The 115,343-nt window shown below is 37.0% G+C and carries 108 protein-coding genes (2 of these 108 running past the window's edge); 24 read left to right on the top strand and 84 right to left on the bottom strand.

Translation table 11 applies throughout. The features are described from left to right. From AB1K81_RS13200 to AB1K81_RS13185, 4 genes are all read right to left on the bottom strand, one after another. Positions 1-392 carry the 5' portion of an ABC transporter permease gene (locus tag AB1K81_RS13200; RefSeq protein WP_412977120.1) on the bottom strand. 460 nt of this gene lie to the left of the window's left edge, so 392 of the gene's 852 nt are visible here — the first part of the coding sequence; it begins with the start codon at positions 390-392; its stop codon lies off the left edge, out of view. After that, complete coding sequence (locus AB1K81_RS13195) at positions 389-1,177, bottom strand: ABC transporter permease (RefSeq protein ID WP_412977119.1); 789 nt, start codon at positions 1,175-1,177, stop codon at positions 389-391. The genes AB1K81_RS13200 and AB1K81_RS13195 overlap by 4 nt, the downstream gene beginning before the upstream one ends. Positions 1,178-1,318: 141 nt before the next feature. Then, positions 1,319-2,386 (bottom strand): ABC transporter substrate-binding protein, encoded by a 1,068-nt coding sequence (locus AB1K81_RS13190; protein WP_412977118.1) that lies wholly within the window; start codon positions 2,384-2,386, stop codon positions 1,319-1,321. Between the two features lie 35 nt (positions 2,387-2,421). Further along, positions 2,422-3,498: an ABC transporter ATP-binding protein gene (locus AB1K81_RS13185; RefSeq protein ID WP_412977117.1), complete on the bottom strand. Its 1,077-nt coding sequence runs from the start codon at positions 3,496-3,498 to the stop codon at positions 2,422-2,424. Positions 3,499-4,272: 774 nt separating this feature from the next. Between AB1K81_RS13185 and AB1K81_RS13180 the strand changes: the two genes are divergently transcribed. Beyond that, positions 4,273-5,022 carry a SurA N-terminal domain-containing protein gene (locus AB1K81_RS13180; RefSeq protein ID WP_412977116.1) on the top strand — a complete coding sequence of 250 codons (750 nt, stop codon included), beginning with the start codon at positions 4,273-4,275 and terminating at the stop codon, positions 5,020-5,022. Between the two features lie 73 nt (positions 5,023-5,095). Here the strand turns inward: AB1K81_RS13180 and AB1K81_RS13175 are convergent, their stop codons facing one another. The 4 genes from AB1K81_RS13175 to AB1K81_RS13160 are packed head-to-tail and all read right to left on the bottom strand — an operon-like array spanning position 5,096 to position 8,488. After that, positions 5,096-5,938, bottom strand: coding sequence for a carbohydrate ABC transporter permease (locus tag AB1K81_RS13175; protein ID WP_412977115.1), 843 nt, complete (start codon positions 5,936-5,938; stop codon positions 5,096-5,098). A 16-nt stretch (positions 5,939-5,954) separates the two neighbouring features. Then, entirely contained in the window at positions 5,955-6,848 is an 894-nt protein-coding gene (locus AB1K81_RS13170; protein WP_412977376.1) for a carbohydrate ABC transporter permease, read from the bottom strand. A 56-nt stretch (positions 6,849-6,904) separates the two neighbouring features. Beyond that, positions 6,905-8,233 (bottom strand): ABC transporter substrate-binding protein, encoded by a 1,329-nt coding sequence (locus tag AB1K81_RS13165; RefSeq protein WP_412977114.1) that lies wholly within the window; start codon positions 8,231-8,233, stop codon positions 6,905-6,907. Between the two features lie 30 nt (positions 8,234-8,263). Then, positions 8,264-8,488, bottom strand: a complete 225-nt coding sequence (locus AB1K81_RS13160) for a hypothetical protein (protein ID WP_412977113.1) — start codon at positions 8,486-8,488, stop codon at positions 8,264-8,266. Between the two features lie 200 nt (positions 8,489-8,688). On the opposite strand from AB1K81_RS13160, the gene AB1K81_RS13155 reads away from it, so the two are divergent. Continuing rightward, positions 8,689-9,519, top strand: a complete 831-nt coding sequence (locus AB1K81_RS13155) for an alpha/beta fold hydrolase (protein WP_412977112.1) — start codon at positions 8,689-8,691, stop codon at positions 9,517-9,519. Between the two features lie 19 nt (positions 9,520-9,538). Here the strand turns inward: AB1K81_RS13155 and AB1K81_RS13150 are convergent, their stop codons facing one another. From AB1K81_RS13150 to AB1K81_RS13085, 14 genes are all read right to left on the bottom strand, one after another. Beyond that, the gene (locus tag AB1K81_RS13150) at positions 9,539-9,712 is read right to left on the bottom strand and encodes a hypothetical protein (RefSeq protein ID WP_412977111.1); all 174 of its coding nucleotides are present in this window, start codon (positions 9,710-9,712) and stop codon (positions 9,539-9,541) included. 32 nt (positions 9,713-9,744) lie between these two features. Beyond that, positions 9,745-10,182 carry a hypothetical protein gene (locus AB1K81_RS13145; protein WP_412977110.1) on the bottom strand — a complete coding sequence of 146 codons (438 nt, stop codon included), beginning with the start codon at positions 10,180-10,182 and terminating at the stop codon, positions 9,745-9,747. Between the two features lie 61 nt (positions 10,183-10,243). Further along, positions 10,244-10,786 carry a ribonuclease FAU-1 family protein gene (locus AB1K81_RS13140; RefSeq protein WP_412977109.1) on the bottom strand — a complete coding sequence of 181 codons (543 nt, stop codon included), beginning with the start codon at positions 10,784-10,786 and terminating at the stop codon, positions 10,244-10,246. Positions 10,787-10,804: 18 nt separating this feature from the next. Continuing rightward, complete coding sequence (locus AB1K81_RS13135) at positions 10,805-11,851, bottom strand: serine hydrolase domain-containing protein (protein ID WP_412977108.1); 1,047 nt, start codon at positions 11,849-11,851, stop codon at positions 10,805-10,807. After that, a complete protein-coding gene (locus tag AB1K81_RS13130; RefSeq protein WP_412977107.1) occupies positions 11,851-12,813 on the bottom strand; it encodes a GNAT family N-acetyltransferase in 963 nt (320 codons plus the stop codon). The genes AB1K81_RS13135 and AB1K81_RS13130 overlap by 1 nt, the downstream gene beginning before the upstream one ends. 44 nt (positions 12,814-12,857) lie before the next feature. Further along, positions 12,858-13,742, bottom strand: a complete 885-nt coding sequence (locus tag AB1K81_RS13125) for a MurR/RpiR family transcriptional regulator (protein WP_489685623.1) — start codon at positions 13,740-13,742, stop codon at positions 12,858-12,860. Positions 13,743-13,761: 19 nt separating this feature from the next. Continuing rightward, a complete protein-coding gene (locus tag AB1K81_RS13120; protein WP_412977105.1) occupies positions 13,762-14,709 on the bottom strand; it encodes a GNAT family N-acetyltransferase in 948 nt (315 codons plus the stop codon). Continuing rightward, positions 14,710-15,633 (bottom strand): N-acetylmuramic acid 6-phosphate etherase, encoded by a 924-nt coding sequence (murQ, locus tag AB1K81_RS13115; RefSeq protein WP_412977104.1) that lies wholly within the window; start codon positions 15,631-15,633, stop codon positions 14,710-14,712. It lies immediately after the preceding gene. A 242-nt stretch (positions 15,634-15,875) separates the two neighbouring features. Further along, positions 15,876-16,841, bottom strand: coding sequence for a carbohydrate ABC transporter permease (locus tag AB1K81_RS13110; RefSeq protein WP_412977103.1), 966 nt, complete (start codon positions 16,839-16,841; stop codon positions 15,876-15,878). A gap of 12 nt (positions 16,842-16,853) precedes the next feature. Then, positions 16,854-17,771, bottom strand: a complete 918-nt coding sequence (locus AB1K81_RS13105) for a carbohydrate ABC transporter permease (protein WP_412977102.1) — start codon at positions 17,769-17,771, stop codon at positions 16,854-16,856. Positions 17,772-18,063: 292 nt separating this feature from the next. Beyond that, positions 18,064-19,419 carry an extracellular solute-binding protein gene (locus AB1K81_RS13100; RefSeq protein WP_412977101.1) on the bottom strand — a complete coding sequence of 452 codons (1,356 nt, stop codon included), beginning with the start codon at positions 19,417-19,419 and terminating at the stop codon, positions 18,064-18,066. Between the two features lie 68 nt (positions 19,420-19,487). Continuing rightward, positions 19,488-20,678 carry an anhydro-N-acetylmuramic acid kinase gene (locus AB1K81_RS13095; RefSeq protein ID WP_412977100.1) on the bottom strand — a complete coding sequence of 397 codons (1,191 nt, stop codon included), beginning with the start codon at positions 20,676-20,678 and terminating at the stop codon, positions 19,488-19,490. Between the two features lie 5 nt (positions 20,679-20,683). Beyond that, the gene (gene nagZ / locus AB1K81_RS13090) at positions 20,684-22,282 is read right to left on the bottom strand and encodes a beta-N-acetylhexosaminidase (RefSeq protein WP_412977099.1); all 1,599 of its coding nucleotides are present in this window, start codon (positions 22,280-22,282) and stop codon (positions 20,684-20,686) included. A 21-nt stretch (positions 22,283-22,303) separates the two neighbouring features. Further along, positions 22,304-23,020, bottom strand: coding sequence for a PIG-L deacetylase family protein (locus AB1K81_RS13085; RefSeq protein ID WP_412977098.1), 717 nt, complete (start codon positions 23,018-23,020; stop codon positions 22,304-22,306). Positions 23,021-23,341: 321 nt separating this feature from the next. Between AB1K81_RS13085 and AB1K81_RS13080 the strand changes: the two genes are divergently transcribed. Beyond that, the gene (locus tag AB1K81_RS13080) at positions 23,342-24,910 is read left to right on the top strand and encodes a SpoIID/LytB domain-containing protein (protein WP_412977097.1); all 1,569 of its coding nucleotides are present in this window, start codon (positions 23,342-23,344) and stop codon (positions 24,908-24,910) included. Between the two features lie 281 nt (positions 24,911-25,191). Here the strand turns inward: AB1K81_RS13080 and AB1K81_RS13075 are convergent, their stop codons facing one another. The 9 genes from AB1K81_RS13075 to AB1K81_RS13035 form a co-directional block, all read right to left on the bottom strand. Continuing rightward, positions 25,192-26,163: an N-acetylglucosamine kinase gene (locus AB1K81_RS13075; protein WP_412977096.1), complete on the bottom strand. Its 972-nt coding sequence runs from the start codon at positions 26,161-26,163 to the stop codon at positions 25,192-25,194. Positions 26,164-26,172: 9 nt separating this feature from the next. After that, complete coding sequence (locus AB1K81_RS13070) at positions 26,173-27,321, bottom strand: exo-beta-N-acetylmuramidase NamZ family protein (RefSeq protein ID WP_412977095.1); 1,149 nt, start codon at positions 27,319-27,321, stop codon at positions 26,173-26,175. A gap of 131 nt (positions 27,322-27,452) precedes the next feature. Further along, positions 27,453-28,472, bottom strand: coding sequence for a LacI family DNA-binding transcriptional regulator (locus AB1K81_RS13065; RefSeq protein WP_412977094.1), 1,020 nt, complete (start codon positions 28,470-28,472; stop codon positions 27,453-27,455). Between the two features lie 30 nt (positions 28,473-28,502). Further along, the gene (locus AB1K81_RS13060) at positions 28,503-30,836 is read right to left on the bottom strand and encodes a glycoside hydrolase family 31 protein (protein WP_412977093.1); all 2,334 of its coding nucleotides are present in this window, start codon (positions 30,834-30,836) and stop codon (positions 28,503-28,505) included. Between the two features lie 79 nt (positions 30,837-30,915). After that, positions 30,916-32,571, bottom strand: a complete 1,656-nt coding sequence (locus tag AB1K81_RS13055; RefSeq protein ID WP_412977092.1) for a glycoside hydrolase family 13 protein — start codon at positions 32,569-32,571, stop codon at positions 30,916-30,918. Positions 32,572-32,678: 107 nt separating this feature from the next. Further along, on the bottom strand, positions 32,679-33,524 hold the full coding sequence (locus AB1K81_RS13050) for a hypothetical protein (protein ID WP_412977091.1): 846 nt from the start codon (positions 33,522-33,524) through the stop codon (positions 32,679-32,681). Positions 33,525-33,572: 48 nt separating this feature from the next. Beyond that, positions 33,573-34,424: a sugar ABC transporter permease gene (locus AB1K81_RS13045; protein ID WP_412977090.1), complete on the bottom strand. Its 852-nt coding sequence runs from the start codon at positions 34,422-34,424 to the stop codon at positions 33,573-33,575. Positions 34,425-34,426: 2 nt separating this feature from the next. Continuing rightward, positions 34,427-35,734 carry a sugar ABC transporter permease gene (locus tag AB1K81_RS13040; RefSeq protein ID WP_412977089.1) on the bottom strand — a complete coding sequence of 436 codons (1,308 nt, stop codon included), beginning with the start codon at positions 35,732-35,734 and terminating at the stop codon, positions 34,427-34,429. A gap of 70 nt (positions 35,735-35,804) precedes the next feature. After that, positions 35,805-37,070, bottom strand: coding sequence for an extracellular solute-binding protein (locus tag AB1K81_RS13035; RefSeq protein WP_412977088.1), 1,266 nt, complete (start codon positions 37,068-37,070; stop codon positions 35,805-35,807). A gap of 411 nt (positions 37,071-37,481) precedes the next feature. Here AB1K81_RS13035 and AB1K81_RS13030 point away from each other — a divergent pair, with 411 nt between their 5' ends. After that, positions 37,482-39,239: a glycoside hydrolase family 13 protein gene (locus AB1K81_RS13030; RefSeq protein ID WP_412977087.1), complete on the top strand. Its 1,758-nt coding sequence runs from the start codon at positions 37,482-37,484 to the stop codon at positions 39,237-39,239. A gap of 243 nt (positions 39,240-39,482) precedes the next feature. Here AB1K81_RS13030 and AB1K81_RS13025 read toward each other — a convergent pair whose 3' ends face one another. From AB1K81_RS13025 to AB1K81_RS13015, 3 genes are all read right to left on the bottom strand, one after another. Next, entirely contained in the window at positions 39,483-41,009 is a 1,527-nt protein-coding gene (locus tag AB1K81_RS13025) for an alpha-amylase family glycosyl hydrolase (protein ID WP_412977086.1), read from the bottom strand. A 126-nt stretch (positions 41,010-41,135) separates the two neighbouring features. Further along, the gene (locus tag AB1K81_RS13020) at positions 41,136-41,891 is read right to left on the bottom strand and encodes an acyl-[acyl-carrier-protein] thioesterase (RefSeq protein WP_412977085.1); all 756 of its coding nucleotides are present in this window, start codon (positions 41,889-41,891) and stop codon (positions 41,136-41,138) included. 159 nt (positions 41,892-42,050) lie between these two features. Beyond that, positions 42,051-43,544 (bottom strand): peptide MFS transporter, encoded by a 1,494-nt coding sequence (locus tag AB1K81_RS13015; protein WP_412977084.1) that lies wholly within the window; start codon positions 43,542-43,544, stop codon positions 42,051-42,053. A 312-nt stretch (positions 43,545-43,856) separates the two neighbouring features. On the opposite strand from AB1K81_RS13015, the gene AB1K81_RS13010 reads away from it, so the two are divergent. Next, positions 43,857-44,864, top strand: a complete 1,008-nt coding sequence (locus AB1K81_RS13010; protein WP_412977083.1) for a tetratricopeptide repeat protein — start codon at positions 43,857-43,859, stop codon at positions 44,862-44,864. A 214-nt stretch (positions 44,865-45,078) separates the two neighbouring features. Here AB1K81_RS13010 and AB1K81_RS13005 read toward each other — a convergent pair whose 3' ends face one another. After that, entirely contained in the window at positions 45,079-46,194 is a 1,116-nt protein-coding gene (locus tag AB1K81_RS13005; protein WP_412977082.1) for a DUF4179 domain-containing protein, read from the bottom strand. Continuing rightward, the gene (locus AB1K81_RS13000) at positions 46,178-46,744 is read right to left on the bottom strand and encodes a sigma-70 family RNA polymerase sigma factor (protein WP_412977081.1); all 567 of its coding nucleotides are present in this window, start codon (positions 46,742-46,744) and stop codon (positions 46,178-46,180) included. The genes AB1K81_RS13005 and AB1K81_RS13000 overlap by 17 nt, the downstream gene beginning before the upstream one ends. Positions 46,745-46,959: 215 nt before the next feature. Between AB1K81_RS13000 and AB1K81_RS12995 the strand changes: the two genes are divergently transcribed. From AB1K81_RS12995 to AB1K81_RS12985, 3 genes are all read left to right on the top strand, one after another. Continuing rightward, positions 46,960-47,532, top strand: coding sequence for a TetR/AcrR family transcriptional regulator (locus tag AB1K81_RS12995; protein WP_412977080.1), 573 nt, complete (start codon positions 46,960-46,962; stop codon positions 47,530-47,532). Between the two features lie 127 nt (positions 47,533-47,659). Further along, positions 47,660-50,125: a YhgE/Pip family protein gene (locus AB1K81_RS12990; protein ID WP_412977079.1), complete on the top strand. Its 2,466-nt coding sequence runs from the start codon at positions 47,660-47,662 to the stop codon at positions 50,123-50,125. A 148-nt stretch (positions 50,126-50,273) separates the two neighbouring features. Further along, a complete protein-coding gene (locus AB1K81_RS12985) occupies positions 50,274-52,337 on the top strand; it encodes a thioredoxin domain-containing protein (protein WP_412977078.1) in 2,064 nt (687 codons plus the stop codon). A 417-nt stretch (positions 52,338-52,754) separates the two neighbouring features. On the opposite strand, the gene AB1K81_RS12980 is transcribed toward AB1K81_RS12985, so the two are convergent. From AB1K81_RS12980 to AB1K81_RS12970, 3 genes are read right to left on the bottom strand one after another with little or no spacing between them, the layout of a single operon-like run. Next, entirely contained in the window at positions 52,755-54,431 is a 1,677-nt protein-coding gene (locus tag AB1K81_RS12980; protein ID WP_412977077.1) for a hypothetical protein, read from the bottom strand. Positions 54,432-54,462: 31 nt separating this feature from the next. Continuing rightward, positions 54,463-54,936, bottom strand: a complete 474-nt coding sequence (locus AB1K81_RS12975) for a DUF6114 domain-containing protein (RefSeq protein WP_412977076.1) — start codon at positions 54,934-54,936, stop codon at positions 54,463-54,465. Positions 54,937-54,966: 30 nt separating this feature from the next. Then, positions 54,967-55,575: a DUF6230 family protein gene (locus AB1K81_RS12970; protein ID WP_412977075.1), complete on the bottom strand. Its 609-nt coding sequence runs from the start codon at positions 55,573-55,575 to the stop codon at positions 54,967-54,969. A gap of 364 nt (positions 55,576-55,939) precedes the next feature. Between AB1K81_RS12970 and AB1K81_RS12965 the strand changes: the two genes are divergently transcribed. Continuing rightward, entirely contained in the window at positions 55,940-57,430 is a 1,491-nt protein-coding gene (locus AB1K81_RS12965; RefSeq protein ID WP_412977074.1) for a response regulator transcription factor, read from the top strand. Between the two features lie 135 nt (positions 57,431-57,565). Here AB1K81_RS12965 and AB1K81_RS12960 read toward each other — a convergent pair whose 3' ends face one another. Genes AB1K81_RS12960 through AB1K81_RS12925 form a run of 8 tightly spaced genes read right to left on the bottom strand, consistent with a single transcriptional unit; the run spans position 57,566 to position 65,354 of the window. Further along, positions 57,566-59,401, bottom strand: coding sequence for an AMP-dependent synthetase/ligase (locus tag AB1K81_RS12960; protein WP_412977073.1), 1,836 nt, complete (start codon positions 59,399-59,401; stop codon positions 57,566-57,568). 49 nt (positions 59,402-59,450) lie between these two features. Next, positions 59,451-59,798, bottom strand: a complete 348-nt coding sequence (locus AB1K81_RS12955) for an SCP2 sterol-binding domain-containing protein (RefSeq protein ID WP_412977072.1) — start codon at positions 59,796-59,798, stop codon at positions 59,451-59,453. A gap of 13 nt (positions 59,799-59,811) precedes the next feature. After that, the gene (locus tag AB1K81_RS12950) at positions 59,812-60,948 is read right to left on the bottom strand and encodes a thiolase family protein (protein WP_412977071.1); all 1,137 of its coding nucleotides are present in this window, start codon (positions 60,946-60,948) and stop codon (positions 59,812-59,814) included. 17 nt (positions 60,949-60,965) lie between these two features. After that, complete coding sequence (locus AB1K81_RS12945) at positions 60,966-61,805, bottom strand: SDR family NAD(P)-dependent oxidoreductase (protein ID WP_412977070.1); 840 nt, start codon at positions 61,803-61,805, stop codon at positions 60,966-60,968. A gap of 14 nt (positions 61,806-61,819) precedes the next feature. After that, positions 61,820-62,617: an enoyl-CoA hydratase/isomerase family protein gene (locus AB1K81_RS12940; protein ID WP_412977069.1), complete on the bottom strand. Its 798-nt coding sequence runs from the start codon at positions 62,615-62,617 to the stop codon at positions 61,820-61,822. Positions 62,618-62,632: 15 nt separating this feature from the next. Next, entirely contained in the window at positions 62,633-63,838 is a 1,206-nt protein-coding gene (locus AB1K81_RS12935) for an acyl-CoA dehydrogenase family protein (RefSeq protein WP_412977068.1), read from the bottom strand. After that, positions 63,835-64,974, bottom strand: coding sequence for an acyl-CoA dehydrogenase family protein (locus tag AB1K81_RS12930; RefSeq protein ID WP_412977067.1), 1,140 nt, complete (start codon positions 64,972-64,974; stop codon positions 63,835-63,837). Before AB1K81_RS12930 ends, AB1K81_RS12935 begins: the two co-directional genes overlap by 4 nt. Positions 64,975-65,009: 35 nt before the next feature. Further along, positions 65,010-65,354, bottom strand: coding sequence for an SCP2 sterol-binding domain-containing protein (locus AB1K81_RS12925; RefSeq protein WP_412977066.1), 345 nt, complete (start codon positions 65,352-65,354; stop codon positions 65,010-65,012). 420 nt (positions 65,355-65,774) lie between these two features. Here AB1K81_RS12925 and AB1K81_RS12920 point away from each other — a divergent pair, with 420 nt between their 5' ends. Next, on the top strand, positions 65,775-65,912 hold the full coding sequence (locus tag AB1K81_RS12920) for a hypothetical protein (RefSeq protein WP_412977065.1): 138 nt from the start codon (positions 65,775-65,777) through the stop codon (positions 65,910-65,912). A gap of 91 nt (positions 65,913-66,003) precedes the next feature. Here the strand turns inward: AB1K81_RS12920 and AB1K81_RS12915 are convergent, their stop codons facing one another. The 4 genes from AB1K81_RS12915 to AB1K81_RS12900 all read right to left on the bottom strand — a co-directional run bounded on the left by AB1K81_RS12915 (position 66,004) and on the right by AB1K81_RS12900 (position 69,655). Further along, positions 66,004-66,243, bottom strand: coding sequence for a DUF362 domain-containing protein (locus AB1K81_RS12915; protein ID WP_186870380.1), 240 nt, complete (start codon positions 66,241-66,243; stop codon positions 66,004-66,006). A 182-nt stretch (positions 66,244-66,425) separates the two neighbouring features. After that, complete coding sequence (locus AB1K81_RS12910; RefSeq protein WP_412977064.1) at positions 66,426-66,869, bottom strand: GNAT family N-acetyltransferase; 444 nt, start codon at positions 66,867-66,869, stop codon at positions 66,426-66,428. 145 nt (positions 66,870-67,014) lie between these two features. After that, positions 67,015-69,192: a DNA topoisomerase III gene (locus tag AB1K81_RS12905; RefSeq protein WP_412977063.1), complete on the bottom strand. Its 2,178-nt coding sequence runs from the start codon at positions 69,190-69,192 to the stop codon at positions 67,015-67,017. A gap of 37 nt (positions 69,193-69,229) precedes the next feature. Then, positions 69,230-69,655 carry a hypothetical protein gene (locus tag AB1K81_RS12900; RefSeq protein ID WP_412977062.1) on the bottom strand — a complete coding sequence of 142 codons (426 nt, stop codon included), beginning with the start codon at positions 69,653-69,655 and terminating at the stop codon, positions 69,230-69,232. A gap of 182 nt (positions 69,656-69,837) precedes the next feature. Here AB1K81_RS12900 and ytaF point away from each other — a divergent pair, with 182 nt between their 5' ends. Next, positions 69,838-70,467 carry a sporulation membrane protein YtaF gene (gene ytaF, locus AB1K81_RS12895; RefSeq protein WP_412977061.1) on the top strand — a complete coding sequence of 210 codons (630 nt, stop codon included), beginning with the start codon at positions 69,838-69,840 and terminating at the stop codon, positions 70,465-70,467. A gap of 80 nt (positions 70,468-70,547) precedes the next feature. Here ytaF and AB1K81_RS12890 read toward each other — a convergent pair whose 3' ends face one another. The 12 genes from AB1K81_RS12890 to AB1K81_RS12835 all read right to left on the bottom strand — a co-directional run bounded on the left by AB1K81_RS12890 (position 70,548) and on the right by AB1K81_RS12835 (position 82,590). Beyond that, positions 70,548-70,925 carry a 5-carboxymethyl-2-hydroxymuconate Delta-isomerase gene (locus AB1K81_RS12890; protein ID WP_412977060.1) on the bottom strand — a complete coding sequence of 126 codons (378 nt, stop codon included), beginning with the start codon at positions 70,923-70,925 and terminating at the stop codon, positions 70,548-70,550. Between the two features lie 11 nt (positions 70,926-70,936). Beyond that, on the bottom strand, positions 70,937-71,692 hold the full coding sequence (locus AB1K81_RS12885) for a fumarylacetoacetate hydrolase family protein (protein WP_412977059.1): 756 nt from the start codon (positions 71,690-71,692) through the stop codon (positions 70,937-70,939). Further along, entirely contained in the window at positions 71,689-72,480 is a 792-nt protein-coding gene (locus tag AB1K81_RS12880; protein ID WP_412977058.1) for a fumarylacetoacetate hydrolase family protein, read from the bottom strand. Before AB1K81_RS12880 ends, AB1K81_RS12885 begins: the two co-directional genes overlap by 4 nt. Before the next feature lie 108 nt (positions 72,481-72,588). Then, positions 72,589-73,824: a dihydrolipoamide acetyltransferase family protein gene (locus AB1K81_RS12875; protein WP_412977057.1), complete on the bottom strand. Its 1,236-nt coding sequence runs from the start codon at positions 73,822-73,824 to the stop codon at positions 72,589-72,591. A gap of 10 nt (positions 73,825-73,834) precedes the next feature. After that, a complete protein-coding gene (locus AB1K81_RS12870) occupies positions 73,835-74,977 on the bottom strand; it encodes a Leu/Phe/Val dehydrogenase (RefSeq protein WP_412977056.1) in 1,143 nt (380 codons plus the stop codon). A 31-nt stretch (positions 74,978-75,008) separates the two neighbouring features. Beyond that, positions 75,009-75,485, bottom strand: coding sequence for a flavin reductase family protein (locus AB1K81_RS12865; RefSeq protein WP_412977055.1), 477 nt, complete (start codon positions 75,483-75,485; stop codon positions 75,009-75,011). Positions 75,486-75,836: 351 nt separating this feature from the next. Beyond that, positions 75,837-76,820 (bottom strand): 3,4-dihydroxyphenylacetate 2,3-dioxygenase, encoded by a 984-nt coding sequence (gene hpaD, locus AB1K81_RS12860; RefSeq protein WP_412977054.1) that lies wholly within the window; start codon positions 76,818-76,820, stop codon positions 75,837-75,839. A 14-nt stretch (positions 76,821-76,834) separates the two neighbouring features. After that, the gene (gene hpaB / locus AB1K81_RS12855) at positions 76,835-78,301 is read right to left on the bottom strand and encodes a 4-hydroxyphenylacetate 3-monooxygenase, oxygenase component (protein WP_412977053.1); all 1,467 of its coding nucleotides are present in this window, start codon (positions 78,299-78,301) and stop codon (positions 76,835-76,837) included. 16 nt (positions 78,302-78,317) lie between these two features. Then, positions 78,318-79,829 (bottom strand): 5-carboxymethyl-2-hydroxymuconate semialdehyde dehydrogenase, encoded by a 1,512-nt coding sequence (hpaE, locus tag AB1K81_RS12850; protein WP_412977052.1) that lies wholly within the window; start codon positions 79,827-79,829, stop codon positions 78,318-78,320. Further along, entirely contained in the window at positions 79,816-80,736 is a 921-nt protein-coding gene (gene hpaI, locus AB1K81_RS12845; protein ID WP_412977051.1) for a 2,4-dihydroxyhept-2-ene-1,7-dioic acid aldolase, read from the bottom strand. The genes hpaE and hpaI overlap by 14 nt, the downstream gene beginning before the upstream one ends. 157 nt (positions 80,737-80,893) lie before the next feature. Further along, the gene (locus AB1K81_RS12840) at positions 80,894-81,565 is read right to left on the bottom strand and encodes a GntR family transcriptional regulator (RefSeq protein ID WP_412977050.1); all 672 of its coding nucleotides are present in this window, start codon (positions 81,563-81,565) and stop codon (positions 80,894-80,896) included. 125 nt (positions 81,566-81,690) lie between these two features. Then, positions 81,691-82,590: an AEC family transporter gene (locus tag AB1K81_RS12835; RefSeq protein WP_412977049.1), complete on the bottom strand. Its 900-nt coding sequence runs from the start codon at positions 82,588-82,590 to the stop codon at positions 81,691-81,693. 160 nt (positions 82,591-82,750) lie between these two features. Here AB1K81_RS12835 and AB1K81_RS12830 point away from each other — a divergent pair, with 160 nt between their 5' ends. The 4 genes from AB1K81_RS12830 to AB1K81_RS12815 are packed head-to-tail and all read left to right on the top strand — an operon-like array spanning position 82,751 to position 85,298. Continuing rightward, positions 82,751-83,128: a GntR family transcriptional regulator gene (locus AB1K81_RS12830; protein ID WP_412977048.1), complete on the top strand. Its 378-nt coding sequence runs from the start codon at positions 82,751-82,753 to the stop codon at positions 83,126-83,128. After that, complete coding sequence (locus tag AB1K81_RS12825; protein WP_412977047.1) at positions 83,125-83,979, top strand: ABC transporter ATP-binding protein; 855 nt, start codon at positions 83,125-83,127, stop codon at positions 83,977-83,979. The genes AB1K81_RS12830 and AB1K81_RS12825 overlap by 4 nt, the downstream gene beginning before the upstream one ends. Position 83,980: 1 nt before the next feature. Continuing rightward, entirely contained in the window at positions 83,981-84,622 is a 642-nt protein-coding gene (locus tag AB1K81_RS12820; protein ID WP_412977046.1) for an ABC-2 transporter permease, read from the top strand. Between the two features lie 13 nt (positions 84,623-84,635). Beyond that, a complete protein-coding gene (locus AB1K81_RS12815) occupies positions 84,636-85,298 on the top strand; it encodes an ABC-2 transporter permease (protein ID WP_412977045.1) in 663 nt (220 codons plus the stop codon). 171 nt (positions 85,299-85,469) lie between these two features. Here AB1K81_RS12815 and AB1K81_RS12810 read toward each other — a convergent pair whose 3' ends face one another. The 10 genes from AB1K81_RS12810 to AB1K81_RS12765 form a co-directional block, all read right to left on the bottom strand. After that, positions 85,470-86,453, bottom strand: coding sequence for a Gfo/Idh/MocA family protein (locus AB1K81_RS12810; RefSeq protein WP_412977044.1), 984 nt, complete (start codon positions 86,451-86,453; stop codon positions 85,470-85,472). Positions 86,454-86,521: 68 nt separating this feature from the next. Continuing rightward, on the bottom strand, positions 86,522-87,154 hold the full coding sequence (hxlA, locus tag AB1K81_RS12805) for a 3-hexulose-6-phosphate synthase (RefSeq protein ID WP_412977043.1): 633 nt from the start codon (positions 87,152-87,154) through the stop codon (positions 86,522-86,524). Between the two features lie 16 nt (positions 87,155-87,170). Further along, on the bottom strand, positions 87,171-88,121 hold the full coding sequence (locus AB1K81_RS12800; RefSeq protein WP_412977042.1) for a sugar kinase: 951 nt from the start codon (positions 88,119-88,121) through the stop codon (positions 87,171-87,173). Between the two features lie 31 nt (positions 88,122-88,152). Beyond that, complete coding sequence (gene rpiA, locus AB1K81_RS12795) at positions 88,153-88,836, bottom strand: ribose-5-phosphate isomerase RpiA (protein ID WP_412977041.1); 684 nt, start codon at positions 88,834-88,836, stop codon at positions 88,153-88,155. A 75-nt stretch (positions 88,837-88,911) separates the two neighbouring features. Beyond that, positions 88,912-90,198, bottom strand: a complete 1,287-nt coding sequence (locus AB1K81_RS12790) for a TRAP transporter large permease (RefSeq protein ID WP_412977040.1) — start codon at positions 90,196-90,198, stop codon at positions 88,912-88,914. Continuing rightward, entirely contained in the window at positions 90,198-90,677 is a 480-nt protein-coding gene (locus AB1K81_RS12785; RefSeq protein WP_412977039.1) for a TRAP transporter small permease, read from the bottom strand. Before AB1K81_RS12785 ends, AB1K81_RS12790 begins: the two co-directional genes overlap by 1 nt. Positions 90,678-90,749: 72 nt before the next feature. Beyond that, positions 90,750-91,781, bottom strand: a complete 1,032-nt coding sequence (locus AB1K81_RS12780) for a TRAP transporter substrate-binding protein (RefSeq protein ID WP_412977038.1) — start codon at positions 91,779-91,781, stop codon at positions 90,750-90,752. Positions 91,782-91,816: 35 nt separating this feature from the next. After that, positions 91,817-92,452, bottom strand: a complete 636-nt coding sequence (locus tag AB1K81_RS12775) for a bifunctional 4-hydroxy-2-oxoglutarate aldolase/2-dehydro-3-deoxy-phosphogluconate aldolase (RefSeq protein ID WP_412977037.1) — start codon at positions 92,450-92,452, stop codon at positions 91,817-91,819. Between the two features lie 18 nt (positions 92,453-92,470). After that, the gene (gene hxlB / locus AB1K81_RS12770) at positions 92,471-93,025 is read right to left on the bottom strand and encodes a 6-phospho-3-hexuloisomerase (protein ID WP_412977036.1); all 555 of its coding nucleotides are present in this window, start codon (positions 93,023-93,025) and stop codon (positions 92,471-92,473) included. A gap of 38 nt (positions 93,026-93,063) precedes the next feature. After that, entirely contained in the window at positions 93,064-94,062 is a 999-nt protein-coding gene (locus AB1K81_RS12765) for a LacI family DNA-binding transcriptional regulator (RefSeq protein WP_412977035.1), read from the bottom strand. 615 nt (positions 94,063-94,677) lie between these two features. On the opposite strand from AB1K81_RS12765, the gene AB1K81_RS12760 reads away from it, so the two are divergent. Then, a complete protein-coding gene (locus AB1K81_RS12760; protein WP_412977034.1) occupies positions 94,678-95,523 on the top strand; it encodes a CvfB family protein in 846 nt (281 codons plus the stop codon). A 56-nt stretch (positions 95,524-95,579) separates the two neighbouring features. On the opposite strand, the gene AB1K81_RS12755 is transcribed toward AB1K81_RS12760, so the two are convergent. Further along, positions 95,580-95,867 carry a hypothetical protein gene (locus AB1K81_RS12755; protein WP_412977033.1) on the bottom strand — a complete coding sequence of 96 codons (288 nt, stop codon included), beginning with the start codon at positions 95,865-95,867 and terminating at the stop codon, positions 95,580-95,582. A 174-nt stretch (positions 95,868-96,041) separates the two neighbouring features. Between AB1K81_RS12755 and AB1K81_RS12750 the strand changes: the two genes are divergently transcribed. Then, entirely contained in the window at positions 96,042-97,244 is a 1,203-nt protein-coding gene (locus tag AB1K81_RS12750) for a dicarboxylate/amino acid:cation symporter (protein ID WP_412977032.1), read from the top strand. A 340-nt stretch (positions 97,245-97,584) separates the two neighbouring features. Beyond that, on the top strand, positions 97,585-99,282 hold the full coding sequence (locus AB1K81_RS12745) for a M3 family oligoendopeptidase (protein ID WP_412977031.1): 1,698 nt from the start codon (positions 97,585-97,587) through the stop codon (positions 99,280-99,282). Positions 99,283-99,331: 49 nt separating this feature from the next. On the opposite strand, the gene AB1K81_RS12740 is transcribed toward AB1K81_RS12745, so the two are convergent. Beyond that, positions 99,332-99,784, bottom strand: coding sequence for a GNAT family N-acetyltransferase (locus tag AB1K81_RS12740; RefSeq protein WP_412977030.1), 453 nt, complete (start codon positions 99,782-99,784; stop codon positions 99,332-99,334). Positions 99,785-99,945: 161 nt separating this feature from the next. Here AB1K81_RS12740 and AB1K81_RS12735 point away from each other — a divergent pair, with 161 nt between their 5' ends. Continuing rightward, positions 99,946-100,731 (top strand): HAD family hydrolase, encoded by a 786-nt coding sequence (locus tag AB1K81_RS12735; protein ID WP_412977029.1) that lies wholly within the window; start codon positions 99,946-99,948, stop codon positions 100,729-100,731. 249 nt (positions 100,732-100,980) lie between these two features. On the opposite strand, the gene AB1K81_RS12730 is transcribed toward AB1K81_RS12735, so the two are convergent. From AB1K81_RS12730 to ggt, 3 genes are read right to left on the bottom strand one after another with little or no spacing between them, the layout of a single operon-like run. After that, the gene (locus AB1K81_RS12730; RefSeq protein ID WP_412977028.1) at positions 100,981-101,514 is read right to left on the bottom strand and encodes a chromate transporter; all 534 of its coding nucleotides are present in this window, start codon (positions 101,512-101,514) and stop codon (positions 100,981-100,983) included. Continuing rightward, positions 101,514-102,074, bottom strand: coding sequence for a chromate transporter (locus AB1K81_RS12725; RefSeq protein WP_412977027.1), 561 nt, complete (start codon positions 102,072-102,074; stop codon positions 101,514-101,516). The genes AB1K81_RS12730 and AB1K81_RS12725 overlap by 1 nt, the downstream gene beginning before the upstream one ends. A gap of 29 nt (positions 102,075-102,103) precedes the next feature. Then, positions 102,104-103,717 carry a gamma-glutamyltransferase gene (gene ggt / locus AB1K81_RS12720; protein ID WP_412977026.1) on the bottom strand — a complete coding sequence of 538 codons (1,614 nt, stop codon included), beginning with the start codon at positions 103,715-103,717 and terminating at the stop codon, positions 102,104-102,106. Positions 103,718-103,917: 200 nt separating this feature from the next. Between ggt and AB1K81_RS12715 the strand changes: the two genes are divergently transcribed. The 5 genes from AB1K81_RS12715 (at position 103,918) to AB1K81_RS12695 (ending at position 109,889) form a co-directional block, all read left to right on the top strand. Beyond that, complete coding sequence (locus tag AB1K81_RS12715; RefSeq protein ID WP_412977025.1) at positions 103,918-104,367, top strand: Lrp/AsnC family transcriptional regulator; 450 nt, start codon at positions 103,918-103,920, stop codon at positions 104,365-104,367. Positions 104,368-104,927: 560 nt separating this feature from the next. Further along, positions 104,928-106,277 (top strand): trypsin-like peptidase domain-containing protein, encoded by a 1,350-nt coding sequence (locus AB1K81_RS12710; protein ID WP_412977024.1) that lies wholly within the window; start codon positions 104,928-104,930, stop codon positions 106,275-106,277. A gap of 163 nt (positions 106,278-106,440) precedes the next feature. Then, positions 106,441-107,769 carry a spore germination protein gene (locus AB1K81_RS12705; RefSeq protein WP_412977023.1) on the top strand — a complete coding sequence of 443 codons (1,329 nt, stop codon included), beginning with the start codon at positions 106,441-106,443 and terminating at the stop codon, positions 107,767-107,769. Continuing rightward, positions 107,762-108,823: a GerAB/ArcD/ProY family transporter gene (locus AB1K81_RS12700; RefSeq protein WP_412977022.1), complete on the top strand. Its 1,062-nt coding sequence runs from the start codon at positions 107,762-107,764 to the stop codon at positions 108,821-108,823. The genes AB1K81_RS12705 and AB1K81_RS12700 overlap by 8 nt, the downstream gene beginning before the upstream one ends. After that, positions 108,816-109,889 (top strand): Ger(x)C family spore germination protein, encoded by a 1,074-nt coding sequence (locus AB1K81_RS12695; RefSeq protein ID WP_412977021.1) that lies wholly within the window; start codon positions 108,816-108,818, stop codon positions 109,887-109,889. Before AB1K81_RS12700 ends, AB1K81_RS12695 begins: the two co-directional genes overlap by 8 nt. 76 nt (positions 109,890-109,965) lie before the next feature. Here the strand turns inward: AB1K81_RS12695 and dhaM are convergent, their stop codons facing one another. The 6 genes from dhaM to fdhA all read right to left on the bottom strand — a co-directional run. Continuing rightward, a complete protein-coding gene (dhaM, locus tag AB1K81_RS12690; protein WP_412977020.1) occupies positions 109,966-110,334 on the bottom strand; it encodes a dihydroxyacetone kinase phosphoryl donor subunit DhaM in 369 nt (122 codons plus the stop codon). Beyond that, the gene (gene dhaL / locus AB1K81_RS12685; protein ID WP_412977019.1) at positions 110,335-110,952 is read right to left on the bottom strand and encodes a dihydroxyacetone kinase subunit DhaL; all 618 of its coding nucleotides are present in this window, start codon (positions 110,950-110,952) and stop codon (positions 110,335-110,337) included. 15 nt (positions 110,953-110,967) lie between these two features. Beyond that, complete coding sequence (gene dhaK, locus AB1K81_RS12680) at positions 110,968-111,957, bottom strand: dihydroxyacetone kinase subunit DhaK (protein ID WP_412977018.1); 990 nt, start codon at positions 111,955-111,957, stop codon at positions 110,968-110,970. 84 nt (positions 111,958-112,041) lie between these two features. Beyond that, the gene (gene glpK, locus AB1K81_RS12675) at positions 112,042-113,538 is read right to left on the bottom strand and encodes a glycerol kinase GlpK (protein WP_412977017.1); all 1,497 of its coding nucleotides are present in this window, start codon (positions 113,536-113,538) and stop codon (positions 112,042-112,044) included. Positions 113,539-113,565: 27 nt separating this feature from the next. Then, the gene (locus AB1K81_RS12670) at positions 113,566-114,402 is read right to left on the bottom strand and encodes an MIP/aquaporin family protein (protein ID WP_412977016.1); all 837 of its coding nucleotides are present in this window, start codon (positions 114,400-114,402) and stop codon (positions 113,566-113,568) included. Between the two features lie 193 nt (positions 114,403-114,595). Next, positions 114,596-115,343 carry the 3' portion of a formaldehyde dehydrogenase, glutathione-independent gene (fdhA, locus tag AB1K81_RS12665; protein ID WP_412977015.1) on the bottom strand. It continues 500 nt past the right edge of the window, so 748 of the gene's 1,248 nt are visible here — the last part of the coding sequence; its start codon lies beyond the right edge, outside the window; it ends in the stop codon at positions 114,596-114,598.

The raw sequence follows: 115,343 nt of genomic DNA, 5'->3' as shown, positions 1-115,343 counted from the left end.
TTATTAATCACACCTTGATTATTCATTAGGATAATCCACGCATACAAACGAATTAATAAGTTTGTCCAGAACGGCACCATGACAAGTAGTAATAATAAATTTTTCCACTTACCAGCGTGAGCGATGAAATAAGCAAACGGATATGCAATAAATAAACAAACGACCGTCGCAATCAATGCCCACCAAACCGATTGCCAAATTACTTTAGCGTATAAGGAGCTAAAAGCAGATGAATAGGCTTTTAAGCTAAACTCATAAATGATTCCACCAAAGTCTCCGTTCGTTGTGAAACTTATTATTGCAATAAAGATTACTGGAATCACTAGGAACAGTGTTAGCCAAAACAAACTCGGGGATAATAATACATATGCTTTCTTAAAACTTTTAATCATTTCGCGTCCCCTCGCTTTCTCATTCTTAGACCAACAATTAACACGACAACAAACATAATGGCTATTATAATAGTAGAAAGTACGTTTACTTCAGGTGAAACCCCTAAGCGAACCATCGAATAAACGAGTACTGGTAACGTGTTATCTCCAGGTCCTAATGTAAAGAAAGAAATAACAAATTCATCAAGGGAAATGGTAAATGCTAGTAGTGCACCAGCTAAGATTCCTGGAAAGATTAATGGAAACGTTACTTTCCAGAACGTTTGCCATTCATTCGCTCCAAGATCTTTTGCCGCTTCCTCCAATGAATTATCAAAAGAAGAAAGCCGTGCCAACACAACTAACATAACGTAAGAAATCGTAATTGCCACATGTCCTGGGATTGCTGTATTTAAACCGAGTGACATATTTAGAATCCCATAAATCGCAAGTAGCGCTACCGCGACTACGATATCCGGAATAACTACGGGAATATAAAATAGAAACTCCACAGATTTTTTGCCGATAAAGGTATAGCGGTGTAATGCTAGTGCTGCAAGGGTACCTAATATTGTTGCGATGATGGTTGTAATCACAGCTAAATACAAACTATTCATCGTCGCTTCAATCAGTTGTGTATTCTGTAAAATGGAACCATACCAATCTAGCGTAAACCCAGTCCAAACTGTTCCTAATTTAGAATCATTAAATGAGAATATGATGACGAACATAATTGGTATATAAAAGAATAAAAAAACGAGTAGGGAAAACGAAAATAGTATTTTCTTCGTTCTAGGTCTCAACATTTTCCACCTACCTTCCTATTAAATGGGAATCGCACGTTTTGGCGCCTAATAAGCTAGACATAGGATAAGAGGTTGTCTATAAAGCCAATCCTTCATTAAATGATAAGGGATTGACTTTTGACAGCCTCTTTATTAACTTAACTATTCAACCTTTGCTTCCTGGAACAGACGGTTCATAAATTGAGTACGCTCTGAATCTAGTGGTAAGTTCCACTCTGTACGCTCAATTACTTCTTCAGGGAAGTTTAATCCAGGACTATTCTTAATATTTTCTGGTAACATCTCGACAGCCGCTTCATTCGGATTCCCATATGGAATGAATTCTGAAAGTTTAACACTTACCTCTGGACGAAGTAGGTAGTTAATAAATGTTTCTGCAGTATATTTGTTTTTAGCTGTTTTTGGAATAACCATTGCATCCAACCAAACAATACCGCCTTCTTCAGGTAGAACAAAGTCAATATTTTCATTTTCTAACCATGCAGTCGCAGCCGAGCCGGAATAACCATGACCAATCCAAGCTTCTTCTCGAACAAAACGACTAGATGGTGCGGCATCAAATGCTAATACATTTGGAATAAGTTCTTTTACTTTTTTAAAGCCCTCTTCTAATTGAGCTTCTGTTGGGTCATTCATTTCGTTACCTAATAATTGTTGTGCCATATTAGAAATTTCCTTAGACTCTTCTAACAGTACTACTTTCCCTGCATACTCTGGGTTCCATAAGTCTTCCCAGCTAGTAGGGGCTTCTTTAATGTATTTCTTGTTATATATAATTCCGTCATACCCATACATAAATGGAACGGAATATTTATTCTCAGAGTCAAATGGCATGTTTCTCCATGCATTTGCGATATTTTCAAAATTTGGTATGTTATCGAAATCAATTTCAAGCAACATATCATTTTCAACCATTTGCTTCACATAATAATCTGATGGAAACACTAAGTCATAAGCAACTGTACCACTTTGAACTTTTGTAAGCATTTCGTGGTTTGAGTTATATGTAGAATACACAACATCTACACCATATTCATTTTCAAAACCATCAATTACTTCTTGTGGAATATACTCACTCCAGTTAAATACGATTAACTCATCACTTAATTCCTGATCCCCACCAGTATTATCAGAATCATCTGATCCACAAGCTGCTAGAAATAATACAATGAACAAACTAAATAGTGCAAATACAAAAGACTTTTTCAATCCTTCCCATCTCCAATCTTTAAAATTAATATTTGTTATTTTTTTAGAACAACCGAATTTTGGGGGCTCCAGTTAACATAGACATCGTTAGTATTCGTTAATTCCTCGATTTTATCATGGGATTCATTAACGGTAAGTTCCTCGCCGTTTGGCATGGAAACTACTATTTTTGTCACTGAGCCAATATAAATCTTTTCTTTGAACGTTCCTTTTAGATTATTAGAACCTTCGATAGGTGTACTGCTAAGTTTTAAATTTTCAGGTCGGACAGAGATGGATATTTCCTCGTCCTTATGCACATTGGCCGTATTCGGGATCTCAATTGATTGATCCGCATATGCCATTGTAGCCATTTCACCATTTAAATCACTTACAGTACCTTCCATAATATTAGTTTGACCAATAAAATCGGCTACAAAACGCGTTTGTGGTCTTTCATATATTTCATAAGGCAGACCAATCTGCTCGATTTTTCCTTTATTCATAACCACGATTCGATCTGACATTGTTAGTGCTTCTTCTTGGTCGTGGGTAACATAGATGAACGTAATGTTCAATGTTTGTTGGAGGTGCTTTAGTTCTAGCTGCATTTGCTTGCGTAGCTTTAAATCTAATGCGCCAAGTGGTTCATCTAGTAAGAGTACCTTAGGATTATTCACAATGGCACGCGCAATAGCAATACGTTGTTGCTGTCCACCAGATAATTGCTTTGGTTTACGGTTACCATATTCCTCGAGCTGTACAAGCTTTAACGCTTTTGTGACACGTTCTTTAATTTCTTCTTTACCTACTTTTTTCATTTTTAAGCCAAATGCCACATTATCAAACACACTCATATGTGGAAAAAGTGAATAACTTTGAAACACTGTATTTACTTCTCGCTTGTATGGCTCCATTTCATCCACTTGCTTGCCGTTTAACAATATTTTTCCTGATGTTGGCTTTTCGAATCCTGCAATCATTCGAAGTGTAGTTGTCTTTCCACATCCAGACGGGCCAAGTAATGTTAGAAATTCCCCTGCTTTTATATCTAAGTTCAAGTCATCTACTACATTTGTATTATCAAATTCTTTCGTTACGTTTTCCAGTTGCACCATTTGAACACCCAACATGCATCCCTCCTTCTACTAGTTAAGGGGCACTGTTCCCCAAGACTCTGCCATACTATTTACTTTTTCCTTCTAACTTATAACTATACTTCTGCTAGGATTTTAAGGTTATTTTTCTACTCTTCTTGGCAAAGACTGACATTCAGTCATAATTTTTGGCATTAAAAATACACCCTTCTCTACCAGGTAAAGGAGTCTATTATTTGACTTTGTCCTTCCCCGTTGGGTGCGTACTGTTTCGGCAAATCTATATCATATTACTTAAAATTAACGACTATAATTCTTTAAACTTTAGCGTTCTGTCCTTTCCCCACTAATGTATGTAACATATGTATTCTGTATCACTATTTTTACAAAGTTATGCAAAAGTCGATTTCTGCTAAAAAAAATATAGCAGTTTTTATTATGTAATTCAATAGTTTTGGTGGAATTATTTTAAGTTTTTTCATTTGGAACTATTTATCCGGGATATTTGGTATTTCATATTGTTGCTAGTAGATTATGTAAAGAATTTCTATCATGTTAGAAAATACATTTATACTCATCATTAGTCATTCCCTTTATAGGACAACGAACAAGTCCGCTTGTTCTGATTTTTCCTTAGTTTTTACATATTTGGTTGATTTGGTTTGATCTTGGTTGATGAATGTTTACATACCAGTAGTTAGACTGCTTAATATTTCTGTAAAGAAGGTGGATTGGTGTTTTAGGTGGGGTTTTCTTTTCTGTTTTATTTGTTAGAATAGCCATTACGAAGTGGAAAGGAGTTTTATAATGATGAAAAAATGGTTATTAAGTTTATTTCTTCTCTTACTGACTTTTGGTATGGTGGCATGTAATGATGATACTTCTACTGAGGATAAAGGGAAAGAACAAGCAGAAGGCGAAAGTACTGAACAAGAGATGCCCCAACCTGACTTAGAAAACCTTCCAGATGTGGTTGCAGAAGTTAATGGTGAAAAAATTTCAAAAGAAGAGTTTGAATCCACTTACCAAACTCAATTCCAACAACTAGCGATGCAATCCCAGATGACTGGGCAAGAAATTGACCAAGATCAATTAAAAGGTCAAATAGTAGACGCTTTGATTGGTCAGAAACTTGTCATTCAAGAAGCTGAAAAGGGTGGCTATGAAGCCTCTGAAGATGCCATTAATAAAACATTAGATAATTTAGTTGCACAAAACGGACTTGAATCACAAGATGCCTTTTTTACTGCGTTAGAGGAACAAGGCATGACGAAAGAAGAAGTAATGACTGCAGTCAAAACGCAAGTAAAAGTAGACAAGCTAATTGCTAGTGAGTCTGGTGAAGTTGAACCAACTAAAGAAGAATTACAAGAAGCCTATGATACGTATAAAGCTCAGTTAGAACAAATGAGTAGCGAAGCTAAGGAAGTAGATATTCCAACTTATGAGGAAATGGAAGCTGACCTTATCGCACAAGTAAAAGCCCAAAAGGAATCAAAAACATATCAAACATTAGTTGAGAAACTTAAAGCAGATGCTGATATAACTAAAAATATATAAAATGAAAACCAGGTCTTGTATTTGACCTGGTTTTTGCTTTTGTGGGACAGCGTGGGCTGGTTCATTTCCACACCTATCCTTTTATTGCTCCTTCTGTCATCCCCTTAGCAATCCTTCTTTGAAATAAAGAATAGAGAATAATTACTGGGACTATGGCGATGACGAGACTAGCAAATAACGTGCCCCATGCATTTGTGTATTGTGCTTCATTGCTTATATAATCAATTGCCAATGCTAGCGTGTAATTTGTTTCTGTTTGTAAGAAAATAAGTGCCATGAAATATTCATTCCAAAATTGAATACAGTTCATGATGGTTACGGTTATTATTCCGGACATCGTAAGCGGCGTTACGATTTTAAACAATATACCATATGGAGAAAGTCCGTCAATCGCAGCGGATTCCTCTAGCGATTTCGGGATAGTACTCATAAAGCTTGTGAGGACAAAGATACTAAAGGGCAATTGACTTACAGCATAGACAATCGCCAGTCCGAAAATGTTATCCAACAGGTTCATTTCCGCTAGTAAAAAGAATAACGGAATCCAACCTAACACCATTGGAATCATCATTGCTGATATATAAAGGGTAAACAATACGTTACTACCACGAAATTTGATCCTTTCAATTGCATAGGCAGTTGGAATAGCTAAAACTAGGGTAAGCGCTGCCCCAATGACCGTAACGATTAAACTATTAAATACACTTACATCGATATTATAGTTGGTCCATGCTTGGGTAAAATTAGCAAAGTTAAAGCTTTCCGGCCAGCCCCATGGGTTTCTGTAAATTTCAGCATTTGATTTAAACGAACCAAGAAACATCCAAAATATTGGGTATAATACTGCAATAGTCCATAGAATTAACGGTATTCGAATGCCTGTCCTTCCTAATATTTGCCCTACACTTCGCTTCATGTTCATCCCTCCTTACCTAGTATTCTATTTTTTCTCGACGCATTAAAAATTGTAAAACTAATACTGTAATTAAAGATAAAACGAGTATCATTACCCCAATAGTCGCACCATATCCGAAGTTGAATTGTTTGAACGCTTGTTGATATAAATAGGAGCCCATTACATGTGTAGCGTTATTTGGCCCTCCACCAGTCATTACTTGAACGAGGATAAAGGAACCATTTAATGTTGTAATCACAATATATAAAATCGAAACTTTAATTTGTGGCCAAACTAGTGGCAAGGTGATTTTCCAAAACTGTTGCCACTCGTTAGCACCATCGATTTTTGCTGCTTCATAATAGCTTTTAGAGATATTCGCAATACCACCCATTAACATTAACATAAATAACCCAATACCAGCCCAAACGGCTGGTATCACTAAACTGGGTAATGCCCACTTTTCATCTCCAAGCCAAGGTTTTGTCCACTCTTCAAGCCCTAGAAACTCAAGTCCTGAGTTCACAAGTCCTAAACTTGGATTATAAATAAACATCCATAAAATTCCGATGACAACTACAGACATTATATTTGGAAAGAAGAACACGATTCGGTAAAACGGTGCTTCTTTTATTTTCAATTGAGTTAGTGCTACTGCGAAAAACATCGCCAGAACCATAATCCCGATAATCTTTGTCACTACTAAAAAATAGTCATGTACTATCGAATCAGGGATAATCGCATCATTAAAAAGCTTTACATAATTATCAATGCCAATAAATTCTTTATTACTAGACGAACCAGACCAATCAAAAAATGAATAGTATAAGCCACTAAACAACGGGTACAACGTAAAAATTGCAAACAGTATAAATGTAGGGAGTAAGCAAAATGCTAAAAACCAATATTTTTGCTTTTTAGACTGTACCATATTATCACTCATTTCTTATTGGGACTGCCCCCATGCCTAAAGACAGTCCCCTTAACTTATTCTAATCCTGCACGATATTCTGCTGCTGCTTTTTCCGCTTCTTCTACAAATTGTTCAGCAGTTAAGTTTCCAAGCATTAAGGAAATTAGTGCATTGCCAACTGGTGTTTCTAAGTCAGCACTCATCGGATGTGGTTTCTCATAAATTTGCACGACATCAGGGTTGTTAATCATTTCATTTGCTTCCATTAAATATTCTGGAACGTTCTCATTCTGTGTCAAATCAACACCATTTAGGTTCATAATTGCTCCAGTGTGTTCGGAGAAGGAACTTGCATATTCTCGAGTGAAAACAAATTCAACAAATGCTTTTGCTGCATCCGGATTTTCCGCTTGTTCAGCAATTGCTAGCGGGCGCAAATCTGGAACAATCGCATACTTCTCGTCCGCAGCATTCATCGGTGATGGAATAAATCCAAAATCAAAGCCGTCTGGAATGTCATTTTTCATCTCATTTGGCAACCAAAATCCTACCGGAATAAACGCATTTTCATGAAGTAAGAAATTCATTTGTGACTGTGTGTGATTGAGTGCACCAAGACCAGAGTCAAACATACCTTCTGAAGCCATTGTTTCTACCCGCTTCATAATCTCTAATACTTGGTCACTGGACCATGCCCCTTCCTTACCAGTAATAACATCCGCTAGTAACGCTTCCCCACCTGCTGCTGCAAAGGCAGGATAAAGCATTCCGCGTAGAAAGTAATATGGATGCTGACCAGAAGTAACGAAAGGGTCAATTCCCTCTCCCGACTTTATTTCACTCATAGACTCCATAAACTCATCAAAATTTGTTGGAACGGCATAGCCTTTTTCTTCAAATAATGCTTTGTCATACCAAGTTCCCCAAGTATCGAAAACTAATGGTAAGGAATAGATTTCACCGTTATACGTAGCAGGTTGTACGATAAAACTTTCAGCTAGCTTGTCGCCACCCTCCAGCTCGATTCCTTCAAGCCACTCGGTCAAATTCATTAGCTGTCCATCTTCTACCATTTGTGTTTCACTAGACCCAGCTCCATCAATGTACACGACATCTGGTGGATCATTGGATACCCATCTCGAACGCATCTCATCATTAATGTTCGGACCAGCATGTTCAATTACATTTACGTCGGGATATGCATCTTTAAAATCAGCAATGACTTCCTTCCACCAAGAGTCACCATAGCCACCTACAAAATATTGAATCTCCAAATCTCCAGCAATTTTACCATTTGTTCCGACATTGGAACCAGAATCCCCATCATCATCAGAACAAGCAGCGATAAACAGCAATAGTAAAGCACCGAATAACAGCAACCAAGAACGATTTCTTAGTCTCATTAAATTGCCCCCCTTTTTACATTCTTGAAATCAAATTTCTGGAACATGTACCCTGGCCTCTACTTGATGCGACCATTTCTCCTTCACATGTGACCTGACCTCTACTTGATGTGACCTTTTCTCCTTCACATATGCCTTTGCCCTAGTTTGATGTGACCAAGTTTCCTGCACATGCTCCCTGACCTCTACTTGATGCGACCATTTCTCCTTTACATGCACCCTGGCCTCTACTTGATGCGACCATTTCTCCTTCACATGTGATCATGCCCTATTTTGATGTGACTAAGTTTCCTGCACATGCTACAGGTCTTTCAGAAAAAAAGGTACCCTTCTTTTTCTACAAATATATGTACAGCTTTTAAATACATGCTAGAAAAAATCTTGTACCATTCCCAAGTAGTTCTTTTAAACCATTCTAGGAATATATTTTTATAAAAGAATTTAGGAGGGGTTATATGGGAGGAACGTATGTGGAAGTAGATTCTGGAATTGAGTTATTCGTACAAGATATCGGGGAAGGTAAGCCAATCGTATTTATACCAGGTTTCACGTTTACAACAGAAGTATTTGAAAAACAAGTTGCCTACTTTTCCAAAACAAATCGAGTAATTGTGGTGGATCCAAGGAGTCATGGGAGGTCTACTATGACAGTTCACGGTAATGATTATGTAACACACGGAAGGGATTTACAGAAAATATTCGTGCAACTTGATCTTTCTGATGTTACGTTAGTAGGGTGGTCATTTGGCTGTTTAACGGCATGGGAGTATTTTAAGCAGTATGGGTCCAATCGGCTTAAATCTGCTGTTTTAATAGATATGCCTCCAAAATCGTTATCAATTCAAACCGTGGATTGGGTAGAGGGATCGTTAGATGACATTGCTGCAATATTCAATAATTCGTTGCGAACTCCACAAGGGCAGCGGGAGTTTATTACTGCCTATATAACTGGCGTGATGATTCAGCGGGAGTTAATTGATGCTGAACTAACATGGTTAGTAGAGCAATCTATGAAAACTCCTTATTACATAGCTGGAAACCTCTTTGCTTCTGGAATGTTTTCAGACTACCGTGAAGCAGCAAAACAATTAAGTAAGGCGTTACCTACTCTTACTGTAGTTGCGGAGCATTGGGCAGAGACTGCAATAGCCTATACAAAAAAACTATCTCCACAAACGAAAATAGAAGTATTGGGTGGTCATATGATGTTCTGGGAACATGAAGAAAAGTTTAATAATATCCTGGAAAATTTTTTATACGATAAAAATACTGCCATTTCCAACTGATTCTGGAAATGGCAGTATTCTACTTATTATTCAATTCCTCCAACAGCTTAATAATCTCATTGTTTTGTTTTACCTGATTCTCACTATTTACTTTAATTTGGTGTATCCAAATCAAGATAAAGATAATGAGAACTAATGGAATTATAAATGCGATTAAAGAAAATAAAAAACCAATAATACCAATACTAGCCATTGTCATTACCCTCCTTATTGCAAGTTCCTATCTTATTCTACTTTTAGGACTATCGTATAGGAACCGTCTCCTTTTTCCCATTCACCGAAGACTTCGTAAATATATTCTCCAGACTCATCTGGAGCGGTTATTTGATGATCAGTAATCGGAATGTCGTTTGTCCTACCCGTATAATCCCATAAGTAAGCCGAAAGAGTAGGATTTCCTGAAGTCTCAATTTCTAATACACTGTTTTTCTCCACCGTAATGGGTTCCATTTCCTTCCCAATCTGATAGGGTGATGCCGCATCAGCAATAATCGATTCTGTCTGAAATAGTCCTTGTTTACTCCAGCTATAGCTTCCCCGCTTCATACTATGACTCGTATCTCCTATCTTCATCGAAACAGGTGGTGGACTACCAACAGAATTATAATTTGAACTGCAACCAGCCACTAAAATTAGTAAACAAACTAAGAATATTTTTTTCATCAGAACCTCCTTCACCTTCATAGACTGGATGATGTTTCTTCAGCCCATAAAATTTACATTACTAGATGAAAGTCTTCTCTAGCAGTTCTTTGTGGGCATCTGCTAATTCTAATATTGCAAATTCCTTCCTGTTTATAAGCTCCAGTAATCGATTTGCTTCATTCCATGCTAAATCATACATTTCCTGTGTAATGGTTCCATTAGCCCATGCTTCTTCCAGTTCATCCTCATCTAACACTATCACTTTTCCAGAAGGTAGGACCACAATATCTAAGAACAAATCATCATTATATGGGACACCATTTTCTACTCCATTTTCCAGATTAATATCAATGTACCATTGAACAACTTTACCAACCTCATTAAAGACAGTTGTTACGGCATAATGTTTATTTTCAGGAAATTGAAAGAGCCAAGTATACCCATCTTCTACTATACAAATCTTCTCGTCTTCATATGTAACGACTAAAGGCTCTATTACTTTTACCATATCAATTAACGTTACATACCCTTTAAAATCTTTAGCGTCTATATACTGCTGAGCGTATCTTCGTTCTACAATACGAGTCCAGTTTGAACGATCACCATATTTTCTTGTCAGCAAGCTACCAGGTCCTCTCTATTAAAAATGGCTACGAATTATATTATGTAATCTAGGACGTAATCTTAGAATAGGTAGTTTTCTACCGAAATGCACTCGATTTGTTAGTAGAATAACTTGTAAATCTACTTCCGGGTCAAACCAAATACTTGTGCCGGTGAATCCGGTATGGCCATATGCTTTATTAGAGAAGTAATCCCCACAAGATGAGTATGATGGACTTTTTAAAATCCAGCCTAAACCACGGTACTCCGAATCAAATGGCGTGTAATTTTTTCTTGATAGATGTAGAGCTGATTCGGATATAAGTTGCTTTCCATTATACGAACCATTATTTTCTATCATTTTTGCAAAATTAGCCAGGTCCTTAACTGGGGCAAACAGACCTGCATGACCACTTATGCCACCCATAAATTCGGTGTTATCATCATGAACGATACCAGTTTTATAGGCTTGTAGATTTTCATTATATTCCGTAACCGCATACCGTTCACTACCAAACGTAGGATTAAAGCCTGTGTCATACATTTCTAAAGGGGTAAAAAATTCTCGTTTAACATACTGTTCAAACGGCTCTCCGGTTACTTGTTCAATTACTTTATAAAGCGTAATTAGCCCAAGGTCACTATAAACGACTTTTTCACCTGTTTTATATACTAATGGCTGATTATATATACGATCTAAAACCTGCTCGGTATTCAATTTTCCCTTAAAATATTCGATATGTGCAGGTAGTCCCGATGTATGGGTTAATAAATGTCTTAGCGTAATATGATCTTTTCCTTCATTCGCAAAGTCTGGTAAGAAAAAGGCAACCCGGTCATCAAGTCTTACTTCCCCATCATCCATCAGTTTCAAAACGACTGGAAGTGTTGCGACAACCTTTGTTAAAGAAGCAAGGTCAAATACTGTATCGAGCTTCATTGGTGCTTTCTCGGGATAAACAACTCGATTACCAACCGCTTCTTGTAAAATGACATTACCCTTATGTGAAACATGGATCACCGCCCCCGGAATGTGTTCTACCACTATTTCTTTTTGTAAAAACTCTAGCACCTTTTCACGCATTATAACATCTCCTTTTTATAAGATTTATAAGTTTTCCAGACGTCAAAGCCTAACTTTTGGTAAAACTCTATAAGTCCAGTCCAATCAATGACTATATGATCAATTCCACGCTCTCGAAGAAAGGCTATTCCTGCTTGCACTACCGCAAGGCCATAGCCGTGCTTCCTTCTCTCCGCATCAACCCCAAGTGGACCAACACCACCAACATTTCCTTCAAAAAGTGGAGCCCAGTTCATATTTCCCATTATAATAGGAGAATTAGCATCATTTATCCGACAAAAACCAATGATATTTCCATCTTCCTTTTCCACGACAAACTCCCTTCCAGTTCCACCTTTATTAAAGTAATGAATGGCTTCAAGCTCCCATCTACCAGGGAAGCATCGATGTAGAAAGGCTAGGAAATCTTCTTTTTCCTCTTCTTGTAGGATGCTAAATTCTACGTTCGGGATATTTGGCAAGTGGACATCCTCTAATTCATCAAATGTTTTACTTAAATCAACCTCTGTTCCAACATACTTATAACCCCGTTTTTCGAACCAGTGAGCTGTTTCATCCTGTTCACTAGGAATTCCAGGAAAATATTGATACATATCTCGGCCAAGTAATATTTCGGTCAATCCTTTTTGTTTAAGTATTGCTTCTGCATGATTTAAAAGCTGTGTCCCAATACCTTTGTTTCGATAAGCAGAGTCTACTAAAATAGCCTGAATCCAACCAACATCATCACGCATGTTCACTTCTGTCTTTTCTTTTAAATACTTTACAATAACAAATCCCACTAAATTATCATTATCTTCGGTATCGACAACAATTCGCGAACCTTCAATTGAAATATTTTCATCATAAAAGCTATTTTGTTTAAATAATTCGGTCTGCATAGGGAATTTTTTTCCGATTTCTTTGTTCCATAATGCTACTAATTGCTCTAATCTTTCTTCTTGCCATGGCACAAATCTCATTCGGTTTCCTCCTCGTATAACAAAATAAGCCAACTCATGTGGAGTCAGCTTTTATCCTGCTTTTTCTTGCCATTCTTTGTTATGAAATCAATTGCATCTCGTGTCACATCAATATAGTTTACTGTTTCATCATATTTCAATGTAGCAACTCGCATGAATAAAATATCAATAACTTGTAATTGGCCGATACGTGATGAGGTCGCTCCACTACGGAAAGTTGGTTCTCGAGTTGCTGATGTGTATAGTCTAATATCTGCCTGCTCAGTTACTTTTGAGCTACCATATCTAGTTATGCTTATCGTTTTCATATTTTTTTGTTTTGCTAGTTCTAAAACCTTTGCCACTTCTTGTGTTTCACCTGAGAAGGAAATACCAACTACGACGTCATCTTCATCTCCATTAGCGACTAAAGTTGCGGCCATATGAATATCGGAAAATGCATAGACCGTCTTATTAATGCGAAGGAATTTTTGTTGTGCGTCTTTAGCAATAATTCCCGATGCACCAACACCTATAAAATGAATCTTTTTCGCGTTTAGAAGCAGTTGTACAGCTTTCTCCACTTCATCAATCCGAAGCAGTTCTGCAGTTTCTTTAATCGTTTGGATGCTGTTGTTCGTCATTTTATCAATAATGGATTGTAAATCTTCATTCGGCTTAATATCGCGAAAGCCTTCATCTACTGCGGTCTTCTGTAAATCGCCAGCAATTCGGAACTTTAGGTCTTGGAAGCCTTTTAAGTCTAACGATTTACAAAGCCGAATAACCGCTGCTCCACTCGTATCACTCCGTTTACCTAGTTCTTGCGCAGTTAACTTGATCGCCTCTTCCGGGTGTCCAATAATATAGGTTGCAATCTTTTTTTCCGAGGGGGGTAATATTGGTAACATCTCGGTTAACATAGTTAAACCCCCAGTCATATATGACATGCGATCAACTCACTTTCTTTTATATATCTTTTTTCATCACGTGGAACCTACGCGTAATTTCAAATCCAGTTTTTAAATATAAATATCCCGCGGGACTCTTCTCGCCAGTCCATAGGAACCAAGCATTATGAAGTCCTTCTGCTTTCATTTGAAATAAACATTCGTGAAGCAAAAGCTTCCCTAACCCTTTTCCTTGTTGATTAGGGTCAACACCAAAAGGACCGAATCGTTCCGGTATTCCTTCATATCCACCATACAAGCAAAAACCTACTAATTGTTCATGATGTCTGGCAATTAGTACTCTCTCCATCGGTAGAACTTCTTTCAAGCCTTCGCGAATTGCTCTACCCCAATCTGGATTAAATACGTTATTTGCAAATTGAATTACATCATATAAATCTTTATTTTCAGCGATGGAAAACGTATATCCTTCCGCTTCTCGTTCTTCTTTTAATTGCTTTATTTCATCTGTAACTTGATAATCTAGTAAATTACGATCCATTGCTACAGGTGAATACAGCTTTTGAAATCCTTGTTTTTGCAAAAATTGATAGCCACCTTGGTAAGTATCTTCATCGATACCTGGAAGGATATAATTCGGTGCGTACGATGCAAAAAACACGGCTTTTCGGTTATTTTCTTGGAAAAATCGTTCTACTTCCTGCATTAATGTTAACCCAATTCCTTGATTTTGATAATCCGGATCAACAAAGAAATACGTAATCCAGCCATTTTCTTCTTCAAGCTCTGTTCCTATCATAGGGAGTAATCTTCTTATTCCATACACACAGCCAACGAGATTTTCACCGTCAAAAGCTAGACATAATCCTTTTGGGTCAAAGTTTGCATCAAGTAAAACAAGGTTCCGAAATCTATTGGAAGTGATTGGGTCTTTCGGTAAGCTTCTGTTCCATAGTTTAACAATTTGCACTTCATCCCCATATTGATAGCTACGATACGTTATCATTTAAACTCCTCCTCTTGCTTCGGCGATTTCAATTGCCTTTCGAACAAAGCCATTTGCTACCTCAATAGCATCTTTCGCTTCTTTCAAGGTTACTTTTGCCTTTAGCATGACGATGGCAGGTTTCACTTCATTATTTGATTTCGTTAGTGCTTCCTTTGCCACTTCATAGGATACACCTGTAATGGTAGAAACAATACTTATAGCACGTTCTTGCAATTTAAGATTACTTACTTTCACATCTACCATAAGATTTTCGTAGACTTTACCAATTTTAATCATCGTTGTTGTTGTAAGCATATTTAAAATCAACTTGTGAGCAGTTGCTGCCTTCATTCTCGTTGAGCCAGTAATAACCTCTGGTCCTGTTTCCACTTCAATTTTCACATCTGCAATTTGACTAATTACCGCATTTTTATTACTGGTTAGACTAACTGTCGCTGCCCCTATTTTCTTAGCATATTTTAAAGCCCCTGCAACATATGGTGTCCGCCCACTAGCGGCAATCCCAACAACAACATCTATCTCTGTAAGACCACGTTCCGCTAAGTCATTCGCACCGAGCTCTTCACTATCCTCGGCACCTTCAACTGCTTTTTCAATTGCCTTCTTGCCACCAGCCATCACCGCCTGAACTAATTCTGGAGGTGTGCTATACGTTGGTGGGCATTCCACTGCATCTAATATTCCTAACCTACCACTTGTACCTGCCCCGACATAAAACAATCTGCCTCCATTTTTTAGGGAGTAATAGATTTTCTCCACAGCCTGCTCGACTTCTGGCAGCACTTGTTGAACCGCCAGGGCTACTTTTAAATCTTCGTTATTAATTACTGATAGTATTTCCGACGTGGACATATTATCAATCGTCATCGAATGTTCATTTCTCATTTCAGTAACCAAAGCTGATAATTTATTCATTCTCATACCATCCTATTTTGTTTCGTTTTGTTTGGTTTAGTAGAGGCGGTTTGGTTGATGTTTTAGGATAACAGTTGATGTTTTCCAAAACTTGGTGCTGTTTTCTAATTCCGGCCGATATCCCAGGATTACGGTCAATGTTCCAGATATTCGGTTGGTACCTTAAAATAATGGTTGATGATCTGACCATAACCGTTGAATTCTCTAACAAACAACAATCCTAGTAACCAACACTACAATACCCTCTACTACTCCTTCACGCCTCCCAAGGTCAAGCCTTTCACAAAGTGACGTTGGAATATAATAAATACAATGATCATTGGTATTGCGGCAATTGCTGCACCACTCATTAATAGTTTGAAGTCTGCTAGGTTTGCATCTTGTAATGTTTTCAGTCCTACAGGTAATGTATAAAGCTTCGCACTGTTTAATACGATAATTGGCCATAGGAATGAGTTCCACACATTCATAAATGTGAAGATACCTAGTGCTGCAAGTCCTGGTTTTGCTAGTGGGAGAACAATGCTCCAATAAGTTCTCCATTCACTTGCTCCATCAATTTTTGCTGCTTCGATCAGTTCATCCGGAATTGACATCATAAACTGACGCATGAGGAATACCCCAAATACCATCGATAAGTCTGGTAAAATTAATGCCCAGTGAGTATCCATAAGACCTAAATCACGAACCATGATAAACATTGGTACTAATGTTACTTGTGATGGAATCATCATAGTAGAGATGATAAGCCAGAATATGAGATTTCGACCTGGGAACCTCTTTTTGGCTAGAACATAACCTGCCATGGAATCAAGTAGTAATATTCCGATGGTTACAACAATACCGATGTATAAACTGTTGAAGAACCACCATCCCATTTGATTTTTACTGAACAAGCTAGTAAATCCTGAAAACGTATCTTTCACAATCAAGGACATAATCTCACGATGGTAGGCTTCTTGCTCAGCATCGCCTGATTTCTCTGCGTCTCTAGCTTTCCCCCAGTGTTCAAAGTATTCCGTAATACCAATCGGATACATTTTAGGGGGATTGGCATTAACATAAGATGTCGGTCGTTCTAATTCGTCATCTTGGTAACTTTTCAGCTGTAACGATGTACTAAATACCCAATACAATGGTAAAAGGGAAATAACTGCTGCAGCAGATAACAGGATGTAGACAATTAATTTATTGACTGTAAATCGTTTCTTCATGTATTTCCCCTCCTAACTTTTTCGATTTAAGACTTTGTATTGGAGTACAGATATGACAAAAATAATAAAGAATAATACGACTGATTGCGCCGCAGCTAAACCAAATTCAAAGTCTCTAAAACCAGTTTTATAGATTAAGTGTACTAATGTCTCGGTCGCATACCCCGGTCCCCCATTAGTCATAAGGATAATTTGTGTAAATACCTGGAATGATCCGATTGTACTTAATAGCGTTAAATAAACAGTTGACGGTGTTAACATTGGAATGGTAATTTTAATCCATTTCTGAAATGCATTGGCACCATCTATTGTTGCTGCTTCATATAACGAGTCAGAAATAGAACTCATAGAAGCCATATATAGAATAATTCCAACACCAAATGGAATTAACATTTGCATAATTATGATTGCCCAGAGTGCAGAATCCGTTTGACCTAACCAGTTAATTGGTTCCATACCTAATAGACCCATTACATGATTAAATAAACCAAATTCGTAGTTATACATCCAACGCCATACCATTGCGATAATAACCATGGAAGTAACGGTAGGTAAATAAAATGCTGCACGGAAGAAGTTCTGTGCAAATTTACCTAAGGAGTGAATTAATGTTGCTGCAATTAATGCTGTAATAACATTGAAAGGCACCGTAACTACGGTATAAATGGTTGTATTAAGTAATGCTTGCTTAAATGCATCACTTTCAAATACTTTTTTGTAATTATCAAACCAAACCAAATTATTCGCATCCATTATACGATACTCTTGAAAAGATAAAGCAAAAGCCCAAACTACAGGTATAGCAATAAACAATGTAAATAGAATTAATTTCGGGAGTAAAAAGAGATAGGCTGCATAGTTTTTACGCATCAATTTACCTGTTCTTTTTAAACTCTTACCAGCATTTTTTAAACGACCTGATAATTCCAAAATTCTCCCTCCCTGCTGTCTCCTAGAATATGTAAATACGTATTAAAGTTTTATAATTTTTGGTAAAAAGATGAATATACCTTGGGTCATCATCCTTTTTTCCTACTTTACCTAACAAAGCTAGTTGAGATCGTTTATCATCATTTTTTTCTGCTATCTTTACACAAAAAACACGATGAGGCTGCATATCTACTCTTCGTTAGCCCATTTCCCAACATAAACTATAAAAAGTCCAAACAAACCATATAAAATCCGGTAGACTTCGGGATCCCGAAGTCTACCAAACTTGCAATTATTCTCCTAGTAATGCTTCAACTTCCGGTTTCGCTGTAGCCATTGCTTCTTCAGCTGTTTTCTCTCCGTTGAATACTAGTTGTAGTTCACGTTGGATGATTTCATCGATTTTCTTCCATTCTGGATGACGAGGTAACATCACAACTTGTGAAGACATTTCCTGTGCACGAGCCATTTCTGGATTGTCTGCAAATGGATCCATTTCAGCTGCGCTAATACGTGCTGGGAAGATACCATATGATTTAGACATTAAGTATTGTTCATCTGTGCTAGAGATAGACTTCATGAACTCTGCAACAACTTCTTTTTTCGCATCACTTTCTTGTTTAAACATTGTCCAACCACCTACACCACCGATTGTTACAGGATCACCCTTTGAACCAGTTGGGTAGTTAGCTACCATGAAGTTTACTTCTGATCCTTGAGCAGAAGTAATTGCCCAAGTTGCCCAAGGCTCCATCGCTACAGTACGTTGTTCTTCATTTGCCCAAGCTTGATAAGTACCACCTACATCAGCACCACCCATTGAAACAGGAGCAGCTTCGTTTACAAGCTTAAGGTCAGCTAATTGTTGAATAGCTTCTATAGCTTCAGGTGAGTCAAATGTAAATTCAGATAAGTCATCACTTAGAGGTTGACCACCATTGATATAGAAGAATGGCCATGCTTCATAATATCCAGGTAGTATATAAGTTGAGAATCCATAAACATCGATTGTTCCGTCGCCATCGCGGTCAAATGTTAATTTTTCCGCTGCATCAACGAATTCATCCCAAGTCCATTCACCGTTAGCAGGTGGTTCAACACCAGCTTCTTCAAATAGATCTAAGTTAAGTAACATAGAGTGAACAGTTAATGAGTTTGGAATACCATACATTTTCCCATCAAATGTGTATGCATCTAAAGCATTTTCATAGAAATCACTTTTTTCTTCTTCAGTAAAGAAATCATCTAAAGGTTCGATTACACCTTGTTCTATGTGATCGATACTTACAGCACTACCACTAATGTCAACTGGTGCAATGTCTGGCCAAGATTGACCTGCAATATTAACACCTAATTTATCTGGCATTTCAGCCCAAGGTACTTGTACTAGCTCAATTTTTACTCCAGGATGAGCATCTTCAAATTCTTTAATTTTTCCTTGTAGCCAGAAGTATTGGTTACCTTTACCATCCTCACCAGATGTGTCACCTTCTTCTGCCCAACGAGGACCATCCCAAATTGTAATTGTTCCAGTCCAGTTACCGTCGTCATCCGTTGAACCTTCTGAATCATCACCACATGCACTTAGCACTAGTACAAAAGCTAATGCTAATAACATAAATGAAAATAGCTTCATTTTACCTTTCATTGTTTACTTCCCCCTAACAATTTTTTAATAAGTAATTGAAAAAACGATAGATGATTGCTTTAAGTAATTCACCCCCTTAAATTTCCCCAAGCTGCTTTGCCCATCATAACTTTGCGCTTAGCACCAGTAGCTTGTGGTAAATTATTGGTTCTTTTTTTCAAATACTGAAACCCAAGTAAAGCAAAAATCATTGCTTCCTTAGCATCAGCAGGCATGCCAATTTCATCCATTTTTCGTAAGGTAACTTGAGGAGGTAAACCCTGTTTAATTTCATTTATTAAAGTAGGGTTATAGCTTCCACCACCACTAATGTATACCTCGCCGATATGGTCAGACTCGATATGACGTTTAATCTCATTCTTTAGTGTAATAGCAGTTAACTTAGTAACAGTAGCCATTCTATCTTCCATACTTAACGATAGTTCATCAGCTTGATTCCAAAGTTTTTCAGCATATGAATCACCAAAAAGCTCTCTACCAGTTGATTTCGGTGGCTCGATATGATAGTAGGGCTCTTTCAATAATGTATCTAGCCAGTCTTGGTTGATATTTCCTTTAGCTGCAAGTTGACCATCTTTATCGTAAGTTAGCTTACCACTCGTAATTCTTCTAGCGAAATAATCGATTATCATATTTCCTGGACCGGTATCATATGCTTTGACCTGAGACTCATCGCAATCCTTAGGAAGAATCGTTAGGTTTGAGATTCCACCGATATTTACTAGTACTCTACCAATCTCTTGATTACGAAAAAGTAGATAATCAGCGTATGGTACTAGTGGAGCACCTTGCCCACCAACTGCCATATCTCTTGTACGAAAATCCCCAACAGTAGTAATTCCTGTTAACTCTGCAATTGTACTTATATCACCAATTTGTAATGTTGAAGTTACCAGATGTCCTGCAACATGTATTGCTTCCGGCTGATGGAAAATCGTTTGACCGTGGGAGCTAATAAAAGAAATGTCTTCTCTCCTAACCCCCGAGTCATCAATAACCTTTAAAGCTGCATCTGCAAACATCTTTCCAAGTAACATATTCATACTTGAAATCATCTGGATGCTCGCTTTATTAGGATCACATAGATGAAGAATTTCCTGCTTTACCTTGTCATCGTATGGAATAGAGTCAAAGTGCTCTAGCTTCAATTGAATCTCACTATTTACTTCGTCAATTTTTACTAATGCAACATCAATCCCGTCTAATGACGTACCAGACATGATTCCTACTCCGTATATAACGCTTTCTTCTAAAAGCATGGTGATCATCCCTTCTTTGGAAGTGTAACTGGTAATTTTCCTTTCACCTTTACTTTTCCAAATACTGCTTCTGCAGCTGTTTGTAATGCTGGGTTGGTAAACTCATATGTTGCTATATAGGCTGGGACATTTGGTAAATAAGCGATATCGTAAGGGCTTCTTGTAGCAATGATGATGACATTAGAATTTTCCTTAAACAGCTCCTCTACCATTTTTACTTGTTGGTCATCTGCCTTTACGGATAGCGTCCCAACGATTACTGCGACATAATCTTTTGCAACTATTTTCAAATGTTTAATTTCCTTTTCGGTCGGAGGATTTGACAGCTCAAAGACTTCTGTATTCTCATGAATTTTCCCAACTGCTTCACCTAACGAAAAAGTAGAATAACGTTTATCTTCTACCTGCATTGCATAGCTATTTTTGGCATATATAACTAATATACGTTCACTAGCTTCAAGGTTTAAAGGAATGATATTATCATTTTTCACGATGGTAATTCCTTGTTTATAAATCTCATAAGCCTCTACTTCATGTAGCTTGGCTCCTACATCTGTAGAAACCACTAGTTTAGAATCTAAAGGAATATCATCCCAAGATAAATATTTATCCTTTAATTCCATTACACGTTTATAAGAAGCTTCTATAATTCCCTCTGAAATCTCTCCGCTTTTTATCGATTCTTCTATTAAATTTAATGCTTCATATTGTCTTGATTGTAGGTGGGAAATCATGATTAAATCGATACCTGCTTTTAACGCTTCAACCGATCCTTCTGCTGTTCCGATTCCTTCCGAGATTGCATTCATTTCCATGCAGTCCGTTGTAACGACACCATTAAAGCCTAATTGTTCACGAAGTAATCCGGTAATTACTTTGCGAGAAAGTGTTGCTGGCACGTTTTCTTGGTCTTCTATTGCAGGAAAAAACACATGTGCGGACATAATCGTATCAGCACCTTGCTCGATAACTTCAACAAAAGGCTTTAATTCGATTTGTTTAAGTCTTTCTATATCATGAGCAATGGTAGGCAGATCAAGATGTGAATCGATATTCGTATCACCATGTCCTGGGAAATGCTTTAAAGTTGTGATGATACCTGCATCTTGCATTCCTTTTACTGCTTGCTTCCCAAATTCGGATACTAGCTCCGCAGATTCTCCATACGAGCGAACTCCTATTACAGGGTTATCGGGGTTATTATTTACATCTAGTACTGGGGCTAAGTTCCAATTGATTCCTAGTGCCTTTAATTCACGCCCAGTTATAAGTCCAGTAATATATGCATTTTCACTATAACCGGTTGCGCCTAACAGCATCGCTCCTGGAAGAATTGTTGCTCCTTCGCCTAGTCTTCGAACAACACCATTTTCTTGATCGATACAAATTAATAAAGGTTTCTCATGTCCTGCTTCCTTTGCCTCACGTTGTAACTCCGTGGTTAAAGCTAAAACCTCTTCTGTCGTACCAATATTTCTTCCAAACAGAATAATTCCACCTACATGTCGTTCACGAATTAGTTTTTTAATTTCTGGAGTAGCCGTTTTTCCTTTAAAGCCAAACACCATGAGTTGGCCGATTTTTTCTTGTAACGATTTATTCATTATGTATCACTCCAAGTTCTTTTATAGTTCAAAACCAGGGATTGATTTTCCTTTCCTTATGTTAGCACCAACTGGATATTTCAATGTTTGTGCATAACTCGTTCTAGCTAAGCAACCTCTCATTGTGCCTAATGCTTTATAGTAATCAAAGTAACGAAAATCACTAGAGTTCATGATGAACCAATATTGTGATAAAGCTTCTAAATATGTATCAAATTCCTCGGAAACATCTACAAAAACATCTGGTACATATCCTTCCATGTCCTCCCAGTTCTCACTGTGGAACATTCTTGTTAAGGAATGAGGTGGTAGCCCATCTATGTCAAATCCAGGTAGTGCACTTTTTAACCACGCGGCCTGAACAATTCTAGGACATAACGCATGATCAGGATGCATACTGTTTTCCCAATGGGTAATCACGATATTTGGTTTTAACTCACGAAAGATTCTAGCAACACTTGTTACAATTTGATTATCTTCTTTTAATTCCGCATCTTTAAATTCTAAGGTGATACTTTTCCCACCTAAAATTGCTGCAGCATTCTCTGCTTCCTTTATTTTCTGTTTTCGGTATTCCTCAACCGAAATGTAAGGTGGATTCCCTTTTTCTCCGGCGGTTAAATGTAAAAAAGTTACCTCATGACCTGCTTTCGCATATTTATGAGCAATTGCTCCGGCTTGAATTTCTGCATCCCCACAATGTGCTCCAACTACCATTACATGATAATTTCCGTTCATATTCTCACCCCTTCTAAGAAATTTATACTACGATTCTTTGATATCGCTTACATTTCAAAATTATAAAATAATTTTTTCTATTAATTCGACCTAACTTCATGATTATTTTATTTTCATTATACATTAAAATATTGTTTTTGAAATAGTAATTCACTGTTTTTTTAATAAAATTGTATTATTATTTCAATTATATTAAGTCTAAAGACCTATTAGAACAACAAAAAGAGTTCTTTGTCCCTATGATTTAAATAAAGGAATCTTAGTTTAGATGTTGAATAACTATATTGAAAGCGCTTTTACAAAATAATGGAGGTGGACGTTTTGAAAAAACTACGGATGTTAGGATTTATTAGTTTATTAGCTTTTACAGGAATCTTTTTAAATGGGTTTACTAGTTTTGCAGAAAGTGAGACCCAAATGATTCGGATTGGGGTCGTTCCTTCAGCTGAATCTATCCGGATAGGAAGTAATGAAGATTTCTCGATTACGGATAAAGAAACTGGTGAGGTTATTTATACTGGTGAAAATGATGAAGTTAGTGTGGAGTTAGCATCAAGTGCTACGATTGAAACGAATTACCGCCTACAAACTGCATGGACAACCAGTGTTCCATACATGCAAGATTGGTTAAATAGAGCTGAAGCTGCTGGTTATGATACCTATATCGAAGACTATAATGGTGGATGGCGTTTGTTAATTGGTAAGTTCCCACAAGATGCTGGATGGGGTGATCGAGAAGCATTCCGTCAACAAATGATTACAGAAGGTTTTGCTGGAAATGACTCCTATTGGAGATTAATTACCGTTTCATCAGGTGAAACAGAAATTCGTGTTGTAGCTAATGGATTCGAGACAATTGTACCTAATGCTGTACAGATAAGCTCTGAAAATGGGGTTATCAAGATTAATGGTAATCAATATCGTGGAATTGGTGAAGTCGCTTTCAATAGCTCTGGTACATTAGCTGGAATTAACGAGTTGCCACTAGAGGAATACTTATATGGTGTTGTTCCTCGAGAATTACCACCGAATCCTTACAATGAATTAGAAGCACAGAAGTCACAAGCAGTAGCTGCAAGAACGTATGCAATTGGAGGACTTGGCAAGCGTAGTGCAGACGGATATGACTTACTACCAACTACATCTGACCAAGTGTATGGAGGTTACGATGCAGAGCATCCAATCTCAACTCAAGCAGTGCAAGAAACAGCTGGAGTTGTAGCAACTTATAATGGGGAGTTAATTGATGCAGTATACCATTCAACTAGTGGAGGATTTACTGCTAACAATGAAGATGTATGGAATTCCGATCCTATACCATATCTTCGTGGAGTCCCAGATTCCCAGCATGGTAAGTCTATGGAAAATGTACCTAATTTAAATGTATTTAAAAATAGCGCAAACCCTAAATCATTACGTGCACAGCGAAATGGAGACTTTGAATCAGATTGGTCTAGATATCATCGTTGGCATTTTGAATGGACAAATGAGGAAATTAGCCAAGTGTTAAGTGATTACTTTAGTACCGATGTTGGGCAAGTCTATGAAATCAATGTATTAGGCCGTGCAAATTCCGGAAGAGTACTAGAAATAGAATTTGTAACAGAGAATGGCACATTTTATGAATATAAAGACCGTATTCGTTGGGCTCTTAAATATATTAATGCGAATGGTGCACAAAGTGTACTACTAAGTACATTATTCTATATTGAACCTGTAAAGGATAATAGTACGAAAGAAGTTATTGGTTTTGAAGTATATGGCGGTGGCTGGGGCCACGGTGTAGGACTATCCCAAACTGGAGCTATGGGGATGGCAACAAAAGGTCATACGTATGAGGAAATCTTGAAGCATTATTATCAAGGTATTGAATTAGAAGAGCGTTACTAATAATAAAAAGCAGGGGCAAAAGTAACTAAAATTTGTGTTTAATGCATATAACCGCTCCGGAAATATACTTGCGGTTACTTCCAGCACAGGGGAATCAGCGGGGCCTCACCTATGTCTATCTCTTCCCGCAGGAGTCACCGTATATTTTCGGAGCATAATTTGCATTATTGATTAGTATTAGCCAGTTCATGATATACTTGTAAAAAGTCTTATTACCTTTGATGAACTAAATAAATTCAAAAAAATTCTCTAATCATTAGAATAAAATGTTTTCCGACTTACTACTTCCAAAATTCTCTTAACTTTTTCTTTACTATTTCATTAATACTTCTATCTAATTCTATATACGCCCCAATAACCGACCCTGCGACTGGTGGGAGCTCGGGTAGTGTGAACGATAGCTTGTTCGTGTAACCTTTTATGTTTTCTTGGATTAACCCCGGCAGTATTTCTTGATTAGAAAAAAGACCTCCACATAAGATAACCTCTACCTGCTCATCATAACGAAATAGTTTCTGATACAACGTATAAATACTGAGACTTATTTCCTTCGATACATCGTTTATAATTTCTAAAGCTACTTGATCATGTAAATCTACTGCTTTAAATACTATTCTAGATACTTTAGATATTTCTAGCCGAGGATTATGAGAATGATAGATATTATCAATTAGTGCTCTTCCTTCCTCTACTTGAAAATACTCATATAGTAAATCTAATATTACCGTATTCGGTCCACGTCCATCGACAAACCGTAACGCTGCAGCGATTCCTTTTTGGCCAACATCGTACCCGCTTCCTTCATCACCTAGCAGATAACCCCAGCCTCCAACTCGATCTTGTTTCTTTTGATCATTCATACCATATGTAATTGAACCGGTACCACAAATCTGTACAATTCCTGGTTTACCAAATGTTCCAGAATACAATGCATTGATAGTGTCCACTACTACCGTAATCTTAGTAGCTGGTAAGAAGTTTGGAGTGATGATTTCTTCTAGTAACTTAAGTGAAGCCTTACTTCCAGCACCAGAAATTCCAGCAAAAACACTTACCACTTTGTTAATATTTCCCTTTAACTTTTCCTTAATATGTTGAAAGATCTGCTGAAATGTCCTTTCTAACTCTTCTTTGGAAACAGCATTAGGGTTAGTTGATCCATATGTGCGATTCATTAAAACATTACCATCCAAATCAGCCAAAACAATGGCCGTTTTTGTTCCACCACCATCTATTCCAACAACATACTTCATCCTATCACCTTAATACAATAAATAATTTTTTCTAATTAATTCAAATTGATTTATATCATCTTGTAACTGAGCACGGAACGGAGTCGTATCCCCTTTAATAATTTGCTTACGTAATTTGTCTGTTCCGGCTAAAAGATCTAGGAAATACCGATTAAGTTTACCTGCAAGGATAAATTCTAGTTTGTCAGGATAAAGTTTATATATCGTTTCTAGTATTAATATTCCCATTTCAAACGGCTGAAGATTTATGCGATCAGCAACATGAATTTGAACCCCTTCACAAACCTCACCAGCATGCTTTTGATACATTGGTTTAAATACCGCTGGTCGAAAACGAACGCCCTCCATATTTAACCCATTCAACTTGTCCGCTAATTTTCTACTATCCATAAAAGGAGCACCTATTACTTCAAAAGGCCTTGTTGTCCCTCTTCCTTCTGATAAATTCGTTCCTTCCACTAAACATGTTCCTGGGTAAAGGACACACATATCCATATTCGTCGTATTAGGAGATGGGGAGACCCAGAATAAATCCGTTTGGTCAAAATACTTTTCCCTACTCCAGCCGTCCATTGGTATTACTTCTAATTCACAATCCACTCCAAACTCATGTTTAAATAAAAGTGCGAGTTCACCAATTGTCATGCCATGTCTTACTGAAATAGGAAATTTACCAACAAATGATTGAAAATCTTTCTCTACTATATTTCCTTCTACAGACTGCCCATTAATCGGATTTGGCCGATCAAGAACTACAACCTTTTTTCCTTCTTGCCCACAAATTTGCATCGTATTAGCCAAGGAATAAATAAATGTATAATAACGCGCACCAATATCTTGTAAGTCACAAAATACTACATCCACTTCTTTCAACATCTCCACATTAGGCTTTTTCTCTTTATTATATAAACTATAAATCGGGATACCAGTGTATGGATCAATACTAGACTCTATTAATTTTCCTTCTTGAACTTCACCACGTATCCCATGCTCAGGCCCGAATAGTGCTGTTAATTGAAGCTTTTTATGCTGATGAAATAAATCTATTGTTGTTTCTAATTTATGATTAACCCCAGTTAAATTCGTTAGTAAACCAATACGCTTTCCTGAAAATTCATCTACGTGATTCTCTAAAAAAACTTCTAAACCAAGTTTCATTTTCCTCCTCCTACCTTTAAACAAAGCAAGTTATGTTTCTCCTCCAAGTATAGTCAACTACATTACGGTATTCAATTAGAATTTTTGAAATACTATTTCATTTTCGTATAAAAAAGCTATCTCAGGCTGACCTAAGATAGCTTACTTACTGAATCACGGTATACAATTTTATATGGAATAATAATTCGCTTCGTCGGTTCATTTTTATTATTCGCTTTTTCAATAAGTGCACGGGCAGTTTGTGCACCGAGCTCGTAAATTTGAATATCGACCGTTGTGAGTGCAGGTCTAGTAATCTCAGAAAGATAAACATTATTAAAGCTCACAATAGAAATATCCTGTGGTATACGAATCCCATAGTTCTCAAGCATACTTAATATTCCTAAACTAATTAAATCATCACTTACTACTAAACCAGTCGGAGGAATCGCTAGTGACATAAGATGTTCAACAGCCTCACGACCACCTGACTTAAGAAATTCCGTATGAATTTTATATGGCTCACAATCTTCTATTCCAGCTTCTTGTAAAGCAGCAACATATCCACTTTCACGATCACGTGTCACAAATAAATCCCTTGAACCACCAATAAATCCAATTCTCTCATGCCCCATATCAATTAAATGCTGGGTAATTTCTTTTCCAGCTTTAAAATTATCATTATCCACGTGTGTAATCTCAGTATCAAAGTCATCGGGCTTTCCGACAATAACGAACGGAAAACCTTGTTCCCTCAAAAAGCTTGTCACTTTATCATTAATTCGTGAGTAAAGAAGGATAACACCATCGACATAGCTCCCATAAACCATGCGTTGTACTTCACTTAATATCTCTACTTCTGTTTCCCCTGTAGATAGATACATAGAGTATTCTGCTTCATGAATTACCGAACCAATCCCGCGTAAAATTTCTGGAAAGAATGGATTTTGTAAAGCAATATTTGTACTTGAAGGCATAATGACACCAATTGCTTTAGTCGACTTTACAACTAAATTTCGTGCATTCACATTCGGATGATATCCTAGATCCTTCATCGCTTTTCGTACTTTTTTCTTCGTGTCTTCACTTATCCGTGGATTATTAGCAATGACACGAGAAACTGTAGAGGGGGAAACCCCACTAATCTTAGCTACATCTTTGATTGTTACCACATTTCCCACCTCTACCTTTGACTCTAATTTTTATAGTTTAATTGTATGACTATTCTTACCGTTAACAGAAACTGTTCGTTCTGTACCAACCACTTCAACATTTATTTCATTATATGCTGGATTGTAATTTCCTTCTATAGTTACTATATTGATATTTATTTTACCTTTTAAAGATTGAATATCAATATCAAGTTTTATATATTCACCATTTTCATATGCAAATGTTTCCCCATCATCATCATAAAACGTGAAGGAATAATTTTCTTCCGAATCAGAAGCATAAACCTTCATTGTAAGAGTTTTCGTTTGTTTATCTTGATTTGAATTCCATTCACCTTGCAGAAGAGCAGTACCTTTACGAACAAAGATCGGTAAGTCTTCTAACTCAGCATGTACAAGATGAACGTTTTCGCCTTCATAGCTTACACCCGTTGTATACTCTATCCATTCCCCTTTAGGTAAGTATACAGCACGATCTGTAACAGAAGGATTTAATATTGGAGCCATGATCACGTTGTCCCCAAGCATGAATTGATCATTTAGGTTATATGTTTTTGCATCTTCTGGATATTCCATTAATAATGGTCGCATTACTGGAAGGCCGTTTTTGCTTGCTTGATAGAATAGAGAGTAGAGCTGCGGCATCCATTTATAACGCATTTGAATATATTTTTTCATGATAGATTCATATTTTTCACCAAACTGCCATGGTTCTTGGTAACGGAATCCAATAGCTGAATGGTTACGGAAGAATGGTGTAAAAGCCCCGACTTGAGTCCATCGTGTTAATAATTCTGCATTCGTATCATGTGCAAATCCACCAACATCTGGACCAGTAAATGGTACACCAGATAATCCTAGATTCATTACCATTGGTAGAGACATTTGTAAATGCTCCCAAAAGCTACGATTATCTCCTGTCCAAACAGAGCCATAACGCTGCACACCAGCATAACCTGCCCGAGTAAGTAAGAATGGGCGTTTGCCATGAAGATTTTCTTTCATTCCTTCATATGTTGCTTTCCCCATTAATAATCCGTACACATTGTGGAGTTCACGATGTGTTGTAGGATTTCCATCATTTCGATGCATTACTTCTAAATCCATTGTTTTCGTTTCATTAAAAACAGCGGGCTCGTTCATATCATTCCAAATACCTTCAATTCCGATAGACGTATAGAATGCATGCTTTTCTCCCCACCACTTACGAACTCTTTCTTCTGTAAAATCAGGGAATGCACTATTACCTGGCCATACTTCACCATAGTAGATGTCACCCTCGATATACTTACAGAAGTTGTCTTCTAAAACACCTTCTTGATAAATCGGATATTCTGAATCCTTTTTCACGCCAGGGTCAACAATCGGCACAACACGAATCCCCATTTCTTTTAAATCAGCAATAAGCTTTTCAGGATTCGGGAATCTTTCTTTATCGAAAGTAAATACGCGGTAGCCATTCATATAGTGAATATCTAGATGAATCACGTCGACCGGAATATCTCTTTCAATAAAGTTATTCGCAAGTTCTCTTACTTCCGCTTCTGTTTCATAGCTGTAACGCGACTGATGATAGCCCAGTGACCATTTTGGTGGTAGTGGCATTCTACCAGTTAAATAAGTATATTGCTCTAACACATGTTTAGGATGAGGGCCAGCCATCACGTAATAATCAAGCTGTCCACCTTCAGCTGAGAAGGAATAGTACTCTTCTGATGATTTCATATCAAAATATGTCTTAAACGTATTATCAAAGAATATCCCGTGAGCTTTTCCATCACGTAATGTCATAAAATAAGGAATCGATTCATAAAGTGCATTCGTTTCTGGGTTATGTGGTGCATATACATCAGTATTCCACATTTCTAATTTCTCACCACGTTTATCTAAATGACCTGACTTTTCACCAAAGCCATAGAAATGGTCTTCCTTATCCATCTTTTTAAAAGCAATAACCTCTCCGTTTTCACGATAAGCCATCCCTTGCTTATCCTCAGACACAAGAATTCTTCCATTCTGATCCTCTATCGCCACCCTAAATGGTGACTTACGAATCTTTAATACTAATTCTGCTGTCTTCAATACTAGTAATTCTTTAGTATTTGTTTCCCCTATGGTTACTGCCTGAGGTGTCACTATAACAGATTTTGATAGATTTAAATTGGGCCATTCTTTAGAATTCATCGTTATCCGAACAATGGATGGAGTATAGAACTGAATTGTTACCTTCCCATTTGAACAAGTAAACAGATAGGCAGTTCCTTCTTTATAGAAATCCATTACATTACCTATATCTTGGTAGACGACTGCACTGCCATTAGTCTCTTTACCAGGGTGTATGGCAAAGCTCGTATCTTCAAGCATAAAGTACCTCCTGCACAGATCTAAGGTTTTCAAATTTAATAAGTACTAAAGCTGTATCAGTTAAACCTGATAAGATTAACTAATCTACTAGTTTATAAATTCTAGCTTCATAAGGCTTGAGTACTTTTTCATCATTTTCCACATAGTTACTTAGAATTATCTTTTTTGTTTTGTTTACTAAATGATTCGGAAAAGAAAACATTGCTTGTTCGGCAAATAAATTGGTAACTACTAAGAACATTTTTTCTCCCCAAGTTCGTGTATAAGCATAGATTTGGTCATGCTCTTCCATAATTAAATCGTAGTTACCATAAATGAATACACTTTCGTTTTTACGCAATTGAATCAATTTTTTATAATAATGGTATACTGAATCCGGATCATGTATTTCTTTTTCTACATTTATTTCTGGATAATTTGGATTCACCTTCATCCAAGGAGTACCTGTTGTAAAGCCCGCATTTTTCTCATTCGTCCATTGCATTGGAGTTCTTGAATTATCCCTACCTGTTTTCCAAATGACTTCCATAATGTCTTCTACAGGGGTTCCGTTTTCTAATTCATTGTAATAGTAATTCCTCATACCAACATCATTGTAATCATTAATTGAAGCGAATTGTACATTTGACATACCAATTTCCTGTCCTTGATAGATAAACGGAGTTCCTTGCATTAGAAAATACATCGTAGCCAAGCATTTGGCAGATTCAACACGATATTCTTCATCATTACCCCATGTAGAAATAGAACGAGGTTGATCGTGATTTTCTAGGAATAACGCATTCCAGCCAACACCTTCGAGTCCTTTTTGCCACTTAGTAAGTGTCTTTTTTAATGCATGTATATCCAGGCCATTATCCGAATTCTTTCCCCATAAATCTAGGTGTTCAAATTGAAAAATCATATCAAACTTGCCATTTTTTTCTCCAACCCATTCTTCAGCTTGGTCAATACTTACTCCGTTCGCTTCTCCAACGGTCATAATATCATAATTGGCAAACGTTTTTTCCTTCAATTCCTTAAGAAACACTTGGATACCATCTTGGTTCATATGCCCATCAAAAGAAGGAACATATTTTTTATTCTCCGGATTTGGCATATCTGGGAAGCCAGGTAACTTTTTAATATGAGAAATTGCATCTACTCGAAATCCATCTATGCCTTTGTCCAGCCACCAGTTTACCATCTTATACAATTCATTACGGACGGTTGGATTTTCCCAGTTTAAATCTGGTTGTTTACTAGAAAACACGTGAAGAAAATACTCATCTGTATTCTCATCATATTTCCATGCTGAACCACCGAAAATAGACTCCCAGTTATTTGGTTCTTTTCCATTTTTTCCCGGATGCCATATATAAAAATCTCTATATGGATTTTCCTTTGAAGTCCGTGATTCGATAAACCATGGATGCTCATCTGATGTATGGTTTATAACTAAATCCATGATTAACTTCATATCGCGACGATGAACTTCAGACAGTAGTAAATCAAAATCTTCCATTGTACCGAATTCATCCATAATATCTTGATAATCACTAATATCATAACCATTATCATCATTAGGAGATTTATAAATTGGACTCATCCAAATAACATCAATTCCCAAATCTTTTAAGTAATCAAGCTTAGAAATGACACCTTGTATATCCCCTATACCATCCCCATTAGAATCCATAAAACTCCGTGGATATACTTGATATGCCACAGCTTCCTTCCACCATATTCTTTCCATAGAAACTCTCCTTGCTAATCTATTCTTGTTGTCCACGATATAGAGACAGGGGTTTACTACACCACATTAACCATCGGCTTGTATCCCCCGTTATTGCATATACCAATCTATTCTTTTTTACTAGTAATTAGCTGTTCCATATAATCATCACTAAATCGTGTTTTCATGAATACTATGAGCAGCATCATGATAAATCCAAAAGTTTGTACCATAATCATCGTAATGATATTAAATTGAATAAATCCTAATAGCATTGCGATTAACGTAGGCACTCCGAACGAATTGACGACTAGATTAAGGGATTCTTTATATGTCTGAATTGTTGATACTTGTCCCTTTTTAGTAAGCAGAACAAATAATGACGATCCCAGCGTTATTACGAAAGTGCTGACAAACAATAGAATAAATAACGAAAATAGTAAACTTCCAACAATAAAGCTTTTATTCTGTATAAACCATTGACGAGCAAGTTCTGTCCTTAATTCTTCCGCTGTCTTTACGTCTTCAATAGAAAAATCATTCGTATAAGCTACCGTTACAATCTGGTTATCCGTATCTTTAATGACGAATTCATTCTCTTTAAAAATTAGTGCATTCTCTGCTTCTAATGCCTTATCTTCTTCAGAGGTCGATATATTTCCCCCGACAATTCCATTTTCCGTTTGTACAGAGAAGCTATTCGGTAATGTTAGTTGTCCTTGTGAATATTCCGCATCAACAAGCTCCGTTACGACCGATTCATCTAATAGAGAAAATGCATTCGGATATGTTTCTTCTACTGGATATGAATCCATCTTCGCAATATTTATCGACAATGGAATCATCATTAACCCATTTAAAAATAACAAGACGATGATGATTTGAAACCAATTTAATTGCTTTCTTCCAGTAAATACGCGTTTTGTTGAGATGATGCTTTTAAAATAATTGATTGGAAATATATCTTTTCTCAAGTTACTCACTTCATTTCTTAGAGAGTTAAATCCGTTATTATGCTAGTATTACCCTTTTGTACCACCTGATGTTAAACCAGCAACAAAATGTTTTTGTAGCATGAAGAATAATAAGGTAATCGGAATTGCGATTAGAATCGCACCAGCTGCAAATAATGCTACCTTTTGGTTTTGTGGGTTATTAATAAATGTTTGTAATCCAATTGCTACCGTATAATTTTCTGGTGAACGAAGCAAAAATTTCGCTAACATATATTCCCCAAACGGTGTCATAAATGCCCATAAAGATTGAACCGCAATCATCGGTTTAACTAATGGTAATACGATTTGAATGAAAATACGGAAATGACCTGCACCATCCAGTTTGGCAGATTCATCTAAATCATAAGGTACGGTATCGAAATAACCTTTCATTAGCCATGTATTCATCGGAATACCACCACCGATATAAAGGAACATTAAGAACCAACTCTGATCTAGAGCTCCCATTAATAATGCCATTACATAGAATGCTGTTAAAGCAGCAGTTGTTGGCACCATTTGGATAATAAGGAAGAATAGTAAGCTTTTCTTTCTTCCTACAAAGCGATATCTACTATACACATAACCTGCCAAAGTAATAAATGTTACTTGTACAAGCATCGTAACGACTGCAATGATTAACGTATTTAAATACCAACTACCATATAACGTTTCTGTAAATAGTCTTTGAAAATTCACTAACGTCCATTCTGCATTAAAGTTTAAGTTAAAAGCTGTCACGTTTCCAGCTTTAAAAGCAGAACTTGCTGTAATTAATAACGGATAAATAATAATAACCGCTAGTAATAATAAATAAAAATAGGTAAAAAATTTATTCACAATACGGGAGGTTTTTTGGGATTTTGTTATTCTGTTCATCACTAATCCTCCATTTCAAATGCTTTCGTTTTCTTAAAGATCATTAACGAAATGATAATGACAAATAGGGAAATAAACAATGTCACAGCAGATGCAATAGAATACTGTGGTGACGTTCCTGTTGTCAATTTATAAATCCAAGAAATTAAAATATCAGTTGAACCTGCTCCAGCACCAATACTTCCTGGTCCACCTTCATTAAATAGATAGATCATAGAGAAGTTATTGAAGTTACCTGTATATTGTGTAATAAAAATAGGTGCTGCAATGGTGAAGATTGCTGGCATCGTAATATGTCTGAAACGCTGAATAATACCAGCCCCGTCAATACGCGCCGCTTCATATTGTTCCTCTGGAATTGATTGTAGAATTCCAGATACAAGTACATATATAAACGGAAATCCTAGCCAACCTTGAATCATAATGATTGCAATTTTGGTGAAGAATGGATCTGTCTTCCACGGAAGACTTCCGATGTCTACAAAAGGTATTAATGCATCAATTAGTGGGATAACTTGCGTGTTTATCGCACCAATACTATCGTTAAACATATTTGAAAAACTCATGATCGTAATAAATGCCGGTACTGCCCACGGTAATAAGAAAATAATACCGAATACACGTTTGAATTTTATAAACTTCTGGTTTAAAACAAGTGCTGTAAAAATACCGATTACGATTTGTAGAGTTGTTGCTGCCAATGTCCAAATTACTGTCCATCCAAATACTGCAAAGAATGTATCACGATAAGAACTTAAGAAAAATATATCAGTAAAGTTAGTAAATCCTACCCAGTCAATTAGTTTTGCTGGAGGAATATGATAAAAATCATAGTTTGTAAATGCAATAAATATCGTTACTAATACAGGAAATACAATTGCAAATACCATTGCTACATAAGCAGGAATAGTGAATAAGTAAGGGAATCCACGATCTACCATATTAGCTAGCACCGATTTCATAGATGTATTTACTTTTTTGCCTTCTGCCCATGTAATAGCAACTTTTCTAGCATCGTTTAAATTTATTACGTAAAAAAGAAGGAATAGTAGAAGAATTAATAGTTGCAAAGAACCTTCAATTAAAATAAATAGTGAATGGTCCGTACCAGGGGTACTACCTAATGTTATTAAGCCTACTAGCGCTTCCGCTCCAAAGTTTATCATCTCTATAATAAACAAAGCGAAAATAGCAAGGAATGCTATCCCTTTAAAAATCTGTTTATTATAGATTTGACCTATACCAGGAATTATAGAGAGCAAAGTTGCTTTTCTAATACGCTTTACATCTTCTGTTTCTTTATATTCCACAAGTTCTCACTCCCTTTATAAATAAACTGAGGCAGAGAGCGTATCTCTGCCAAAGTTTAAGTTAACATTATTAGTATTTTTGAGAGATATTTTCACTAATAACGTCTACTGCGTCATTTGCTGCTTGTTCTGCTGTTTTGTTTCCAGAAGCAGCATCGAACATTAATGTTGCTGCACCTGTCCAAACTTCAGCCATTTGCGGAATGTTTGGCATAGGAATTGCATTGTTGTACTGGTTGATAACAGCAGTTGTTAGCTCATCGCCAGCTTCCGCTACAGTTACTCGAGTTAATTGGTTTGCAGGTACTTCACCTTTATCTTCATAAAGCTTTTGTTGATTTGCTTCGTTAGTAACAAAGTCTAACCATTTTTGTGCAGCTTCTGAATCTTTTGCATAGTTACTTGCAATCCAAGCTTTACCACCAGCAAATGGTTGGTACTCTTCACCATTTGGTAGAGTTGGGATCATAGAAACGCCATAGTTTACACCTGCTTCTTTATAGTTAGAAGCAGACCATGGTCCACCGATGATTGCAGCAGTTTTACCAGTAGTAAATTGCTCATCAATGAAGTTACCAGCAGTTGTAGAATCTAACATACCTTGTGGCCATTTATTGAACCATTCTGTAGCATATTCAATACCTTCAATAGCACCTTCAGTGTTTAAACCAATATCAGACGGGTCTGTACCATTTTCACCGAATACATATCCACCATATGCTGAAAGTAATCCGTAAGTGCTATAGAAATCTAACCAGTTAGCTAAGAACGCTGTAGTTCTTCCTGATTCAGAAGAAAATGCGAAACGCTCATCTTCTGCTAATGCTTCTAAGTCTGCGAATGTTTCAGGAGCTTGATCAATTAAATCTTTGTTGTAGTAAAGAATTAGTGATTCAATAACGAATGGTGCTCCATAAGTTTTACCATCGATTGTTACTTGTTGCTTATCTAAATCATCATAACGACCATCTTCAGGGAACGTATATTCCGCTAAATGACCTTGTTGTCCTAAGTTACCAACTCTATCATAAGGAGCAATCATAACATCTGGAGCAATTCCAGCAGGTCCATCAAGTGGAAGGGCTTCCAAAGTTTCGAATAAATCTCTCTCCGTTACCGTTACTTTAATACCAGTTTCATCTTCAAATGCAGGGACAATTGATTTTACATAGTCGATATATCCAGCTTCAACGCCGATTTCAAGTGTTCCAGCACTTTCTCCACCATCAGCAGAATCAGAGTCGCCACTATCTTCGTTGTCGCCTCCACATGCTGCTAATGCTAATAAACTAGTTAACATTGCAATAAAAGCAAGCTTTTTCCAATTAAATTTCATAATTTGAAATTCCTCTCTTTCTTTTCTAGTCATCTCTAACTAAAAAAATTGTTATTTTTAAAACTACTTATCTAGTAATCTGTAAGGTAATGTTTTCGACAATTAAAAGTCCACTATGTTCCAAACTTATATTGCCCCCTGCTATAAAGTTCACAACATTTGTGAAAACGTTTGCGCAACCTTACAATGAAATTGTACCTTTATTTTAAAATTAATGCAATCGTTTTCACTAATTTTTTTTTGACAGATTTTAGTAGATTTATTTTCTTCTACTTTTCTACTATAATGATTGACATTATAACATGCTTACAGTAGATTATTAATTAATATAAGGGCAATGCTTTGTTTGATACAACAACCCCGTTTACTTAACTGTAAACGGGGTTATTTTAATACAAAAGGAGAGTTAAGATGATTAAAGAAGCGATTTTTCACAGACCAAAAAATAACTTTGCCTATGCATATGACAAGGATACACTGCACATCATGCTGCAAACAAAGAAAGATGACGTTACTTCTGTAGAACTTATATTTGGTGACCCTTATGATTGGGCCAATGACCTATGGCAAACCGATACAAAATCCATGACTAAATCTGGTTCTACTTCTCTTTACGATTACTGGACTATTGCTGTAGAACCGGAATTTCACCGTATGCGCTATGGTTTCAAATGCTCTGATAGTAATGAAACTTTATATTATATGGAGGGGGGATTTTTCACTTCTCTCCCAACTGACATCGCAAACTTTTTCTGTTTCCCGTATGTAAACAATATAGATGTATTTCGAGCACCAGAATGGGTTAAAGATACGGTTTGGTATCAAATTTTCCCAGAACGTTTTGGAAATGGTGATGCTTCCATAAACCCAGAAGGTACATTACCATGGGGAAGCTCCGATCCTACTCCATCCAACTTTTTCGGAGGAGATTTCCAAGGGGTAATCGATCATTTAGACCATCTAGTGGACTTAGGGATAAGTGGTATCTACTTTACACCTATTTTCAAAGCACATTCGAATCATAAATATGACACCATCGATTATATGGAAATTGATCCGCAGTTTGGGGATAAAGAAACATTCCGCAAACTTATTCAAGAGTGCCATAAGCGTGGAATTCGTGTGATGTTAGATGCGGTCTTTAACCATAGTGGGTTCTACTTCCCGCAGTTTCAGGATGTACTAGAGAATCAGGATAAATCGAAGTATAAAAACTGGTTCCATCTATGGGACTTCCCGGTTGTAACAGAACCAAAGCCAAATTATGATACATTTGCCTTCGTTAGTTCCATGCCTAAGCTAAATACGGAAAACGCTGAAGTCAAAGCGTATTTATTAGATGTTGCCCGTTATTGGGTAGAAGAATTTGATATTGATGGTTGGCGTTTAGATGTGGCAAATGAAGTCGATCATGCATTTTGGAGAGACTTCCGTAAAGTGGTCAAAGGAGTTAAACCAGATGCTTATATACTTGGTGAGATTTGGCACGATTCTATGCCATGGTTACAGGGGGATCAATTCGATGCTGTAATGAATTATCCATTCACAAATAGTGCAATCGATTTCCTAGCGAAGAATAGTATATCTGCTCAAGATTTTGCCGATTCCATTGTGAAGGTACTCCATATGTATCCTAAAAATGTGAATGAAGTGGCATTTAACTTATTAGATAGCCATGATACGCCACGAATTTTAACCCTTGCAAATGGAAACCGTGACCGTGTAAAACTTCTGTACCTACTCCAATTAAGTTTTATCGGTGCTCCTTGTATTTATTATGGTGACGAAATTGGAATGGCTGGTGGTCAAGACCCAGGATGCCGTGCATGTATGGAATGGGATGAGACGAAGCAGGATCGAGAACTATTTAATTATATCAAAACGTTATTAAAATGGCGAAAAACGGAACCAGTCTTCGGAAACCACGCGGATATCCGATTTATCCATGCAGATAGTGAAAAGAACTATGTCGTTTATGAAAAATTTAATAAAGATACGCGTTTACAGTTTATTGTAAATAATAGTAATGAGCCACTAGAAATTCTAAGTCAAGAACTTGGGTCAACTTCCGTACAGGAATGGGATGTTGAAAGTGGTCAAAAGAAGGAAGTTACGGTAGGTTCAACAGTACACGTAAGCCCTCTTGGGTTTAGGGTTTTTGAAATTTAATGTAAATGAGGCTGAGACAAAAGTTTTTTAGTCAAACGAATAACCGAATGTAGTGCACCTACGACGCACCGGAAATATACTGCGCTTTCCGCGGGCGGCTGGTGAGCCTCCTCGTGCTAACGCACTTGCGGGGTCTCACCGATGCCTTTCCTCCCGCTGGAGTCTCCGTATATTTCCGGTGCTAGTATGGTGAATCATTCGGCTTTACTTCTGTACAATTTTGTTATGTCCCAGCCTCATTTTTTAGTTTCTATTTTTTATAACTTTTTTACGACTAATTAAAGCAATTAAACCAATAACTAGAATAGACATAACTGCTATCCCCCAGGGCAAGGCATTCATTTGCTTTGTTCCTTCTTCTACTAAATAGATTTCTGATGACTGTTTAGGAATAGAAATTTCATATCCATCTTTTTCCGTGACAATTTTTTCTTTAAGTAATGCTTGTAACTGGATATTTTCTCCTAGTACTTCTTCTGATAATGAAACGGTTTGGTCTGAAGTAGTATTATTAATGGCAGTAATGATTATTTCATCTTCAAACGTTCTTTGAATAATTGCCATACCAGCTTGTTCAAATAATACTTCCATCTCTCCATATGTTAAAGCTCGGTGTGAATTTCTAATCTCACCTAATTTAGAGATATAATCTACTAATTCATGATCCTTAAACTCCATCATTCTACGGTTGTCTGGATCATCACCACCATCTAATGCAATCTCGGTACCGTAATATATAATGGGAATTCCTGGTGCAGAGTACATATAAGTTAATGCTTGCTTTAATTGTGTTAAAGTATCTTGGTCCTTTTCTATCGCAAGCCTTGTGAAACGTTTATTATCATGATTATCTATAAAATTCCCTAATACATATGGATTTTCATAAAGACTAACATTACGTTTCCATATACCACTCATATATTTACCAATCTCTTGATTAGGTTGACTAAATATGCGAGTTGCTTCATTGAAAAATGGGTAATCAACGAAGGAGTCAATTCCCGTTTTAGCATAATCCGCGACATACGATGGATCGCTATGCCACACTTCACCAATCAAAAAGAAATTCTCTTTCACTGACTTTACTTCACTAGCAAACTCTTCCCAAAAATCCTTTGGTACATGTTTTACTGTATCAAGTCGATATCCATCAATATCCGTTTCCTCAATCCACCATTTAGCCATGTCCAGTAAATACTTACGCGTTTCGGGATTTTCTTGAGCTAAATCTGGTAATCCAGCTAGACGTCCATCCTCGACATTTTCTTGATTATCCCAACTAATAATTGGTATATCTTCATGAAACCAATCTTGCTTTTCAGGGTCCTGTATCCAAGGGTGATGATATCCCGTATGATTAACAACTAAATCTAAAATAATTTTTATATCTCTGTCGTGCGCTTCTTGAACTAGGTTTTTAAATTCTTCTAAAGTACCAAAATGCTCCTCTACTTCATAAAAGTCCTCTGTCCAATATCCATGATACCCACCAGGCTCATTTTTTACGATTGGAGTTAACCAAATTGCAGTAAACCCTAATTCTTTAATGTAATCGAGTTTATCTATAATACCTTGGATATCTCCACCATGGTAAGCTTTAGGATCATCTAAGTTTACTTCATAATCGTTTGATGGATCTCCATTATTAAATCGGTCAATCATAATAAAGTATATAATTTCATCCTGCCAGCTTTGTTGTTGTGCTTGAATTGGTACAACTCCAAAACATATTACTAGTAACGCAATGAAAGCGCTTATTATTTTCTTCATTGTAAACCCCCTTGTTGTTTTCTAAACCATTCTAACTTATTAATCTAGTTTTGTGTATATAGTTCTAAAGATAATAAAAAAAGGAATCTGAAATGCCGCAATATACGTGGCATTCCAATTCCTGTATTAATTACTTTCTATTTTCACTTCTGAACGGAATACGATCCTTTCATCCGCCTCCCGAACCCCTTCTACAATTACTACGTTATCTTCAATTTCTGATAAATCTTTCTTTACAATTAGTGTATCTCCTGGTAATGCTTCACTGAGATAATTTACTTCAATCGATTTAATATGGTAGTTATGATGTTCTTCCAACGTAAAGCAATCCAGAATATAGTCGACATATCGTGAATTATTCAAATGACCATTAAAATCTATATCACTATAATTTATCATTTTAGAATAAGCAGTCTCTAGGTTATTAGAAACTTTTATTTTTTCTAATGCAACATCAATTGCTCTTTCTTCAATCGATTCTGGATACTCGAGATTAATTGCTTCACTTCGCTTTAAACGTCGCTTTTTCAAATCCATGATGACCCAAACTGAAACAGCTTTAACAATCACTTCACCAGCTTGATCACGAACAATATAATCACGTTCAAATTCAAGCTTCCCAGGCTTCAGTGGCCAAGTTTCAATCGTAATCTCTTCATCCAGTTTAGGGTGACGAACAATATCAACGCGAATTCGCATTAATACAAAAGCTACCCCATATGTTTCAACTAATTGATTAATTCCTATTCCTAAATTTTCCGATGCCAAATTAGCAATATCCTGAAAATAGCCAAATAGTGCACTTATTCTTAATTCCTTTTGAAAATCAACATCCCTTAAATCAATATGATAGTTCTTTTCATATCGTGTTGTTGGTTGCATTATTATCGCTCTCCTACATATAAATTACATATGAATACAGTAACATAAACCGTTTATAATAACTCATTTTAAAACCTTACTTTCTATCAGAATTTCCTTTAGTCAAAAAAACTGCCTCTCGATTTAGATAATTCTAATCGAAAAGGCAGCTTTGTAAGTTTAGTTTAAGCCTCTCATAAATGCTTTCAATTTAGGAGAGAACAAGTATAGAATTATACCTAAAGCAATAGCAATACCACCAATTACACCGAAGTACATAACTTCTGTCTCGGTAGAGTAGAATTTTACAACTTGTGCATTGATAGCTTGTGCTGAAGAGTTAGATAGATTCCATAAACTCATCATTTGCGCTGCAAAGGCAGCAGGTGCAAGTTTAGTTGATGCAGATAAACCTACTGGAGATAGTAATAATTCACCTAATACAACAAGGAAGAAGCTTAGTACTAACCATAAAGGGCTTACTAAAGATTCTGTACCATTGAAGTATGCAGGGAACATCATAACGATAAAGGATAATCCTGCAAAAATTAAACCAAAGGAGAATTTCTGAGCGACAGATGGTTGCTTGTCCCCTAATTTTGTCCACATGCCAGCAAATAACGGTGCAAGCATAATAATAAATAATGGATTTAGTGATTGGAACCAAGATGCTTTTAATTCAATACCTAAGAAATTTAAATCTGTACGTTCATTAGCATACGTTGCAAGAATGGTAGAGCCTTGTTCCTGAATTGCCCAGAACATCATCGCAGCAACAAATAATGGAATATAAGCTAGTAAACGAGATTTTTCATCAGAGGTTGTTTTTGGACTGCGATACATATAAATAAAGTAAGCAGTTGGGATGATAACCCCAAGAATACTAATAGAGAAAATTACTCGTTCAACTGTTAACCAACCACCACTAATTCCTAACCACCCAACAATTGCTAATATAGCAACTACGGTTAAGGAAATTGACGTTAGCCGTTTTTTTTCTTCGTTCTTCAATGGGTTTGGTACAATAGAACCTGCTAGTCCAAGATATTTCTTACGTGTAACCACATACACGATTAAGCCGGCTAACATCCCTACTGCAGCAACTCCAAAACCTAAGTGGAAGTTTACTCCTTCTCCTAATGTTCCGACAATATAAGGAGCAATAAATGCACCCATGTTAATACCCATGTAATAAATACTAAATCCAGAATCACGACGAGGGTCGGTTTTACTATATAGCTCCCCTACCATACCACCAACGTTTGGTTTAAGTAATCCAGTACCGATAATAATGAATCCCATCGATACAAACAAACCAGGTGCGCCAAATGGTAAGGCAAGAACGATATGACCAATCATAATAAGTACTCCACCGTGGAACACAGTTCGAGCTGTACCTAATATTCTGTCGGCAATCCAACCACCGATAATACCAGACATATAAACTAGCGATCCATAAATCGCCATAATCGAGTTCGCTGTTGTTTGATCAATACCAAGTCCACCATCAGAAACTTCGTAGTACATATAAAATAGTAAAATGGCACGCATTCCATAATAAGAAAAACGTTCCCAAAACTCAGTGAAAAATAGCGTTGATAAACCTTTTGGATGTCCAAAAAATCCTTTTTGTGGTATGGATTTTAGGATGGCATCTCTATCTTGTTTTTTCATGGACGAAAAGCCTCCTGATGTTTTTAAATTTCGTAAATAAACTGAAAACTCTAATGAAGTCGACTTAAACATTTTAGGACATATCGCAACTTGCGTAAAGGGTTTTTAAAGAAGTGAAATAGTTCTAAAAAATAATAAAATGGTGAATCATCTTTATGTAATCGGTTCATCCTTTAGTATTAGTATGTTCTTAATTTTATTGTTTGGTAAAACTTGGGCATTTGGGAAACATTTCAGCAAATGTGAAACGCGTGATTTGAACAAATAAATGTGAGATACTCTAGAAAATGAAAGTAGAAAGGTGTCTTTTAGGTGGACAAAGCGTACTTGAAGCAAGAATTAATTAACAGAGGTTTTACCTATACGGCAGAAAAATTAGATTATTTATTGGAGAGTAACCAATTCAATGAAGACATCTCAGGAATATTAGAGGAATGCATCACACCTAAAAGTGTGCTTTCTGACGATGTCCTTATTTTACATAAACAAATAAGCAATTTACCCGTTGTTCATGAGGAATATAAACCGTTTGTTATACATGATTTACTAACCATTTTGTCTGAAGTTTTTACCCTTTCTGATGAGCAATCTGCTATATATATGGAGGAGGATGAATTAGAAGAAGCCGTTGTACTGTATGCTGAAGCAGTAAAAGGAAATCATGACGCACAACTTCAGCTCGGGCATTTATATCGATTAATTGATCGAGATACCTGGGCATTTCCATGGTTTAAAGCATCTGCTAATCTTGGTAAAAATCCAGAAGCCTTCTATTGGTTAGGGAATTATTATTATATGGGTAAAGTAGTGAAACAGGATTTGGAGAAAACATATTTATGCTATAAAGAGTCTGCTGAATTAGGCTATCCAGATGCGATAAATAATTACGCAGATATGTATTTGCGTGGTGAATATGTAGAAAAGGATAACAGAAAAGCACTTGACCTTTTCATGCAAGCAGCTGAAAAAGGGGTACCTGAAGCGATGTATACATTAGGTTATATGTATGAAAATGGGGTTGGTACTGAGGTTGACATGGATAAGTCCAAAGATTGGTTTAAGAAATCAGCTATAGCGGGTGATGTTTTTGCAGCGAATCGCCTAGGCCATGAGGCAGTGGAAAATGGCAAAGGGGAAGAAGCGATATCATGGTATAAAATGGCCGCTGAACAAGGGGACTCTTACGGTGAATTTAATCTCGGACTCTGTTATGAAAATGGTATAGGTACACTAGTAAATTTGAAAAAAGCAAAGATATGGTATCAAAAAGCAGCATTAAAAGGGGACGAACAGGCTAAGGAGAGATTGAGGGGACTATAGAAATAGCCCCCTTTCTATATTAATTTCAAAATTTCTATGGTTTCTTTGTAATACGAGAAATTGGATAGGTTTCCGTTATTGCCACCTTAATCACCTTTTTAATATCCTAACTATTATAGTTAGTCATCCATTAACTTTTGCATCCCAAATTGATACAAGTCACCAAAAAAGTAATAAGAACCATGTTCCTTATTATCCTTCTTATATAAACTCGTTACTCTTTCTCCAACGGAACCACTATCGGATCTAAATGAAACGGGCCTTTCACAATCTCCATTTCCCCATTTGATGCATCTGAATCCTTCATTTTATATATTTCTGCAATTGGTGTAATAATTAAAGAACTTGCTTCTTTATTAATTGCTGTTGTAACAGATCGTGATGTCATCACGTATGGATTAGTTCCTTGTGCTCCATTCCAGACAACCGTGTATTCATTTCCTAAATCATCTGTAACTTTATAGTTAATGAATACCGATGCCCAGTCTTCATTTCGATAATTTGCTTCTACTATTTCCGTAAAATGAAAGCTGGTCGTAATTGGTGATTTAGAAATACTTTTCAGTCTAACTTCTAGTCCCTCACTACTACTGACTAGATCATCAAATTTTTGTACTTCCCTTTCAATCGCTTTTAATGTTAGTTCAAAATTCCAGCTTCCTTCTACTGGATTTACCATGGAATAAGGTGGATTATCCCTATCAAAAGAGCCAATCTTATGTTTATTCCAATTGAGTTTTATTTTATCAGGATGGTCACCTGCTTTTAATTGAATCATATAGATTCCTGCATACGTATGTTCATCGATCTGTTCTATCAGTTGGCTTGCGCCGGTTGAACCATGATAATTTAGAAGATGATTGTCTTTCGTTAAGGTTTTTAACTCCCAATCTCCCTCCATAAATGGATCCTCACCTAAATCATGTTTTGTTTCCAATGTATAACCAATCGTAATATTTTCTTTATCATAAACTACATCTGTTATCGTCATGCTTACACCATTACTTTCCTGAGTAATACCTACTTGGCTAGCATAATCCTGATAATTATCAAAAATATATTCTTCCTCATTATCCTTAAATAACTCAAATATGTTGCCGATAATTGGTAAATTAGCAGCAAAAGCCGGGTTCGTGATACCTGTTATAGTACCAGCTAAAATTACCATTACTATTGAAATCACTGCAACAGATAATCCTCTTGGTAATTGACATTTCTTTTGCTTTAATACTCTCTGCTTAATCCGTTCTATTTCCTGTTCACTTACCTGCATCGATTCAATACTTTCATCTATTGCAATTCTATTAAATTGGCTATACAGTTTTTTCATGAAACTTACCCCCTATGCCAAAATCTCTTAATTTCTTTTTCCCACGATACAACCGATTATCAACAGCAGCCTTAGATAACCCTAAATAATCGGCGATATCCTGATTACTCTTATCGAGAAAATATTTCATCGTAAAAATATCGCGGTCTATTTGTTCTAATTCGCTCATTAGCTTTAATAGTTCTACAATAGTCTCTTTTGATAGAAACTCTTCTTCAGCCGAGTGAACAGTGGAATCCTCTTCATTAATTTCTGAAGTAAGCGGAACCCGAGAGATTTTTCTCACTTTATCTATCGTTTTAAATTTAGCAATCGTACAAAGCCATTTTTGAAAATCCTCTGTCTCCCCCTTAAATTGTCTAGCATTTTCAAAAGCTCCTAGAAACGTATCACTAATACATTCTTCTATTAAATGCTGATCCTTGCTTATCTTAAAGTTTTTATATACTACTGCTTTTACGATACCAATATAGGTGTCAATCACATATTCTAAGGCAGCTTCTTTTCCTCTTTTAAACTGTTTAATAAAATTTTCATTAGTAATTTTCATCTTTTTAACTCCTTTGTTAATAAAGGCCCTTACAATATATACATCGTCATCTTTTCTAAATGTTCTCAAATTTTCGGAGGATTTTCCAAACTATTTTTTCTCTTAATTAGGAAACTTATATAAGATATTAACTTGACTTCCAAACCTAGTAGTATTACTATTAACTTGTACTTAATGACCGAAATGTTCATTTGGTCAACCCAGGTGGTGATAAGGTGGAAATCGATCGGAAGAAGAAAATCGTAATAGCTGCAGAAAAATCCTTTGCTTTATTCGGCTATAAGGCAACAACAATGGAGCAGATTGCAAAGCTAGCGAATGTTGGCAAAGGAACGATTTATACATTTTTCAAAAACAAAGAAGAGCTTCTTCAATTCATAATGGAAGACTTGATTCAGGAAATGAAGAAAGCAGCGGAAGAAACGTTTGAAGAAAATCTTACCTTTCAAGAATATGTACATCGAGCAATATATAAAATGCTCGAGTTTCGTTTAGAGCATCAACTTGCAATTAAGCTGTTTGAGGAAGGTAAATTTGGAACACCAGAAGTTGTGGATGCCTTAAAGTTCTTCGAAGATGCAATAGTGAATTACATTGGTCATATTATTGAAGAAGCTATTGAAAAAGAGTACATTCATCCGTGTGATCCAAAGATTACAGCATTTATCATTTTGAAAATGTATATTGCATTGATCTTTGACTGGGAACGAAATAACCCTTCTCTTTCTAAAGATGAAATTGCCAAGATGCTTAAGTTGTATATATTCGAAGGCTTATCCAAAAAATAGCGAAAAACTTCTCATTTTAATCGGATTTAAACATGATGGATTGTCACATTGTGATAGTCCTCTTATTTTTCCTTTTCATGACCAATTGACCAATATGGTCATTATTTTTAACAGGAGGTAAAAAGTTATGAATGGTATGAAATTATTCGGAAGAGAATTACAACGAATTAGTAAGGATAAAAAACTTCTTATTCCGATAATCGCGATTTTATTTATTCCCTTAATATACGCCGTTATGTTTCTATGGTCTTTCCTAGATCCTTACGCGAAAATGGATGAACTTCCTGTAGCAGTAGTCAATCTTGATGAAGGCGCTGTATTCGAAGGGAAAAGTTTGCATATCGGGGATGACTTAGTGGAGAATTTGAAGGAAAGTAATGCCTTTAATTTCCATTTCATTTCAGAAAAAGAAGCTCAACAAGGATTAGATGATCTTACCTATTATATGATTATTGAAATTCCTAACAATTTCTCAGAAAACGCAACAACATTACTAAAAGAACATCCAAACAAGCTTCAACTAAAATATTTTCCAAATGACAGCTATAATTTTCTAGCTAGCCAAATTGGAGAAACAGCAGTTAGTAAAATTCAAGCAACGATGGCTAGTGAAGTTTCTAAAACATATGCTGAAACAATTTTTACTACTATCTCAAATATGGGAGATGGTTTAAAACAAGCTAGTGATGGTTCTGAACAATTAGCAAATGGAACTGTGGATATACACGAAGGTTCTGTAGAGTTAAAAGAGAATCTACAATTGTTAGCTTCAAAATCAATTGATTTTCAAAACGGGCTTAGTACAGCACAATCTGGAACTAGCGAACTTGCTATTGGTTCAAAAGAACTGGCAACCGGTTTAGGTCAATTAGCTGATGCAGGTGGAAAACTGTTAAATGGGACAGAAGAAATTCATAACGGAACTGACACCCTTACTTCTGGTATATCAGAAGCAGCAAATGGCATCAATTCATTGGATGAGAAAATTCCTAGTTTACTTGCTGGAACTACGAAAGTATATGATGGTCTAAAGCAGTTTCAAACTTCCCTACCGAAAGAACTTGCTGCTAATATAAGTGAGCAGCTAGCTGGTGGTTCTGAAGAAATGAATACTGGTATTGATCAATTAAACGCTACAATTAATGAAGGGTTAAATGAACAACTTGCTCCACAATTAACAGAACAATTATCTAACGGTGCTGCTGAACAAATTGCAGAAAACATGATTGAAAGCGAACAAGCGCAAATCGAACAATTAGACCAGTTGCTGACTACTTATGGAGTGGCAGAAAAGGATGCTATATTAGCAGATTTTGCAAAGAACGCGCCATCAAAACAAGAAGTAGAAAATCAGCTTTATCAATCCTTAAAGCCAAGCTTTGCAACTGGAATTCAAGCTGGCGTTGATAAGTCCATTAATAATATTGATGATGGTTTTAATCAATACCAAAATAGCCTTAGCGAACAGCTTACTGCAAGCAACATAAAAAAACAAATTGCTGATGCCGTGAATCCAGTATTTGATGAGCTTACTGGCGGATTATCTACCGTACAACAAGGACAATCCAATGTTCAAGAAGGCATTCATCAATTAGCAACTGGTTTAAGCCAGTTACAATCTGGAGCGATTCGTTTAAGTGAAGGTGAAAAAGAATGGTCTGATAATATGGCGTTATTCACCAAAAAGCTAGCGGATGCCGAAACCGGAGCTGTCCAACTTGATGATGGTTCTAGTCAATTGCTTTACGGTATGAATCAGTTAATTGACGGTGCATCACAATTTAGCGATGGTACAGAGCAATTAACAGAAGGATCAGTTAAGCTTGCTGATGGAACGTCCGAACTACAAAGTGGTTCAACTGAACTTTATACCAAACTTCATGACGCTTCAGAACAAGTTGGAGATCTTGATGTCAATGAAGAAACGTATGATATGATGGCTAGTCCTGTTTCATTAGATATCCATCATGTCAATAAAGTAGACAACTATGGTACAGGATTTGCACCTTACTTTATTTCATTAGGGTTATTTGTTGGGGCATTACTACTTACGATTATTTTCCCATTAAAAGACACAGCCGGTATTCCAAAATCAGGATTAAGCTGGTTTATGAGTAAGTTTAGTGTTATGGCAACGGTCGGGATAATCCAAGCAGTTCTTACCGATTTACTCATTTTATATGGTTTAAATATTCATGTTCAAAATATTCCATTGTTCTTCCTATTTTCAATTATTACGAGTCTAACATTTGTTACATTAATTCAACTTTTAGTAACAGTCGGGAATAACCCTGGGCGATTTGTAGCGATCATCATTTTAATTTTACAGTTAACAAGTAGTGCAGGAACATTTCCACTAGAAGTTATTCCAAAAGCCGTACAATGGTTTAATCCTTTATTACCGATGACATATTCCGTTCAAGGATTTAAAGCGATAATTTCCAGTGGTGATTATGGATTTATGTGGCATAATGTTGGTATTCTATTTCTCTATATTATCGCTGCTATTATCATTACTGCTTGCTATTTTGTTTGGCAGCATAAGAAACAATTTAGCTCGAAATCAGAAGTAACAGAACAAGTTATTGCATAATATATACGCATGGATAATGGCTTTTGCCTTATTCATGCGTTTCTTTATATTTCATTAATACAGCGCTTTCCTTAGATTGCATTTCTTATCAAGTATAATAGGATACTTATGGTAAAGTATAAGGATAATATTAAAGAAGGTGATACGAATGACATCTAAACAAATTCCGAATAAATTAAGCGAAGAAAAATCACCATACCTGCTCCAGCACGCCTACAACCCAGTCAACTGGTATCCTTGGGGAGAAGAAGCGTTTGTAAAAGCAAAACAAGAAAACAAACCAATCTTCCTCTCTATCGGCTACAGCACTTGTCATTGGTGCCATGTTATGGCTCACGAATCATTCGAGGATGAAGAAGTTGCTAACATGTTAAACGAGCACTATATCTCCATTAAGGTCGATCGTGAGGAGCGTCCTGATGTAGATTCAATCTATATGAAAGTTTGTCAAATGATGGCTGGTCATGGTGGGTGGCCACTTACTATTTTTATGACACCAGATAAGATCCCATTTTACGCGGGTACATATTTTCCAAAAGAAAGTAAATACGGAAGACCTGGCTTGGTAGAAGCTTTGGAACAACTGCATATTAAATATAGTACTGACCCGGAGCACATTTCAGAAGTAACGGATAGTGTGAAGCAAGCTTTAGACAGTACGACACGTCAAAAAAGCACGCACCGATTAACAAAGGAAATAACCGATCAAGCTTTCCAGCAGTTGGGACGGGGCTATGATTTTACCTATGGCGGTTTTTGGGAAGCACCGAAGTTTCCACAGCCTCAGAATGTTATGTTTTTACTACGTTATTATCATTTTACTGGGAAAACAGCTGCCCTAAAAATGGTGGAAAGCACATTACAAAACATGGCTGCTGGTGGAATCTGGGATCATATAGGCTTTGGTTTTGCTAGATATTCAACCGACGAAAAATGGTTAATTCCCCATTTTGAAAAAATGCTATACGATAACGCCCTATTACTAATTGCATATACAGAATGTTATCAAGTAACAAAGAACCCTTTCTATAAAAAGATTGCTGTGCAGATTATTGAATTTGTGAAGCGTGAAATGATGAGTGAGGAAGGTGCTTTTTATTCTGCAATTGATGCCGATTCAGAGGGTGTTGAGGGGAAATATTATGTTTGGGAAGATGAAGAGATTTTTGATATTTTAGGAGAAGAACTTGGTGATATTTACACGACGGCTTACGGTATCACCCCTTATGGTAACTTTGAAGGGAAGAATATTCCTAATCTCATTCGCTCGAGTTTAGAAAGTGTTGCTGATGAATTCGATTTAACCATAGAAGAACTAGAGGTTCAATTGGACGAAGCAAGACAAAAGCTTCTCACCGAACGAGAGAAACGAGTCTATCCACATGTAGACGATAAAGTATTGACCTCATGGAATGCAATGATGATTGCTGGTTTAGCTAAAGCTAGTAAAGTTTTTCATAACAAGGACTATCTATCAATGGCTCAAAAAGCGATAGCTTTTGTTGAGGAGAAACTTGTTAAAGATGGAACACTCATGGCACGTTATCGTGATGGAGAGACCAAATATGATGCTTATCTCGACGACTATGCCTATTTAGTCTGGTCTTATTTGGAGTTGTATCAAGCAGAATTTAATTTAGAATACTTGTCCAAAGCAAAAGATCAACTGGAAGCGATGATAGAATTGTTTGGCGACGAGGAACATGGTGGATTCTTCTTCAGTGGTAAAAATAATGAACGGCTAATATCAAATGACAAAGAAATTTATGACGGGGCAACACCGTCTGGAAATAGTATTGCAGCCTATGTACTTGTTCAGATGGCTAACTTAACTGGTGAAACTCGATATTTAGATAAAGTAGAAGAAATGTACGCCACTTTTTATGAAGATATGAATAAACAAGCATCTGCAGGCGTGTTCTTTCTTCAAAGTATCCTGCTGACAGAGAACCCGACAAAAGAAGTGGTAGTCCTCGGGCAATCTGAGCCTTCCAAGGCTGAAGTATTAAATAAGTTGCAGAATAGTTTTATACCGGACATCGCATTATTAGTCGCCAACAGCCCAGAGCAGTTAAAGAATGTTGCCCCATTTGTAGTGGACTATAAAATAATCGATGGTCAAACAACTATTTATGTATGTGAAAATTTTGCTTGCCAGCAGCCTACAACGGATGTAGATACAGCACTTGCAAATATTTTAAGGATAAAATAAGAGGCTGAGACAAAAGTTTTTTAGTCAAACGAATAACCGAATGTAGTGCACCTACGACGCACCGGAAATATACTGCGCTTTCACTTCCAGCACAAGTGCGACATCTGCTCGAAAAGACCTCGCTGTGTCTTCTTTGCACCTCACAGTACAAGTGCGACATCAGCTCGAAAGAACCTCGCTGTGTCTTCTTTGCCGAGGGCGGCTGGTGAGCCAGGCTGCTACTTGAATAATCTTCTCTGTAGCCTTGCACCGAGGAAACCTGCTGCGTAGCATTACTAGCAGACGCAGGTGCATACTCGGGGTCTCACCGATGCCTTTCCTCCCGCTGGAGTCTCCGTATATTTCCGGTGCTAGTATGGTGAATCATTCGGCTTTACTTTTGTACAATTTTGTTATGTCCCAACCTCTTTCATTAACTTAAGGAAGTAGTATCCCTAGTATCTTCTTCAATAAGCCATCTGTCTTTGGATCTAATAGTTCACCGGTAACCGGATCTAATACGTGTTTCACGACCTCGCCTGTTTCTGGGTGAACTATCCTACCAGTTAACGGCATCACTATCGGTTCAATTACTTCTTCCGTAATTGGATCTAATAATTCATTCGTAACAGGGTCTAACACTAAAACAATCACCTGCCCAGTAACTGGATCAATAAGTTTTCCTGTTACTGGGTCAAGTATTGGGTCTAACACTTCCTCTTTTATCGGGGCTACTACCTTTTCTTTTACAGGATTCAATATATTTTCTTCTACGTTATCCAATATCGGATTTAAAACATCTTCCTGTACTGGGTCAAGAACATTTTCTTGCACCGGATCTAGTACTGGATCTAATATTTCGTCCTGTACTGTATCCAACATACCATCCTCAGTATCTTCATTTAGACCAAGCTGTTCTAGCAACGTTTTTAATCGATTTGCCTCTTCAATAAGATTCTGCTCCTCAACTTCTAATTCCTCAGCATCACTACTCAGCTTTTCAAAAATTTCCTTCTGATCATCCAGTCGTTCTTTCAGTACATTAAGGCTTGATTTTAATCCATTGATGCTTTCTTCATTTTCATTTGACTCTTTTAGAACTGCTAACTCATATGCAATCTCTTCTCCTTCTTTTTGCCGCTCAGCAAGCTGGATTATCTGTGAAAAAACACCAAATTGCTTCTCCAATTTTATCTGTTCTTTATTCTGATTTTCGTAATCTGTTAATTTTTCCTCAATCTTTGGTATGGAAGCTTCCATTTCTTTTATGACGATTTCGCTATCTGCTAATGAGTCTATTGAAGTTGCCAATTTGGTTTCCACATAATCTAACGCAGCAGTTAGATTGTTATAGTCTGGAAGGATTTTATCAAGACCAAGTTTACTAGTGATCGAATCTTCTATTTCTACCAAAAGCTCCTCCAACTTCCCAACATAATCTTGATTTACTAACTCATTCAAGATATCTGCGGTACCTGCTAATAGTTTTTTTAATCGTTCTAAATTTACTTCCTGTTCTTCAATTAGCTCTATTATCTCTTCAAGCTTTCCTTCATCATCTTTGCCATGTAGAAGTTCTTCTAGTTCCTCAATACTAAGTAGAGGATTATATTCTGGAAGTGAGCCACATTCACTGAGATAACACGTATGAATACTAGCATTTGCTAATGAGATATTTTCGACAAATTGCTCCTCAACATTCATCACGACATTTTCCATACAAACCCAGCCTAATTGACCTGGCTCACATAATCCTCCAATGTTTGGTAACTCATTATTAACCGTTTGAGCATTTAAGTTCTTAACTGGAATCGGTCCTGGTGCTGTAATTTTAACTACCAGTGGTTCATGACCTTCTCCACGCTCTAACACTTTCACTATGGTCAGACCGTGTATTTCTCCTTCCCAAATGGTAATATTTCCTGTTAATGCACCAACTAAATCCATTGAACCGTCTACTTTAGCAGATTCAATAATAAAGCCACCACTATTTTCTACTGCACTCCCTTTATTATTAGCAAAAACTTGGCTAATTGGTGAAAAAACAAGACTAACCAATAATAGGGGAATCAAACTGAAATAAAAAACTTTCCTATGCTTCCGTTTTATTTTCATTTGAATTCTCCTTGCTACTGAAAGCTCTCCTCTAAACAGCTTCATATACTTCAGCCGCTTTTTCTTGCTTCCTATTTCTTTCCCACGTATCCAAATCTATCTCTTCCTTATCCCAAGCAATGTTCATAGCACCGGCAACTATTCCGATGAGCGTACCGATTAAAAATCCACCTAATGCTCCCATTATCGATAATACCGATAAAAAAATCGTGGCTATCCCAAAGAAAGTAGAAAGCTGTGGGTAGAGAAATTCACAAATTCCAATAATCAATACTAGTCCGCCAAAAATAAAACCAACAAATACTAAGCTACCTGGAATAAATGCTATTGCATATAGCTGTAATGGAATGTAAAGTATCATAAGACCAGCAAGTATCGTTAATGTTGCCCCCCAAAATGGTCGTCTACTTCTCCACTGCTTAAATTTGCTTCCCTCTATTACTTTTGCGAACTTTTTCTCTTGTTTCTCCTGTTTTTTAAGCTCCTTTTTTTCTTTTCGGCTCATCGCTATCCCCTTCCTCTTAAGCCCTGAGGATTACTTTTCACTACTAGGAAATGTTGTCATATCTGGCCCTTCAATTCGTTCAGCAGATATTTTTGCCCCTTCTAGACTAACTACGGTTTGGAATAAGTAATCCGTTACGATTTTTGCATCTTTAATATTGATTGTTAATGCATTTTGTGACCAGTTTTTCGAGAATTCTGCTGTGTTCTTTTCCTCAATTTCCAAATTATCAAAGCTTAAATCTGCTTCAATTAGTCTTGCATCATGGATCAATCCTGTAATATTCGTGGGTCCTGTTGAATGAATATGGAATCTTACCCACCCGATCCCTGGCAGTTCTAAGTCTTTATATATATGCAAGTTCGTTATAACCACTTTATCCATCTTATTCCGGACCATTGGCTCTGCATTTGAATTTCCTGTCTCCCCTACATGCGGTAATAATTGAAACTCTGTTCCATTTAATTCATCGAACTCAACATAGAAATCCCCTATTCCACCCAAAGGTAAAGCAAATGCCGTTCCAGTAAATCCAAATCCCGCTATCAATCCACCGAATGCTAAAAATCCTGACACCAAAGCAATCAAAAACCTCTTTTTCTTCGTTTTTCCAACTACAATTTTTTCTTCCCTTTTCAAAAAATTCACCTCATTTTTTCATTTATAGCAATCTAGAAATTCCAAACAGAAAAGCTTCGTCCCTTATGAACACCTCCCCGGCCAACCTGATAACGCTTACAATACATCTCAAAAAAATAGCGATTGAAGTTTTTATTGCTTTTATTTTAATTCAGAATTTTTAGATTTAGTACCCTACAATCATAGGCAATTTATATATGAATAAAAGTATTTATACCCGTTCTTTCACAATATTCAACCTATTTTACTCGTAAATACCCTTAAAATGAGTAAATACACCGAATCATTATAATACAGACAACTATATATATATAGGATAAAACGCAATATTAACGAATACTTATAAGGGAAAGGAGTGAATAAAATGTCCTATACATTACAAGAACAAATGAATAATATTTTTAAAAATGGTTTAACATTAATCCAAAATCATAAAGAAGAAATTATTGAGGAGTGGAATACAGTTACTGCAAGGCTTAATCTATCTAGAGACAGATTACCGAAAAACATTGAAGAGACTATTCACTATTTTTCAAAGAGACTCTTTTCCTCTCCAGAAAAAAACAAAACAAAATCATTAACAGTTTCATTCCAAACAAATAAATTTATTATTACATTATTAGAAAATGCGGTTCATAAAGTAATTCAACAGAATGAGGAGTTTTCTCACAAACATCATCAAGCAATCCAATATGTCTTTATCAAATTGAGTGAGGAAGTACTTGCTCAACCATACCAGCAATATTTTGCCATTGATTCTTTCCTACAAAATCTAGTTTCATCAAATCAATTGCCAATTATTTGGACTGCTATTGCCGTAAAACGAAATCACCAATTTGTTGCTGAGAAGTGGTTTAATCATTTAAGCCCGGATTTACTGCATGGTAATGACCATGTAAAATCAAATACGATTTACGGTTTATCTGAACTTTTGCTTGACCAAATGTCAGCTGAGGAAAGACTTAAATATACGGTTTTCCCTGTACCATATGAGGATATTACCATTCTTATTTGTGTCCAAAAAGAGGACGGTACCCATGTCGTACCGTTTGTTTCCTATGCGTTACAAGTTTTCCAAAATGGGAAAGAATCGTTTAGTGTGACAAAACAAGATCAACAATGGAAAGACTCTGTGATTATGTTTAATGAAACTATCCTTCGCTCCCGTAATTATCCTGAAGCAGTGGAAAACATTACTGCCGGGTTTGTAAACTATTTACCATTTGAAAGATGTGCACTATTCTCTTACTCCATGGATAAACAGATGGGCATTGGTTTATTTGGGCATCACTTAGATAATAGTGCGATTCAAAACATTACCGAAGATATTAGTAATTTACCAATCATCCAAAACAATCTCCAGATTCTAGAACTATTCGGAAAAAGTCTAGACTACCTTCAACCAATTTACATAAAAAATGCCGAAGTAGGATTTCCAAGCCATTATATAAAACAATTTAATTTACGCTCTGTCATCATTGCACCTATCTTTTTAGCTTCCAACAATAAGCTATTAGGTGCTGCTATACTTGACCAAGGCCCCAGTAAATACTTTAAAGTCGGCCAAGAAACCTTTACTGCATTAATCAAGTTTGGACAAAGCGCAGGAGAGATTCTAGCTAAATTTTCATCTCAAGAAGAAAAACCACCTACTGAGGAAATTAACCTCACACCAAGAGAAATTGAAGTTTTACATTTAATGGCTGAGGGATACTCTACAACCGAAGCTGCCAGTTTCTTAAATTTAAGTGAATATACGGTTCGCGACTACGTCTCTGCGATTATGCAAAAAATGGATGCTAGAAACCGAACGGAAGCAGTCGCTCGTGCATTACGAGAAGGGCTGATAGAATGAAATAAGGAGCTTCTAGGAGCTCCTTATTTTGGTTGATATTTCGTAAAAACCGTTGATGTTTTTATAAAATAGTTGATGATTTCGCAAGAACGGTTGAAAGTCGTGCAAAATGGTTGATGCTATTAAACGAACAAATTAATTACCCACTACCTCCACCTTAGCCAATTCCGCCTCCTGGTAACTTTCCTCTATCAAATCCTTATATTTTTCCTGGATCACATTAATCCTAAGCGACATCTTTGGTGTTAGCTCCCCACCATTGACTGTCCAAGGATCACTAACAATAACAATCTTCTTCGGTTGTTCAAATTTAGCAAATCGCTTCGTTCGTTCCATAACTTCTTTCTGTAGCAAGTCTTTTACTATTTTATAACGGCAAATTTCCTCTAATGATTCAGATCGCGCACCATTTTTCTTTGCCCATGGTAGCAGATTTTCATAATCAGGGTTAATTAGACACATTATAAACTTTCGATTATCACCAACTATTAACGATTGCTCAATATATGGGCTCTCATTGATAGCGTTTTCAATTGGTTGAGGAGCAACATTTTTTCCAGTTGATAGAACGAGAATCCTTTTTTTACGATCAATGATCTTTAAATAGTTATCCTCTGACCACTCACCAATATCTCCAGTCTTAAACCACTCGCCTTCAAAGGTTTCCACTGTGGCAGCGTCGTTTTTATAGTAACCCTTCATGACACTTGGTCCTTTTACTAGTACTTCTCCATCTTCCGCAAGCTTTACTTCTAAATTTGGTAATACTTTACCGACTGTACCTACTTTAGAACGGAGCATTGGATTTAACGTAATAACTGGGGATGTTTCTGTAAGTCCATACCCTTCAAGTATTGGCATATCAAGCGCCCAAAAGAAACGTGCTATATCTGGATTTAATGTACCGCCACCGGATACTAAACCACGAAGACGACCTCCGAGCTTTTCTTTTACTTTTCGGTAAACTAGACGGTCCGCTAATTGCCATTTTCTAGCAAAGCTTCTTGGCATTGATTCACCTAAAGCTAGATCCTGAACAGAAGAATTTAAATACAAATCATACCGTTCCTTTCCCACTTCAACAGCCCAATTGAATATCTTCTTCTTCAAGGCAGATCCACCGTTTATTTCATCCAGTACTTTTGCATATACCTTCTCAAATAAACGTGGAACACTTGTCATAATCGTTGGTTTGACTTCGACTAAATTATCTTGTATTGTTTCAATACTTTCGGCATAAGCAATTGTTGTTCCAACTGAGAGTAAAGTATAATGTCCTGCCATTCGTTCAAAAACGTGGGACAAAGGCAAATACGAGAGAGCTAAATCTTCAGGAAGCAGCTCAATAAACCAAAACTTCACTGCTTCTACATTAGATAAAAAGTTTCCGTGAGTGAGCATCGTGCCTTTTGGTTTACCAGTTGTACCAGATGTATAAATAATTGTTGCAAGCTGATCCTTACTAATTTGCTTCCAAATTTCTTCCCAGTCAGGAATCAAGTTTTCTTTTCCAATTCCTTCAAAATTTTCGAACGAAAGCTCGCCACCTACTGAGAACTCTGCTTCTGGATAAATCGTAATGACATAGTCTAGTTGTACGCCACCGGCAATAACCTTTTGCCTCTGTTCCTCATTTTCGACTACAACTGCTCGTGCATCTGAATTCTCTAATATATAGGCAACCTGATCTGGCGGTAATGTTGGGTAAACCGGTACACTAATTGCCTCGATACTTGCTAGGGCAAAATCGGTAATTCCCCACATCGGGTTACTATTAGAAAGTATGGCAACTTTGTCTCCTGGTTCAATTCCTAATGCCTTAAATCCTGAAGCTGCATGATAAATTTTTTCCCAAAACACCCTATAAGTCATATGTTGATAAATGCCATTTTCTTTCCACATATAGACATCTTTATCCGAATGTTTGGTAACCGTCTGATAAAGCATTTCTACTAGATTACTAGGGTTCATTCAAAAACCTCCTTGTATCGTTCTTAACTCTCGATACTTCTTCGTAATATCAAAAAGAAAATGAATTTAGTACGGTTTGTAGTTTCAATGCTAGCCCCATATTCCCTTTAATTTTTAACTTTCCACTCATAAATGCTGCAGTCGGATTCAATGCACCTGCAACTAAATCTTTAAAATCATCCGAGTTTAATGTGAGCTCGACATGTGCCTTCTTTTCCTCACCCTTAATTGCAAGAGCAGCTTCTGGCTCAATCATGATTTGGAATGTCCCACCATCGTCTCCCGTTAAATTAAATTGATATATTCCCTCCTTCCCATTCGTTACATTCGGGTCATAATGCAATGCTGCATCAATCATAGCAAACACATCTGCTGTTTTTGGTTTAACAAAGTCCATACAAAAATCCTCCTTATGAAAGATTCTCTATAATAGTGGCAGTTGCCATTCCAAAACCGATACACATGACTTGCAACCCGAATTTTCCGTCTATATCTTCTAATGTATGCAACAACGTGGTTAAAATTCTTGCTCCACTTGCTCCAAGTGGATGACCAAGCGCAATTGCTCCACCTCTACTATTTACTTTCGACAGGTTAGGCTGTAGTTCCTTCTCCCACGCCTTAACAACTGAGGCAAAAGCTTCATTTATCTCAATGGCATCGATTTGGTCTAAAGTAAGTCCTGTCTTTTGTAACACTTTCTCAGTAGCCGGTATAACTCCCGTTAACATCATAACCGGGTCTACTCCAACAACCGTTCTAGCAACAATCCTTGCTCGAGGCTTTAACCCAAGATTTAAGGCTTTATCCTTTGTCATCATTAATACGCCTGCAGCACCGTCACTAATCTGGCTTGAATTTCCCGCAGTCACGACGCCACCATCTGGATTAAATGAAGGCGTGAGTTCAGCTAATTTCTCCATGGATGTATTCGTTCTGATTCCTTCATCTTTAAAAAATGTTTCTCCATTACCTAGCGTGATGGGAATAATTTCTCTTTCAAATAGCCCTTGTTCTGTTGCCTCTCTTGCCTTCTTATGGCTCAATAACGAAAATTCATCTAATTCCTCACGCGTTAGGTCCCACTGGGATGCAATCATTTCCGCGGAAAATCCTTGAGGAACGATATTATAACGATCCATTAACTGTTCACTAAAAACCCCTAAATCACTACCCATTTGAACACGACTCATATTTTCCACACCACAAGCTATAACAATTTCACTATCCCCAGCAAGAATTGTTTGCGCTGCATTATGGATAGCTTGCTGACTAGAGCCACACATCCTGTTCAGCGAATAGGCTGGGACCTCTACAGGAAAACCAGCAGCTAGTACTGCCATCCTCCCAATATTCCCACCCTGCTCCTCTGTCATCGTGACACAGCCACAAACTACATCCTCTACTAATGTCGGGTCTAAGTTATTCCTTTCCACTAAACCTCTTAAGACCGGCACTACTAAATCAACCGGGTGGACATCAGATAATGCACCATTTTTCTTCCCAACGGCAGTTCGGATGGCATCTACAATAACGACTTCACGCATTTCTACACCTCCTTAAGTTAGAACGTAAATAACTCAATCCCACCAGATACATTTAAGCCAACACCAGTAATATACTTCGCTTTATCGGAAACTAAAAATATGATCGCATTGGCAATATCCTCAGGCTCGCCAGGTCGTTTAAAGGCAGTTCGGTTAATCATTCTTTCGTTCATTTTTGGGTTTCCTAAATGAAATGCTTCTGTCCCAATTATCCCTGGTACAATGGCATTCACATTAATACCAAAGCGTGCTCCCTCTAATGCCATACTTTTCGTAAAGCTGAGTAATCCACCTTTAGTGGTTGAATAACTTGCTTGCCCAAAACCACCGAGGGTTCCTGCGACAGATGCCATATTAATGATTTTTCCGTACTTTTGTTCCTTCATGTACGGCCATACGGCTTTCGTACAGTTATACGCCCCGGTTAAATTTACGTTTAAATCCCGTTCCCAATAATCATCATTTTGATCTTCAATTTGGGAAATATGATCTAATGTCCCTGCATTATTAATGAGAATATCTATTCGGCCAAACTCCTCCTTTACTTTGGCAAATACCTGCTCCACTTGCGCACGGTCCGTTACATCCATCTTCATTGCGAATGATCGACGTCCCATTTTCAGTATTTCGTTGGCCGTTTTATTGGCATAGACGACATTCGTGCTTTGCATAATTTGTGCCATCGGGCCGTATTTTTCCGCTTCCTTCTCATTCGATTCATCTGATTCGATTAAAATATCCGTGATGACGACATCTGCTCCTGCTTCTGCTAGTGCCAATGCATCAGCACGACCTAATCCTCTAGAAGCACCTGTTACCACTGCAACTTTTCCCTTTAATAACTCATTCCAAGACATATTTTCCCCTCCAACTAGTAACCTTCTAGAAAGTTCGCTTTTTGTTTTTGAAAAAATGCTGCTAGCCCGATACTTGGCTCATCTGATAGAAACGTATCAGCAAAAGCCTGTGCTTCTACTTTTAGCCCTTCCTCTAACCCTTTTTCGGTTGCATTAATTGCTCTTTTGGCTAGCCCCATTGCATGGACAGCACCTGTAGCAAGTTCCTCCGCAAACGCCGTCACTACTTCTTCAAACTGCTCACTTGGCACTGCACTATGGATTAGCCCAAGTGCTTCCGCTTCTTTCGCTTCTAACTTTTTACCGAAGAAAATGAGCTCCATTGCCATTGCCCGACCCAAAATTCTTGTCATTCGTTGGGTTCCACCCGCACCAGGTATTAGACCAAGTGAAACTTCTGTTAGTCCAATTTTCCCACTGCCCATTATCCGAAAGTCACATGCAAGAGCTAATTCACAGCCTCCTCCTAGTGCATAGCCATTAATGGCCGCTATCACAGGTTTTGGCATCTCAGCAAAACGTTGAAAGCATGCTTGCATTCTAGCACTCTCTTTTTCTATAAAATTATCATCTTCGACTGCTTCACCACTTGTCATCATCATGCCTTTTAAATCCGCACCAGCTAAGAAAATTTTAGGGTGTTTAGATGCAATGACTACCACTCTAGTTGCTTTATCATCAGTCAATTCGCCCACCGCTTCTTCAAGCTCCTGCATTAGTTCATAACCGATTGCATTCGCTGGTGGATTATTGATATGAATCCAAGTTACACCTTTATCTCTTCGTTCTATTTCCAATAAGTGATAGGACAATTTTATTTCTCCTTTCTAAACCCGAATATCAAATGGAGCATATTGTCTCCTAGCAATAACGAGATGTTGGATCTCATTTGTACCCTCAAAAATATCAAACACCTTTACATCACGGTACAACTTTTCTACTAAATGCCCTTCTAACCCTGTTGACCCAAGTAGTTCTAATGATTTCGAGCATACATCTAGGGCCATTTGACCTGCATAAGCTTTACACATTGCCGCTTCCTTTGCATTTTGTATCCCAAGGTCTGCCATCCAAGCAGCCTCCCAAGTTAGGAGTCTCGCAGCCTGTATATCCTCTTCTGCTTCGGCAAGCAATTGTGATGCCAAATGAAAATACTTACCATGCTTTGGATATTCTCTTTTTACAATGTCTAGCGTGTACTCATAAGCGGCTCTTGCAATCCCAATCGCCATTGCCGCAACAATTGGTCTCGTCGAGTCAAATGTTTTCATCGCGACTTGAAATCCTGATGGCCTTGTTCCACTAGCTTCATAGAGTTCCTCTCCACCTAATAGATTTTCAACTGGAACAAAACAGTCCTCGAACAATAACTCGGCTGTTTCATTTGCTCGTAACCCCATCTTCTTCACGAGTTTGGTACAGCTAAATCCTGGAGTACCTTTTTCCACGACAAAGGCTCTTTGCCCACTTCGACCAAGCTTTGCATCGACAGTCGCAAACACTACTACCCAAGAAGCACGACCACCATTCGTAATAAAGATTTTTTGCCCGTTCAGAATGTAACCACCTTCTGCTTTTTTTGCGGTAGTTCGGACTCCTGAAGCGTCTGATCCTGCCTCTGGTTCGGTTAAGGCATACGCTCCCCAGCGCGGCTTATCATTTGTAAAAATTGATAAAAATCTTTCCTTCTGTTCCGGAGTACCACTACTTTCAATTGGCGGTCCACCTAGTCCTGCACCAGGTAAAGAGAGTGTTATAGCTGGATCACCCCAAGCCATTTCCTCAGTTGCTAGTACACCCATACGATTGCCTTCTCTTTCCTGTTTTTTCTTTCCACTGGCTGAACCTTTTACACTACCAAAGGAAGAAGTATTTAAATGAATTCCCATTTGGTTTACTTGCTCCAGCCATTCATCGGGAACTTTCCCAAGTTTATCTGCCTCTAGTGCAATCGGGCGAATTTCATTTTCTGCAAACCAGTGTGTCATCTCTTTTATTTGCTGTTGCTGTTCGGACAGTTCAAATGAAATCATTCCACTGGCACCTCCACATTCTCCTTCAAAAGCTCTTCTCCACGTATCGTTAATATATCTCGTTCTTGCCCATACAGAGCGACTTGTGCCTGAGCATCCCGCATCCATTTCTCCACTGGAAATTCTTGAATAAAACCATGCCCACCGAGAAGCTGTACTGCCGCATCGGTTACAAAGCGAACACTTCTATGGGCTCGATGTAATGCACGTAAAGCAGATCCGTAAGCGGTCGAGGTTTCTTCATCCGCTTTTAAGGCTGCGTCCCAAACAAGTGACCGGACAATTCTTGTTTCAATAGCCATCTTAGCAATTTTGAAGGAGACTCCTTGGAATTTTGCAATCTCTTGTCCGAAAGCTTTTCTAGTAGCGGTATATTCGGTAGCATAATCCAAAGCCGCCTCCATTAGCCCCTGTTCTTTTGCTGCTTGGAGAATGTAATGTCGTGTTTGGAACTTTTTAATTAGATTGTCCGCTTCTTTACCAAATGCTAATAATTTAGATACTGGTACATTTTCAAAACGGATCTTTCCTAACCCAGAAGCTAAAAGTCCTAACCTGTAATCCCCGTCTTCAACAGACCACTGGTCATTTTCCAGAAAAAAAATCAACGAATTACACGCTTCATCCTTAGCAAATATAACTAATTCTTCTGCAAAGTGAGCTAATCTCACTGGTTCTGTTATCCCATTTAAGCGATAGCCGTTACCTTCCTTTTTCATAGATACGGAATGGCGCAACATGTTCTCTATGTTAGTGAGATCGACTATTGCTGTTGTTGGATTTTCCTGACTTCGGAAACGTTCTTTCAAAGCTTGGAATTGAGAATGTTCTCGTTGTAGACGAAATAAAGGACCGACATCTCCAGAGCCAGTAAAACCTTGTAATACTCCTAAATCTCCATAGCTCAATTCCTTGATAATTTGAACCTGACTGATTAATGGTAATTCAAGACCACCCCACTCCTCAGGTAACTCTAATGACAAAAATCCTAATTCGTTTGCTTCTGCGATGAGAATTTCATCTACTTTTTGCTTTACTTCTGCTTCTCTTGCAAGTTTTCGGATTCTATCTTTAGCGAATTCTTTTACAACATTAGCAAATGCTACTTCATCTTCTGTCGCACGAAATGAAATCATTTTCTCCACCCCTAAAAAAGGGAGATGATTCTCCCTTAATTTTTCGTTTTATTGTAAGTAGCTAATATATCCTGTAATTTTAGTGCTAGACCCATATTTCCTTTAATTTTTAAGCGACCACTCATGAATGCTTTTGTACCATTTAGTTCTCCATTAGCCATGGCTAGAAAATCTTCTTTTACCATTATGAGGGTACAGTCTGGTTTTTCTTGTACTCCCTCAGCTGCATAGCTTTCCTCACCTCGTAAAACAAGCTGAAAAGCAGTCGAGTTATCATCATGGAAATTAAACTGATAAACTGCTTGAACTCCCTTGGTTTTCGTAGAATCCTCTTTTAACGCTTGATCAATTTCATTAATCAACCTTTTTACTTCTTCCATTACAATTCCTCCTATTTTTTATCAACGTTCTTAATTTAAGAGTACGGGAAGAAGAGGGAGTTTAGAATTCCGTATTATGTAGGGATTTGAAAGGGAGGAAGAATTTAGTCTACGTTAGTATGTAGGGTACATAGCTTGTGGATAGGGCAGACTATTGGACTCTTTTTTATAATTAAGAGCCAATTTGTCTAATAGATGATTCCTAATAGACGATTTAAAGGAATATCGTTCAGTTTTGTCCGATAGAGTCGTTCTAATGAACATGATTAACACCTAACGTCTTCCTTTTGTCTAATAGCAAGTTTCTAATGGAAAATTTCCGGGTATTCATAATGATTTTTGTCCAATAGAAATCACCTCAAATCATTAGCACCGCTACTGACAGTTCGTTATAATAGAATTAGGAAGGGGTTAGAGCTTATGATTAAAGTAAAGATGAATGTTCAAACTGCTTACCATGGGGAACTTTTTCGAGCTGGGAAAGTATATGAAGTGGATGAAAAAACAGCAAAGCGCTGGATAGCGAGTAAGTTAGCAATAGCTGTAGAAGAAAAGTAATTTACTAGATTCTACTCAATACCTAAATTATGTCATCATTACATAAAAAATCCCGTTAGTTTGATTACTAACGGGATTTTGCTTAGAAATACTAACGATTCGCGAAAAATTCTTCTGCTTTTTCTAGGAATACTTCTTGTTCTGGTGTCAAATCATATTCTTCCTCGATTGCATTTACTGGACATGCTGCTTTACAAGCACCACAGTCAATACAAATATCGGGATCTATGTAGAATTGATCTGGACCTTCTTCTATACAATCAACCGGGCAGACACTGACACATTCAGCTGCCTTTTCTTGTCTGCATGGATCTAAAATTACAAAAGCCATCTATGTTAACCCTCCTAATCTATTCAAGGTATATCTTCATTTTAATGATACATCTACTCATTGTTCAAGTAAACCGTTTCAAATAGAGATAATTAGGATTAAGTAAATAAAATTCATTTTTTTCTCCTTATTGATGATCAACCTTAGCAAATTCGGAAGTATTTCTAAACTTTTCGTATCCCCTATCTACTCAATTCCTTTACCATCACAATATGCGGTCCAATGGGCGGATAATCAAACACTTCACCATGAGGTTTAAACCCTAATCTCTCATAGTATTCTTGTACAGACGTTCTTCCCATACACCACAAAATTTCCGTTTCCTTCTCACTAATACGATTTTCTGCAAATTGAACAACAGCTCTACCAGCTCCTAGCTTTCGGTGGCTAGGAAGTGTTGCCATCGCCCGTAAACGATATTGCTTTTTACTAGAAAGCTCGGGATGATTCTCTTCATAAAAGGAAGCAATACTGACTAATGTTTCTTCGTAATAAGCTCCAACATGAAATGCATTTTCATCATGGTCAGTATCATATATACATGCCTCAAATGGTTGATGTGGTCGTAAAATGGTATGTCTTAGATCATAGGCCATTTCTGGTTTTATTTCTCTAACCTTTAACATGTTTCCACTCCGTTTCTTATTGGTATGTATATTTAATTCCATTTCACACGAGATATTTCCTGCATCTATGTAAATATGATCCAATTTGGCAATTTACTAAATAAAAAACTACCTAAGCCGTTTTCTACTTAGGTAGTTACATTAATTAGTTTTTTTCCTTTAACTTTGCAAGGGCATCCGCTAAGGCATTATTTGTGAAGCCATCGTCTTGCTTTTTCAAATATTTATTTACATCCTTTTTGGAAACCTTATGCTTTTTCTCTTGTTCTTTACGTTTATTAAAAGTAGATAGTTTTTCTCGATGACCACAAGAACAAGTGAACATTTGCCCTTCCCCTTCACCGCGCAATTCTAATCGCTTATGACAATTTGGACAACGGGCATTTGTCTTTTTGGCGATATTTTTCTTATGACCACAAGAACGGTCCTGACATACTAACATCCGACCATGCTTATTATTTACTTCAAGCATCAGCTTTCCACAGTCTGGACATTTCGTACCTGTCATATTGTCATGTTTGAATTTACTATCGTTACCTTTAATTTCTTGAACAATTTCCTTCGTATAATCTTTGATTTCAGATATAAACCTATTTTTATTCAGTTTTCCTTCTGCAATTAAACTGAGCTTCTGTTCCCATTCTGCTGTTAAAGCCGGAGAACGTAAATCTTCTGGAGCGAGATCTAGTAATTGTTTACCTTTTGATGTAATAAAGATATGCTTACCCTTTAGCTCCATATAGCCACCATTGAAAAGCTTATCAATAATGTCTGCTCGTGTTGCAACGGTACCAATTCCACCTGTTTTTTGCAAGGTCCCGGCCAAATGTTTTTCATCAGGATTCATATAACGAACCGGATTTTCCATCGCTTGAAGTAGCGCACCTTCTGTAAAACGTTCAGGTGGTTTTGTGTTACCTGTTGTAATACTTAGTTTGATATCAGAAAACTTATCCCCTTGCTTCACAATAGGTAATTGCTGGTCATCTGAATCCTCTTCATCAAAATTCCGGTCATAAATTGCTTTCCAACCTTGTTTCTTCACGACTTTTCCTTTTGCAGTAAACGATTCATGTCCGACTTCAGCATAAATGGTTGTTTGTTCATACTCATAGGCATCCATTAATACAGCTAAGAAACGTTTAACTACTAAATCATAGATTCTACGTTCTTTATCATCTAATTCTGCTAACACAACCGGTTCTTCAGTAGGAATAATCGCATGGTGATCACTTACTTTTGCATCATCTACAACAGACTTGGGCAATTTATTAATTCCTTTACGAAGAATATCTTGTGCAAAACGGGCATATTGATCTACTCCACATGCTTGTAATCTGTCCTTTAAAGTTGGAACAATATCTGTAGAAATAACCCTAGAGTCCGTACGTGGATATGTTAATACCTTGTGACGTTCGTAAAGCTTTTGCATAATGGATAATGTTTGTTTACCAGAAAAACCAAATATACGGTTCGCATCGCGCTGCAATTCTGTTAAATCGTATAGCTGCGGAGCGAATTTCTTTTTTGCTGTTCTCTCCACTTTAATGATAGTTAATGGCTGTCCTTTTAGCTTACCAAAAAGGCTCTCCGCTTTCTCTTTAGAAAACATACGCGTATTGTTTTTATTATCTTGCCAAGTATACGTAACACCTGCTTGTACTTTCGCTTGTATACCATAGTACGTTTGCGGTTTAAAGTTTTTGATTTCTTCTTCTCTTGTTGCCACCATTCCTAATGTTGGTGTTTGTACACGTCCACTGGAAAGCTGAGCATTAAATTTAGTCGTCAGTGCTCTTGTCGCATTAAGTCCAACATACCAATCCGCTTCTGACCTTGCAACCGCTGATGCATATAAATGTTCATATTCTTTCCCTGGCTTTAGTTTCTTGAATCCATCACGTATTGCTTTATCTGTTACTGAAGAAATCCATAGTCGTTTAACCGGTTTTTGAATGCGGGCTTTTTCGATTATCCACCGAGCAACAAGTTCTCCTTCACGACCAGCATCTGTTGCAATGACGATTTCTTTTACATCCTGACGATTCATTTGTGTTTTTACCGCACTAAATTGCTTCCCTGTTTTCTTCATGACGACTAATTTCAAATTAGAAGGAAGCATTGGTAAGTCTTCTAAACGCCATTGTTTATATTTGTCATCATAGGTTTCAGGATCAGCTAATGTCACTAAATGCCCAAGTGCCCAAGTTACAATATATTTGGATCCTTCCATAAATCCGTTGCCTTTTTTCGTACAATTTAATACTCGTGCGATATCCCGACCTACGGAAGGTTTTTCTGCTAATACTAATGTTTTACTCATGTGTGTAAATTCCTCTCTTCAAACTTCTACCTTAACACTATACCATATCTGGCTTATTGTTCTTTCGGTCCATTACTAGTGATACGTAGTAGTAAACTAATGCTGCAATAATCCCACCAATTACGTATGTCCATGATGCTTGTGACAAGAACACAAAACGTTCATCTACTATCGTCAAAATTACTGTATAAATTAACGCCACTACAATCCCAGCTAATATAAATAGCCCATATCTACTATAATGACGAGCTAAAGGTGATGAAAAATTTATTCTCTTAATGACAGAATCAATAAGATAAGAAAGTGGAATCCCACTAATTACATACACCGGTGCAGAATATAATAGAAAGAACCCCATTGAAATCCATATACTATTAGACGTGTAAGTTAAGTAGGTCATTAATCCTAAAATAAAACTAAAGATAACAGCGGAGAGAATAGCTGTTAAAAATTTCCTAAACATAATTTTTCCTCCATTTAAATGACGACGATTTTTAATAAACATCTTTCCCTTATTCCAACGATACCAAAATCTATCTTACAAGAACAGAATTAAGTCATTAAATTTCTACCACCCGTTAGGAAAGCACACAACATCCTTTATTACCATACAATACCCTAGAACATGAAAAGGATATGGTGATGATGCTATTTTATACGGGATTATTATTCCTAGTAATTGCAGTAAGCTTAGATGGATTCGGAGTCGGGGTAACATATGGAATGCGGAAAATCTTAGTTCCCAAAAGCGCGTTAACCATCATTATGATTTGCTCTGGAATTGTAGTATTACTCTCTATGATAATAGGAACGATGCTGCATTCTTTTCTATCTGTTACTTTCGCAAAAACCGTTGGAGGATCTATATTAATCTTTATTGGGCTATTTTCTTTAATTAATACCATTCGAGGACAAATTAAAAAAGATGAGCAAAGTGAACATCCAGTTACAACACCTAACCATTTTCAAAGTTTTAAGACCGTAATTTCCACACCAGACAAAGCTGACCTTGACCAATCCGGAACTATTTCTATAGGTGAGGCGATCTTGCTAGGTACTGCCCTTGCACTAGATGCATTTGGCGCTGGGATAGGAGCTGCGATATTAGGTTACTCTCCAATAGTTACACCAATTTTGATTGCTGTAATGAGTGGGGTATTTGTTCATTACGGAATAAAGGTTGGGATTGTATTATCAAGAAATAAACGTTTGGAGCGGATGAACTTTTTGCCACCAGTATTGTTGATTGCACTTGGTGTATTGAATTTGATATAAAATTTATGAATCCCGAAATGTATAAGTATTTCGGGATTCATAAATTATACTAATCGAATATCGAATCAGCTGTGAAACACTTACCTGTATCGTTGATGAATATTATTCTTCTTAAAAGTCGGAAACATAAACTCAAATAGTTCTAGTGATAAAGCAATGTAGCGATTGGTAAATTGGGTTTCAAAGTGACTTTCGATTATAGAGAATAAACGGTCACAGGCTGATTTCTTTACCTCGTTTGTTCTACCTGCACCAATTTTTAAGGTAACATGGACAAAGCTGTCATCTTCCCCGGTTCCATCGGCTATTATATAATCCTTTAGTTCAATCGATCTGGAACGGATACCACCTATAGGAAAGCCTTCATCAATTAAAGCCTCATTCAATTTCTTAAGTAACCCTTTTATATCTCCGTCTACCTTCAAATTATCGGTGTACTCTACTGTAATATGTGGCATAGCTACACTCCTTACCGTTGAAAAACCTTATCACTTACAATTTTGTTCCGAAGTTTTCCGATTCCTTCGATCTCCACAACAACTTCATCACCTTCAACTACGTTAACCGTGCCTTTAGGTGTTCCAGTCAAAATAATATCGTTTTCGTTTAAAGTCATAAAACTACTTAAATATTCGATTAAAAATGGAATATCAAATACCATATCTTTTGTAGAGCCTTCCTGTTTTAAATCTCCATTTACATAGGTGTAAAGCTTAAGATTCATCGGATCTGGAATATCCTCTTTATCGACAAACCATGGCCCAATAGGTGTTAGCGTATCTCGATTCTTCACAGCTAAATTTGGGCGATAGTAATTTTCTAGGTAATCACGAATGGCATAATCATTTGCAATCGTATATCCAGAAACATAATTGTATGCATCCTCTCGCTTCACATTTCTCGCTTTTTTACCAATGATAACGGCTAATTCACATTCATAATGCATCATGTCCACGTCCACAGGTCTTCTCGTTTCTCCATTATGGCCAATTAACGTATTCGGTCCTTTTAAGAAAACAAGTGGTTCTTCAGGTGCCTTAAAACTTATTTCATTGGCATGGTCTGCATAATTCAAACCAAGAGCAAAAATAGTCCCCACCTCTAAAGGCGGTAACCAGACCACTTCTTCTTCGCCTACTAATCTGCCATCTGTAAGTTGGAGTTTACCCTCTATTCGAACCGCTTCGTGAATGCTACCGAAACAAGCAACTCTGGCATGTTTCATATCTTTTCCCCTCCTGCCACCTGAACATTCTCCAAAACAAATCGATTCTCTAAACTCCCTATAAAATCAATCTCAATCCGAATCGTATCACCTGCTTTGGCAGTAGATGGGTTAAGTGGCACACCAACTAATAACACATCACCTTTTGCTAAAGTCATATATTCCGTTACATCCTGAATAAGTCGTGGTATAGATCGGACTAAATCTTTCGTACCGCTTACTTGAATCAATTCATCATTTTTAAATGTCCATATCATTAGATTATCAGGATTGGGGACATTTTCTTTCGGAACAATCCATGGTCCAATTGGGCAAAATCCATCACGAGCTTTTTCCTTAATGGCTGGGCGAAAATAGTTTAGATGTGGAATAGTGACATCATTAACAATCGTATAACCTTCCACAAACCCTAAAGCATCTTCTTCCTTTACATTAGTGGCCGTTTTTCCGATAACTACACCTAATGTTCCATTTACTTCCACTTCCTCGATTTCTTGAGGAATTACTACTTCGTTCAAGTGAGCATTTATCGTATTTCTAGGCTTGATATATAATACTGGGCGCACTGGTGCCTTATTATATGGTGGCTTTTCAAATTCTCCTTCTAATGCCTCAACCTGTTCCTTAAAATTTAATAATGTGCCATATACTGTCCCAGTCACTGGAGATTGCCACGAAAATGCATCCTCTGTATACTTCTCTCCTTTCCATTCAATGAAAGACTGTCCTACGTAAATCTCCTCCAGTCCAACCGTATTAGAAAATTTCGCTTTCATTTGTGTCATCATGAGTGCCATCACCCCTATCTCACCGTTTTAAACAACTTTTCGTTACTCTTATTTTATTCCAAGGTTAACGGGCAGTAGAACCATTTGGTACTGTCTGCCCGTTAGTCATTAGTGTAAATATAGCAAAAGTTTTTTTGGTTGCTCGATAAGTTCTATAAAACGATTTGTAAATAATACGGAATCTGCCCCATCAATGATTCGATGATCAAAAGATAGAGACATCGTCATAATAGAACGAACAGCTATTTCATCATTTTCCATCACAACAGGCATTTTCTTAGTTTTATGGAAAGCGATAATACTTGTTTGTGGATAATTAATAATTGGAGTTGCTGCCATACCGCCAAGAGGTCCTACGTTGCTTACGGTAAAGGTGCCGCCCTTCATTTCACCGGCAGTAAGTTTTTGCTCCTGTGCCTTTTTCGTTAATTCCTTCATTTCATCATGTAGCTCTTTAATGGATTTCTTATTCGCATCACGAAGTACTGGTACAAGTAACCCTTTTTCGGTATTTGTCGCAAGACCAATATGATATTCCCTTAATAACCGAATCACATTATGCTCCTCATCTAGACTTGCATTAAATAGTGGGAACTCTTGTAATGTGATTGTTAATGCTTTTAGAAAAAATGCCACAACTGATATATTCTCACCCGAATCTTTAAGCTCCTGACGAAAATCTATTATATTCGTTAAATCCACCTCATCAAAATGGGTTACATGTGGAATTTTTGAAAGTGATTCCGTCATTTTTAAAGCGATTTGCTTTCGTATACCGGTAAACGGAATAGTATCTCCAGCTGTAATTACAGGTTCTTCCATCCTTGTAATCTCAGTTTCTACTGCCACCTCTACTTGTTCTTTTCCATTACTACCACGCTTGCGAATAAATTGATATATATCCTCATCTGTTACCCTTCCAGCTGGTCCAGAACCAATTACTTGCTCGATATCAACATCATGTTCCCGAGCAATCCTTCTCGTATGTGGTGCTGCAATAATTCGTTTAGGAGGCCTTTTCGTTAGTTGTGTCTCTTCTTGAGCTTTTTTCTCTGGAGCTAAGACTGCTGCTACCTCAGGCTCTGAGCTCGATTCCATTACCTCTTCTTTCCCATCGTCAATTTCTAATAATACAGAGCCAATAGTAATGGTCGTTCCTTCTTCAAAATTAATCTGCTTCACCGTACCATTAGCTGGAGAAGGTATTTCTGCAACCATCTTATCCGTCTGCATTTCAACTAAAGGCTGATCGACTTTTACTGTATCCCCTACCTTAACCAAATAGCTAACAACCTCGCCCTCGGTCATTCCTTCGCCAATATCATGAAATTTTACTTCAACCATTGGTTACACCTCATTTATAAAATGTCCACTTTGGGCTTCTTTCTCTTCTGAAAAAATTATTACGTCCACGTTGTTCCTCTAGGCGCTCTCGACATTTGCGATTAGCTGCTTCAAGTGTTGTAACGGCATCCAGCTCTGATTGCTTATAAACCTCTATAATAGATTGATAGATTGCCTTTGTCTTCAGAAGAACACGGGCTTTATTAGCCCCATACAATTCATCAGCAACCTGAATTAGTCCTCCAGCATTAACGATATAGTCTGGGGCATATAGTATCCCCTTTTCATGAAGAACTTTTGCATGATAGTCTTCTTTCAACTGATTATTGGCTGAACCGACAATAGCTTTTACTTTTAGCCTTTCAATCGTTTCATCATTTAAAATTCCACCCATTGCACAAGGAACGAAAATGTCTGCATCTACCCCGTAGATTTCATCACTCTCTACTATCGTAACTGTACCAGGAGACTTAGCACCTTTTTCTTGGATGGCAGTAAGTGCATCTTCTGATATATCCGTTACGATAATAGTAGCTCCTATTTGTAAAAGGTGATTGGCAACTTTATACCCGACTTTACCTAACCCCTGGATAGCATAGGTAATACTTGTTAAGGACTCATTACCAAATAAATATTTATTTGTTGCTTTCAATCCATACAGAACACCTTCAGCAGTCGGGATTGAAGAATCTCCTCCACCGCCAAATTCTTCTGGGATTCCATTAATAAAATTCGTTTCCTTTGCAGCTTGCACAAAATCATCCATCGTCGTTCCCATATCAGTTCCGGTATAAAATCTCCCATTCAACGAATCTACGAATTGGCCGTACGCTCTAAACAATGCTGGTGATTTATCTGTTTTCGGGTCACCGATAATGACCCCCTTTCCACCACCAAAATCAATATCTGCTGCGGCACATTTATATGTCATACCTTCTGATAACCGTAATACATCTTCTAACGCATCTTCTACAGTAGCATATGGATACATTCTTGTTCCGCCTAGTGCAGGACCAAGTGTTGTATTGTGGATAGCGATAATTGCTTGTAAACCTGTACTAGGGTCGTTACAAAATACGACTTGTTCATGCCCACTTATTTTTTCAAATATATCCATCGACATTGCGGATGATTTGTCTAATTGCTGTTTCATGATTTATCCCCCAATCAGCAAGTTTATGAGTCTAGTTCACTCGTTCACTACTCCCTAACTCTCGGTATTTGCCTTCATAAAATGCTAGCGGTTCTCCGTCTCGTATTTCCAAGTCGGTAACTTTACCTATGAAAAGTGTATGGTCTCCAGCATCTACTGCATCATGTAATTCACATACTAAGTTGACTAGCGCTTCTTTTATTGTTGGTAGTTCGTGAAACCAATGGAAGTCTATTTGTCTAGTTTCTTCGATTTGTCCGGCGAAATAGGCTGATAGATCTTTTTGGTCTTGGTTTAGAAAGCTTATGGCAAATTTGCCTGCATTATTTATATAGTGTTTCATGGTTGCTTTATGGTCGACTGATACTAGAATTAGTTTTGGGTTTAAAGATACGGACATGAAGGCGTTTGCGGTCATGCCGTGGATTTCGTTTCCTAGTTTTGTTGTGATGATGGTGATTCCGGTTGTGAATTTGCCCATTGCGTTGCGGAACGTTCGGTCATCCATTTACTAACCCCCTTTGGGATTGATTTCTTGCCATGCTCCATAAGATGAATTTCTTGCCGAATCCGCGTCCAGAATACACTCCGCTTTTACTTCCAGCACAGGGGCGACATCTGCTCGAAACTACCTCGCAGTGTCTACCTTGCCGTGGGCGGCTGGCGAGCCAGGCTGCTACTTGAATAATCTTCTCTGTAGCCTTGCACCGAGGAAACCTGCTGCGTAGCATTACTAGCAGACGCAGGTGCATACTCGGGGTCTCACCGATGCCTTTCTTCCCACAGGAGTCTCCGTGTATTCTGGACGCTCTGTGTGAAAACCAATAAAAAATCCTCCACACTCGTAACAATCATACAATTAAATCACAAAAGTTGGTTTGTGTTGTTTTAGTTTGGCGTTTTGTAGGGTTATTTCTTTTGCTGTGTGTATGTCTAGGACTGTTGATGCTTCGGTGAACCATTTGTCTGGGGCGGCGTGGCCCCAGAAGGTTTGACGCATTGGGTCGTTGATGTCCCAGCGAATGGGTTCAAAATCCGGATCGCTTGTAAGGTAATCTCCGCTGTATAGTTCGATGCGATGTCCGTCTGGGTCTCGTAAATATAAGAAGAATGCATTAGATAGGCCGTGTCTCCCTGGTCCACGTTCAATAGATTCTCCATAACCACTCGCTGCGAGTACATCACACGTATGGATAAGGGACAATTGATCTGGTAGCCAGAACCCTATATGATGAAGTCTCGGTCCTTTTCCGTTCATAAACGCAACGTCATGTACATTTTGTTTACGGTGTAGCCAAGCAGCCCAAATTCCTCCTTCAGGTGTTTCCGTATACTCCGAGCAGGCAAAACCTAATTTTTCTTTATAAAAATCATATGCCGCTTCCACATCAGGTACAGAACAATTAAAGTGATCAATCCGTTGCATACGGGATCCTGTGTATAAATCATAGCGTTGCAGGAGTCGTTCCACTAAATCCATCTCCGCAAAAAATTCTAATGGCAATCCTGATATATCATTAACTCGTAACGTCCTCCCAATCGCATGCTGCTCACCTTTATCAATCCACTTCGTCGCATACCCTTCTTTTTCAAACATGAGTGCTAGTGCATCTAATTCACTATCTGAAGCTACTTTATAACCTAGTGCCTCCACCACAGGCATATCTGCCTTTTTTAACAATAAGCTATGGTGATTATGCTCCTCTAATCCTCGAAGATATATATGTTCTTCATCTGATTCAGTCTCAATAAACCCCAGTGTATCCACATAAAACTTTCTCGAAGCTTCAAGATCTGTTACATGCAAAATAGCTCTGGCACAGCGAATCACATTATAATCCAACTAATATCCCTCCCTTATTTGGAAGCATTTACGCCACTCGTTTTTTTCAAAAAATCCTCTATATATTGTTTAAATGGTTCCTTATCGTAATTATCGAAATACGTCATTCCCATACGAATTGGGTCACCAAAGAAGTAGTACTCGTAATGAGTTTGTCTACTGCCAAAAGCACTAAGCGTCATATCCCAAGCTAATCGGAATAGTTGTACACGCTCATAACCTTCTAAGTTCTTCCCTTGTAAACCACGGTGAATAATCGGACCAATTTCATCGTGATTAAAGTCTGCTTCTGTTGGAATTCCCATTAATCCTGATGCTCCAAGAACCCGGACAATTTCCGTTAATCTAGGATATACTCGCGGGTACCAGTTACGTGCGGCATCAAGTGCGGCAAAGTCCGGCGTCATTGTTCCAGATTTATCTAGCTTCGCATTATGTTCTGCACGATAAAGGTGTGACTTCATTGTTTCTAAAGTCAACATAATTTCGGACCCTTTATCCTGTACATGTTGGAATCCGTCAATCCCAATTGCATCCATTATACTTAGGGCAACTCCAAGGACAAATTCCGTCTTAACAATGTTTTTAGCAAGGACTTGATGGGCCATATGGACGACTGCATTTGTTTCTTTAAATGTACGATTACATACGGACGAGTTTCCACAGACAAAAATACGCTCCCAAGGAACAAATACATTTTCGAAAGATACAATTGCATCCCCTTCTTCAAAGCGGGCACCAAGTGGATGATCCCATTCACTTTTTCCGTAATCAAAAGACTCCCGGCTAATGAATTTCAGACCAGGTGTATTATTTGGAATCGCGAATGCTAACGAATATGGATCGTCTAACTCTCCTGCTTTTTTCACTGTAGACGGGAACACTAAAATTTCATCAGTAATTCCACCTTGTGTGGCAAGTAAACGAATCCCGTCTACTATAATTCCATCTGGTCGTTCTTCCACTAAGTGAAGTGCAACATTAGCATCTTTTTGCTGATGTTGTGCTTTTGCTCGGTTAACTTGTGGATGAATTAATGTATGGGTTAAACTGATATCATTTTCGCGAGCAAATTCATAATAATTACGAGCATTTTCTGCAAACTGTGGATTCCCCTCGGCAAATAGACTATTATTTACCCCCATCGCCATGACTTCAGCATTCAAATAGTCTGGAGAACGCCCCATCATCCCACCAGATGTTCTAGCCCATTCTTGCATTGCTTCTCTTCTTTTAATCAAGTCCTCAATTGTTCTTGGCTGTAAAAAAGTCATTCCGACTTTATCTCCAGTAGTAGGGGAGGTATATAACATTTTTTCAGGTTTTTCGTATTGTAAATCATATAGGTTTGCCATTGATTTAATGACATTTTTAAAAGCTGGATGCTCTGTTACATCGTCTACTCTATCTCCATGGATATACACATTGTTGTTTGCCTTTTTTAATCCTTCGATATAATCTTTTCCTGTTTTAGCGGGCATCTTATTTCCCTCCTTATTAATTCATTCCGAATTTTGGTATGTGGTGATCTCCGATTGCTACATGTATCGCTTTCGGTTCTGTGTAAAATTCAAATATCGCAAAATGTCCACCTTCTCGCCCTATACCACTCGCTTTCATTCCACCAAATGGAATGCGTAAGTCACGAACATTTTGTGAGTTTACCCATAACATGCCTGAGTCAATTGCTTGTGCTACGCGGTGAGCGCGCTTTATATCCTTTGTCCAGACGTAACCAGCTAGACCATACTCCACATCATTAGCCATAGCGACAACTTCTTCTTCGGATTCAAATTCAATGACAGCCATAACCGGACCAAAAATTTCTTCCTGACAAACTCGCATATCATTTTTAGCATTTAATAGAAGTGTTGCAGGTACATAGTTTCCCGATTTTAATTCAGGTGGGACTGTTCCTTGAAACACCTCACAACCTTCTTCTTTGGCAAGTTCTATATAGCTAGTAACTTTTTTATAATGACCTGTATTAATTAGTGGGCCAATCTCTGTATCGTTTGCTTTTGGATCTCCAATCATAATGTTCTCAACGCGAGTCTTTAAAGCAGCAACGAACTTTTCTTTAATGGCTTTATGGACAAATACTCTCGAATTAGCCGTACACCGTTCCCCATTAAAGGAGAAAATCCCCCATACTGCAGCATCTAGTGCATTTTCAAAATCAGCATCTTCAAAGACAATTAATGGGGACTTACCACCTAATTCCATCGAAGTTTTCTTTAATGAATCCGCACTGTTTTTAATAATTCGTTTTCCTGTAGTTGTCTCCCCTGTGAAAGAAATTGCCTTCACGGTTGGATGCTTTACAAGAGCTTCCCCTGCTGTTTCACCAAACCCATGGACAACATTAAATACCCCTTTTGGTAATTCAGCTTTTTGAATAACATTTGCTAACATATTTGCTGATAGTGGGGATAATTCAGCAGGCTTTAATACGACTGTATTACCTGTTGCTAAAGCTGGTGCAACCTTCCACGTTAATAACATAAACGGAGCATTCCAAGGGGTAATTAAGCCAACTACTCCGAGAGGTTGATAAACTGTATAATTTATAAATTCATCATCAACTTGATATGCGTCCCCATGCATTCTTGCTTGAACCATTCTAGAGTAAAAGCGAAAGTTTTCAGCCCCACGTGCTGCCATTTTACGAGTTTGGCTAATTGGCAAACCAGAATCAAGGGATTCAAGCCGAGCAATCGTTTCCGCTTCCTCTTCGATTAAATCTGCAATTCTTTCAATATATTTCATCCGATCTTTGACCTTCATCTTTCCCCAAGGTCCGATAGAGAAAGCTTCCTTTGCTGCAGAAACAGCTTTATCAATATCTACCTCTTCACCTTTCGCCACGCGATTGATTACCTCATTTGAGAAGGGGTTAATATTATCAAAGGTTCCATTATTCGTTGCGTCTACAAATTCTCCATTTATGTAGAGCTTCACATCTTCTAATCTTTCTTCCAATTCATGTCCCTCCCTAAATTTCAACATCTTCCGTTATTAGCTGGTAATCTAGTAATACTTTCCTGATTTCCCCTTGAATCTCAAGTGATGGAACATCTAGTGGTTTTCTCAAGATAGGTTTAATTTTCCCCATCATTCCTAGTGCCGCTTTAACTGGAGCTGGATTGGTATCACGGAAAAGTACATCATTTAGAGGCATTAACTCATAATGTAAATTCTGTGCACCTTTTACATCACCAGCTACCCAGCGATTATAAACTTCTGCTACTTCCCGCGGAGCAACGTTTGCAGTCGCACTAATATGTCCTGCCCCGCCGATAGCTAGCATTGGATAGCATAGTACTTCAATACCAGAGTACAGGTTAAAATTCCGACCACATTGGAGCAGTACTTTATTTACATGTTCAAAATCTTTATTAGATTCTTTTACGCCAATAATATTTGGACAATCTTCAGCAAGCCTTGATATTGTAACCGCTTCCAAATTTATTGCTGTTCGACCTGGTATATTATATAAAATAATAGGTATGTCAACGGAATCTGCGATGGCTTTGAAATGTTTGTATAATGCGAGTTGATTAGGTTTGTTGTAGTATGGGACAATGACCATTGCAGCGTCTGCTCCCATTTCTTGTGCAGCTATTGTCATGCGGAGTGTTTCTTGATGGTTGGTTGATCCTGTTCCAGGAATAAACGGTACTCTTCCATTTACCGTTTTATATGCTACTTCCATTACTTGGAGCCGTTCTTCAACAGACATGGAGCTAGGTTCACCTGAAGTGCCGGTAACCGATATCCCATGACTTCCACTAGCAATCTGCCAATTGATTAATTCCTGGAACTTTTCAAAATCAATTCGCTCATTTTCATCAAATGGTGTAATCACCGGTGCAATCGAGCCTCGTAATCTTTCTTTTGCCTCTTCAAATGCCATTTGATTACCTCCAACCCTAATGTTTAATTAATAATAATTTTCTGAACAGTTAAATCATATATGATTTCATATGTCATGTCAATATGAAAATTCACTGGGATTTTTATACAGGAAAATCTAAAAAAAGAACTAGATTTATAATCTCTAGTTCCTTTTCTCAAGAAGTTATCGTATTGGTTTCAATTAAGTTTTTCCGTCGTTTCTCAAAATTGATGGCTGTTTTAATTTTATGATCTCTTGCGACAATTTCAACTCGCGGTGAGTCTCCCTGTTCCAATAATTTTATAATCTCTTTATGTTCTTCTATCGATTCTTTTACCCGTTTAGAATAAAGTGTTGATCCAGTTCCTCGAATCGAATCTATCCTATTCCACGTATGTTGTATCGTTTCTATTAAATACGTATTTCCACATTGCTCACAAATAATTCGGTGGAAAGCTGCATTTAATCTACTGAACTGGATAATATCAAAGTCATCCAAAGCCTCCTCCATTAATTGATTTAACTTTTTTATTTCGTCTATTTTTCCTTTGGGGAAATCTTGTGCAGCAAGTGATGTCGCATAACTTTCTAGCAATGCTAACACAAAAACCGTATCCAAATAGTCCGATTCATTTACTTCTGCAACGACAGGACCTACATTACGTTTGTACACGACTAATCGCTCTGCCTCAAGCTGACGTATTGCTTCACGGACTGGGATAGAACTAGTCTCTAGCTCTTTCGCTATTTGATCAATAACAATACGCTGTCCAGGTACATATTCACGCTCAATTATTCTTCCTTTTAAAATTCGGTATACTTTTTGCTGTTTGTTTTCTTTTATCATAATACAAATATAGTATAGGAAATAATATATAATGTCAATATTCAGAAAATATTTTTTTAGCTATTCTACATAAATAAAGAAATGCACCTACTTATAATTGAATAGGTGCATTTTTAACACTAAAACTAATACGGCAAAACATTCAATAAGATAGTTAACGAAACAACACTAAATACCGTTGCTACTAACGTAATACTAGATACTAAGTCTGGCTCTGAATCAAATTGGATTGCGTACATGGTTGTTGTAGCGGCACTTGGCATTGCTGCGACAATAATGATAACAATAGCCACTATTGGATCTACATCTAGTAAACTAACAAAACCTATAGCTAATAAAGGTCCAATTACCATTCTATTAAAAACAGTAGATATAATTACCTGCCAATTGAATTTAATTGAAGTAATAGTCGCTAATTGCATACCTAATACTACCATCATGATGGGAATTGCTGCTCCACCTAACATGGTCAACGTAGAATAGATAGTTTCTGGTATTTCCCAGGAAATATTTTGTAGAATAATGGCGAATATAGCTGCATAGGTTGCTGGCATTTTAAAAATCTTCAGAAACGCCTGGCCAACTCCATTCGAACTTCTTGATGCATAATACACTCCAAAGGAATTCATAAACATCGTTTGGATAACCATAAAGAAGATGGCAAAAGGAATTGCCTCATCCCCAATTGCAAATAGTATTACCGGAACCCCATAATTCCCCGCATTCATAAATCCCGACGTTAAAATGGACGCACTTTCCACTGAACGAGACCACTTGAATACTTTTTTCGCAAGCTTACTCAATAAAATCATTGCACCTAATTGTACAAAAGCAAACAAAATTAACACCGTATAACTTTTATCAAATGTCGCTTCATAGAGCTTAGTAAATACTAAAGCAGGAAGAAATATGTATATGGACACTGTTGATACTGCTTTAATATTTATGGGTTTAAACCGTTGTAATATAAACCCTAAAACGAATACGGAAATAACCGGAAGGATGACATTAATAAATATATTCATAATTCAGCTCCATTACGTTGGTTTACGTACAATAGTATAGCACTTCGAGTAAATCTTGTAATTATTTTCAGAATTATGCTTGACATGAATAACATCCATCTTATATATTGTATATATACAATATATACAATATTAACATTATATTTTTGGGGGTGTAAAGATGAATCTAATAATCTCAACTACGAATAAGGAACCATTGTTTCTTCAGATAAAAGATCAAATTAAGCAACATATATATTCGGGCGAGCTTACAGAAGGGGATGCGCTTCCATCTATGCGAGTACTTGCAAAGAATTTAAAGGTTAGTGTCATTACTACAAAACGTGCTTATGAGGAGCTAGAGCAAGAGGGCTATTTAGTATCTACTGTTGGAAGAGGTACATTTGTTGCTGGCCAACAGCCTCAGGTTTTACGAGAGTGGCAAATTAGAGAAATTGAAAATGATTTAGAAAAGCTCGTCAAGGCAAGTAAGCATATAGGCCTGACAAAGGTTGACTTAAAAGAAATGATTGATATTTACTTTGAGGAGGAGAAATGATGAATGCAGTGGAATTCGATAATGTAACCAAAAATAGAAAAGGCTTTTCCATTCAGAATCTATCGTTCAACATTCCTACAGGTTATATTACAGGATTTATAGGACCGAATGGTAGTGGAAAAACAACAACAATAAATATGATGATGGATTTATTACAATTCGATGAGGGAGATATTCGTGTTTTTGGAAATTCCCATAAATCGACCCAAAACAAGCAACACATTGGCTTTGTATATGATGAACTATTTATGTATGAAGATTTTACGATAAAAAATATGAAATCATTTATCGCCCCACTCTATAAATCATGGAATGAAAACCTTTTCCAACAATATTTAGAGCTGTTCGATCTTCCTTTAAAGAAGAAAATTAAAAAGTTCTCAAAAGGGATGAAAATGAAAACCTCCCTTCTATTTGCTCTTAGTCATGAGCCAGAACTTATCGTAATGGATGAACCTACTTCTGGACTTGATCCAGTTTTCCGTAGAGAGCTTCTTGAACTGTTACAAAATCTCATGATAAATGAAAAGAAATCTATTTTTCTTTCCTCACACATTACTGCAGATTTAGACCGAATTGCCGATTATATTGTCTTTATTTATCAAGGAAAAATTCTGTTTCAGAAAAGTATGGAAGAAATAAAGGACTCTTTTCATGTAGTAAAAGGAAAAAAAGAAATGATTGACGATGATACTAAGGGACTATTTGTCGGTTTACAAATAGCTGATACTGGATTCCAGGGCTTGTATGAAGGAAATCCTGCACTATTTGATCCTTTTGATCAAGAGGTTGTCATAGAAAAAGCAACACTAGAAGATATTATGTACTTCATGATTAGAAAGGTAGATTGATATGCTACAACTATTGTACAAAGATATACGAGTAACAAGACTATACTTATTATTATTCTTTCCTGTAGTTTTAGCATCCTATTTTTTTCATGTAAATAATTTAGATATATTTATGACTATTATAATAGGCTACCTTATATTGTTATTTTATTATGATTATCACAATCAGGTTTATAAATTTATAGGTAGTTTACCAGTAAAACGAACACAAATTGTTTTGGCGAGATACCTTTTTTTGATTCTCTTGTTAATAGGAGCTTTTACTTACATCGGAATAATAGATTACTTTGTTCTACATCATTTAAATTTTCTAGGAGACTTTCGTAACCAGACAATTAACGATGTTCTAAAAAACTTTACCATTACCGCAATCCTAATTGCAATTTACACCCCTATTTTTTATTTGGTTAAGAATTTTATTTATGGAATTACCGTGTTTATGATAGTACATTTTTTACTTGTTTTTACTTATAACATGATTTTATTTAACGATTTTATAACGATTGATGACAAATTATTGTCGACTCTATTTACAATAATTAATATTCAACCTGTAGCCATACTACTTATTATCTCAGCAGTGTCTTTATTTATATCTTTCTTAATATCTGTACGGATTTCTTATAAGAAAGACATTTTGTAAGGAGGTACTAAAATTGAATATCCTATTAAAACGAGATTATATAAATCTTAAAACGGTTAATGTTACATCAGCTTTAATTATACCTTTAGGATTTATACTGTCTATTCCACCGTTTGCAATTAGTTTAGGTTTGTTATTACATGTTTTACTTGTTGGTGTATTTTATTCCGATCATCGCTCATCAGTTAATCGATTTATGATTAGTTTACCGATTGAAAGAAGTGCACTAGTAATTAGCCGATATCTGATAATGATTATGATTTGGTTAGGAATTATTCTTTATCAATTTTTATGGGGACATTTCTTTGATTACTTTGTCCCTTATCCTGTTTTTGTATTTGGGTGGAAAGAATTATTGGCAATACTTAGTTTAGGGCTATTAATACTTGCTGTTTGTGTTCCACTCTATTACTTGTTTAACTCTTTTATTATTCCAACTATCATTATTTTTAGTTGCTACTTTATAGGATTCATTTTCTCAATCGACGCTTTGGTTAACATCTCAGGGATGAGTACAGAGATAATTTTTAATGACTTGGATCAATGGACAGTTCCGCTAATTGAATCTATTATACCTGTTTATCCCTTTATAATCTTACCTTCTCTTGGCATTTGTTTGTATTATTGCTCCATGAAGGTTTCAGAAACTATTATTAGAACGAAAAAGATAATATAACGATACCAAAGTTATTCTTTTTGTCTAGCTTCTGTTCCACATTAGACTGTTCAAATATGGAAAACTGGCATTCGTTAGTTTATTGAAGAATGCCAGTTTCCTATTTTTTTGCTAGGAATGTTCGTATGCTCTAATCCGAAAGAATAGTGCCTTCTTAAAATAGAAGAAATCCTACCTCTCACAACCATATATAATCCCGTTCTGCCTTCGTGCTTCCTCAGTTATGGAAAGCGTAAGCAAGCTTAATTCCTTTAATTCTTTGTATTCCTGTTCATTTTTAGTTAAGATAATCCTTTTGATATTATGTATTTCAAACGCCATATTATCCTCTGTAGCATATGTTTCAATTGGAAGTACTTTATTTGTTGAATTATCAACTAATTTCATTTCTACCAATGCACCTGCATCATTAAACACTACCGTACCATTCTGTCCTTGAATTTCACATGGAATATAAGAGGTGGAGATTTTTGAGCACATTATAGTAGAAGTAAAACCATCATAACTTAATATAAGTGTACCGCTCCCATCAATACCCGACTCCAATAAATTGGCGGAATAGGAAACCTTTTTAGGCTTTCCAAATAAACCAACTGAAAGATACAAAGGATATATCCCCATATCAGTTAGAGCACCACCTGAAAAATCTGCTGAAAATACATTAGGTCTACCACCAGCAAGGAATTCATCAAATTTGGATGAATAGCGATTTCTATGTAAAATAGTAGATGTAATTGGACCGATTCTTTCAATTGCATTCTTTAATACTTTAAAATTGGGTGAATGAATATTACGGATTGCTTCAAATAAAAATACTTCATTTTCATCTGCTACTCTATACGCCTCTCTAAACTCCTCAGTGTTTGAAAAAATTGGCTTTTCACAAATAACATGCTTTTTATGTTTTAAAAATAACAGTGCATGATTAAAATGAAATGAATTGGGTGAAGCGATATAAACGCAGTCAATCTCATCACTTTTTGCCATTTCTTCAAGATTAGTATAAATATGTTCTGCTTGTTGTTTTTCTGCAAACTCTTTAGCTCTCGTTTCTGAACGAGAATAAACCGCTTTTAGTATAAAGTCATTTGATTTCCTAGATGCATCTATAAAAGATGATGTTATCCAGCTAGTTCCAATTGTTCCAAATTTCATTTTCCATCCCCAATTCTAAAACTACTGTTTTTCACGTAACGATAGAAAAACAGTAGTTTATACATTAATTAGTTTCTTGAAGCATCATTCATCATTATTTTCATTTTCGCTGCGACTTCAGCTGGATTTTTTGCTTTTGTTATTGCACTTCCTACTATCAAAGTGTCTGGACCTTTTGCCAACACATCTGGAAGTGTATTTAGGTCTATACCACCGGCAACTGTCACTTCAAAGTCACAATTTTCTACAAGGGAAAAATGCTTTACATCAAATTTACCCTCGCGTTGCTTATCTTTTCCAATATGAATACTTACTAAGTCAACACCAAGTTTTTCAAGTTCCTTAATACGTTCATGATTTGATACCTCTAGTAGGTCTACCATAATGCGTGTACCATATTCTTTTGCTACTTCGATAGAATCTAATATAGTTAGATTTGAAGATAAAGCCATTACTGTTGTAATATCTGCTCCCGCTTTAAAAGCTTGAATAGCCTCATGACCTCCTGCATCCATAGTCTTCATATCCGTAACAATTAGTTTCTCAGGATATCTTTCTTTAATTTCGCGGACAATATCCATTCCATATTCTTTGATAACACTTGTGCCTACTTCAATCCAATCTATGGACCCTCTTGTTTCATCAATAATATGAAGGCATTCTTCTCTTGTTAATCGATCTAATGCTAATTGTAAATTCATGTCCATTGCACCTCACTTATCTTTCAATATTTTCTTTTTCACCTAGACGAATTTTTACATCTTCCATATAAGGGAGACCATCATTATCTCCTTTAATACCAACAACCATTGAACCGACAGTATTGCCAAGTTCGAGTGACTTCCTTAATGTCCAACCATTTATAAAACCATAAATAACCCCAGCGTTAAACCCATCACCAGCACCAACAGTGTCAACCACTTTCTTCGCTTTCATCGCCGGGACTGTCACCATTTCACCATTATAATAGCCAACAGAACCCTCTTCCCCTTGTTTTATTGCAATATAAGATATGCCAATTTCCTTTGCCTTATTAATTATTGCTTCTGGGTCTTTAATACCCCAGATAATTTCCATCTCCTCATCACCTGCAAGCAATATATCAACTTGAGGCAGGAATTTTGATAAATAGTTGCTTGCCTCTTCCTTGCTCCACAATTTTAAACGGATATTGGGATCAAAGGAAATTTTTAAATTATACTTTTTAGCCAATTCGATGGCTTTTTCAAAAACTTGTCTATTTACTGGATTAATTGCTGGATATATACCAGTTAAATGAAGTATTTTAGCATTTTTAAAATATGACTCCTTCAAGTCCTCAGGAGTAATCGTTAAGGTCGGTGATTTATCACGGTAATAAAATGTTCGGACAGAACCATCTTCCATAATTTCCTTAAAGTTCAATGAGGTTGGGTGTCCTTCAATAAAGCTTACTTGTGATACATCGATGCCTTCTCCTCTAGCAAAGTTGAAGATATGTTTACCGAATTCATCTTTTCCTAATCGACTAATCCAGCCTGTTTTCAAACCAAGTCTTGTACAACCTATTGCAAAATTTAACTCAGCACCACCTATTTTTCTATCAAAACTATTTACAAATCTCAATGGTCCGGATGCAGATGGGTCGAATACAATCATTGCTTCGCCTATTGTAATGATATCATTCATTTTTGTACCCCCAATAAATACGTCTTTGATGTTAAAGCTCTTTCGATATAATTTCTGTTCCCTTTTCATTACCGATAATAATAGTATCAGTCATATTTAAAAACAATCCTGTCTCCACTACCCCAACAAGTGCCTTGATTTGTTTATGGAGTTGTTCTGGATATTCAATTGATGTAAATTGACAATCTAAAATATAATTTCCATTATTAGATACAAAGACATTACCGTCCTTCATTCTTAACCTAGGAATCGCACCTAGATTGGCAATTCGTTTTGCTGTAATCTGATAACCAAACGGAACAACCTCAACTGGCAATGGAAAAGCCCCGAGCGTTTCTACCATTTTTGTTTTATCTGCAATCACTATTAATTTTTCTGCCAAAGCATCAACTATTTTTTCCCTAACAAGGGAACCTCCTCCACCTTTAGCAAGCTGTAAATTAGAGTCGATTTCATCTGCACCATCAATAGCCAGATCTATTCTTTCGACTACTGAAAAGTCTACTAAAGGTATACCCAATTCTTTTGCCCAGCCTTCCGTACGGATAGAGGTTGGGACACCTTTAATATCCAAGCCTTTTTGTACAAGTTCCCCTAATTTTTTCATCATCCAATAGACAGTTGATCCGGATCCTAATCCAAGTATCATACCATTTTCAATATATTCCACAGCCTTTTCACCAGCTGCTTTCTTATAAAGATCTATTTGTTCCATCTCGTGTCTCCTTTTAGACTTTTTAAATAAACGACCCCAGCAAATATACTGGAGTCATCCATATCACAATATTATCTAAAATAAACCTGGATTAATTAATTTAGGTATAAAGAATGCGATATCTGGGAAGAAGGCAATAAACAATAGAACAATTAGTATTATGGCAATATATGGAATTACTGCTGCAAAAGATCGCTCTATCGATAAGTTACCTATCTTCGATGCCAGTAATAAACATAAACCGTATGGTGGTGTCACAAGACCTATTGCTAATGTAATAACAACAATCAATCCTAATTGAACTGGCTCTATACCAAATGCTGTTGCAGTAGGTAGGATTACCGGTACAAAAAGAATCATAGCAGGTATTGCATCCATAAATGTACCAATAAATAGGAAAAATACAATTATAATAAGAATAAACATTGCTGTTGAGCCAATATTATTGGAAAAGAATTCCTGTGCAATAGTACTTAGTTGGTAGTAACTCATTAACTCACCAAGAGCACTTGCCGCTGCCAGGGCAAATAGAGATAACGAACTAAGTGCCAATGTATCAAATAAAATTTTCGGCAAATCGCGAAGCTTCAATGTTTTATAATAAAACATACTGATTAACAATGTATAAAGCGAAGCAATTGCCGCAGCTTCTGTAGCGGTAAAAAATCCGCTAGTAATCCCACCAATAATAATAACAATAGTAAATAAAGCCGGAGCTGATTCTAAAAATAACTTGAATATCTTCTGGAACTCTGCACGTTTTGCTTTAGGATAATTTCGTTTTAGAGCGACAATATATATGAACAACATCATTCCAAGGCCAATTAAAATACCAGGAACAATCCCACCTAAGAATAGTGCACCTACTGATGCATTTGCAATACCAGCAAAAATAATCATAGGGATACTAGGCGGAATAACAACACCAACAGTTGATGATGCTGCCGTTACAGCTACGGCAGTTTCTGTATCATAGCCATTTTTCTTCATACTAGGAATTAATATCTTCCCTACACCAGCAGTATCGGCTTGTGATGCACCGGATACGCCAGCAAAAAGCATGGAAACCAAAATATTTGCATGGGCTAATCCACCACGAATTGGGCCAACAAGTGCAAGGGCAAGTTCAATTAGTTTCGTTGATATTTTACCAGAGTTCATTAAGTTGGCTGCCAAAATAAATAATGGTACTGCCAATAAAACGAAAGAATCTAAACCATTAAGCATTTTCATTGGAACCGTAACTTCTGGAACATATGGAATATTTAATATTCCAATTAAAGCAACAATCCCAATAACAAATGCTATCGGTATACCAATGATCATTAATACAAGAAATAAACCTAAAAGAATAAATCCCATTACGCTTGCCCTCCCTTCCATGCTTTCAAATGGTTAATAATATGGCTAACGGAATATATAACCATCGTGCCCCCCATAATAGGGATAGCAATCCATACATAACCCATTTTCAATTCCGGAATTGATGTCCAATTATAATTCCAGAACTGTTGACAAACTTTGATTCCATAAATGAATAATGCGATGTTAAATAGAATGAGGATCAAATCATTAAAGATGGTTAACGTAATTTTCTTTTTACCTGTAAGTTTTTTCAGAAGAATATCAAAATTGAAGTGTTCTCTACGATTTACCATGATGGCCGCACCCATAAACGTTGCCCATATAAATGAATTTGTTGCCATTTCCACAGTCCAAGTGGCTGAAATACCTAAATGCCTTGTGGCAATTTGATACAATATTACGATAAAGAAGAGGGATAAAAATAATAGCCCTATCGCTATCTGTATTCTCTCAAGTATCTTAATAAAGCGATTCATTGTATTCCTCCTATTAAAACTAAAGGGAGGAGCAATATGTGCCCCAACCTTTAGCTAAATAAACATCCCAGATTATTTTGTTTCTCTAATCTGTTTTAATAGATCTTCTACACCTATATCCTTAGCTGCTTGATCTTGTAGTGGTTTTGCCAATTCGATAAATGGTGTTCTATCGATTTCGTTCACTTCTGCACCTGCATCTATTGCTTGTTGTTTATACTCTTCCTCTTGTTTATAAACTGCTTCTCTTTCAGCTTCGATAGACGCTTCTGCTGCTTCAAGAATTATATTTTGTTGTTCTTCCGTTAAGGAATCAAATTTATTACCATTTACAAGTAAAAATCTAGTTGTATAGTCATGTCCTGTTTCTGTAATGTACTTACCATTCTTTGTAGTATGGTGATTCTGTTGTACAAAATATGGATATGCATTTTCTGCTGATTCAACAACATCTTGCTGTAAAGCTTGATATAGTTCACCCCATGCTACGTCGGTTGGTACAGCACCAGCCTGTTTCCAATAATCAGCAACAACTCCAGATGTTTGTGTTCTTATTGTCATCCCTTTTAAATCTTCCATTGCATTAAGTGGCTTGCTTCCGTAATAATGACGAACACCTGCAGACCAATAGCCTAGTAATTTAAAGTCATTGTTTGATTGGTTATTGATAATATCAGCCATCTCTTGACCAACTTCACCGTCTACTACTTTTTCCCAGTGATCATAGCTTTCAAATAAATACGGCAGAGCAAATAAATCAACTTCTTTAATACCTGTTGAGGTCATAAAGCCAGGTGATACAAGTACTACGTCAGCTGCACCAAGTTTAAGTTTTTCAACTAGTTCTGATTCTTCTGTACCTATTGTTCCAGCATGAACTTCTACTTCAATGTTACCGTTAGATTCAGCCTCAGCTACTTCTTTAAACTTTAGTAAACCTGCCTGATAAGGATTTTCTTGATCTGTCTGGTTATGTGCCGCTATAATTTTGATTTTGCCATCTTCATTAGATGAATCTGAACTGTCATCATTTCCACAAGCAGCCAACACTGTAAATGTTATAAATGCTAATATCAATGAAATAAATTTAATATTCTTAGTCATTCGACTTAACCCCCACTAATAATTTTATGGTTACACTAATTTAATTCCTTGTATTTGTTTACATACTGCCTTGCTGTACTCGTTAACTGTTGGTAATCTTCATCAGTTATTAATTTGCTTACATTAACCAAATTGCTTCCTATCCCTACAGCGACACCCCCTTTAGTAAAATAATCATTCATATTTTCCAACGTGATGCCTCCAGTTACCATTAACGGTATATGAGGCAATGGACCATGAATATTTTTGATATAATCTGGTCCAAATACATTTGCAGGAAAAACCTTCACTATATTGGCACCGCTTTCAAAAGCGGTTAAAATTTCTGTTGGAGTTAAAGCACCTGCAATATTTAATACACCGTAACGACTAGTTAGACGAATTGTATCTACATTTACTGTTGGAGAAACAATGAACTGTGCCCCGGCAATAATGGATGCTCTTGCAGTTTCGGGATCTAAAACTGTTCCTACACCTACTAAGACATCCTCTTCAAATTCAGCTGCCGCCATTTCAATTAAGTTAGTTACTCTCGGGGTTTCTGCAGTTATTTCAACAGACTTTACTCCACCTAAGGATAATGCTCTAATAATAGGGATGATATTCTTTTCATCCGCTTTCCGAATTACTGCTACAATTGGATTTTTCTTTAATCTATTTAATGTATTCATAGCAACCCTTCCTTTCCTCTATTCCAAATTGGCATGTCTACTTTTCAATTGGTTATTATCTTTGTCCTTGTTAATTTTCATGTTATAAACGATTAATGCGTCTAGTAGCAAATGTGCTGATTGATCAAATTGACTACCAAGTGGCTGGATAGTTTTCGGTTCCTCTGGAGAACGCTTCTTAGTAGCTGCTGGAATGTTGACAATGCAGTCAGCTAGTTCTCCAATTTTGGATTTTGGATTGGTTGTTACTAATGCAAGATTTGCACCAACTTCATTAGCCTTCATTGCAAAATTAACAAGAGTTGCTGTATTTCCTGATCCGGAAACAAGTAGGAGCATATCTCCTTTCCCAATGCTTGGAGTTGTTGTTTCACCAACAATAAATACATTGAAGCCATTATGCATCAAACGCATTCCAAATACTTTTCCAATTAGTCCAGAACGACCCGTACCTGCGATAAAAATACGATTTGCAGACGTAATCATATCATGTAACTTAACTACCTCTTTTTCATTGACTCGCTCTAATACTTCAGAAATTTCTATTGAAACCGCTTTAATTATTTCTTTCATTAATTAGAACTCCTTTTTTGCTTTCTTCATTCTTATTACTAACAGGAAGAACGTACTATTAATTTTGGTTCAAAACGAAATACTTCCTCGTTTGGTATGGAATGGTTGTTTATTTTTTCAAATAATAGATTCGCTGCCTTTGTCCCCATTTCAAATGCAGGTTGAACAATCGATGTAATTTCTGGGTAATAGATATTTGCAAAGGGAACATCATCAATTGCAATAATTGCTAATTCATCAGGTATAGTTATTCCTTTTTCTTTTGTGTAGCTCAGAACTTCATAGAGTGTTAAGTCATTTCCAGCAATAATTGCATTTGGGGGTTCAGGTAAAGCTAGCATTTCTTCTAGCCCTTTTTTCATATTTTTAACTTCTAGGCTCTGGATATAAGAAGGATTTACTGCTAGCCCATTGTCTAGTAAGGCTTCTTTATAACCATTTATCCGTTCCATCCTAGGTGTAATGCTATCTGCCTTCTCCGGCATTATAATAGCAATTCTGTCATATCCCTTTCTTGTAAACTCGTTAACTGCTAATGTTGCCGCTTTCATATTATCTAGTAAAATAGCACTTCCCATAATCCCCGGTACATAGCGGTCAACAAAAACTATGGGGAACTCTTCTTTTATCATTTGTTCATATGTCGGAACGTTTCCACCAGTCGGAAAAATAATAATTCCATCAACTTGTTTTGCCCGAAGCATATCAATGTATTTCTTTTCTTTTTCAGGGTCATCATCTGCATTACAGACAATAACATGGAAATCCAATTCATTACAAAAATCCTCGATGGCACGTATGACTTGGGTTGAAAAGACATGAAGAATATTTGCTGTTATAACCCCGATTGTTGTAGTTGACTTTTGCTTTAAACTTCTAGCAACAATGTTTGGATGATAGCCTAATTCCTTAATTGCTTGTTCGATCTTAATTTTCGTCTTTTCAGCCATATAATCATAACGTTTATTTAAGTACTGGGAAACGGTACTCTTTGAGACCCCAGCATATCTTGCTACATCTGTAATTGTTACCTTCATTAGTATGCTCCTACTTCTTTTAATTACTAAAATTCCACTAAACCGATTTACTAAACCGATTTAGGACAAGTATAAAATAAATGTAAACGCTTTACAATACTTTTTTTAAATTTTATTTTTTACCTTTTCTATAAAATTCCTATGATCGATTGTTTATATTTAAATACAATTCGTGCCGAGTATCTAATCAATTTGACAAAAACCCCAACCCATGCGATAATTAATAAGTTACTAAAGTGACATACGAATCTGGCATTCTACAATGTTTTTGTTGATGCTTATTCACACTGGCGCGACTAAGGGGTCGCAAGGACGTAAGAGCAGGTAGGGCTTACGTTGCTTAAGTTAGAAGACATCGGATTGATTTCAATCTTTGGCAATAGCTAAATCACAATCCAGTGGAAAATTTACCGCGGTTAAAGTGAAATTCTAAAAAATTCGGTACCGTTACCGAATAAGACAACAATAGATAACCCAAACTAATTATTGAATTTCCCACCCAATTTATATTGGGATAAAATATAAAAAAACGATGTGTTACTTTAGAAATATAAGGGGTACCCTATACTTGGGTATCCCTTTTCCAATACATATTAAGAAAGAGGGTTCAAGTTGATGGAAATAGGTACAATTCAAACCATGATTGTTGATCGAAAAATTGAAAGTGGTTATGTTTTGAAAAAGAACTTGACAGAAGCACTTTTACACCATAATGAGACAGATGGAGAATTAGAAGTTGAAGATGAAGTGAGTGTTTTCTTATATCAAGATAAAAAAGGAAATTTAACAGCAACTACTAAGCTTCCGCAAGTAGTTATGGACGAGTACGGATGGGCCAAAGTAGTGGATGTTCTTCCTAATTTAGGAGTTTTTGTAGATATTGGTACTACTAAAGAATTTCTCGTTTCAAAGGATGACCTTCCCCTATTTGAAAGTGTTTGGCCAAAAGAAGATGACATGCTGTTCGTAACACTTGGGAAGGACCGAAAAGGAAGACTACTTGCTATTCCAGCAACAGAAGGTGTCATTCAACGTGAATTCGAGCATGCTCCAGAATCATTGCTAAATCAAACCGTAACTGGAAGGGTTTATCATACGAGTAGAGAAGGTTCGACCATAATTACCGAAGAACATTATCGTGGGTTTATTCATCATACTGAACGAAAGACTGAACCACGTTTAGGAGAGCTTGTTCAAGCCCGGGTCATCGAGGTACGTTTTGACGGGACTTTAAATGTTTCCCTTCGCCCATTAAAACAGCATGGTATGGTGGAAGATGCTGATTTGATTTTAGAACACTTACAAGAGCATGATGGCGTCATTCCATTTAGCGATAAAAGCGACCCTGAGGATATTCGAGGGACATTTAATATTAGTAAAGCTGCCTTTAAACGTGCATTAGGTAAATTGATGAAAGAAGGTAAAATTGAACAACGAGAAGGTAAAACTTATTTAAAATAGCCTATGTAAAAAACAATCGCTCAAAACCTGTCTGAGCGATTGTTTTTTACTTTTAATTAAGCTACATCGTGAATTTGATAAGCATGACTAACGCTCGTTACAATAAAGCTAATTCCTGCTGCAAATAATGCTGCTATTGCCCAACCTCCTAGACCAACATCCATAATCATTTCATTTAGTGGAGCAGAAGCACAAGCAAGTACAATTCCAGCTAAAGCTAGTAAAGCACTAGGATAATAAGCGGAATATCCCTCTCCACCATAAATCTTCAGAAAAATAAACCCTAATATTATACCAGCAATAGACAGGATGGAACCAATTGTTATAATGGTTTCAACTAACATGATTACACCTCGCTTTACATCATCATTTATATTAGTATATCAAATTTTTTTTGAGACACTAATATATTTTCACAAAAATTCGAATAGTTATAAGAAATAGTTTGTTTAAAACTATTTCTCAAGTTATATTAAAGGTAGTTATGATTAGCTTACCAAAAGAAAGGAGTTTTATTTATGAAAAAGAGTTTTTTATGGCAAATTCTCATAGCCCTTGTTTTAGCGATTATTGTTGGAGTGATATTCGGAGATAGTGCTACATATGTGCAGCCACTTGGAGATTTATTCTTACGTCTTATTAAATTCATAATTGTTCCATTAATTTTATCGACAATTATCGTTGGTATTACAAGTGCTGGTAGTATGAAAAAACTTGGAAGGCTTGGTGGTAAAACGATTTCCTTTTACCTTGCTACTAGTTTTTTCGCCGTTACAATTGGACTACTTGTAGCGATAATTTTATCCCCTGGTACAGGTGTTAACGTTAGCATAGAGGAGGAGAACATCCCTTCTGGCGAAACACAAAGTGTAATTGATACCCTACTTAATATTATTCCAACAAACCCTATTGAATCTCTAGCAACTGCAAACGTTTTACAAATTATCTTCTTCGCCATCTTTTTAGGACTTGGAATTACATTAGTAGGTGATAAAGCAGTACCCGTTAAGCGATTCTTTGATGGACTTGCTGAAGTAATGTACAAAATTACTGCTGTCGTTATGAAGTTAGTACCACTTGGTATTTTTGGTTTACTTGCTCCTATTGTAGGAGAGTATGGACTTGATGTATTAATGCCATTAATGAAGTTAATTGTTGCAGTACTATTAGCATGTCTTATTCACATCGCAGTTATTTACACCATTTCTTTAAAAATGCTTGGAAAGATGAATCCAATACAATTTTTTAAAGGAATACTTCCAGCTATTACTGTTGCATTTACAACTTGTAGTAGTTCTGGAACTCTTCCAGTTACGATGAAAAATACGCAAGAAAACCTTGGCGTATCTAAGGAGACTTCTAGCTTCGTCTTACCTCTAGGAGCAACAATCAATATGGACGGTACAGCTATTTACCAAGGTATTGCGGTTATGTTTACCGCACAGTATTTTGGCCAGTCTCTTTCCATTGGTCAACTTATCATCGTCGCACTAGTTGCAACACTAGCTTCCATCGGGGCTGCGGGAGTTCCAGGTGCTGGTATGGTGATGTTAACGATGACGTTAGCTGCTGTCAACCTTCCGCTAGAGGCTATCGCACTGATTGCAGGGATAGACCGTATTTTAGATATGATGCGAACAGCAGTTAATGTTATGGGGGATGCAACCGCAAGTGTCGTCGTTGATCAATCGGAAAATAAACGCGAAACAGTCGCTGCTTAATTATTAGGTAATTGAAGAGCATATACACGCTCTCGTTTATGAATCCTTAGCGTTATATGCTCTATTTAATTCATACTAATGTTTTTTCTAAAGATGAAATTGCTAATGCAATAAATTACCGTAATAAAAGTAGCTATTGTAAATGGATAGCCTTATCCAACATTGGTATTTCTCCTCCGCTTTGGTATTTCTTATCTTAATAGCATAACACCCTAATTAATACTTGAATAGCTTTCAAATAAATTTTCATTTTCTCCATCCAACTTTATCTCACTTTTCACAAAAATAGTGTAAACTAGAATGGATAGAATCTTTTCACTAAATATAAGGGGGAATACGCTTGTTAACATTTGAAAATTATACATATGAAAGACCTGATTTCGAACAAGAAAAAGCAAAGTTTGCTAAGTTACTAGACGCTTTTACAAATGCTTCTTCCGTAGAGGAACAGAATGATGCAATTGAAGAAATTAACAAATTCCGAAATCATATCTCCACACTATTTAATCTAGTTTATGTTCGTGCTTCGATTGATACAAATGATGAATATTATCAAGAAGAACGTGATTATTGGGACGAGATTTCACCTGAAGTTCAAAAGCTAAACACTGATTTTTACAAGGAATTAGTAAAGACTCCATTTCGTGAAGACTTGGAGAAAAAATGGGGATCACAGCTATTTGAAATCGCGGATTACTCCATAAAGGGCTTTGCTCCTGAAGTAATAGAGTTGTTGCAAAAAGAAAATAAACTGACTTCTGATTACTCTAAATTAGTTGCATCTGCAGAAGTAGAATTCAATGGTGAGACATATACGTTAGCTCAACTTGGACCATTCTTACAGGATAAAGACCGTGACGTACGTAAGAAAGCTGCTTCCGCTTCTAGTGGATTTTTTGAAGCAAACGCGGAAAAATTCGATGACATCTATGATCAATTAGTTAAGGTACGTCATGAAATTGCGACAACTTTAGGGTATAAAAACTTTGTAGAACTAGGTTATGTTCGCATGATGCGTATTGATTATAATGCAGAAATGGTTGCTAATTATCGTAAACAAGTTCAAGAGTATATCGTTCCCCTTGTATCGAAGCTTTATAAAAAACAAGCGGAGCGTATCGGAATTGATTCATTGAAATTTTATGATGAAAACTTCCAATACAAAACAGGAAATGCGACGCCAAAAGGTTCTCCAGAGTGGATTATTGAAAATGGTAAGAAAATGTATGAAGAACTTTCTCCAGAGACGAATGAATTTTTCAATTTTATGATTGAACGTAATTTGATGGACCTTGTAGCGAAAAAAGGAAAAGAATCTGGTGGTTACTGTACCTTCATCGAGGATTATGAATCACCATTTATATTCTCAAACTTTAATGGAACTTCTGGTGATATTGACGTTTTAACGCACGAAGCTGGTCATGCATTCCAAGTTTACCAAAGTCGTAGTATTGGAATCCCTGAATACGTTTGGCCAACTTACGAATCTGCGGAGATTCATTCGATGAGTATGGAATTCTTTACTTGGCCGTGGATGGAATTGTTCTTCCAAGAAGATACAGACAAATATAAATATTCTCATCTAGGTAGCGGACTAACCTTCTTACCATATGGAGTAGCCGTTGATGAGTTCCAACATTTAGTTTATGAGAATCCAGACTGGACACCGGAAGACAGAAAAGCTGCTTGGAAAAAAGTCGAAGAAAAATATTTACCACATCGTGATTATGATGATATTCCTTACTGGGGGTCAGGTGCTATTTGGCAGCGTCAAGGCCATATTTATGGTTCACCATTCTACTATATTGATTACACACTAGCTCAAATCTGTGCATTCCAATTCTGGAAGCGTTCAAGAGAGAATCGCGAAGAAGCATGGAATGATTATTTAAACCTTTGTAAATTAGGTGGTTCTAAACCATTCTTAGGTTTAGTGGAAGCCGCAAACTTAAAATCGCCATTTGAGGAAGGAACAGTTAAATCAACTGTTCAAGCAATTGAAGCATGGTTAGATAGTGTTGATGATAAAGCTTTATAAATAGTAAAACCGGAGATAATTTATTCTCCGGTTTTCTTATGATTTCATTCTATAAATCTAATTTTAGTCGCACCATATCTCTACATTGAATACCATATTCGTAGATTTCTTCGGAATAATTGCGGATAAAAAAGTCCGAATCGATGGCAAAAATTCGAAATCCACATTTTTGATAAAGTGCTAATTGGTTAATACTGGAGTTACCAGTACCAATTTCAATTGCATTATATCCAGCTATTCTTGCCTTTTCAATTGCATCTTGAATAAGCTTTTTCCCAATTCCTTTACCTTGGTATTCTTTTGACACAGCAACGTTCACTATCTCCATCGTTCCTGGTCTAGTTGGAAGTAGAACAAAAACTCCTACTACTTCGGTATCAATCTCACCTACATAGCAATCTCCACGCTGTAAATAGCCCATGATCATTTCTTCTGACGGATCCGCAAGTAGTAATAAATCAATTGGAGGAACTTCATCTTTTAATAGTTTTCGTATAATCAAACTAAATCTCCTACCTTATGAGAATAAAATTGGTAATAAGTTATCCCTATTATAAAAGATATTAAAAAAGTATTACAATGATAAATCTTTACAATCGGCTTTCGATTCTTTCATATTTATATGATACACTAAACTCATCATTACATATAGAGGAGATTGACATGACATATAAAGTTTTATTTCTAGATATTGACGGAACTATTTTAATGCCTAACCACACGTATCATCCAAAGACAAAACATGCAATCAAACAAGTACAAGATAAAGGTATCACAGTTTTTCTAGCAACAGGTAGACCTGCACATGAACTAAGTGATCTTGCTCTAGATTTAAATATTGATTCCTTCATAGGCTATAATGGTGCCTATGCTGTTTATCAGGGTAAAAATATTTTAGATGCCCCAATGGATGCATCGATTGTGAGAAGTTATATAGAGATTGCTAAAGAAAATGGACATGATTTAGTTTTATATACAAGCAAGCATAATTACGTTTTATCACTACACTCGAAACAGTTAGATGAATTTGCCGAAATGTTTTCACTGTCTAACCTTAAACTAATTCAAGATGATATGGTTGAATATGTTTTAGGCGCTACCTTAGTAAACGTAAAATCGGAAGAAGTCCATTTATATAATATTGATGAGGATATTAGGCTTTCACAAGTAAATGTTAACGGTGCAGAGGATTGTTATGATGTTATTCGCAAATCTGTAAACAAAGGAGAAGCTGTTAAAATAGCTTTAAATCACTTAAACCTTCCAACAGATACTGCAATAGCTTTCGGAGATGGAATGAATGATAAAGAAATGTTCGAGACAGTAGGGACAAGCTTTGCTATGGGTAATGCAAATCCTGAAGTCTTTCAATATGCTAAATATAAAACGAAGACCGTTTCTGATGCAGGGGTTTATTATGGGCTGAAGGAGTTAGGATTGGTGGAGTAGTATATTTAGATAGGGTTTCTCAACTGTTTTTTTGTATTTATTGTTCAAAAACATTATGAGAGGCTCGCTCGTCATCTTCTTTTACTTTCCTATACTAAAAAACATCTTGAGAATCTTACTCATCATCTTATTTGGCCACTTACGCCTAATAAAACATCTTGAGAATCTTACTCATCATCTTTTTGGCCTACTTAAGCATACTTAACATCATGTAAAAACTACGTATTCCACTGGAATACGTAGTTTTAATTATAACAATAAACCGCCATAGACAAATGCACCGAGTATGACAAATGCAGGGTGGACTTTAATCCGTTCAATTAACAAGTAGCTTGTTATCCCTATAATAGCTGTATGTAACAAGCCAATACCTTCATATGATTCAAAGAAAAATCTCCACGCCATTAACCCCAACAGAATTGCAATAACAGGACGTACATATAATGTAATTCGTTTCACTTTTGGAGAATCTTTAAATTTATATAATAAGCCAAGTAACGCGACCATAATGATCAATGATGGGGCAACGGTAGCAAATACACCAATTACTGCACCTAGTACCCCGCCTACCTCATAACCAATATATCCAGCCATCTTGGTTGCAATCGGTCCAGGTAAAGAATTCGCAACCGCTAGGACCTCACTAAATTCTTGGACAGACATCCATTCATATCGACCAACAACCTCATTCTCCACGAGTGGAATGGAAGCAGGTCCACCACCGTATCCAAGAATCCCAGGTATAAAAAATGCTAAGAAGATTTGCCAATAGGTTAGAAGCATTAGCTATCCCCCCCTTTGTCACGCTTTTTATCACGAATTAGTAGTGCTGTGATAATTAAGACTGCAATTATTATGCCAGGGTGAACACCTAATACATGTAAGAATAAAAAGGCGCCTAGGGTCATTAAAACCGTTTGGACCCATCCCATTCCTTGTCTCGCTTTATCGAAAAATTGCCAAGTCAGTGTTACCATCATCATCCCAACAACTGGAATAACAGCAGCCGTCATCCCCTTCACCCAGTCAATATCTTTAAATGATGATAGGGTAGTTAAAAGAATAATTAATAAAACGACCGTCGGTAATACTGATGCAATAAGCGCATTTAACATTCCGATTACACCAGATACCCGATAACCGATATATCCAGCAAGCTTAGTAGCAATTGGACCTGGAAGCGTATTAGCTAATGCTAGCATATCGCCGAAATCCTCATCCGTCATCCACTTATATGTCCCCACTACTTCTTTATGAACAAGTGGAATGGAAGCAGGCCCTCCACCATAGCCTAATATTCCCACACGGAAAAAAGCTAAAAATAAATGCCATTGAGTCTTCATTTAATGTCTATCAACCTTTCCGTTAACTTTTACCAAGCTGCTACCGAGCCATCTGTTCTTGATTCTGTACCACCAATTAATACACCAGTCTCAGGATCACGCCAAATAATTTGGCCACGACCAAAGCTATTAGGTTCCAGTGCTATTTTTATATGATGCCCTTTGGCTGCCAAACCTTGTGCTAAATGATGTGGAAAACGGTTTTCTACTTCTACTTGCTTTTCCTTCATCCATTGCCAACGTGGTGCATCTAAAGCGGCTTGAGGATTCAAGCCAAAATCAACTGTATTCATAACCACTTGCACATGTCCTTGTGGCTGCATAAATCCACCCATTACACCAAATGGTCCTACAGGTTGGTCACCTTTCGTCATGAATCCTGGGATAATCGTATGATAGGTACGTTTCCCACCTTCTAATGCATTAGCATGTTCCGGATCCATGGAGAAGTTATGTCCACGATTTTGTAGTGCAATTCCCGTACCTGGAACGACAATACCAGAACCAAATCCCATATAATTACTCTGAATATACGAAATCATATTACCTTCACCGTCTGCTGCAGCAAGGTAAACTGTACCACTTAAACTTGGATCACCTGCTTCTGGAAGGAGGGCTTCCTCACCAATTAAGTTTCTTCGTTTTTCCGCATATTCTTCACTTAGTATCTGTTCAGAAGTTACGTTCATATGTGCTTCATCTGTTACAAATTTTTGTGCATCGGCAAAGGCTAATTTAATTGCCTCAATTTGTTTATGGTACATATCAACAGATTCTTTCTCTGGAAAATCAAAGCCTTTTAGTATGTTTAAAGCTTGTAAGGCTACAATTCCTTGACCGTTAGGAGGAATTTCCCATACATCATAGCCTCGGTAGTTAACATTAATTGGCTTTACCCATTCCGGCTTGAAATCTGCAAGATCTTCAGCAGATAAATAACCACCAGTATCTTGCGAGAATTTAGCAATTTTTTCGGCTAATTCCCCACGATAAAATGATTCTGCTTTTGTTTTTGCAATGGAGCGAAGTGTGGACGCATGCCCTTGTGAGGACCAAACCTCCCCTACTTTTGGTGCTCTACCATTAGGAGCAAATGTTTCAAACCAATGCTTATACAAATCATCTGTAAGTCTTTGCTTATAAGCATTAAAAGCAAAGTTCCAGTACTTCCCTAATGTCGGAGAAACCGGATATCCTTCTTCAGCATAACGAATCGCTGGTTCTAACACTTCTTCCAGAGGAAGCTTACCAAATCGTTCGGACAACTCAGCCCATGCTCCCGGAACACCAGGAACCGTAACAGGAATCCACCCATGAGTTGGGATTTCTTCATGACCTGATTCTTTAACAGCATCAATTGAGATGCTTTTCGGTGATTTCCCACTAGCATTTAATCCATGAAGTTCGCCTTTTGTCCAAACAAGTGCAAAAGCATCTCCACCGATTCCATTTGAAGTTGGTTCTACAACTGTTAAACAAGCAGCTGTTGCAATAGCAGCGTCAATCGCATTTCCACCTTTCTTTAAGATTTCAAGACCTGCCTGTGCCGCAAGTGGCTGAGAAGTTGCCACCATCCCATTTTTTCCATATGTAGAATGTCTAGTATTTGCGTATGGGTATGATTGATGATTAAATGTGACCATAACATAGCCTCCCCTGTTAATGTTCGAAATTATATTTCATATTACGAAATAAAAATTAATCTGTCAAACTATGAAACTTCAAAAATTAAGTTTGGCATTTAATTCACTTTCTTAATCAACATTATATGTAACATTAACTTTCATTTTGTTAATTATTCTACTATAATGTTATCAAAATATTTTCTAGGTGGTTACTTTACATGAAATACGATGAAATTGATAAAAAGTTATTATCCCTATTAATGGAAGATGGGCGCTTGTCCTATGTAGAACTTGCAGAAAAAGTAGGTTTATCACGGGTCGCTGTTAAGGATAGAATTCAAAGCCTTAAGGATAAAGGGATTATTGAAAAATTTTCTGTAGTTATTAATTCAGAAAAGATGGGGAAAAAGGTATCAGCGTTTTTTGAAGTTGATGTAGAACCCAGACAATTACAGACTGTTGCACAAAACCTAGCCGACAATCCAAATGTGGCAAGTATTTATCAAATGACTGGCCCAAGTACGTTACATATGCATGTTTTAGTTGAGGACTTTCAGAACCTTGAGACATTTATTAATGAAGAACTTTATTCAGTAGAAGGGATTACACGTGTGGAGAGCTCGGTTATTTTAAAACGGTTTAAGAGTAGGACAGGTTATAAATTGTAAATTGATGCCCCAGTTTCTATAACTTACAAGTTATCTTGTGTGTATTTAATTTAGAATTGAAGGCACTTGTTTTGGCAAAGGGTACATCTTTCCACGAATTGGGACTATTTGTTTTTTAAACCGGGAACATGTTCTTCATGGACGGGACTATCCTATTTCATTTTGGGCTCATGTTCTCCAAGCATGGGACTATCTTATTTCAATTCGGGCTCATGCTCTCCTTTATCGGGTTTATCCTATTTCATATTGGGCTCAAGCTCTCCTTTCTCGGGTCTAACCTATCTCATTTTGGGCTCATGTTCTCCATTACCGAGACTATCTTACTTCAATTCGGGCCCATGCTCTTCATTACCGGGACTATCTTATTTCAATTCGGGCTCATGCTCTTCATTACCGGGACTATCTTATTTCAATTCGGGCTCATGCTCTCTCCAATTTCAGGTCTATCTTTTCAATTCTAATAATCCTTGAATCTACCCATCTACAAAAATAGCAGGCTTAAGACCCTAGCTATCGTGATATAATAGTAGTATCTACATCTAGAAAGAAGGAGTTCGATTATGTACTGTCAATCTTGTGGTAAAGAGAGACGGCCAAACTCAAATTTCTGCCCTTATTGTGGTGCGAAACAATCACATAAACAAAAACTAAGTCCTTTTACCATTATCATTTTATCCTTGCTTTTATTTGGTGCTATTGGTCTGAGTATTTTTATTGTAACAACGGTCTACTCCAATGTTCCAAGTGGTTTTGTTAAAGATGAACCAGCTACCCAGCGACAAGAAAAGGAACAAGGGGAGCCAGAGGAAGTAGTGGAGGCTACTACCCCTATAAATGAAAAGCAAGAATTACAGGACGAACAAAAGCGGGAACTTACCGACATTATTGCTTCCGCTCAAGAAACGGTTTATACAGTATTCACCCAATATAGTCAAGGTTCTGGCTTCTTATATAATAATAACGGTGCGGTTATTACAAATGCCCATGTAGTGGAAGGCGAGACCCAAGTGTACGTAAAAACGATTAACGGCAATGAGTATCCAGGAACGGTAATTGGTTATTCAAATGAGACCGATGTTGCTATAATCCAAGTGCCAGATTTAGTAGGTGTCGAACCTTTCGACTTAGAATTCTCGGACTCTGCTAAAATTGGCGAGGAAATTATTGCGCTCGGTAGTCCATTAGGGTTAGAAAATACTGCTACAATGGGATATATAACAGGGAAAAATCGTAGTTTTGTCATAGATCCGTATGTGTATGAAAACTTATATCAAATCTCTGCACCTATTTCACCTGGAAGTAGCGGTGGCCCACTAATCTCAAAGACTTCTGAAAAAATTGTTGCGATTAACTCAGCTGAAAGTCTTGAAGATGCTACTATTGGGTTTAGCATTCCACTATACACGGTTCATTCTCTTATTGAATCATGGCTAAGCGAGCCAATGAGTGAAGAGGATGTCCTTGCCCAGTATTACGGTGGTACCTATGATAACTCCTGGAGTGGTGGATATTTTGATGGTGGAGAGTACTCGGAAGATGAAGATTACTATAATTACTGGGAATTTGGTTATGAAGAATACTGGTCAGAGTTTGGAGATGCCCTTTGGGAATACTTTGGTGAGGATGGATCCTATTACGAAGACTGGTACGAAAAGGAATACAATGATTCCTTTGAAGAAGAATCTAACCAAGAATCTGAAGAAAACATTGAAGAAAATTTGCCACAAGACGGCTATAGTGATGAAAATATGTATTACGACGAAGAGACTGGTGAATGGAGTTATTACGATGCAATTGAAGACCAGTGGTATTTCTATGATGAATCATTAGATGCGTGGACTTACTATGAAAGTTATGATGGTATGTGGTATTACTATGATGAATCCATAGACGAGTACATTCCATATTGAGAGAAGGGTCAGATCCTAATTAGGGTCTGACCCTTCTTAAATTTTACGGTAATTGAATTCCGTATCATTTATTATATTTTAGAAGTAACGAGAGAAACACATAGTAAGATTAAATAGAGATATACTAGTAAAGAGAATCCAACAATGGAAGGGTAGCAAACAAATGAATTCTTTACTCCAATATCTTAAAGGTTCTCTAACACAGAATGACGACCTTTTTATGACCGAACATAGCTTCAAAGGCGTACGGGTCATACTATTTGGACTCAAATCTCTTATCGATTTACCTAAAACGAACGAAGTAATAGAACATCAAGTAACTACATTAGACGGATTAAATGAGACTGCGTATCGGTTACAAACGTTAGGAGACAAGATTAAAGATAGAGATGAAGCCGTATCCGCTATTTATGAAGGGAAATTACTTATTTTCTTCAAAGAAGAAACAAATATTGTTATTAGTATGCTACCAATAAACAAAGAGTTAAAACGATCGATTGAAGTTCCTGCAAACCAAAGTGTTTTACAAGGTGGACAGTATTCATTCAATGAAGAAAAGGAGGTCAATATCGGACTTATTCGAAAAGAAATACAATCTGATAAATTAAAACTTAAAAATATAATAGTAGGAAATGAAAATTCCAAGAGTGTATCGATTCTCTATTATGACGGTAAAGTAGAACAAAAAATTGTAGATACCGTTTGGAATATGTTAATAAAGAATAACAAGATGGAACTTAATCATATGCAAGATATAATGAAAATCTTAGGGCTGTCTAGTTGGAATGTAATTTCACAAATATACACTACAGAACTCCCACAAGAGGCTAGTAAGTCATTATTGCGTGGAAAAATCGTGTTGTTTATAGACAGGCTACCTTTTGCTCTTGTTATTCCTAATACGCTTTATGACATGTTTGTATTAGAACACGACCGGAATTTCACTTATCCTTTAATGCTATTCTTACGCATATTAAGAATCAGTGGTTTCCTACTTACATTAATTTTGCCAGGACTTTATGTTGCTTTAGTATCCGTTAATCCTGAGGTATTACGAATTGAATTAGCATTATCTGTTGCCCAAAGTCGTGAAGGAGTTCCATACCCTGCATTTGTAGAAATCCTCATTATGTTATTAACTTTAGAATTAATACTTGAAGCTAGTGTAAGACTACCGAAAAGTGTTGGGCCAACAATTACTATGGTGGGGGGAATAATTCTTGGTCAAGCGGTTGTCGAAGCAAAATTAGTAAGTAATTTGTTAATTATCATATTGGCTGCCGTAACAATAGCTAATTCCACTATTCCAGGTGTTCATAATAATGCATCCATTCGACTGTTAAAATATGTGATTTTAATATGTTCTGCCAACTTCGGAATGCTAGGAATTTTAGTTGGTCTGTTTCTCGTTTGTGCTTACTTATCAAGCATTGATACCTTTGGTGTTCCTTACTTAAATGTGTTAGCAAAGGATGATTTAAGAGGTGGATAAAAGTATACACATTAATTTCATGTACATATTAACTCACATCGGACTGATTTTCTTTTTATATCCACTAAATATTATTCAAAGTACTAATCAAGGGTTTTGGCTGCCAATTAGTATTGGAATTGTTATTCATTTTGTTTTTGTTATCATCTATATGAAAGGGCTTAGCTTATTCCCTAAAATTGATATTGTGACAATCTATTCCAATAGTGGTAAATTTATTTCATTTTGCTTTTTAATACCAATATTTTTATATTTTCTAATGGCTAATATAATCACCGTTCGAGCATACTCAGAAATTATCACTATTGTATTCTTATCAAATACACCCTTGTGGGCTGTTATGGCTTTATTATTAAGCTTTTCAACCTATTTAGCCTCAAAAGGGCTGGTTGCAATTTTTCGTTCTTGTTTTATTTTTGCAATTGTCTTCTTACCTCTCCTATTATTTGTATTCATTGTATCTTTTCAGAACGTTGATTGGTACAATTTCTTTCCCTTTTGGAGTTCCGATTTTTCCTTTCTAACGAGTATATCTTATATAAAGAGCTTTTTTGCCGTAGGTGGAGGCTTTTTATTTCTTGGTTTTGTACAGCCTTATTTTACCTATAGACCAAGTAAGGTATGGATAGCATTAGTTGCTATAATTCCATGTTTCTTCCTTTCCGTATACATTCCTGTTCTTACATTTGGTCCTTCTACTTCAGAAAATTTTTTATTTCCATTTGTTATGGCAACTGACACTATTAACTTAAACTGGCTCATGTTCGACCGTATTACCACGTTCTTTCTAATGAGTATATTAATTTTTATTATGCTTTTTATTTCACTTGTCCTTTGGAAAACTGTTCGAATTGCTAGTCATTATATCCCATCACGAAGCCACCTTTTCCTACTAATTACTATTTCAGTTTTCATCTATATTATTGGCTTTTTTATTCCAAACTGGAGCGACTTAGATGTATTATTCAAATGGAATACACCACTACGTTTTTATATCATCATCATGGTTCCAATTTCTGTTTTAATACTCGGGGTGAGAGCGAAGAATGGTTAAGAAGATAAGTAAAACGTGTATCCTGATGGCTATGAGTTTACCTTTTATATTCCTGAGTGGTTGTTGGGATGTGAAGGACATTAATCACCGAATCATGCCTGTTGTATTAGGGATTACTTCGGAAGAAGAGAATTATAAGGTGATCTTACAAGTTACGGAACCAGTGGGAGATTCGTTAGAAACAGAAATCATCATTGGTAAAGGCAAAACACTTAATCAGGTAATTGACAACATTAGTGCTGATATGGAAAGTAGTCTTGATCTACTTCATGTAAAAGTAATTATCATAGATCATCGATTAGCTGAAGAAGGGTTAGAAGATCTTATCTCTAGTTTCATGAGGTCTAGGGAAATATCCTCAAAATCCTTAATCACTACAACAAAGGTAAATTTACTTGAGCTGTTCAATAGTATGGATTATGATTCAACTCCAATAAAAACAATGGACTTTTTTGAAAAAAATGCAGGTTGGAATCCGCATATTGCCTTAACTCGTATATGGCATATTTATAGAAGCATACACTCACTGACACAGGATACAGTAATCCCCATCATTTCTCCCGGGGATACTACTAGAATAAAGCAAGAAGGGTCACTAGTAATTAGAAAAGGGATTGCTAGTGGGGAAATTACCTCAGATGAAACCCTTCTTTACAATGCTTTAATGGAAAATAGTGCATACGGAATGATAGAGGTACTAGATGTTGCAAGTATTATGATATTAGGTAATTCCGTGTTTTATACTAGTGAATTTACGAATGGACAAGCAAATTTAACTGCAAATTTAGACCTAACCGTCACGGTATTAGAAACAAAAGGAGATACCACAAAGACGGAGATACAACAGCAGTTACAATCACTATTACAAGAAAAATTTAAGAAAATGAATAGCAAGTTGCAATCAAGTGGCGCAGATGCACTAGGAACTGGAAGATTTTTTCGTAATAAATTGAAGTATGAAGAATTAAAAAACTGGCGTACAGCATACTTTCCAAATTTAAATTTTACATTAAACATTACTATAGACATTCAAAATGAAGGAAATTTAAAAACGATAAAAAACTAATCACAGGTAAAAAAAGAAGTAATCGCTAACAAACGATTACTTCCTACCTGTATTTTATTGTCTAACTCCCCTATAATTAGAACTCCTTGACCACAGCTTGATATACTTCATCAATCTCTTTTCCCATATTTGACTCAACCGCTGCCACATATGCTCCCTCTACAAGTGGAGCGTCTACAACCTTCACATTAGAAGTGACCATTTCCAGTGCAACCTCTGCATTCATCTTAGCACTACCAAGGTCGTAGAAAAGCAGAACTCCTTTTCCAGTGTCTGCCTTTTCTATTGCTGACATTATTTTTTCTACACTAGTTCCGATTTCGTTCTCATCTGTTCCACCAGCTAGTTCAACTGGGACATCATGTATTACCTGACGAATAATATCCCGTAATCCTTCCACAAGTTTATGACTATGAGAAATGAGTACCATACCAACATAACTCATTTATTCTTTCTCCTTTATCACATCTGCTAATGCTTGAAAAATATAATAGGAAGATGCGGAACCCGGGTCAATATGGCCAATTGATTTCTCCTTAAAATATGCTGCCCTTCCTTTAGTCGCGACCGTTTCTTTTGTCATTTCCATTGCGGTTCTTGCGATTTCGGAAATTCCTTTTGGTTCAAAATTATCTCTAGAAAAATAATTCGCAACAGGTTCCCAAACATCGATAAGCGTTTTTTCTCCAACCTCTGATTTCCCACGCTGCTTAAGTCCCTCTACTGCCGCTTCTAGTCCTTCTGCAAGGTCACCGATAGCCAAGTCTTTTTTTCCTTTAACCGCCATTGACATTTTTAAAAAAGCAGTCCCATACAAAGGGCCAGAAGCGCCTCCAATTTTGGATAATAGCGCCATTGAAGCGTCCTTTAATACCGCAGAGGGCTCCTTGTACTCGTTAGCCTGTAGTTTATTTACTGCTTCTTGATAACCTCGAGCCATATTAATTCCATGGTCCCCATCCCCTATTGGTTGATCAAGTGATGTTAAGTACTCTTTGTTTTGTTGGATTTTCTCATTTGCTAATTCGAACCATTTTACTACTTCATATACTCCTAGTTCCATGGAATCTCCCCTTCCTTACATCCGAAATGCCGGAGCAAGTGACTCTGCATCTAGCAATTCCTTTAACTCATCATCTAGCTTTAATAGCGATACTGAACATCCTGCCATTTCAAGTGATGTCATATATTCCCCTACAAACGTTTTATATACAGAAATCCCTTTTTCTGCTAACAACTCATGAACCTTCTTATTCAAGATATACAATTCCATTTCAGGAGTAGCTCCTAATCCGTTTACGAGTACAGCTACCTCACTAGAGAAATTATAGTCTTCTAGAATCTTTTCTATTAATGTTGTTGCAATTTCATCAGCTGTTGCAATAGGACTACGATTAATCCCAGGCTCTCCATGAATCCCCATACCAATTTCCATTTCATCATCAGCCAATTCAAAGCTTGGCTTACCTGCTGCTGGTACGGTACACGGTGTTAAAGCCATCCCCATAGAACGAACATTGGCTACTACTTTATCGGCGACAGCCTTTACTTCTTCTATATTTGCTCCAGATTCTGCCTTAGCACCTGCAAGCTTATGAACAAATATAGTTCCAGCAATCCCCCGACGCCCTGTAGTAAAAGAGCTATCCTCTACCGCTACATCATCATTCACAATTACCTTTTCTACTTTAATTCCTTCTGCTTCTGCAAGCTCAGCTGCCATTTCAAAATTTAACACATCACCAGTGTAGTTTTTAATGATTAAAAATACCCCAGCCCCACCGTCTACTGCTTTAATTGCTTCAAACACTTGATCAGGTGTCGGTGAAGTGAATACTTCGCCACAGACAGCAGCATCTAACATTCCTTTTCCGATGTATCCAGCATGTGCTGGCTCGTGTCCACTTCCCCCACCACTTACAAGTGCTACTTTTCCATCAACAGGCGCATCCTTTCTTGCAATGACAAATGTACCTGGTACTTGCTTAAGCGTGTTTGGATTAGCAGCAATTATTCCTTCAACCATATCCTGTACAACTTGCTCTGGGTTGTTAATAATTTTTTTCATATGTCCTTCCCCCTTAAAACATATTATGAAAGGCCCTACCGGTTAAATTCGTTAGGGCCTTGTCTTTAAGTACGTTCTATTAGTTTATAGTTTGAATGCTCGAGTAGCTTCTACTGCCTTTTGCCAGCCTGTATATAACTTATCCTTCTCATCAGCATTCATTGTATTTTCAAATGTTTTATCAATTTGCCATTGTTTCGCGATTTCTTCTTTGTCCTTCCAGTATCCAACAGCTAGACCTGCAAGATATGCTGCACCAAGTGCCGTTGTTTCTTGAACAACCGGACGATCAACCGGCACTCCTAGAATATCGCTTTGGAATTGCATTAAGAAATCATTCTTAACCGCTCCACCATCAACACGTAATGTTTTCAGCTCAATTCCGGAATCAGCTATCATCGCATCTAGTACATCTCTTGTTTGGTATGCAAGAGATTCTAATGTCGCACGGATAAAATGTTCTTTTGATGTACCACGAGTAAGGCCAAATACAGCACCACGAGCATCACTATCCCAGTACGGTGTTCCGAGGCCTACAAATGCTGGTACTAAATAAACACCATCCGTTGATTCCACTTTCGCAGCATACCCTTCACTTTCTGGTGCATTATCGATTAGACGAAGTCCATCTCGTAGCCACTGAATCGCCGAACCTGCAACAAAAATACTTCCTTCCAGGGCATATTCTACCTTTCCATCAACCCCCCATGCTAATGTTGTTAGTAATCCATGCTCTGATTTTACACCTTCTTCTCCAGTGTTCATTAACATGAAACAGCCTGTTCCGTACGTATTCTTTGCCATCCCCGTTTCAAAGCAAGCCTGACCAAATAAGGCTGCCTGCTGGTCACCAGCTATCCCTGCAATCGGAACTTCATGACCAAAGAAATGATAATCCACCGTATGTGCATATACTTCGGAAGATTGACGCACCTCTGGAAGCATTGATTTTGGAACTGTTAAGATTTCTAGTAATTCATCATCCCACTTCAGGTCATAAATATTGAACATAAGTGTACGAGACGCATTCGAATAATCCGTCACATGGGCTTTACCACCAGAAAGCTTATACACTAACCACGTATCAATTGTTCCAAATAACAAATCACCATTTTCTGCCTTCTCACGAGCACCTTCCACATTGTCTAATATCCATTTTACTTTTGTTCCAGAGAAATACGCATCAATTAAAAGTCCAGTCTTATCACGGAACAGATCATTGTAACCCTTTTCATTTAACTCGTTACAAATATCAGCGGTTTGACGTGATTGCCAAACAATAGCTTTATAGACAGGTTTACCAGTATTTTTATCCCAAACAACCGTTGTTTCACGCTGATTCGTGATCCCGATTCCTGCCACTTGAGTTGGATCTACATCACCTTTTCTAAGAACCTCTGCTATACATGCTAATATCGACGTCCAAATTTCATTAGCATCATGTTCTACCCATCCTGGTTTTGGGAAAAATTGTTCAAATTCTTGCTGTGCCGTTTCTACAATTTCCCCTTTATGATTGAATAGAATGGCTCTAGAGCTAGTTGTACCTTGGTCTAAAGCTAAAATAAACTTATTTTCCATCAAGACACCCCTTCCTATTTAATTCTATTATACAGCTTCTCTGTTTGTCTGACTTGTAGTTGAACTTCTACCTTGACTTTTAAAGTCTTCATTTACAGCTCCGATTATAGCAAGAAGCATGAGAACACTCATAATCCAGAATAAAACTGAGTAGTTTCCTTCAAATATTGCTTGATAAAATACCGCTCCGTAAATCCCCCCAAATATTGGACCGACTACAGGTATCCAGGAATAGCCCCAGTCCGAATCACCTTTTCCGGCAATTGGTAATAATGCATGAGCAATTCTTGGTCCTAAATCACGAGCTGGGTTAATCGCATAACCCGTTGGCCCACCTAGGGAAACACCAATCGCCACGATTAACAAACCAACAATTAATGGATTTAACCCTTCCGTAAATTCATTTGCCCCAATAAATAATAATCCTAGTAATAACACAAAAGTACCAATTGTCTCAGTTAAAAAGTTAGCAAACACGCTTCGTTCTGCTGGTGCAGTAGAGAAAACTCCAAGCTTAGCCTGAGGGTCATCCGTTTTACGCCAATGAGCGATATACGTTAAGTAAACAATTGCTCCACCTATGATTGCTCCTATCATCTGTGCTGTTACAAATAACGGAACTTTCGCCCACTCAAATTCACCTATTGCCGCAAAGCCAATGGTAACTGCTGGGTTAATGTGGGCTCCAGAAACACTACCGACAGCATATATCGCCATCGCAACTGCAAGCCCCCAACCAATGGTGATAACTACCCAACCAGCTCCTTCTGCTTTGGAGTTTTTCAACACAACTCCTCCTACAACGCCACCACCGAAAATAATTAAAATCATCGTGCCAATCAATTCCGCCATAAATTCAGACATCTGACTCCACACCCCTTTTCATAATATGATTCCAAATTTAGGAAATTCGGCCTGTTTAAAAGAGTAAACAAGTACCAAATTTTCTATTACAATATATTCTATTAAAGCTATGAACATGTCATTTCTTTTAAAAAAGCCTACACTTTTATTTTCGTGTAGGCTTTTATATGGTTAGATTAGATCATCCATTATTTTATTGTGCATGTGCACTAGCAGATGCTGCAATTCTATTTTTTACTGTACCATGAGGATCAATAACAAATTTACGAGAAACTCCACCATCAAATTGCTTATAGCCGTCCGGTGCATCGTCAATAGATATTAATGTTGCATTTACAGCTTTAGCAATTTGTGCTCTTCCACTGAGGATTGCTTTCATTAAATCACGATTGTAACGCATAACTGGTGTTTGACCTGTTACAAAGATGTGTGCTTTTGCAAATCCAAGTCCGAAGCGAATTTTCAAAGTTCCTTCCTTCGCATCCTCGTCAACTGCACCAGGATCACCTGTTACATATAGGCCAGGAATTCCAAGTCTTCCACCCGCTTTAGTAACACCCATAATAGAGTTAAGAACAGTAGCAGGAGCTTCACCAGCATTTTTACCATGACCACTTGCTTCAAAGCCAACTGCATCAATAGCACAATCAACTTCAGGAACGCCGAGGATTTCTGCAATTTGCTCTCCTAGGTTATCATGTTCACGTAAGTTTATTGTTTCACACCCAAAGCTTCTAGCTTGCTCTAAACGGGCTTCGTTCAAGTCCCCGACAATAACAACAGAAGCACCAAGTAATTGAGCGGAATGTGCTGCTGCTAGCCCTACAGGACCTGCACCTGCCACATATACAGTCGATCCCATTTTCACTCCAGCACTAACTGCACCATGATATCCTGTCGGAAAAATATCAGATAACATTGTTAAGTCTAAGATTTTATCT

Source organism: Ornithinibacillus jepli (assembly GCF_047228935.1).
Lineage (GTDB): Bacteria > Bacillota > Bacilli > Bacillales > Amphibacillaceae > Ornithinibacillus.
Note: the sequence above shows the minus strand (reverse complement) of the source record. Positions and strands in the feature narration are given on the sequence as shown.

Bases quoted from the DNA above. Each gene is read 5' to 3' on its own strand.
- AB1K81_RS12865 (WP_412977055.1), bottom strand. From the start codon at position 75,485: ATGGATGACCGAACGTTCCGCAACGCAATGGGCAAATTCACAACCGGA.
- AB1K81_RS12915 (WP_186870380.1), bottom strand. From the start codon at position 66,243: ATGGCTTTTGTAATTTTAGATCCATGCAGACAAGAAAAGGCAGCTGAA.
- AB1K81_RS12885 (WP_412977059.1), bottom strand. From the start codon at position 71,692: ATGAAACATGCCAGAGTTGCTTGTTTCGGTAGCATTCACGAAGCGGTT.
- AB1K81_RS12715 (WP_412977025.1), top strand. From the start codon at position 103,918: ATGAAATACGATGAAATTGATAAAAAGTTATTATCCCTATTAATGGAA.
- AB1K81_RS13055 (WP_412977092.1), bottom strand. From the start codon at position 32,571: ATGGAAAGAATATGGTGGAAGGAAGCTGTGGCATATCAAGTATATCCA.
- AB1K81_RS12930 (WP_412977067.1), bottom strand. From the start codon at position 64,974: ATGATTTCATTTCGTGCGACAGAAGATGAAGTAGCATTTGCTAATGTT.
- AB1K81_RS13130 (WP_412977107.1), bottom strand. From the start codon at position 12,813: ATGAGATTTGTGCCATGGCAAGAAGAAAGATTAGAGCAATTAGTAGCA.
- glpK (WP_412977017.1), bottom strand. From the start codon at position 113,538: ATGGAAAATAAGTTTATTTTAGCTTTAGACCAAGGTACAACTAGCTCT.
- AB1K81_RS12695 (WP_412977021.1), top strand. From the start codon at position 108,816: ATGGTTAAGAAGATAAGTAAAACGTGTATCCTGATGGCTATGAGTTTA.
- AB1K81_RS13110 (WP_412977103.1), bottom strand. From the start codon at position 16,841: ATGAAGAAACGATTTACAGTCAATAAATTAATTGTCTACATCCTGTTA.
- AB1K81_RS12825 (WP_412977047.1), top strand. From the start codon at position 83,125: ATGATGAATGCAGTGGAATTCGATAATGTAACCAAAAATAGAAAAGGC.
- AB1K81_RS12880 (WP_412977058.1), bottom strand. From the start codon at position 72,480: ATGATGACACAAATGAAAGCGAAATTTTCTAATACGGTTGGACTGGAG.
- AB1K81_RS12730 (WP_412977028.1), bottom strand. From the start codon at position 101,514: ATGCTTCTAACCTATTGGCAAATCTTCTTAGCATTTTTTATACCTGGG.
- AB1K81_RS12890 (WP_412977060.1), bottom strand. From the start codon at position 70,925: ATGCCACATATTACAGTAGAGTACACCGATAATTTGAAGGTAGACGGA.
- ytaF (WP_412977061.1), top strand. From the start codon at position 69,838: ATGCTATTTTATACGGGATTATTATTCCTAGTAATTGCAGTAAGCTTA.
- AB1K81_RS13195 (WP_412977119.1), bottom strand. From the start codon at position 1,177: ATGTTGAGACCTAGAACGAAGAAAATACTATTTTCGTTTTCCCTACTC.
- AB1K81_RS12725 (WP_412977027.1), bottom strand. From the start codon at position 102,074: ATGAAGACTCAATGGCATTTATTTTTAGCTTTTTTCCGTGTGGGAATA.
- AB1K81_RS13015 (WP_412977084.1), bottom strand. From the start codon at position 43,544: ATGAAAAAACAAGATAGAGATGCCATCCTAAAATCCATACCACAAAAA.
- AB1K81_RS13005 (WP_412977082.1), bottom strand. From the start codon at position 46,194: ATGAAAAAACTGTATAGCCAATTTAATAGAATTGCAATAGATGAAAGT.
- AB1K81_RS13095 (WP_412977100.1), bottom strand. From the start codon at position 20,678: ATGCTTTTAGAAGAAAGCGTTATATACGGAGTAGGAATCATGTCTGGT.
- nagZ (WP_412977099.1), bottom strand. From the start codon at position 22,282: ATGAATAAATCGTTACAAGAAAAAATCGGCCAACTCATGGTGTTTGGC.
- AB1K81_RS13045 (WP_412977090.1), bottom strand. From the start codon at position 34,424: ATGAACAGAATAACAAAATCCCAAAAAACCTCCCGTATTGTGAATAAA.
- AB1K81_RS13175 (WP_412977115.1), bottom strand. From the start codon at position 5,938: ATGAAGCGAAGTGTAGGGCAAATATTAGGAAGGACAGGCATTCGAATA.
- AB1K81_RS13085 (WP_412977098.1), bottom strand. From the start codon at position 23,020: ATGAACGGAAATTATCATGTAATGGTAGTTGGAGCACATTGTGGGGAT.
- AB1K81_RS13075 (WP_412977096.1), bottom strand. From the start codon at position 26,163: ATGAAGTATGTTGTTGGAATAGATGGTGGTGGAACAAAAACGGCCATT.
- AB1K81_RS13000 (WP_412977081.1), bottom strand. From the start codon at position 46,744: ATGAAAATTACTAATGAAAATTTTATTAAACAGTTTAAAAGAGGAAAA.
- AB1K81_RS12990 (WP_412977079.1), top strand. From the start codon at position 47,660: ATGAATGGTATGAAATTATTCGGAAGAGAATTACAACGAATTAGTAAG.
- AB1K81_RS12905 (WP_412977063.1), bottom strand. From the start codon at position 69,192: ATGAGTAAAACATTAGTATTAGCAGAAAAACCTTCCGTAGGTCGGGAT.
- AB1K81_RS12670 (WP_412977016.1), bottom strand. From the start codon at position 114,402: ATGTCTGAATTTATGGCGGAATTGATTGGCACGATGATTTTAATTATT.
- AB1K81_RS12830 (WP_412977048.1), top strand. From the start codon at position 82,751: ATGAATCTAATAATCTCAACTACGAATAAGGAACCATTGTTTCTTCAG.
- AB1K81_RS13020 (WP_412977085.1), bottom strand. From the start codon at position 41,891: ATGCAACCAACAACACGATATGAAAAGAACTATCATATTGATTTAAGG.
- AB1K81_RS12965 (WP_412977074.1), top strand. From the start codon at position 55,940: ATGTCCTATACATTACAAGAACAAATGAATAATATTTTTAAAAATGGT.
- AB1K81_RS12705 (WP_412977023.1), top strand. From the start codon at position 106,441: ATGAATTCTTTACTCCAATATCTTAAAGGTTCTCTAACACAGAATGAC.
- dhaK (WP_412977018.1), bottom strand. From the start codon at position 111,957: ATGAAAAAAATTATTAACAACCCAGAGCAAGTTGTACAGGATATGGTT.
- AB1K81_RS12980 (WP_412977077.1), bottom strand. From the start codon at position 54,431: ATGAAAATAAAACGGAAGCATAGGAAAGTTTTTTATTTCAGTTTGATT.
- AB1K81_RS12960 (WP_412977073.1), bottom strand. From the start codon at position 59,401: ATGAACCCTAGTAATCTAGTAGAAATGCTTTATCAGACGGTTACCAAA.
- AB1K81_RS13100 (WP_412977101.1), bottom strand. From the start codon at position 19,419: ATGAAAGGTAAAATGAAGCTATTTTCATTTATGTTATTAGCATTAGCT.
- hxlA (WP_412977043.1), bottom strand. From the start codon at position 87,154: ATGAATTTACAATTAGCATTAGATCGATTAACAAGAGAAGAATGCCTT.
- hpaI (WP_412977051.1), bottom strand. From the start codon at position 80,736: ATGGCATTTGAAGAGGCAAAAGAAAGATTACGAGGCTCGATTGCACCG.
- AB1K81_RS13060 (WP_412977093.1), bottom strand. From the start codon at position 30,836: ATGCTTGAAGATACGAGCTTTGCCATACACCCTGGTAAAGAGACTAAT.
- AB1K81_RS13170 (WP_412977376.1), bottom strand. From the start codon at position 6,848: ATGGTACAGTCTAAAAAGCAAAAATATTGGTTTTTAGCATTTTGCTTA.
- AB1K81_RS13180 (WP_412977116.1), top strand. From the start codon at position 4,273: ATGAAAAAATGGTTATTAAGTTTATTTCTTCTCTTACTGACTTTTGGT.
- AB1K81_RS12870 (WP_412977056.1), bottom strand. From the start codon at position 74,977: ATGAAACAGCAATTAGACAAATCATCCGCAATGTCGATGGATATATTT.
- AB1K81_RS12950 (WP_412977071.1), bottom strand. From the start codon at position 60,948: ATGCGTGAAGTCGTTATTGTAGATGCCATCCGAACTGCCGTTGGGAAG.
- rpiA (WP_412977041.1), bottom strand. From the start codon at position 88,836: ATGGAACAAATAGATCTTTATAAGAAAGCAGCTGGTGAAAAGGCTGTG.
- AB1K81_RS13145 (WP_412977110.1), bottom strand. From the start codon at position 10,182: ATGAAAAAAATATTCTTAGTTTGTTTACTAATTTTAGTGGCTGGTTGC.
- AB1K81_RS13135 (WP_412977108.1), bottom strand. From the start codon at position 11,851: ATGCGTGAAAAGGTGCTAGAGTTTTTACAAAAAGAAATAGTGGTAGAA.
- AB1K81_RS12810 (WP_412977044.1), bottom strand. From the start codon at position 86,453: ATGAAATTTGGAACAATTGGAACTAGCTGGATAACATCATCTTTTATA.
- AB1K81_RS12925 (WP_412977066.1), bottom strand. From the start codon at position 65,354: ATGGAAGAAGTAAAAAGGTTGATTAATGAAATTGATCAAGCGTTAAAA.
- AB1K81_RS12735 (WP_412977029.1), top strand. From the start codon at position 99,946: ATGACATATAAAGTTTTATTTCTAGATATTGACGGAACTATTTTAATG.
- AB1K81_RS12755 (WP_412977033.1), bottom strand. From the start codon at position 95,867: ATGTTAGTTGAAACCATTATAACAATTGGTTCCATCCTGTCTATTGCT.
- AB1K81_RS12760 (WP_412977034.1), top strand. From the start codon at position 94,678: ATGGAAATAGGTACAATTCAAACCATGATTGTTGATCGAAAAATTGAA.
- AB1K81_RS12775 (WP_412977037.1), bottom strand. From the start codon at position 92,452: ATGAATACATTAAATAGATTAAAGAAAAATCCAATTGTAGCAGTAATT.
- AB1K81_RS12945 (WP_412977070.1), bottom strand. From the start codon at position 61,805: ATGTCTTGGAATGAGTTATTAAAGGGAAAAGTTGCAGTGGTAACAGGT.
- hpaE (WP_412977052.1), bottom strand. From the start codon at position 79,829: ATGTTGAAATTTAGGGAGGGACATGAATTGGAAGAAAGATTAGAAGAT.
- AB1K81_RS12955 (WP_412977072.1), bottom strand. From the start codon at position 59,798: ATGGACTTTGTTAAACCAAAAACAGCAGATGTGTTTGCTATGATTGAT.
- AB1K81_RS12935 (WP_412977068.1), bottom strand. From the start codon at position 63,838: ATGATTTCATTTGAACTGTCCGAACAGCAACAGCAAATAAAAGAGATG.
- AB1K81_RS13025 (WP_412977086.1), bottom strand. From the start codon at position 41,009: ATGAAGAAAATAATAAGCGCTTTCATTGCGTTACTAGTAATATGTTTT.
- AB1K81_RS13155 (WP_412977112.1), top strand. From the start codon at position 8,689: ATGGGAGGAACGTATGTGGAAGTAGATTCTGGAATTGAGTTATTCGTA.
- AB1K81_RS13120 (WP_412977105.1), bottom strand. From the start codon at position 14,709: ATGATAACGTATCGTAGCTATCAATATGGGGATGAAGTGCAAATTGTT.
- AB1K81_RS12765 (WP_412977035.1), bottom strand. From the start codon at position 94,062: ATGAAGGTAACAATTACAGATGTAGCAAGATATGCTGGGGTCTCAAAG.
- AB1K81_RS13030 (WP_412977087.1), top strand. From the start codon at position 37,482: ATGATTAAAGAAGCGATTTTTCACAGACCAAAAAATAACTTTGCCTAT.
- AB1K81_RS12840 (WP_412977050.1), bottom strand. From the start codon at position 81,565: ATGATAAAAGAAAACAAACAGCAAAAAGTATACCGAATTTTAAAAGGA.
- AB1K81_RS12785 (WP_412977039.1), bottom strand. From the start codon at position 90,677: ATGAATCGCTTTATTAAGATACTTGAGAGAATACAGATAGCGATAGGG.
- AB1K81_RS12820 (WP_412977046.1), top strand. From the start codon at position 83,981: ATGCTACAACTATTGTACAAAGATATACGAGTAACAAGACTATACTTA.
- AB1K81_RS13185 (WP_412977117.1), bottom strand. From the start codon at position 3,498: ATGTTGGGTGTTCAAATGGTGCAACTGGAAAACGTAACGAAAGAATTT.
- AB1K81_RS12800 (WP_412977042.1), bottom strand. From the start codon at position 88,121: ATGAATGATATCATTACAATAGGCGAAGCAATGATTGTATTCGACCCA.
- AB1K81_RS12985 (WP_412977078.1), top strand. From the start codon at position 50,274: ATGACATCTAAACAAATTCCGAATAAATTAAGCGAAGAAAAATCACCA.
- AB1K81_RS13150 (WP_412977111.1), bottom strand. From the start codon at position 9,712: ATGGCTAGTATTGGTATTATTGGTTTTTTATTTTCTTTAATCGCATTT.
- dhaL (WP_412977019.1), bottom strand. From the start codon at position 110,952: ATGGAACTAGGAGTATATGAAGTAGTAAAATGGTTCGAATTAGCAAAT.
- AB1K81_RS12835 (WP_412977049.1), bottom strand. From the start codon at position 82,590: ATGAATATATTTATTAATGTCATCCTTCCGGTTATTTCCGTATTCGTT.
- AB1K81_RS12910 (WP_412977064.1), bottom strand. From the start codon at position 66,869: ATGTTAAAGGTTAGAGAAATAAAACCAGAAATGGCCTATGATCTAAGA.
- AB1K81_RS12975 (WP_412977076.1), bottom strand. From the start codon at position 54,936: ATGAGCCGAAAAGAAAAAAAGGAGCTTAAAAAACAGGAGAAACAAGAG.
- AB1K81_RS13035 (WP_412977088.1), bottom strand. From the start codon at position 37,070: ATGAAATTTAATTGGAAAAAGCTTGCTTTTATTGCAATGTTAACTAGT.
- AB1K81_RS12920 (WP_412977065.1), top strand. From the start codon at position 65,775: ATGATTAAAGTAAAGATGAATGTTCAAACTGCTTACCATGGGGAACTT.
- AB1K81_RS12900 (WP_412977062.1), bottom strand. From the start codon at position 69,655: ATGTTTAGGAAATTTTTAACAGCTATTCTCTCCGCTGTTATCTTTAGT.
- ggt (WP_412977026.1), bottom strand. From the start codon at position 103,717: ATGGTCACATTTAATCATCAATCATACCCATACGCAAATACTAGACAT.
- AB1K81_RS12750 (WP_412977032.1), top strand. From the start codon at position 96,042: ATGAAAAAGAGTTTTTTATGGCAAATTCTCATAGCCCTTGTTTTAGCG.
- AB1K81_RS12780 (WP_412977038.1), bottom strand. From the start codon at position 91,781: ATGACTAAGAATATTAAATTTATTTCATTGATATTAGCATTTATAACA.
- AB1K81_RS13125 (WP_489685623.1), bottom strand. From the start codon at position 13,742: ATGTCATATATGACTGGGGGTTTAACTATGTTAACCGAGATGTTACCA.
- hpaB (WP_412977053.1), bottom strand. From the start codon at position 78,301: ATGCCCGCTAAAACAGGAAAAGATTATATCGAAGGATTAAAAAAGGCA.
- hxlB (WP_412977036.1), bottom strand. From the start codon at position 93,025: ATGAAAGAAATAATTAAAGCGGTTTCAATAGAAATTTCTGAAGTATTA.
- AB1K81_RS12790 (WP_412977040.1), bottom strand. From the start codon at position 90,198: ATGGGATTTATTCTTTTAGGTTTATTTCTTGTATTAATGATCATTGGT.
- AB1K81_RS13070 (WP_412977095.1), bottom strand. From the start codon at position 27,321: ATGAAACTTGGTTTAGAAGTTTTTTTAGAGAATCACGTAGATGAATTT.
- murQ (WP_412977104.1), bottom strand. From the start codon at position 15,633: ATGAGAATGAATAAATTATCAGCTTTGGTTACTGAAATGAGAAATGAA.
- AB1K81_RS13165 (WP_412977114.1), bottom strand. From the start codon at position 8,233: ATGAGACTAAGAAATCGTTCTTGGTTGCTGTTATTCGGTGCTTTACTA.
- AB1K81_RS12875 (WP_412977057.1), bottom strand. From the start codon at position 73,824: ATGGTTGAAGTAAAATTTCATGATATTGGCGAAGGAATGACCGAGGGC.
- dhaM (WP_412977020.1), bottom strand. From the start codon at position 110,334: ATGAGTTATGTTGGTATGGTACTCATTTCTCATAGTCATAAACTTGTG.
- AB1K81_RS12710 (WP_412977024.1), top strand. From the start codon at position 104,928: ATGTACTGTCAATCTTGTGGTAAAGAGAGACGGCCAAACTCAAATTTC.